Annotated in this window: 87 protein-coding genes, 9 tRNA genes, 10 rRNA genes, 1 other RNA gene, 1 pseudogene and 1 other annotated feature (2 of these 109 only partly in view); of the genes and pseudogenes, 6 read left to right on the top strand and 102 right to left on the bottom strand. The window is 40.6% G+C overall.

From position 1 onward, the window contains the following. The 4 genes from rpoB to rplJ form a co-directional block, all read right to left on the bottom strand. Positions 1-1,837, bottom strand: partial view of a DNA-directed RNA polymerase subunit beta gene (gene rpoB / locus C7J88_RS08210; RefSeq protein WP_095115229.1) — the 5' portion only. It extends 1,718 nt beyond the left edge of the window; the window shows 1,837 of its 3,555 coding nt (coding positions 1-1,837); the start codon lies at positions 1,835-1,837; the stop codon falls past the left edge of the window. Between the two features lie 210 nt (positions 1,838-2,047). Further along, complete coding sequence (locus C7J88_RS08205) at positions 2,048-2,656, bottom strand: class I SAM-dependent methyltransferase (RefSeq protein ID WP_095115227.1); 609 nt, start codon at positions 2,654-2,656, stop codon at positions 2,048-2,050. Between the two features lie 100 nt (positions 2,657-2,756). Continuing rightward, a complete protein-coding gene (rplL, locus tag C7J88_RS08200) occupies positions 2,757-3,122 on the bottom strand; it encodes a 50S ribosomal protein L7/L12 (protein WP_095115225.1) in 366 nt (121 codons plus the stop codon). A 44-nt stretch (positions 3,123-3,166) separates the two neighbouring features. Then, positions 3,167-3,667 carry a 50S ribosomal protein L10 gene (gene rplJ / locus C7J88_RS08195; protein ID WP_095115223.1) on the bottom strand — a complete coding sequence of 167 codons (501 nt, stop codon included), beginning with the start codon at positions 3,665-3,667 and terminating at the stop codon, positions 3,167-3,169. A gap of 49 nt (positions 3,668-3,716) precedes the next feature. Further along, positions 3,717-3,855: a sequence feature (ribosomal protein L10 leader region), on the bottom strand. 217 nt (positions 3,856-4,072) lie between these two features. Between rplJ and C7J88_RS08190 the strand changes: the two genes are divergently transcribed. Continuing rightward, positions 4,073-5,383, top strand: coding sequence for an ISL3 family transposase (locus C7J88_RS08190; RefSeq protein WP_059108181.1), 1,311 nt, complete (start codon positions 4,073-4,075; stop codon positions 5,381-5,383). A 355-nt stretch (positions 5,384-5,738) separates the two neighbouring features. Here the strand turns inward: C7J88_RS08190 and rplA are convergent, their stop codons facing one another. The 19 genes from rplA to C7J88_RS08095 form a co-directional block, all read right to left on the bottom strand. Continuing rightward, positions 5,739-6,434, bottom strand: a complete 696-nt coding sequence (gene rplA / locus C7J88_RS08185) for a 50S ribosomal protein L1 (RefSeq protein ID WP_095115221.1) — start codon at positions 6,432-6,434, stop codon at positions 5,739-5,741. Positions 6,435-6,626: 192 nt separating this feature from the next. Further along, entirely contained in the window at positions 6,627-7,049 is a 423-nt protein-coding gene (rplK, locus tag C7J88_RS08180; RefSeq protein ID WP_044359250.1) for a 50S ribosomal protein L11, read from the bottom strand. Positions 7,050-7,214: 165 nt separating this feature from the next. Continuing rightward, entirely contained in the window at positions 7,215-7,763 is a 549-nt protein-coding gene (gene nusG, locus C7J88_RS08175) for a transcription termination/antitermination protein NusG (RefSeq protein WP_095115219.1), read from the bottom strand. Positions 7,764-7,782: 19 nt separating this feature from the next. Further along, complete coding sequence (secE, locus tag C7J88_RS08170) at positions 7,783-7,962, bottom strand: preprotein translocase subunit SecE (RefSeq protein WP_095115217.1); 180 nt, start codon at positions 7,960-7,962, stop codon at positions 7,783-7,785. An 18-nt stretch (positions 7,963-7,980) separates the two neighbouring features. Next, positions 7,981-8,124: a 50S ribosomal protein L33 gene (gene rpmG, locus C7J88_RS08165; protein ID WP_095115215.1), complete on the bottom strand. Its 144-nt coding sequence runs from the start codon at positions 8,122-8,124 to the stop codon at positions 7,981-7,983. A 58-nt stretch (positions 8,125-8,182) separates the two neighbouring features. After that, on the bottom strand, positions 8,183-8,764 hold the full coding sequence (locus tag C7J88_RS08160; protein WP_095115213.1) for an RNA polymerase sigma factor: 582 nt from the start codon (positions 8,762-8,764) through the stop codon (positions 8,183-8,185). Between the two features lie 77 nt (positions 8,765-8,841). Continuing rightward, on the bottom strand, positions 8,842-9,363 hold the full coding sequence (locus C7J88_RS08155; RefSeq protein ID WP_095115211.1) for an NYN domain-containing protein: 522 nt from the start codon (positions 9,361-9,363) through the stop codon (positions 8,842-8,844). A 3-nt stretch (positions 9,364-9,366) separates the two neighbouring features. After that, the gene (gene rlmB / locus C7J88_RS08150) at positions 9,367-10,116 is read right to left on the bottom strand and encodes a 23S rRNA (guanosine(2251)-2'-O)-methyltransferase RlmB (protein ID WP_095115209.1); all 750 of its coding nucleotides are present in this window, start codon (positions 10,114-10,116) and stop codon (positions 9,367-9,369) included. Between the two features lie 3 nt (positions 10,117-10,119). Then, entirely contained in the window at positions 10,120-10,470 is a 351-nt protein-coding gene (locus C7J88_RS08145) for a Mini-ribonuclease 3 (protein ID WP_095118097.1), read from the bottom strand. 43 nt (positions 10,471-10,513) lie between these two features. Then, positions 10,514-11,914: a cysteine--tRNA ligase gene (gene cysS, locus C7J88_RS08140; RefSeq protein WP_095115207.1), complete on the bottom strand. Its 1,401-nt coding sequence runs from the start codon at positions 11,912-11,914 to the stop codon at positions 10,514-10,516. Then, on the bottom strand, positions 11,898-12,539 hold the full coding sequence (cysE, locus tag C7J88_RS08135) for a serine O-acetyltransferase (RefSeq protein ID WP_095115205.1): 642 nt from the start codon (positions 12,537-12,539) through the stop codon (positions 11,898-11,900). The genes cysS and cysE overlap by 17 nt, the downstream gene beginning before the upstream one ends. Positions 12,540-12,837: 298 nt before the next feature. After that, positions 12,838-14,292, bottom strand: coding sequence for a glutamate--tRNA ligase (gene gltX, locus C7J88_RS08130; RefSeq protein WP_095115203.1), 1,455 nt, complete (start codon positions 14,290-14,292; stop codon positions 12,838-12,840). Positions 14,293-14,539: 247 nt separating this feature from the next. Next, complete coding sequence (ispF, locus tag C7J88_RS08125) at positions 14,540-15,022, bottom strand: 2-C-methyl-D-erythritol 2,4-cyclodiphosphate synthase (protein WP_095115200.1); 483 nt, start codon at positions 15,020-15,022, stop codon at positions 14,540-14,542. Next, entirely contained in the window at positions 15,015-15,713 is a 699-nt protein-coding gene (ispD, locus tag C7J88_RS08120; protein WP_095115198.1) for a 2-C-methyl-D-erythritol 4-phosphate cytidylyltransferase, read from the bottom strand. The genes ispF and ispD overlap by 8 nt, the downstream gene beginning before the upstream one ends. 51 nt (positions 15,714-15,764) lie before the next feature. Then, on the bottom strand, positions 15,765-17,129 hold the full coding sequence (gene radA, locus C7J88_RS08115; protein WP_095115196.1) for a DNA repair protein RadA: 1,365 nt from the start codon (positions 17,127-17,129) through the stop codon (positions 15,765-15,767). A 153-nt stretch (positions 17,130-17,282) separates the two neighbouring features. Then, the gene (locus tag C7J88_RS08110) at positions 17,283-19,730 is read right to left on the bottom strand and encodes an ATP-dependent Clp protease ATP-binding subunit (protein WP_095115194.1); all 2,448 of its coding nucleotides are present in this window, start codon (positions 19,728-19,730) and stop codon (positions 17,283-17,285) included. 15 nt (positions 19,731-19,745) lie between these two features. After that, positions 19,746-20,750 carry a protein arginine kinase gene (locus tag C7J88_RS08105; RefSeq protein ID WP_095115192.1) on the bottom strand — a complete coding sequence of 335 codons (1,005 nt, stop codon included), beginning with the start codon at positions 20,748-20,750 and terminating at the stop codon, positions 19,746-19,748. After that, positions 20,740-21,276, bottom strand: coding sequence for a UvrB/UvrC motif-containing protein (locus C7J88_RS08100; RefSeq protein WP_095115190.1), 537 nt, complete (start codon positions 21,274-21,276; stop codon positions 20,740-20,742). Before C7J88_RS08100 ends, C7J88_RS08105 begins: the two co-directional genes overlap by 11 nt. A gap of 20 nt (positions 21,277-21,296) precedes the next feature. Continuing rightward, complete coding sequence (locus C7J88_RS08095) at positions 21,297-21,758, bottom strand: CtsR family transcriptional regulator (RefSeq protein WP_095115188.1); 462 nt, start codon at positions 21,756-21,758, stop codon at positions 21,297-21,299. Between the two features lie 165 nt (positions 21,759-21,923). Between C7J88_RS08095 and C7J88_RS08090 the strand changes: the two genes are divergently transcribed. Then, on the top strand, positions 21,924-23,129 hold the full coding sequence (locus tag C7J88_RS08090) for a NupC/NupG family nucleoside CNT transporter (RefSeq protein WP_095115186.1): 1,206 nt from the start codon (positions 21,924-21,926) through the stop codon (positions 23,127-23,129). 115 nt (positions 23,130-23,244) lie between these two features. On the opposite strand, the gene pdxT is transcribed toward C7J88_RS08090, so the two are convergent. After that, positions 23,245-23,802 (bottom strand): pyridoxal 5'-phosphate synthase glutaminase subunit PdxT, encoded by a 558-nt coding sequence (pdxT, locus tag C7J88_RS08085; protein WP_095115184.1) that lies wholly within the window; start codon positions 23,800-23,802, stop codon positions 23,245-23,247. A gap of 1 nt (position 23,803) precedes the next feature. After that, complete coding sequence (gene pdxS / locus C7J88_RS08080) at positions 23,804-24,691, bottom strand: pyridoxal 5'-phosphate synthase lyase subunit PdxS (protein ID WP_095115182.1); 888 nt, start codon at positions 24,689-24,691, stop codon at positions 23,804-23,806. A 108-nt stretch (positions 24,692-24,799) separates the two neighbouring features. Between pdxS and pdxR the strand changes: the two genes are divergently transcribed. Beyond that, positions 24,800-26,194: a MocR-like pyridoxine biosynthesis transcription factor PdxR gene (gene pdxR, locus C7J88_RS08075; protein WP_095115180.1), complete on the top strand. Its 1,395-nt coding sequence runs from the start codon at positions 24,800-24,802 to the stop codon at positions 26,192-26,194. Between the two features lie 49 nt (positions 26,195-26,243). On the opposite strand, the gene C7J88_RS08070 is transcribed toward pdxR, so the two are convergent. From C7J88_RS08070 to C7J88_RS07800, 55 genes are all read right to left on the bottom strand, one after another. Then, the gene (locus C7J88_RS08070; RefSeq protein ID WP_095115178.1) at positions 26,244-28,172 is read right to left on the bottom strand and encodes an FUSC family protein; all 1,929 of its coding nucleotides are present in this window, start codon (positions 28,170-28,172) and stop codon (positions 26,244-26,246) included. A gap of 62 nt (positions 28,173-28,234) precedes the next feature. Next, positions 28,235-28,349: ribosomal RNA gene (gene rrf / locus C7J88_RS08065) — 5S ribosomal RNA — on the bottom strand. A 74-nt stretch (positions 28,350-28,423) separates the two neighbouring features. After that, positions 28,424-31,348 (bottom strand): 23S ribosomal RNA (locus tag C7J88_RS08060). Positions 31,349-31,548: 200 nt separating this feature from the next. After that, positions 31,549-31,625: transfer RNA gene (locus C7J88_RS08055), tRNA-Ile, on the bottom strand. 105 nt (positions 31,626-31,730) lie between these two features. Beyond that, positions 31,731-33,281, bottom strand: a 16S ribosomal RNA gene (locus tag C7J88_RS08050). Between the two features lie 235 nt (positions 33,282-33,516). Then, positions 33,517-33,631, bottom strand: a 5S ribosomal RNA gene (gene rrf / locus C7J88_RS08045). A 74-nt stretch (positions 33,632-33,705) separates the two neighbouring features. After that, a 23S ribosomal RNA gene (locus C7J88_RS08040) occupies positions 33,706-36,630 on the bottom strand. 486 nt (positions 36,631-37,116) lie between these two features. Then, positions 37,117-38,667: ribosomal RNA gene (locus C7J88_RS08035) — 16S ribosomal RNA — on the bottom strand. A 135-nt stretch (positions 38,668-38,802) separates the two neighbouring features. Continuing rightward, positions 38,803-38,878 (bottom strand) — tRNA-Ala (locus tag C7J88_RS08030). Positions 38,879-38,897: 19 nt separating this feature from the next. After that, positions 38,898-38,971, bottom strand: a tRNA-Pro gene (locus tag C7J88_RS08025). A gap of 9 nt (positions 38,972-38,980) precedes the next feature. Continuing rightward, a tRNA-Arg gene (locus tag C7J88_RS08020) sits at positions 38,981-39,057 on the bottom strand. A 16-nt stretch (positions 39,058-39,073) separates the two neighbouring features. Continuing rightward, a tRNA-Leu gene (locus C7J88_RS08015) sits at positions 39,074-39,162 on the bottom strand. Positions 39,163-39,169: 7 nt separating this feature from the next. Beyond that, positions 39,170-39,244: transfer RNA gene (locus tag C7J88_RS08010), tRNA-Gly, on the bottom strand. 18 nt (positions 39,245-39,262) lie between these two features. Then, positions 39,263-39,335, bottom strand: a tRNA-Lys gene (locus tag C7J88_RS08005). Between the two features lie 6 nt (positions 39,336-39,341). Beyond that, positions 39,342-39,417, bottom strand: a tRNA-Thr gene (locus C7J88_RS08000). A 5-nt stretch (positions 39,418-39,422) separates the two neighbouring features. Continuing rightward, positions 39,423-39,498: transfer RNA gene (locus C7J88_RS07995), tRNA-Val, on the bottom strand. 11 nt (positions 39,499-39,509) lie between these two features. Beyond that, positions 39,510-39,624, bottom strand: a 5S ribosomal RNA gene (gene rrf / locus C7J88_RS07990). Together the 16S, 23S and 5S rRNA genes with 9 tRNA genes alongside form the textbook arrangement of a ribosomal RNA operon. A 314-nt stretch (positions 39,625-39,938) precedes the next feature. Continuing rightward, entirely contained in the window at positions 39,939-41,426 is a 1,488-nt protein-coding gene (gene lysS, locus C7J88_RS07985) for a lysine--tRNA ligase (RefSeq protein WP_095115176.1), read from the bottom strand. A gap of 20 nt (positions 41,427-41,446) precedes the next feature. Next, entirely contained in the window at positions 41,447-42,439 is a 993-nt protein-coding gene (gene dusB, locus C7J88_RS07980; protein WP_095115174.1) for a tRNA dihydrouridine synthase DusB, read from the bottom strand. Positions 42,440-42,486: 47 nt separating this feature from the next. Continuing rightward, entirely contained in the window at positions 42,487-42,966 is a 480-nt protein-coding gene (gene folK, locus C7J88_RS07975; protein WP_095115172.1) for a 2-amino-4-hydroxy-6-hydroxymethyldihydropteridine diphosphokinase, read from the bottom strand. After that, positions 42,967-43,329: a dihydroneopterin aldolase gene (folB, locus tag C7J88_RS07970; protein WP_095115170.1), complete on the bottom strand. Its 363-nt coding sequence runs from the start codon at positions 43,327-43,329 to the stop codon at positions 42,967-42,969. It abuts the gene before it with no gap. Beyond that, positions 43,319-44,110, bottom strand: coding sequence for a dihydropteroate synthase (folP, locus tag C7J88_RS07965; RefSeq protein WP_095115168.1), 792 nt, complete (start codon positions 44,108-44,110; stop codon positions 43,319-43,321). Before folP ends, folB begins: the two co-directional genes overlap by 11 nt. Positions 44,111-44,283: 173 nt before the next feature. Next, on the bottom strand, positions 44,284-45,213 hold the full coding sequence (cysK, locus tag C7J88_RS07960) for a cysteine synthase A (RefSeq protein ID WP_095115166.1): 930 nt from the start codon (positions 45,211-45,213) through the stop codon (positions 44,284-44,286). A 127-nt stretch (positions 45,214-45,340) separates the two neighbouring features. Then, positions 45,341-46,222: an Hsp33 family molecular chaperone HslO gene (hslO, locus tag C7J88_RS07955; protein WP_095115164.1), complete on the bottom strand. Its 882-nt coding sequence runs from the start codon at positions 46,220-46,222 to the stop codon at positions 45,341-45,343. Between the two features lie 272 nt (positions 46,223-46,494). After that, a complete protein-coding gene (gene ftsH, locus C7J88_RS07950) occupies positions 46,495-48,576 on the bottom strand; it encodes an ATP-dependent zinc metalloprotease FtsH (RefSeq protein ID WP_095115162.1) in 2,082 nt (693 codons plus the stop codon). 173 nt (positions 48,577-48,749) lie between these two features. Continuing rightward, positions 48,750-49,292 (bottom strand): hypoxanthine phosphoribosyltransferase, encoded by a 543-nt coding sequence (gene hpt, locus C7J88_RS07945; protein ID WP_095115160.1) that lies wholly within the window; start codon positions 49,290-49,292, stop codon positions 48,750-48,752. Continuing rightward, positions 49,282-50,571, bottom strand: coding sequence for a tRNA lysidine(34) synthetase TilS (gene tilS, locus C7J88_RS07940; RefSeq protein ID WP_095115158.1), 1,290 nt, complete (start codon positions 50,569-50,571; stop codon positions 49,282-49,284). The genes hpt and tilS overlap by 11 nt, the downstream gene beginning before the upstream one ends. A 111-nt stretch (positions 50,572-50,682) precedes the next feature. Next, the gene (locus tag C7J88_RS07935) at positions 50,683-51,060 is read right to left on the bottom strand and encodes a S1 domain-containing RNA-binding protein (RefSeq protein ID WP_095115156.1); all 378 of its coding nucleotides are present in this window, start codon (positions 51,058-51,060) and stop codon (positions 50,683-50,685) included. 435 nt (positions 51,061-51,495) lie between these two features. Beyond that, positions 51,496-51,876 (bottom strand): FtsB family cell division protein, encoded by a 381-nt coding sequence (locus C7J88_RS07930; RefSeq protein WP_095115154.1) that lies wholly within the window; start codon positions 51,874-51,876, stop codon positions 51,496-51,498. Positions 51,877-51,901: 25 nt separating this feature from the next. Then, on the bottom strand, positions 51,902-52,159 hold the full coding sequence (locus C7J88_RS07925; RefSeq protein ID WP_095115152.1) for an RNA-binding S4 domain-containing protein: 258 nt from the start codon (positions 52,157-52,159) through the stop codon (positions 51,902-51,904). Further along, positions 52,149-53,333 carry a MazG nucleotide pyrophosphohydrolase domain-containing protein gene (locus tag C7J88_RS07920; RefSeq protein WP_095115150.1) on the bottom strand — a complete coding sequence of 395 codons (1,185 nt, stop codon included), beginning with the start codon at positions 53,331-53,333 and terminating at the stop codon, positions 52,149-52,151. The genes C7J88_RS07925 and C7J88_RS07920 overlap by 11 nt, the downstream gene beginning before the upstream one ends. Further along, the gene (locus tag C7J88_RS07915; protein ID WP_095115148.1) at positions 53,330-54,865 is read right to left on the bottom strand and encodes a polysaccharide biosynthesis protein; all 1,536 of its coding nucleotides are present in this window, start codon (positions 54,863-54,865) and stop codon (positions 53,330-53,332) included. The genes C7J88_RS07920 and C7J88_RS07915 overlap by 4 nt, the downstream gene beginning before the upstream one ends. Further along, positions 54,843-58,367 (bottom strand): transcription-repair coupling factor, encoded by a 3,525-nt coding sequence (gene mfd, locus C7J88_RS07910; protein ID WP_095115146.1) that lies wholly within the window; start codon positions 58,365-58,367, stop codon positions 54,843-54,845. Before mfd ends, C7J88_RS07915 begins: the two co-directional genes overlap by 23 nt. Next, entirely contained in the window at positions 58,364-58,936 is a 573-nt protein-coding gene (gene pth / locus C7J88_RS07905; RefSeq protein ID WP_095115144.1) for an aminoacyl-tRNA hydrolase, read from the bottom strand. The genes mfd and pth overlap by 4 nt, the downstream gene beginning before the upstream one ends. Positions 58,937-59,221: 285 nt before the next feature. Next, positions 59,222-59,869 (bottom strand): 50S ribosomal protein L25/general stress protein Ctc, encoded by a 648-nt coding sequence (locus C7J88_RS07900; protein ID WP_095115142.1) that lies wholly within the window; start codon positions 59,867-59,869, stop codon positions 59,222-59,224. A 140-nt stretch (positions 59,870-60,009) separates the two neighbouring features. Beyond that, on the bottom strand, positions 60,010-60,975 hold the full coding sequence (locus C7J88_RS07895; RefSeq protein WP_095115140.1) for a ribose-phosphate diphosphokinase: 966 nt from the start codon (positions 60,973-60,975) through the stop codon (positions 60,010-60,012). A gap of 66 nt (positions 60,976-61,041) precedes the next feature. Then, positions 61,042-62,412 (bottom strand): bifunctional UDP-N-acetylglucosamine diphosphorylase/glucosamine-1-phosphate N-acetyltransferase GlmU, encoded by a 1,371-nt coding sequence (gene glmU, locus C7J88_RS07890; protein WP_095115138.1) that lies wholly within the window; start codon positions 62,410-62,412, stop codon positions 61,042-61,044. A gap of 212 nt (positions 62,413-62,624) precedes the next feature. Then, complete coding sequence (spoVG, locus tag C7J88_RS07885) at positions 62,625-62,915, bottom strand: septation regulator SpoVG (protein WP_095115136.1); 291 nt, start codon at positions 62,913-62,915, stop codon at positions 62,625-62,627. 61 nt (positions 62,916-62,976) lie between these two features. Continuing rightward, on the bottom strand, positions 62,977-63,354 hold the full coding sequence (locus C7J88_RS07880; protein ID WP_095115134.1) for a RidA family protein: 378 nt from the start codon (positions 63,352-63,354) through the stop codon (positions 62,977-62,979). Positions 63,355-63,372: 18 nt separating this feature from the next. Next, the gene (gene purR, locus C7J88_RS07875; protein WP_095115132.1) at positions 63,373-64,194 is read right to left on the bottom strand and encodes a pur operon repressor; all 822 of its coding nucleotides are present in this window, start codon (positions 64,192-64,194) and stop codon (positions 63,373-63,375) included. 27 nt (positions 64,195-64,221) lie between these two features. Continuing rightward, entirely contained in the window at positions 64,222-65,070 is an 849-nt protein-coding gene (gene ispE, locus C7J88_RS07870) for a 4-(cytidine 5'-diphospho)-2-C-methyl-D-erythritol kinase (protein ID WP_095115130.1), read from the bottom strand. Between the two features lie 401 nt (positions 65,071-65,471). After that, the gene (locus C7J88_RS07865) at positions 65,472-65,720 is read right to left on the bottom strand and encodes a Veg family protein (RefSeq protein WP_095115128.1); all 249 of its coding nucleotides are present in this window, start codon (positions 65,718-65,720) and stop codon (positions 65,472-65,474) included. A 100-nt stretch (positions 65,721-65,820) separates the two neighbouring features. Beyond that, on the bottom strand, positions 65,821-66,711 hold the full coding sequence (gene rsmA / locus C7J88_RS07860; protein WP_095115126.1) for a 16S rRNA (adenine(1518)-N(6)/adenine(1519)-N(6))-dimethyltransferase RsmA: 891 nt from the start codon (positions 66,709-66,711) through the stop codon (positions 65,821-65,823). Positions 66,712-66,717: 6 nt separating this feature from the next. Beyond that, positions 66,718-67,257, bottom strand: a complete 540-nt coding sequence (gene rnmV, locus C7J88_RS07855) for a ribonuclease M5 (protein ID WP_095115124.1) — start codon at positions 67,255-67,257, stop codon at positions 66,718-66,720. A gap of 35 nt (positions 67,258-67,292) precedes the next feature. Continuing rightward, positions 67,293-68,060: a TatD family hydrolase gene (locus C7J88_RS07850; RefSeq protein ID WP_095115122.1), complete on the bottom strand. Its 768-nt coding sequence runs from the start codon at positions 68,058-68,060 to the stop codon at positions 67,293-67,295. A gap of 76 nt (positions 68,061-68,136) precedes the next feature. Then, positions 68,137-70,104 carry a methionine--tRNA ligase gene (gene metG, locus C7J88_RS07845; RefSeq protein WP_095115120.1) on the bottom strand — a complete coding sequence of 656 codons (1,968 nt, stop codon included), beginning with the start codon at positions 70,102-70,104 and terminating at the stop codon, positions 68,137-68,139. Between the two features lie 66 nt (positions 70,105-70,170). After that, positions 70,171-71,013, bottom strand: coding sequence for a 16S rRNA (cytidine(1402)-2'-O)-methyltransferase (gene rsmI / locus C7J88_RS07840; RefSeq protein ID WP_095115118.1), 843 nt, complete (start codon positions 71,011-71,013; stop codon positions 70,171-70,173). Position 71,014: 1 nt separating this feature from the next. After that, positions 71,015-71,263, bottom strand: coding sequence for a GIY-YIG nuclease family protein (locus C7J88_RS07835; RefSeq protein ID WP_095115116.1), 249 nt, complete (start codon positions 71,261-71,263; stop codon positions 71,015-71,017). Next, the gene (locus C7J88_RS07830; protein ID WP_095115115.1) at positions 71,256-71,981 is read right to left on the bottom strand and encodes a tRNA1(Val) (adenine(37)-N6)-methyltransferase; all 726 of its coding nucleotides are present in this window, start codon (positions 71,979-71,981) and stop codon (positions 71,256-71,258) included. The genes C7J88_RS07835 and C7J88_RS07830 overlap by 8 nt, the downstream gene beginning before the upstream one ends. Positions 71,982-71,994: 13 nt before the next feature. Then, a complete protein-coding gene (gene yabA, locus C7J88_RS07825; RefSeq protein ID WP_095115114.1) occupies positions 71,995-72,357 on the bottom strand; it encodes a DNA replication initiation control protein YabA in 363 nt (120 codons plus the stop codon). Between the two features lie 12 nt (positions 72,358-72,369). After that, the gene (locus tag C7J88_RS07820) at positions 72,370-73,173 is read right to left on the bottom strand and encodes a PSP1 domain-containing protein (RefSeq protein ID WP_095118096.1); all 804 of its coding nucleotides are present in this window, start codon (positions 73,171-73,173) and stop codon (positions 72,370-72,372) included. Positions 73,174-73,178: 5 nt separating this feature from the next. Continuing rightward, the gene (locus C7J88_RS07815; RefSeq protein WP_095115112.1) at positions 73,179-74,108 is read right to left on the bottom strand and encodes a DNA polymerase III subunit delta'; all 930 of its coding nucleotides are present in this window, start codon (positions 74,106-74,108) and stop codon (positions 73,179-73,181) included. Positions 74,109-74,229: 121 nt separating this feature from the next. Beyond that, on the bottom strand, positions 74,230-74,559 hold the full coding sequence (locus C7J88_RS07810; protein ID WP_095115110.1) for a cyclic di-AMP receptor DarA: 330 nt from the start codon (positions 74,557-74,559) through the stop codon (positions 74,230-74,232). Between the two features lie 64 nt (positions 74,560-74,623). Continuing rightward, the gene (gene tmk / locus C7J88_RS07805) at positions 74,624-75,253 is read right to left on the bottom strand and encodes a dTMP kinase (RefSeq protein WP_095115108.1); all 630 of its coding nucleotides are present in this window, start codon (positions 75,251-75,253) and stop codon (positions 74,624-74,626) included. A 1-nt stretch (position 75,254) separates the two neighbouring features. Further along, the gene (locus C7J88_RS07800; RefSeq protein WP_095115106.1) at positions 75,255-76,595 is read right to left on the bottom strand and encodes an aminotransferase class V-fold PLP-dependent enzyme; all 1,341 of its coding nucleotides are present in this window, start codon (positions 76,593-76,595) and stop codon (positions 75,255-75,257) included. 301 nt (positions 76,596-76,896) lie between these two features. Between C7J88_RS07800 and abc-f the strand changes: the two genes are divergently transcribed. Beyond that, the gene (abc-f, locus tag C7J88_RS07795; protein WP_095115104.1) at positions 76,897-78,519 is read left to right on the top strand and encodes a ribosomal protection-like ABC-F family protein; all 1,623 of its coding nucleotides are present in this window, start codon (positions 76,897-76,899) and stop codon (positions 78,517-78,519) included. A 391-nt stretch (positions 78,520-78,910) separates the two neighbouring features. On the opposite strand, the gene rrf (C7J88_RS07790) is transcribed toward abc-f, so the two are convergent. The 12 genes from rrf (C7J88_RS07790) to C7J88_RS07735 form a co-directional block, all read right to left on the bottom strand. Further along, a 5S ribosomal RNA gene (gene rrf, locus C7J88_RS07790) occupies positions 78,911-79,025 on the bottom strand. Between the two features lie 74 nt (positions 79,026-79,099). Next, positions 79,100-82,024: ribosomal RNA gene (locus C7J88_RS07785) — 23S ribosomal RNA — on the bottom strand. Between the two features lie 329 nt (positions 82,025-82,353). After that, positions 82,354-83,904: ribosomal RNA gene (locus C7J88_RS07780) — 16S ribosomal RNA — on the bottom strand. A 445-nt stretch (positions 83,905-84,349) separates the two neighbouring features. Next, on the bottom strand, positions 84,350-84,946 hold the full coding sequence (gene recR / locus C7J88_RS07775; protein WP_095115102.1) for a recombination mediator RecR: 597 nt from the start codon (positions 84,944-84,946) through the stop codon (positions 84,350-84,352). Between the two features lies 1 nt (position 84,947). Then, the gene (locus tag C7J88_RS07770; protein ID WP_095115100.1) at positions 84,948-85,268 is read right to left on the bottom strand and encodes a YbaB/EbfC family nucleoid-associated protein; all 321 of its coding nucleotides are present in this window, start codon (positions 85,266-85,268) and stop codon (positions 84,948-84,950) included. A gap of 97 nt (positions 85,269-85,365) precedes the next feature. After that, entirely contained in the window at positions 85,366-87,057 is a 1,692-nt protein-coding gene (dnaX, locus tag C7J88_RS07765; protein WP_095115098.1) for a DNA polymerase III subunit gamma/tau, read from the bottom strand. Positions 87,058-87,217: 160 nt separating this feature from the next. Beyond that, positions 87,218-87,754: a GNAT family N-acetyltransferase gene (locus C7J88_RS07760; protein ID WP_095115096.1), complete on the bottom strand. Its 537-nt coding sequence runs from the start codon at positions 87,752-87,754 to the stop codon at positions 87,218-87,220. Between the two features lie 205 nt (positions 87,755-87,959). Further along, positions 87,960-88,229: signal recognition particle sRNA large type (ffs, locus tag C7J88_RS07755), an RNA gene on the bottom strand. A gap of 60 nt (positions 88,230-88,289) precedes the next feature. Continuing rightward, positions 88,290-89,015, bottom strand: coding sequence for a trehalose operon repressor (gene treR / locus C7J88_RS07750; protein ID WP_095115094.1), 726 nt, complete (start codon positions 89,013-89,015; stop codon positions 88,290-88,292). A 16-nt stretch (positions 89,016-89,031) separates the two neighbouring features. Next, positions 89,032-90,675 (bottom strand): alpha,alpha-phosphotrehalase, encoded by a 1,644-nt coding sequence (gene treC, locus C7J88_RS07745; RefSeq protein ID WP_229709387.1) that lies wholly within the window; start codon positions 90,673-90,675, stop codon positions 89,032-89,034. Between the two features lie 103 nt (positions 90,676-90,778). Beyond that, on the bottom strand, positions 90,779-92,221 hold the full coding sequence (treP, locus tag C7J88_RS07740; RefSeq protein ID WP_095115090.1) for a PTS system trehalose-specific EIIBC component: 1,443 nt from the start codon (positions 92,219-92,221) through the stop codon (positions 90,779-90,781). A gap of 176 nt (positions 92,222-92,397) precedes the next feature. After that, positions 92,398-94,002, bottom strand: coding sequence for an L-lactate permease (locus C7J88_RS07735; protein ID WP_095115088.1), 1,605 nt, complete (start codon positions 94,000-94,002; stop codon positions 92,398-92,400). A gap of 523 nt (positions 94,003-94,525) precedes the next feature. Between C7J88_RS07735 and lqo the strand changes: the two genes are divergently transcribed. Beyond that, complete coding sequence (lqo, locus tag C7J88_RS07730; protein ID WP_095115086.1) at positions 94,526-96,016, top strand: L-lactate dehydrogenase (quinone); 1,491 nt, start codon at positions 94,526-94,528, stop codon at positions 96,014-96,016. Between the two features lie 17 nt (positions 96,017-96,033). Further along, positions 96,034-96,135 (top strand): SE2200 family small protein, encoded by a 102-nt coding sequence (locus C7J88_RS07725; protein WP_095115084.1) that lies wholly within the window; start codon positions 96,034-96,036, stop codon positions 96,133-96,135. 115 nt (positions 96,136-96,250) lie between these two features. Here C7J88_RS07725 and C7J88_RS10795 read toward each other — a convergent pair. The 10 genes and pseudogenes from C7J88_RS10795 to secY2 form a co-directional block, all read right to left on the bottom strand. Then, positions 96,251-104,242, bottom strand: a pseudogene (locus C7J88_RS10795) (GA-like domain-containing protein). A gap of 430 nt (positions 104,243-104,672) precedes the next feature. Continuing rightward, positions 104,673-104,840 carry a VraH family peptide resistance protein gene (locus C7J88_RS10470; RefSeq protein WP_142380987.1) on the bottom strand — a complete coding sequence of 56 codons (168 nt, stop codon included), beginning with the start codon at positions 104,838-104,840 and terminating at the stop codon, positions 104,673-104,675. A gap of 13 nt (positions 104,841-104,853) precedes the next feature. Continuing rightward, positions 104,854-105,579: a DUF3169 family protein gene (locus C7J88_RS07710; RefSeq protein ID WP_095115076.1), complete on the bottom strand. Its 726-nt coding sequence runs from the start codon at positions 105,577-105,579 to the stop codon at positions 104,854-104,856. Positions 105,580-105,720: 141 nt separating this feature from the next. Beyond that, on the bottom strand, positions 105,721-107,064 hold the full coding sequence (gene gtfB / locus C7J88_RS07705) for an accessory Sec system glycosylation chaperone GtfB (RefSeq protein ID WP_095115074.1): 1,344 nt from the start codon (positions 107,062-107,064) through the stop codon (positions 105,721-105,723). Continuing rightward, a complete protein-coding gene (gtfA, locus tag C7J88_RS07700; protein ID WP_095115072.1) occupies positions 107,057-108,565 on the bottom strand; it encodes an accessory Sec system glycosyltransferase GtfA in 1,509 nt (502 codons plus the stop codon). The genes gtfB and gtfA overlap by 8 nt, the downstream gene beginning before the upstream one ends. A gap of 15 nt (positions 108,566-108,580) precedes the next feature. Continuing rightward, positions 108,581-110,971 carry an accessory Sec system translocase SecA2 gene (secA2, locus tag C7J88_RS07695; protein WP_095115070.1) on the bottom strand — a complete coding sequence of 797 codons (2,391 nt, stop codon included), beginning with the start codon at positions 110,969-110,971 and terminating at the stop codon, positions 108,581-108,583. After that, positions 110,952-111,851 (bottom strand): accessory Sec system protein Asp3, encoded by a 900-nt coding sequence (asp3, locus tag C7J88_RS07690; protein ID WP_095115069.1) that lies wholly within the window; start codon positions 111,849-111,851, stop codon positions 110,952-110,954. The genes secA2 and asp3 overlap by 20 nt, the downstream gene beginning before the upstream one ends. Continuing rightward, positions 111,841-113,379, bottom strand: coding sequence for an accessory Sec system protein Asp2 (gene asp2, locus C7J88_RS07685; RefSeq protein ID WP_095115067.1), 1,539 nt, complete (start codon positions 113,377-113,379; stop codon positions 111,841-111,843). The genes asp3 and asp2 overlap by 11 nt, the downstream gene beginning before the upstream one ends. Then, positions 113,363-114,922 (bottom strand): accessory Sec system protein Asp1, encoded by a 1,560-nt coding sequence (gene asp1, locus C7J88_RS07680; RefSeq protein WP_095115065.1) that lies wholly within the window; start codon positions 114,920-114,922, stop codon positions 113,363-113,365. The genes asp2 and asp1 overlap by 17 nt, the downstream gene beginning before the upstream one ends. Positions 114,923-114,932: 10 nt before the next feature. Further along, positions 114,933-115,343: the 3' end of an accessory Sec system protein translocase subunit SecY2 gene (secY2, locus tag C7J88_RS07675; protein WP_095118095.1), read on the bottom strand. Its footprint extends 834 nt past the window's final position; the window shows 411 of its 1,245 coding nt (coding positions 835-1,245); the start codon falls outside the window, past its right edge; its stop codon occupies positions 114,933-114,935.

Raw genomic sequence — 115,343 nt, 5'->3', positions numbered from 1 at the left:
ATACGTCCATGTAGTCCATTTTCTCTTTTGCCATTGTTGTGTTGTTACCACGGAAACGACATACAATCTCATCATCAATAAAGCGACCATTTTCATCTAAACGTGAGTTCGCTTGTGCAACCACATAACTATCTTCTTCATCAGCAGTTAAATAGTCGATTTGATCAGTGATTGTGTTCGTCTCGATATCAACTTTACGATATGGTGTTTCAATGAAACCAAATTCATTAACACGTGCATAACTAGATAGTGAGTTGATCAAACCAATGTTCAGTCCCTCTGGTGTCTCAATCGGACACATACGACCATAGTGAGAGTAGTGAACGTCACGCACTTCCATTTGTGCACGTTCACGTGTCAAACCACCAGGCCCTAATGCTGAAAGACGACGCTTATGCGTTAACTCAGCAAGTGGGTTCGCTTGGTCCATGAATTGTGATAATTGAGAACTACCGAAGAATTCTTTGATTGATGCAATCACTGGACGGATATTAATCAATTGTTGCGGCGTGATTGATTCAGTGTCTTGAATTGACATTCTCTCACGTACAACACGTTCCATACGAGATAAACCGATACGGAATTGGTTCTGTAACAATTCACCAACAGAACGTAAACGGCGGTTACCGAGATGATCGATATCATCTGTATAGCCAATACCATGTAATAAGTTGAAGAAGTATGACATTGACGCAACGATATCAGCTGGTGTAATACATTTCACTTCAGAATCAGGGAATGCATTACCGATTACTGTTGTCGTACGGCCTTCTTCATCATTTGGTACATATACTTTGATTGATTGAATTTCAACTGGTTCGTCTACGATGCTATCCGGCAATTCGTACACTTGTGCGTTCGCATTTGATTCAAGCACATCCATAATCTCGTCTAACTTACGACGATCAAGTACTGTGCCTTCTTCAGCGACGATTTCACCCGTTTCAGTATTCACGATTGGTTCCGCTAATTTTTGATTGAATAAGCGGTGTTTTAAATGCAATTTTTTGTTTGCTTTGTAACGACCCACACTTGCTAAGTCATAGCGTTTTGGATCGAAGAAACGTGAATATAATAAGCTCTTCGCATTTTCAAGTGTTGGTGGTTCACCTGGACGTAGACGCTCATAAATTTCTAATAAAGCTTGATCTGTATTTTCAGTGCTGTCTTTTTCTAACGTGTTACGTAAGTATTCATTGTCACCAATCAAGTCAATAATCTCTTGGTCTGTTGAATAACCTAAAGCACGTAGTAATACTGTTAATGGGAGTTTTCTCGTTCTATCGATACGCACATAAACAATATCTTTAGCGTCTGTTTCATACTCCAACCATGCACCACGGTTTGGAATTACTGTCGCATCATAGTTCACACGACCATTTTTATCTAACTTTTCATTGAAGTATACTGATGGTGAACGCACTAATTGTGAAACGATAACACGTTCTGCACCATTGATCACGAAAGTACCTGTTTCAGTCATTAATGGGAAGTCACCCATAAATACTTCTTGATCTTTTACTTCGCCTGTTTCCTTAATGATTAAACGAACTTTCACACGTAATGGTGCTGCATACGTCGCATCACGGTTTTTAGACTCTTCTAAATCATACTTAGGTTCGCCTAGTCTGTAATCAACGAACTCTAAAGATAAATTACCTGTAAAGTCCTCGATTGGTGAGATATCTCTGAACATCTCTAAAAGGCCCTCTTCCAAGAACCAGTCATATGATTTTGTTTGAATCTCAATTAAGTTTGGTAACTCTAATACTTCTGAGATTCTTGCGTAGTTTCTACGTTTACGATGTCTTCCATATTGGACAAATTGACCTGCCAAACAGATTCACCCCTCAAATATTGTGTCGTACTTTACAGCTGTATTACATATCAAGACAAAAAGAAAACGGTAGCACATAACTGATGACACCATTTTCTGTTCTAAATCCCGCTATTCTTCAATGTTACAATGAAACTTTACCCGTAAAAGTACACACTTGTTGAACATAAATTTTTCATCTTATTACTTTACCATACATATATTTCAAAATCAAGATTTAACGCTTTTTAATATATGATAGCCTTTACTATTTTTAATTGATTCTGCATTCCCAAAAACGGACATCATCTTTTTCTTAGCTGAAGGCATCCCTTGCTTCTTTTGAATGACAACATACAATGCACCATCATCTTTCAACTTGTCATGTGCATCTTCTAAAATTTGATGTACCACTTGCTTCCCTGCTCGAATCGGTGGATTAGTTAAAATGTAATGCTGTGAATTATCTGCAACTTCGGCTAATCCATTACTCTCTTGAATTGACACATTATCAATCTGATTGCGCTTCGCATTTTTACGCGCTAACTCTAACGCTCTATGATTAACATCAAGCATTGTCAGTTGATCGTGCGGTGCTACTTTGGCTAACAACAATCCAATCGGTCCATACCCGCAGCCTACATCAGCAATCAACTTCGCTTGACCTGGAGGATGCTCACTTAAAAATGTTTGAATGAGCAAATCCGAACCATAATCGACTTGATCACGCGAAAAGACCCCTGCATCTGTTGTTAAAATTAAACGTTGCTTATAGCATTCATAAACAATATCTCTTTCGTCAGATTGTGCGTCAGGATGTGCGTCATAATAATGACTCATAGACATTCACACCTTATCTTTGTATAAAATAAATTATGTTATTTACATATTCAAAAACCCGCTATTTTCATGAAATAGCGGGTTTTCACTTATCAATGAATTATTTTAATTCTACTGAAGCGCCAACTTCTTCTAATTGTTCTTTAAGTTTTTCAGCTTCTTCTTTAGGCATAGCTTCTTTGATGATGCTTGGTGCACCGTCAACTAATTCTTTAGCGTCTTTTAAGCCTAAACCAGTTGCTTCTTTAACTGCTTTAACAACTTTGATTTTTGATGATCCAGCTGAAGTTAATTCAACATCAAATTCAGTTTTTTCAGCTGCTGCGTCTCCGCCTGCTGCGCCTGCTGCTGCAACTGGTGCTGCTGCAGTTACACCAAATTCTTCTTCGATTGCTTTAACTAAGTCATTTAATTCTAAAACTGACATTTCTTTAATTGCTTCAATGATTTGCTCTTGATTAGCCATGTTAATATTCCTCCATTTTTTAAAAAATTAGTTTAATGTATTGATTACTCTGCGTTTTCTTCTTTGTTTTCACCAACAGCTTTAACTGCATAAGCGAAGTTGCGGATTGGCGCTTGTAATACAGAAAGAAGCATTGATACAAGACCGTCGTGTGATGGTAAAGAACCAACTGTCTTAACTTCTTCAGCAGTGATTACGCTACCTTCCATAACACCTGTCTTAATTTCTAAAGCTTCGTGTTCTTTAGCGAATCCAGCGATAACTTTTGCCGGTGCAACGACATCTTCAGTTGTGAAAGCAACTGCAGTTGGTCCAGTGAAATGTTCATCTAAACCTTCGATACCAGCTTGTTCAGCTGCACGACGTAACAATGTGTTTTTGTAAACTTTGTATTGTACGCCAGCTTCACGTAATTGTTTACGTAATTCTGTCACTTCAGCTACTGTTAAACCACGGTAGTCAACAACTACTGTAGAAACAGAAGATTTAAGTTGCTCTGCGATGATGTCAACTTGTTGTTTTTTCGCTTCAATGATTCCAGACATTTAGACACCTCCATAGATAATTTTTATGCTTTTAAATATCCAAGATGTCTCTCGAATAAAAAAAGCACTTTTTACCCTGGGCAAAAAGTGCTTGAAAGTTTTCACGTTCAAGTCAATTTAGCCTCGGTAGGATGAAGTATTAAGCATATCTATGCTCCTACTGTCTTAGGTAAAATATTCAACAAAGTTAAATATAACTGTTTTCCATTCAATAGTCAACACTTATTTCTAACTTTATTTAAAACAAAGCGTAAAATAATGGGTCTTAATCTTTTGTGGTGGGATGGCATGAAATGCTATCCCGCCTTTTTTATGTTTTAAATCATTTGGATACAAAAAAAGCGCTCACGCCTCTATAATTTTAAGTGACTAAACAAAAAAATAAAGAGGAGACATGATGCGCCTATGTGTAATGATATATTAAAACTACTAAAAATAAAAGATGAAAATATTCAAGTTCTTAAGGTGGAAGAAGATGTAGAAGTGCGTGGTCGGCTTTCTACGGTTGTTTATGGAACACTTTCTTATACACCCAAAGCTTGTATGAAGTGTGGTTGTGTCAATGATGGGCAAATCCATAAGCATGGTAAACGCGTTTCGCGTTTAACACTATTAAAATCTCAAGAATCCAATGTTTATCTTAATTTAGCGAAAGAACGCTTTAAGTGTCTACATTGTTTAAAGACTTTTACGGCTCAAACAAACATTGTTGATAGTAACTGCTTTATTACCAACCGTGTGAAATTAGCGATTCAGGATAAACTCACACGTGTACAGTGTGAGATAGATATCGCTCATGATTGTAGTGTTTCACCGAGTACAGTTAAAAGATGTATTCATCAACTCTCACAATCATTAATAGTCAAACCTTCATCTGGATTGCCAAAACATATCTCCATAGATGAGTTTAAAAGCGTTAAGAACGTGACAACAGCGATGAGTTTTTTGTTTATAGATAATGAAACGAATCAGATTATTGATATCTTAGAAGATAGACGTATTCATAAACTCAAAGAGTACTTCTATCGCTTTGATCGACGTGAACGATTAGCTGTTAAAACTGTAACTGCTGATATGTATGAACCATACATCAACTTCATTCATGAAGTATTTCCAAATGCGATTTTGATCTTTGATCGCTTTCACATTGTTCAGCACCTTAATCGTGAATTAAATAAGCAACGTATTTCTGTAATGAATGCTTATCGCTATCGATCATCAACAGATTACACGAAAATGAAAAAGCACTGGAAACTCTTTCTTTCTGACAGGCAGGATATTAATAGTTATGAATACTTTTGGTCGAAGTCTTTCAAAACGTACACAACATCAAGAGATGTTTTAACATATCTACTAAGTCTTGATCAGCAGCTCTATGACACTTATATGTTAGTTCATCAACTTCGTGAAGCATTGAAACAATGTGACTGGTTACGTTTCAAAGAAACTTTAATGGGTGTCGAAAAGAAGCATGTATCACGTGGTGTTTGGCGTATCATTCGATTCTATAAGAAATACGAGTATGTCCTTTACTCAACAATCAAGTACCCGAAGTTTAACAATGGAGCGATTGAAGGTATCAATAATAAAATTAAGCTTATTAAACGTGTATCATATGGCTATCGCAACTTTAATAACTTTAAAGCGAGAATACTCATCATTTTTAAGCTGTATCAACGTTCTAAAAAGCAAGAGCTATTAAGCTGTGTTGCATAAAGATTACCTCGTAACTTAACATGTCACAAACGCTCATATAACTGTATGGTGTAAAATCATTTCTAATACGAGACGCCTAAGGCAACAAGCCGAACTGAAAATCCATTTTGGCTTCACTTATTCAATAAAGCCAAAATTAGTTGAAGTGAGGCGCCTTGGCAAGTGAGTATTAAAGAAATGATAGTACTCAAAAAGCGTACAATTAATGAATAACTGTACGCTTAAATGAATGTAGTGATTACTACGTGTTATGATTAAGTTAAATATAAAATTAGTTACTTTTAATTATCTGCCCACCACAAAAGATGGACATCCAAAATAATCGATTGATCATTTTACGCTTATGTCAATAAACTTATAGTTTGAAAGTTGCAGTATCCACTTTGACACCAGGGCCCATAGTAGTTGTAACTGAAACTGATTTGAAGTAAGTACCTTTAGCTGATGCTGGTTTTGCTTTTGTTAAAACATCTAATAATGTTTTGAAGTTATCTACAAGTTTGTCAGTATCGAATGATACTTTACCGATAGATGCATGTACGATACCTGCTTTTTCAGCACGGTATTCCACTTTACCAGCTTTGATTTCTTCAACAGCTTTTGTAACATCCATTGTTACTGTACCAGTTTTAGGGTTTGGCATTAAACCTTTAGGTCCTAATACACGACCTAATTTACCAACTTCACCCATCATGTCAGGTGTTGCAACAACTACGTCAAAATCAAACCAACCTTGTTGGATTTTGTTTACATATTCAGCGTCGCCAACGTAGTCAGCGCCTGCTGCTTCTGCTTCTGCAATTTTGTCGCCTTTAGCGAATACTAATACACGTTGTGATTTACCAGTACCGTGTGGTAATACTACCGCGCCACGGATTTGTTGGTCGTTTTTACGCGTATCAATTCCTAAACGGAATGCTACTTCAACTGAAGCATCGAAGTTAGCAACAGATGTTTCTTGAGCTAATTTAATCGCTTCTTCAATAGCGTAGTATGCTTGGCGATCAATTTTGCTAACTGCTTCTTGATACTTTTTACCTTTTTTAGCCATTATTATTGTCCTCCTTTAGTGGTGTTATCGGAATGTCCTCCCACGTTTACTTGCCGTAATAGCAAGTTGAGCGCAGATAACCCGAGCGTCGTTACGCTTTAGCAATGTCATCTGTATAACAAGGGGGTCTATCTGCGTTCACTACAAAATTTATCATTTGTTCGTTTAAATTACGTGTTGACGTTAATGCAATTACTCAACAACAATACCCATACTACGTGCAGTACCTTCAACGATACGCATAGCCGCTTCTTCGTCAGCAGCGTTTAAGTCTGGCATTTTTGTGTTAGCAATTTCACGTACTTGGTCTTTTGTTACAGTAGCAACTTTTGTTTTGTTAGGCTCACCAGAACCTTTTTCAACGCCTGCTGCTTTTTTAAGTAAAACTGCTGCAGGTGGTGTTTTAGTAATGAATGTAAATGAACGGTCTTCATATACATAAATTTCTACTGGAATGATTAAACCTACTTGTTCTTGCGTACGTGCGTTAAATTCCTTTGTGAAAGCCATAATGTTCACACCGGCTTGACCTAATGCAGGACCAACTGGTGGTGCTGGGTTTGCTTTACCTGCTGGAATTTGTAACTTAACTACTTTTTCAACTTTTTTAGCCACGATGTGCACCTCCTTGATATCGTGATGTGGTCACAGGGCTCATTTTTGCCCTCCCACTCTTAACATTTCGTGACGAAATGTAGCGCTATAAATGCGCGACTTCGTCATTATATCACTTAGATGTTTAGATTACAACACAAAACTTTATGATCTTCTTACACTGCATTAAAGTTTTTCAATTTGATCAAATTCAACTTCAACAGGTGTTTCACGACCAAACATGTCTACTAACACTGTCAATTTGAATTTGTCTGCTTCGATACTTTCAACTTCGCCCACTTGGTTAGCAAATGGCCCAGAAGTGACACGTACTTGTTCGCCCAATTCAACTTCAACGTCGATTGTTTTTTCTTTCATGCCCATTTGTTTTAAGATGAAGCGTGCTTCTTCAGGTAGCAATGGATTTGGTTTGGATCCTGCACCTGCTGAACCAACGAATCCTGTAACACCAGGTGTATTACGTACAACATACCAAGACTCATCTGTCATAATCAGTTCAACTAAGACATATCCCGGGAATGTTTTCTTCATTGATTTCTTCGCTTTACCATCTTTCACTTGTGTTTCCTCTTCTTCAGGAATCACAACGCGGAAAATTTGTTCAGTCATATTCATAGACTCAACACGTTTTTCCAAATTCTGTTTTACTTTATTCTCATATCCTGAATAGGTATGAACTGCATACCAATGTTTCGCACCGAAATCTTCAGACATGCTGACATCTCCTCACTCACTATTTTATCATTTCAATAACTTGACCAATTCCAATATCTAAACCGTAGAAAAATAGCAAGAAGAACACTACTGTACATACTACGATTGTCGTATATTTCACAAGTTCAGGACCCGTTGGCCAACTTGTCTTTTCCATTTCTGACTTAACACCTTGGAAGAAGCTCTCTTTTTTAGCCATAATCGTCTTTACCTCCAATTATTTGGATTCTTTATGAAGTGTATGTGTTTGACACGCCGCACAAAATTTCTTCAATTCCAATCGATCGGTTTGATTCGTCGACTTTGGAAGATGATAGTTACGACTGCCACATTTTTCACAATTCAGTGGTACTTTTTTCACTTTAACTCACCTTAATCCTATAATACTCATTAACTATACATAAGGTCATGTTCAATTGTCAATCTACATTCATATGCAATGCTGCTTTCAACTTTTTGCGCACACGGTAGATTGTATTATAGACCTTCTTCGGGGGTATATCCATTGTTTTTGCGATTTCTGCGGGTTTCCATTCTTGATATAAATACTGACAGACACGGTATTCAATCGGTGTTAATGTTGCTAATGCTTCTTTAAATACTGCGAACAGCATTTCATTACGAATGACAATATCTAATGGATCTTCTTGTTTATAATCATCATAAGTCGTCTCATATTTAACAGATTGTGCATACTTATCAAATATGCGTTGTCGATTCATCTTTTTCCGTCGATAGTCCAACTTACGCCGACGAATCGTTCGATTGATATAATGTTCAAACGGCGTAGCGTGTGGCTCTTCAGCGGCTCGCATTTTTTGATATAAACGAATTACAGTCTCTTGGATCAAGTCATCACGATCATACTCATGAATACTATAATCAGCAAAAGACTGCATCGCACGTTGTTTGATATCGTTCAATTGGGCTTCCATAAGGAGCACTTCATTTGTTGAGAAGGTTTGATTTTCAAGGTCGTTTCGTTGTTCAATTCGCTGCATTGAATCGCCTCGCTTTATTCTGGGGTACTCAATAGCGTATGAATTCCCTTCTCAAAAATCAAATCGAGACTTGCCAATTATTGCTGCTTACCACGTCTAATTTTTTCAAATTCTGTCAAAACTTCTTCTGATAAATGCATTCTTGTACGTGGTTTTCGTGCTTCAAATGACGATATCGTCTTGGAAACAGCTGTCTTGTTTTCTTTCAAATGACGCCACATTTCTCTAGATGAGATGCGATAGGCTCCCGTTCCAAAAATAGCATGCTGTTCACTCATATCACTCGTCACAACTGTGATATGTGTTAAGTGTTTATGATAGATATTATAAACATAGCGTTCAATAAAGCTATCTGCTGTTTCTCCTTCTTTGGTGAAAATAACTCTCACACCATGATAGACCGTTTCTGATTGCGGAGAACCTTGTTCATATGCATCAAACACACAGATGATATGTCCCTTCACAAGTGCATTGTAGTTTGCAATCTCAATCAGTAGTTGCTCACGTGCTTCTTCAAGGTTTTCTTTCGCAAGGTGCATGAGCTCAGGCGATTGTCCAATCATATTATATCCATCAATAATCACATAATAATCTTTCATGGATTACTTGTCACCGCCAATAGGTTGACGCTTTCTCAACACCTCGTACATCATCAAACTTGCAGCAACCGATGCATTCAAACTGTTGACATGACCAACCATAGGGATTTTAATATAAAAATCACATTTTTCTTTCACACGTCGACTCATGCCTTGCCCTTCACTACCAATCACAATCGCAAGTGGCATATCTGCCTGCATTTGACGATAATCTGTCGCATGATTTGCTTCTGTGCCAGCTACCCAATACCCTTGATCTTTCAATACATCAATCGTTTGAGATAAGTTCGTAACACGCATGACAGGGACATGTTGAATGGCACCTGTGGAAGCTTTTGCCACTGTCTGCGTAAGTGCAACAGAGCGACGTTTTGGGATGATGATGCCGTCTACACCTGTCGCATCCGCTGTTCTTAGAATAGAACCTAAGTTATGCGGATCTTCTAATCCATCGAGTATGAGCACTGTTGATAAGCCATCCTTCTGCTTCTGCTGTTCTAAAAAATGTTCTAAAGTCTCATATTCGTATGGCGCAATATATGCTGCAACACCTTGATGAGGTGCTGTTGAGATTTGATCTAATTTTGATTTTGGAACGGTTTGAACGACTAATTTTAAATCTTTCGCTTGTTTTAAAATATCATCAATTTGTTGCTTCTTCATACCTTCTTGAATTAATACTTTATTCACCACATGTCCACTCGTAATCGCTTCACGAACCGCATGGCGTCCAACTATTACTTCTGAATCCATTATCTAACACCTCTTTTCTACTTGTCTTACAATCTCATTCAATAACGAGATGATACGTGCTTCTTGTTGTGTTAAATGCAAATAACCAATCACTGCTTCCAGACCTGAACTTTTACGATACGTTTGGATATCTGTATTTTTAGCTTTCGTGTGACTTTTAGCGTTGCGACCTCGCTTCACGATAGCCAATTCTTCCTCCGTAAACCAATTGTCTGCTAACAACGCTTCTAAAGTTTGCGCTTGGCTCTTAGCAGAAACGAACCGTTTGGCTTCTTGATGCAAACGGTTCGGTTTACTTTGATACTTTAAAATAATGTGCCCACGAACAAACTGATCCAAAACGGCATCTCCCATATACGCAAGTGTGAGTGGGCTTAATTGTTTAAAATCAATCGTGTTATACACGTTTAAATCTCACACCTTGTGGCGTATCTTCCAACAAGATATTCTGTGCTTTGAGCTGGTCGCGAATCTCATCTGCACGAGCGAAGTCTTTATTTTTACGTGCTTCATTTCTTTCTTCAATCAATGCTTCCACTTCTGCATCAAGTAGCTCTTCAGATTGTGCTGCTTGAAGTGGCACACCTAATACATCACTAAAGATTTGGAATACTTCTTTAAAGCGTGTAATTACTACTGTTGCTGTATTGTCTTCAAGCAAATATTTATTCGCTAGTTTGGCTAAATCATACCAAGCTGTAATCGCATTGGCTGTATTAAAGTCATCATCCATCACTTTTTCAAACTGCGCTAAAATCGCTTCAATTTGATCGATATATTCTTGTGCGACTACTAAATCCGTAGCAACTGCTTCACGTGCGAGCAATGCTTCATAGCTGTTGCGTATACGTGTTAAGCCACTTTTAGCCGCTTCAACTAATTCCAAATTATAGTTGATTGGGCTGCGATAATGAACACTAATCATGAAGAAACGCAGCACATCTGGATCCACTTCTTTGATAATGTCATGAACTAAAATAAAGTTTCCAAGTGACTTACTCATTTTTTCATTATCAATATTGATGAACCCATTATGCATCCAATAGTTCGCAAATGGCGCATGGTTATGACATTCAGATTGTGCGATTTCATTTTCATGGTGTGGGAATTGTAAATCACTGCCACCTGCATGAATATCAATTGTCGGTCCAAGCTTCTCAAATGCCATTACAGAGCATTCAATATGCCACCCCGGACGCCCTTCACCAAATGGACTCTCCCAGCTAATCTCACCGGGTTTTGCACTTTTCCACAATGTGAAGTCTAACGCATCTTCTTTGTTCTCGCCTTGTTCAATACGTGCACCAACTTTTAAGTCATCCAATGATTGATGACTCAACTTACCGTACTCATCAAACTTACGTGTTCGGAAGTAAACATCACCACCACTTTCATATGCATAACCTTCATCGACAAGTTTTTTAATAAACGCAATAATCTCATCCATATGATCCATAACACGTGGATTGGCAGTTGCTGGTTTGACATTCAAAGCACCTGTATCTTCATGGAATGCTTTAATATAACGTTCAGCAATTTCTGGCACTGTTTCATTTAACTCTTGTGCACGCTTGATTAATTTATCATCAACATCCGTAAAATTCGATACATAGTTCACTTCAAAACCTTTGTATTCCAAATAACGTCTGACAACATCGTAATTGATCGCTGGGCGTGCATTACCGATATGGATATAGTTGTAAACAGTCGGTCCACATACATACATCTTCACTTTGCCAGGTTCAATGGGTTTAAACGGCTCTTTTTGGCGCGTTAATGTATTATATAATGTAATCATCTTTAATCTCCCCGTTTTTCGTTTGTTCCAGTTGTTTTTCAAGTTGCTTAATTTGTTCATAGATTGGGTCTGGTAAGTTCAAGTGGTCAAAGTTTTTACCGATACGCTTACCATCTTGCTTCACAATACGGCCTGGAATACCAACAACTGTTGTATAGCTTGGCACATCTCTTAACACAACAGAATTCGCTCCGATGTTCACGTTCGAATGCACTTTGATGTTACCCAATACTTTAGAACCCGCTGCGATCAGTACGTTGTCACCGATGTCTGGGTGACGTTTCCCTTTTTCTTTACCTGTCCCACCTAAAGTAACTCCTTGATAAATGGTCACGTTATCTCCAATGGTACAAGTTTCTCCAATAACCACTCCCATACCATGGTCGATAAATAAACGGCGTCCAATTTTGGCTCCAGGGTGTATTTCAATACCTGTAAAAAATCGTGAAACTTGTGAAATCACACGTGCTAATATGTAGCGCTTTTTTTGATAAAGTTTGTGTGCAACTAAATGACTCCATACTGCGTGCAAACCAGCATATGTGGTAATGACTTCAAACGATGAACGTGCAGCCGGGTCTTGTTCAAATACCATCTTCACGTCATCCATCATACGTCTTAACATATCTTTCCCTCTCTTCTCACGGTTTTTATATTTCTCCGTAAAAATAGCACCTCTAACATCAAACTGTCAGAGGTGCTATCGCACGGTTCCACTCTCATTAACGTACACCCGCAATATTTGCTTCATACGTTCACTCATTGGCTATATAAAACTGTTATCCTAAAGGTGCATTCGACTATACATGTGATGTACTCGCAGCAACCGTACACTCTCTGAAACACTTGTTATAGCTTACTAATCCTTTATTCCAAATTCACCTTAATAGTAGTCGATTTAACTGTCGATATCAAGTTAAACACTATATTAATTTTTGAATACGTGTCAATACTTTGTCTTTACCTAATACTTCGATCGTATTCGGTAACTCTGGTCCATGCATTTGACCTGTCACAGCAACTCTAATTGGCATGAAGAGATTTTTTCCTTTAATACCTGTTTCTTTTTGTACTGCTTTAATTTCTTTCTTGACGTTTTCAGCTGTAAATGATTCAAGTGCTTCTAACTTCGCACTCAATACACGCATCAATTCAGGAACCTGTTCACCATTCAACACTTCTTGTGCGGCTTCATCAAGCTCTTTTTCATCACGGAAGAACAATTCAGAGAGCGGTACGATTTCACCTGCGTAGCTCATTTGTTCTTGATATAAAGCAACCAACTTGCGACCCCAGTCAAGGTCCGCTTCAGATGGAGACTCTGGTAACAGACCCGCCTTAATCATATGTGGCAATGTCATTCCAAAGACCGTCTCTGCATCTTTTTCTTTCATGTACTGGTTGTTAATCCATTCAAGCTTTTGTTTATCAAAAAATGCAGGTGATTTTGAAAGGCGTTTTTCAGTAAAGATATCGATAAATTCTTGTTTAGAGAAGATTTCTTCTTCGCCTTCTGGAGACCAACCTAACAATGCGATAAAGTTAAAAATCGCTTCAGGAAGGTAACCTAAATCACGATATTGCTCGATAAATTGTAAAATTTGACCGTCACGTTTACTCAACTTTTTACGTTGTTCATTCACAATCAATGTCATATGACCGAAACGTGGTGGTTCCCAACCGAATGTTTCATAAATCATTAATTGTTTTGGTGTATTTGAAATATGGTCATCGCCACGAATCACATCTGTAATTTCCATGTAGTGGTCATCCACTGCTACGGCAAAGTTATATGTTGGTACACCATCTTTTTTCACGATAACCCAGTCACCGAAGTTATCTGATTCAAAAGATACTTCGCCTTTAACCATATCATCAAACTTGTACGTACGATCTTGTGGTACACGGAAACGGATAGATGGCTTGCGTCCTTCCGCTTCAAATTGTGCACGCTCTTCTTCTGTTAAGTGTGCATGTTTACCACCGTATCTTGGCATTTCACCACGTTCGATTTGCTCTTGGCGTTCTGCTTCTAATTCTTCCTCAGTCATGTAGCATTTGTATGCTTTATCTTCAGCTAATAACTGGTCGATTAACGGTTGATAAATATGTCCACGCTCTGATTGGCGGTAAGGTCCATAGCCTTTGTCTTTATCCACCGACTCGTCCCAATCAAGGCCTAGCCATTGTAAGTTGTTAAATTGTGATGATTCACCATCTTCTAAGTTACGCTTTGAATCCGTATCTTCAATACGAATGACAAAATCACCACCGTGATGTTTAGCGAATAAATAGTTAAATAATGCTGTACGTGCGTTCCCAATATGCAAATACCCTGTTGGACTTGGTGCATATCTTACTCTTACTCGTTCACTCATTGTATTCACTCCTGTTTTAATCTTCAATTTTTATATTATAACATGGGGACACTACATAAATCTCATGTTTTAATAAAGATTTCGTTGTAGTGCCCAAGAGAGGTTGTGAGAGAAGCGTTTTGAGTTTGAGTAGTACCCACGCAATTCTCAAAATAGCTTTTTATTTTGTTGAATTGCGACGTTCTACTGAGAATTCTGCTTCTCGAACACTGACATCATTTGATTTTGAGTCAACTACTAACGTCTTTTACCCCTGTTTTTGTACAACTGAAACAATGGCTTGTGCTGCAATACCTTCTTGGCGTCCTGTAAAACCGAGCTTTTCACTCGTTGTTGCTTTGACATTAACCCATTCAATCCCAATCTCAAATAAGTCTGCAATCACTTGACGCATCGTATCGATATGCGGTCGGAATTTTGGACGTTCCGCAATAATCGTCGCATCAACATTATTGATAACATATCCTAATGCCTTCACTTCTTTATATGCTTCTTTTAACAATACCTTTGAATCTGCATCTTTAAATGCCATATCTGTATCTGGAAATAACTTACCAATATCACCTAGTGCACATGCACCTAACATCGCATCTGTAATCGCATGTAATAATACATCTGCGTCACTATGTCCTTTTAATCCATGTGTATGTGGGACCTCTATACCTCCGATGATTAACGGACGTTCCGCATCAAAGGCATGGACATCATAACCTAAACCGACTCTAAACATGATTTGTTTCGCTCCTTTTTGCAATAATTGCTTCTGCATTCGTTAAGTCTTCTTCCGTCGTTACTTTAATATTATCGTAGTTACCTTCTACCATAAACACTGAACGACCTGCATACTCAAGCAATGACGCATCATCTGTACCAACAATATGATTCGCTAACGCCTGATCATAAGCATCTTTGAGTACACGATATGTTGCGCCTTGTGGTGTTTGCACTTGCCACAAATATTGACGATCTAGTGTTTCAGTTACAAAGTGATCATGGACAACTTTAATCGTATCTTTCGCTTTGACACCAATGACTGCTGCACCGTGCACATCAATTGCATCTGCTAAGTCATGAATGGCCGACTGTGTAATAAATGGCCGTGCACCATCATGAACTAAAACGACATCATTATCTGGTATATTCAATTGTGCAAGAACTTTATAAATGCTTTCTTGACGTTCTCGACCACCTTCAATCAGCTGTTTCACTTTATCGAAACGTACAAGAAGAGACGCCAATTTCTCACAATCATCCGGATGAATTGCCAAATAAATGCCTTGGCAAGCTGGATCTTGTTGAAAGACATCAATAGTATGTTCAATAATTGTTTGCTGAGAAAGTTCAATTAATAATTTATTATACGTACGTCCCATGCGCGTCCCTTTTCCAGCAGCTGGGATAATCACGTGATAACCTGTCATTCACTTAGCCACCTTTTCTTCACATTTCAATCAAACTATGAGATCTTATATCTATGATTTTAGCGCATATTTCAATGCTTCATGCACTGATGTCACACCAATAACTTCTATACCTTCTGGGAATGTCCATCCTCCGATATTTGTCTGTGGAATAATGACACGCTTAAAACCTAACTTTGCAGCTTCTTGCACACGCTGCTCAATACGTGACACACGTCGCACTTCCCCTGTAAGGCCCACTTCACCTACAAAACAATCCAAGCCATCGACCGCACGATCTTTAAAACTTGTTGCTGTGGCGATAATAATCCCTAAGTCGACGGCAGGCTCTGTCAACTTCACACCGCCAGCAACTTTAATATACGCATCTTGTTGTTGCAACAAGTATCCTTCTTTCTTCTCGAGTACCGCCATTAGCAAACTTAAACGATTGTGATCAATACCTGTCGCCATCCGACGTGGGTTATTAAAAGTCGTCGGTGTCACAAGCGCTTGTACTTCGATAAGCAATGGACGTGTCCCTTCCATCGTAGCAACAATTGTCGAACCTGGAACGTTGGACGAGCGCTCTTCTAAAAACATCTCTGATGGATTGACGACACTGTGTAATCCAGACTGCTTCATTTCAAAAATGCCCATTTCATTCGTAGAGCCGAAACGGTTTTTCACCGCACGTAAAATACGATACGCATGATGCTCATCTCCTTCAAAATAAAGAACTGTATCTACCATATGCTCTAATAAACGTGGACCTGCAATCTGACCTTCTTTCGTCACATGCCCAACAATAAACGTCGCAATATTCATCTGTTTCGCAATATGCATCAAACTTTGCGTACTTTCTCGCACTTGCGACACAGATCCTGGTGCCGACGTAATGTCAGGATGGAAAATTGTCTGAATCGAGTCAACGACAATCAACTCTGGTTCTATCTTTTTCACTGCTTCATGAATGATTTCCAAATTCGTCTCTGCAAAGACGTTCAAAGCACTTGCATCTTCTTCTAGACGATCGGCACGCAGCTTCGTTTGATTCAAAGATTCTTCCCCTGTAATATACAAAATCTTACGTTCTTTAGATAACTCTGCACACATTTGCAGTAATAACGTGGACTTCCCAATACCCGGATCTCCACCAATCAATACGAGTGAACCTTGTACAATACCGCCACCTAACACACGATTCAGTTCCCGACTTTTCGTCAAAATACGTGGCGCTTGCTCTTGTTTGACATCATTCAGTTTTTGCACTTTGGCTGTCGATTCTGAGCGCACACCATGTTTCGCACTCGTTGGCTTCTGCTCAATCGTCTCTTCCATACTGTTCCATGCACCGCAGTTAGGACATTTCCCCATCCATTTCGGCGTTTGATAGCCACACGCCGTGCACTCAAAAGTCACTTTCTTTTTTGCCATGTCGTTAACACCTCCATCTCATGTATCTTCTCATCTATTTTATACTGGTGACTGTCACTTGACAACGACGATAAAGTCATTCGTCTAACAAAAAAAGATTGAGCACGGAACCTTTAAAACTAAAGATCCCGTCATCCCAATCTTTACAAATTATTATGCAGTTGGTTCAGTAGAAGGACGTTCTGTCACATCATATTGGAATGTCTTCCCATCATAGTCAACTGTGACTAATTTACCATTTAATTCTTTACCTTCAAGAATCAACTCACTTAAATTGTCTTCTACTGTTTTTTGAATTGCACGAACGAGTGGACGTGCACCATATTCAGGGTCGTAACCTTCTGACGCGATTTTCTCTTTCGCTGCTTCTGTTACGCTCACGTGAATATTTTGTTCAGATAATCGTTTTGTTAATTGATTCACCATTTTTGTAACAATTTCTTTCAATTCGTCTTTATCTAATTTGTGGAAGACGATGATATCATCAACACGGTTTAAAAATTCTGGGCGGAAAGCATTTTTAAGACTCTTCATCATCGTGTTACGAATTGTTTCATAATCACTGCCTTCTGATTTGCCACCAAAACCAGCAAAACGTTGATCTTGTAATTCTTGTGCACCAACGTTAGAAGTCATAATGATCACTGTATTTCTAAAGTCAACACGACGGCCTTTTGTATCTGTTAAATGACCATCATCTAGCACTTGTAATAATACGTTGAAAATATCTGGATGCGCTTTTTCAATTTCATCGAATAAAATAACTGAGTAAGGTTTACGACGTACTTTTTCTGTCAATTGACCACCGTCGTCATGACCCACATATCCCGGAGGCGCTCCGACCAAACGGCTCACTGCATGTTTCTCCATGTATTCACTCATGTCAACACGGATCATCGCATCTTCTTCTCCAAACATCGATTCTGCAAGTGCTCGTGCAAGTTCTGTTTTACCAACACCTGTTGGTCCTAAGAAGATAAAACTACCGATTGGACGTTTTGGATCTTTAAGACCCGCTCGTGCACGACGAACAGCTTTAGAAATTGATGTCACTGCATCTTTTTGTCCGATAACACGTTCATGTAATGTTTCTTCAAGGTTCAACAAACGATCAGATTCCGTTTCGTTCAATCTTGTCAACGGAATACCTGTCCAGCCCGCAATCACTTCAGAGATGTCATCTGCTGTTAATTTCGTATGTTGATCGTCTTGATTATTTTTCCATTCATTTTTTGCTGCTTCATATTGTGATTCTAACTTTGTTTGTTTATCACGTAAATTGGCTGCATTTTCAAATTCTTGCGCATGAACTGCCGCATCTTTTTCATTTTTCACTTGTTCAATTTGTTGTTCAAGTTCTTTCAAATTCGTTGGTGTCGTGTGATGTCTCAAGCGTACTTTTGAACTTGCTTCATCAATTAAGTCAATCGCTTTGTCAGGCAAGAAGCGATCTTGAACGTAACGGTCACTTAACTTCGCTGCAGCTTCAACCGCTTCGTCAGAAATATTAATGCGGTGGTGTGCTTCATAACGATCTCTTAATCCTTTCAAGATTGAAATGGTATCTTCCACACTTGGTTCATCCACTTGGACTGGTTGGAAGCGACGTTCAAGCGCTGCATCTTTTTCAATATGTTTACGGTACTCATCTAGCGTTGTTGCACCGATACATTGAATCTCACCACGTGCCAATGCTGGTTTTAAAATGTTTGATGCATCGATTGCACCTTCTGCACCACCGGCACCGATTAATGTGTGCAACTCATCGATAAAGAGAATAACATTACCCGCTTGATGAATTTCTTCCATCACTTTTTTCAAGCGCTCTTCAAATTCACCACGATATTTTGTACCTGCAACAACTGTTCCCATATCTAATGACATTACACGTTTGTTTTTCAATGTTTCCGGCACTTCGTTCTTCACAATTGCTTGTGCTAAACCTTCTGCAATCGCTGTTTTACCAACACCCGGTTCACCGATAAGCACTGGGTTATTCTTCGTACGACGGCTTAACACTTCAATGACACGTGTAATCTCTTTACTGCGACCAATAACTGGATCAAGCGTGCCATCTTTTGCGATAACCGTTAAGTCACGTGCTAAGCTATCTAATGTTGGTGTATTGTCTGATTTTGAAACTTGTCCATTATTTGATGCCATTTCTGGACTACCAAGTGCTTTGACAACTTGTGCACGTGCTTTCGTAATGTTTAAGTCTAAGTTCGCAAAGACACGTGCTGCAACACCTTCATTTTCACGAATTAAACCTAATAAAATATGTTCTGTTCCAACAAAGTTATGTTGCAATTTACGTGCTTCATCCATTGATAATTCAATGACCTTTTTCGCACGTGGTGTATAGTGCAATGTACCGATATGCTCTTGTCCGTGTCCAATCAATTTTTCAACTTCATTAACAACCTTTTCTTCGGTAATATCAAAGCTTTCTAATACCTTTGCAGCAATACCTTCTGGTTCTTTCATCAAACCTAGTAATAAGTGCTCTGTTCCAATATTTGAATGGTTGAAACGAATTGCTTCTTCTTGTGCATGTGCTAATACACGTTGTGCACGTTCTGTTAATCTACCAAATAACATAAATGACCCTCCAATTTATAAATACTGTCTTAATATATATGCACGTTTTGCTTCAATGGATTGTGTTGTTTCTTCATCTATTAAAAATGGTGATTGTATCGCGATCATCATGGCGTTAAAATCAAACGCTGGCATGTCGAGCACACCTAAGTCAATACCGAGCTTAATATCACTTAATCGATAGGAAGCTTCGTCTACTGAGATGCGACGGCTATATTTTAAAATACCAAGCGATCGATAGATACGATCTAACGTCTCATTCTCTTTATGTGACAATAAACGTTGACGCACCTCTAACTCTTCATGAATAATCTGTGTCACAAGCTCAGTTAATGCTTCGATAATCTCGTGTTCCGACTTGCCAAGCGTCAGCTGATTCGACACTTGGTACACATGACCGTACACTTGTGATCCTTCACCGTATATACCACGAATCGTAAATCCAAATCGGTTGATCGATTGTGCAATACGGTTCATGCGCTTCATAATCGACAACCCAGGCAGATGCAACATTACACTTGCCCGCATCCCCGTTCCGATATTCGTCGGACACGTCGTCAAATAACCGAGTGTCTCATCGTAACTAATATCAACTTCGGCATCCAGTTGATCATCAATTTCCGAAGCACGTTGATACAAGGCATCCAGAGACAAGTCTTGTCCCATTACCTGAATGCGCACGTGATCTTCTTCGTTGACCATCACACTGACCGTCTCATCATCGTTTAGCAACACTGCAGCAGCAGGTTGCTTCGTCAGATCTGGACTGATCAAATGCTTCGCTACAAGCTTGTATGCACTTTGTTGGTCCATATCCGACAATCGCTGTACCTTCAAATCCGTCAGCGCGTCTTGAACTTCGTTAACAACACGATGTCCTTCATCTTCGTTTGGAAACATCAATGGATGCACATAATTTTCAAGGTTGCGTGCCAAACGAATGCGTGAAGACATCACAACAGGTTGTGTCGCCGCTTGTTGTTGACCATTCGTCAACGGCGCATCATGTTCATTCGTCATTGCGTCTCGACACCTCGCTTTGTTGCGTCTCTTCTAACGCTTGAATTTCATCTCGAACAACTGCTGCTTCTTCAAACGCTTGTTGTGCAACGAGTGTTTCTAAGTAAGCACGTTTTTCTTCGATTTGGCGTTTCAAAGCACGCTTCGTATGTGAAGACTTCGGATACTTGCCAGAATGCTCCAAATGACCACCTTGCACACGACGTACAATGTCAGCTACGTCATCACGAAACGTATCATAACAATCGTGACAGCCAAACTTACCAACATGTGCAATGTCTTTTAACGTCATCTCGCAAGTCGGACAGCGTTTCTCTTCACGAAACATCATTTGATCGACATTGATGCCGTGTTTCGCTGCGAGATGTTGTAGAATCTGTTGAATGACGAACGTGCCTTCAACATCATCACCTTCGTGCCATTGTGCATCTGAATGTCCTTGTGAATATTCATGAGACAGATGGATGCCTGTTTGTTTATCTACGTTCAATTTTTTCAGTTGTTGCTCTTCTTCATGACGGTACATGACGCATCACCTTCTCACCTTTAATAATAATTAATCACTGGTAACAACCGTTTCATGATATTGGCACGAATAATATCTCTAGCCGCCACATCTAACTTCAATGTTTCACGATCAATAACTGCCGCAATCATTTTTGCTTCTCGTTCCGTAATCAAATCATTCTCGAGCAGACCATCAATAATATAATACGCTTGCTGTTGCGATAAGGATGTACCAATCAACGACAACAAGTGTTTAATGTAATTCGCATGATCTTTCGTTTCTATCTTGGTGATTCGGATATAACCACCACCACCACGCTTACTCTCTATTTCATACCCATGTTCATTCGTAAATCTTGTCTTTATCACATAGTTGAGCTGAGATGGTACGCAATCGAAACGTTCAGCAATATTCGCACGCTGTATCTCTACAACGTCGGCTTGCGCTTCTTCAAACAACTGCTTAATATATTGCTCTATGATATCTGACATATTGTGCATCATATCACCCCTTTTGACCATCTTTGACTATATTATATGACCCTCTTTGACCTTTTTCAACCAATATGTTTTCCAATTTATCAATTTGTTATGTTATTGCTTTCATTTATGTTGTATTATAGAGTTAGTGAAAATATTAATAAATTTGAATAAGAGGTGTCATGCATGCATATTATTATTGGGATTGTCGGCATCGTTGTCTTCTTAGCGCTCGCGCTTCTTGCAAGCTCAGACAGAAAAAATGTGCGCTGGCAATACATAGGTCTTATGCTTGCCATCCAAGTCGTTTTAGCCTTTTTCTTACTTAAAACGAGCATCGGGATTAAAATTGTTGGTGGCGTAGCATCAGGGTTTGGATATTTGCTTCAACAAGCATCTGAAGGGATTAACTTTGTATTCGGCGGCTTAATGAACGAAGGGGAATCTACTTTCTTCATTAACGTATTATTACCGATCGTGTTTATTTCAGCATTAATCGGGATTTTACAATATTTAAAGATTTTACCAGTTATCATTAACGTACTTGGTTTCTTGATTTCAAAAGTTAACGGTATGGGACGTTTAGAATCATATAATGCTGTTGCTTCAGCAATCTTAGGTCAGTCTGAAGTATTCATTTCATTGAAAAAACAATTACCGTTCATTCCAAAACACCGTTTATACACATTGACAGCATCTGCCATGTCAACAGTTTCTGCGTCAATCGTTGGGGCATACTTCACAATGATCAAACCAGAATTCGTTGTAACAGCTGTTGTCTTAAACTTATTCGGTGGTTTCATCATCGCATCAATCATCAATCCATACAAAGTGGATGAAGAAAATGATAAGTTACTTATCGATACAGACGAGAAAAAACAATCATTCTTTGAAATGTTAGGGGAATACATTTTAGATGGTTTCAAAGTTGCTGTTATCGTAGGTGCCATGTTAATTGGTTATATCGCATTGATTTCATTATTAAACGGAATTGTTGGCGGTATTATCGCAATGGTTTCAGGCGGTTCGTTAGACTGGAACTTCCAAACATTAATCGGCTTTATCTTCGCACCACTTGCGTTCTTAACAGGGATTCCTTGGAGCGATGCTGTTGACGCTGGTTCAATCATGGCAACAAAATTATTATCAAACGAATTCGTCGCAATGACAGAACTTGGCAAAGTAGAAGGCTTATCAGACCGTGCAGTTGGTGTCGTATCTGTCTTCTTAGTATCATTTGCCAACTTCAGCTCAATCGGTATCATCTCAGGTGCCATCAAATCATTAAACGATGAAAAAGGTGACGTTGTTGCCCGCTTCGGATTAAAACTATTATTCGGTGCAACACTTGTATCATTCATCTCTGCAACAATCGCAGGATTCTTTATTTAATATGACAAAAGCCATTCAAGTTCGACAATGAACTTGAATGGCTTTTTCTTATGGAAAGATACAATTGCTCAAACAAAATTTATCCATAATTGATAACGCCCTACTTTTAATTTCTCTATAAAGAAACCACTTTTTCAATAAAGTAACGCATCATTGATGTATCTTCCGTTAATTCTGGATGGAATGATACACCTAAGTAACGTCCTTGTTGTACCGCAATGATTTTGTCATCAATGGTACCAAGTACAGAAACACCTTCACGTACGGATTGGATATGTGGCGCACGGATAAAGACACCTTCTACTGGCTGCTCAATCCCTTCAATATCTAACATCGATTCAAAACTATCTACTTGGCGACCAAATGAATTACGTTCAACCGTAATATTCAACTTTTTCAAGTACCCTTCTTCGCCTTCAATATCATCTGCAAGCACGATGAGTCCTGCACAAGTACCATACATCGGTAGTGAAGATTCACACAATGCCTCTCTGAAGCCATATAACGTCATCAAACGACGTAACGTTGTAGACTCACCACCTGGTATCACCAAACCATCTAACGTCTCTAACTGTGCGACAGTCTTCACAGCGACCGCCTCATGATCACACGCTTCAATCTGTCGCATATGCTCACGAACAGCCCCTTGTAATGCTAATACACCAATTCTCATCTTACCAACCACGCTCTTGCATGCGTTCTTCTAATGAAAGTTGATTGATATCCAATCCTTTCATTGCCGCACCTAAATCTTTCGCAAGACGACCGATTAATTCATAATCTTGATAATGTGTTGTTGCTTGTACAATCGCTTTAGCAAATGTTTCTGGATCCTCTGATTTGAAAATACCTGAGCCAACAAAGACACCATCTGCACCAAGTTCCATCATCAATGCCGCATCTTGTGGCGTTGCAACGCCACCCGCCGCAAAGTTAACAACTGGTAAACGACCATGCTTTTTAATGTCTTGCAAGATATGGTATGGCGCACCTATGTTTTTCGCTTCCGTCATCAACTCATCGTCACTCATTACCGTAATGCGTGCTACTTCTTGGTTCACTTGACGCATATGACGTACCGCTTCAACGATGTTCCCTGTTCCCGGCTCACCCTTCGTACGTAACATCGCTGCACCTTCACCGATACGACGTGCTGCTTCACCTAAGTTACGACAGCCACATACGAATGGAACAGTGTAATCACTTTTCTTCAAATGAAACACTTCATCCGCTGGTGTTAATACTTCTGATTCATCTATGTAATCGACACTCATCGCTTCTAATACACGTGCTTCTGTAATATGACCAATACGGCATTTCGCCATCACTGGAATTGATACAGCATTCATCACTTCTTCTACGATTTTCGGGTTACATGCACGTGCCACGCCTCCTGCTGCACGGATATCCGATGGTACACGTTCCAACGCCATGACTGCTACTGCACCTGCAGCCTCTGCAATTTTTGCTTGCTCAGCATTTACAACGTCCATGATGACGCCACCCTTTTGCATTTCTGCCATCCCACGTTTTACACGTTCTGATCCAACTTGTTTCGTCATAATTTATTTCCCCCTTTATAGTTGTTTAGATGTAGCTTATACTAATAATTGAACTGGTTAAAGTATCAAATTAACAAAAAATAAAAGGGTCAGATTGGAGAACAACAAATGGAAATGCTTATGTTTCATATCGATAAGTCACAAAAACAACCGATTTACATGCAATTATATGAAAATATTCGCAACAGTATTATTAACGGACAACTACAAGAAGGTGAAAAATTACCGTCAAAACGTTTATTAGGAGACTATCTATCCATTAGTCAAACAACCATTGAAAATGCTTATGCACAATTACTGGATGAGGGATATATTTATAGCAAACAACGTTCAGGATATTTCGTGAGTGATATTGATACATTACCGCTCATTACACCACAAAGACACGCTGTTACAAAGCCAAAAACAGATCATTTGTATCGTTATAACTTCCAACTAGGGGCGATTGATAAAGCATATTTTCCATTCGAACAATTTCGTAAGTTTTCCAAAGAAGCATTCGATAAGTCACAAGACAACTTGATTGAATCTGGAGACCCACAAGGTGACTTCACTTTACGTCAACAAATCAGTCACTATCTTTTTCACAGTCGTGGTGTCCAATCAACACCTGAACAAGTTATCATTGCTTCATCGACTGAACAACTATTATCTATCATTACAGATTTATTACCTAAACAACACGCATTTATGCTGGAAGACCCAATCTATCCACAAGTGCCACAGCTACTAACTCGAAAACACATTCCGTATCAATTTATTCCCGTACAAGCAAATGGTATTCATATAGATCATATTGAACAATGTCAAAATAACATTGTATACATCACACCCAGTCACCAGTTCCCGACAGGTGTAACCATGAGCCTACAAAACAGAATAAAATTACTCAAATGGGCAAGTCAACATTCTGAGCGCTATATTATTGAAGACGATTATGATTCTGAATTTCGATATGAAGGAAAGCCAATTCCTGCACTTCAAAGTTTAGACAAAGCAGAGCGCGTCATTTACGTCAGTACTTTCTCAAAGTCAATCGCCCCGAGTATTCGTATCGCTTATGCCGTTCTTCCCGTTCATCTCACTGAACAGTATCAACGGACCGCCAATATTGAAGGCGGTACGGTCCCACGTCATACGCAATATATCGTCAGCCAGTTTATGGAAAGTAACCAGTTTGAACGTCATCTCAATCGCATGAGAAAAATCTATCGTCAAAAACGTGATGTACTCATAAACTATCTATCACAATACCCATCTGTATGCAAAATCGATGGCGCACAAACAGGCATGCATTTCGTCATTACCATTACAAATGGATTAAGTGAACAAGCGTGTTTAAAACGTTTCAAAGCATACGATATCAACTTACAAACATTGTCACATTACCGCTTTCAACAGCTTGATACTCCCCCAAGTTTCGTCATTGGATTTGGTGGTATTGATGATAGCGCCCTCCAACATCATGCCGAACAACTCATTCGAGCATTACAAACCTCATAAAAAACAAACCTCCTTACCAAGCCGAAGAAAACTTGAAAGGAGGTTTCATTCAATATTCTAATAAATGTGGGTTACGTTGATCACCCTTGTCGTACAATGCAATCTCTTGTAACTGCATCAACGCTCGTCGTATTTGTGCATAATTGTTCAACACTGGCAATGTCATCATTTCATCTTGTGCAATACCTTGCTCGAAATGTTTGGCAATATTTTCAAACACAAGCAAATACTTACCCATTGTATCTGTGTTCAACAAATCTTTTGGTGGGAATTGAAAACATTGAAGTAGCTTAAAATGAATCTGTTGTAACAAAAACATAGCCGGATAATAATATTGTGTTCGCTTCCGGTTAGAAGACCATTCCCCATACGCATGGCGATATAGTGTCTCCATATTATCCAACATCAACTTTAACCTTAAAATATCCCGTCGTGCCGTTGTCTCAATAGGATAACCATTGTTTGAAAATAAATAATGAAACATTTGACTCTCAATACGTGTCACATGACCCATCATTTCAGGCAGACGCTTACTTGCTAAACGTCGTCCTATTAACAGCACACCAAGAACCGCAATAAGAATACCTACTGTCGTATCAAGAAAACGAGGTAACGCAATCATCATCGTTAAATGACCTTGTGCCAAACCACCAAGCAAAATAACCTGCACCGTAATCACACTCATCGCCAAAGCATAGTTTGCCGCAATAAACATCTCAGTCAATGCGCTACAAATACACATGACAAAGACAACCACTATGAGACTCGGTTCAAACCATAAAAGCGCAATAGCCATTACGATACCAATCAGTGTCCCAATCCAACGACCACCTGCTCTCTCAATACTCGCAATTGTCGTACCCCCGATCAATACCGTGTGAGCACTTAACGGAATCCAATAAGCCCGTTCAAAGTCAAAAGCCAAAGCAACCACAATCGCACAGCCTACAATCACTGTGTACTTCATTGTCGCAATAAAATTCATTGATTCTGGTGTTAAATTATATCTCAATCGTGCCAAATACTGAGGAGATGTAACGTGCGTTTGACGTTTCACCTGATGATCCGGCATATGTAATACCTCATCCACTTTGTAAATCAGCTGAACTAAACCATCGTATTCATTTGATATATCAATACGTTTACGCCACGGCGTTTTCGGTGCAACCCCTTCAACAACACTCGACGTAATATAATCCATCATTTCGATTACAATTGATGGCAATGGGCGATGACCTTTCGCATTCAACTCCAGCAATTCTGAATAAATTCCTTCAGCCACACGATGCAACAGAATGAGTCTTTGATATGCAGGTGACTTTCGTTGTAAAGCCGAGCGCGTCGTACTTAGAATATCCGATGACATCATCAATGTATTTACTGCTGATTTTGTTAAATCATTAAATGTCACTTGATCATTAAAATGATACACTAATTGTCGAACATGTATAAAATCTTGTTGAACTGCCGCTTGTTCTGGTTGTTCTCCTTTTAACTTACTTTCCACATAAACAAGAATCATCCCTAACAAGCCACCACATCCAACTAAAGCACCTCGATACAAAAAGGCATGAGGATCTTCAGGCATTACACTCGATAAACTATAAGCAATAATAAAGAATGTTGAAGAAGGCCCCGGAATATGGAGTGTGGTAAAAACATAATATGGAATGACAGCTACTAAGAGAAGTCCAATACCAAATAAAATCGGATAACTCACAGTGAATGTCCCCATCATCATCGCAGCAACCAAACCACACGTCGCAAAAGTCACTGCACGCATACGCGATGTGAAAGTTCCTTTGAAAACATAAATATGTGCAAATGTACCAATTGAAATGAGCAACGCTAACGCCATCTGACTTGTATAAACACCATATAAGAAGGGAATTAGCATCAACAAACCTTGACGAATACCTCTATTTACATCAATCTTGTCAATCGCAACAAAAGTGACATTTTTCAAATACCCTTTCATCCTAATGCTCCTTTCTTAAACGCAAAAAAAGAGAAGTCATCGAGACCTCTCTTAGAAGAATTACCTGGCACCGTCCTACTCTAGCGGAACGTCAGTTCAACTACCATCGGCGCTAAAGAGCTTAACTTCTGTGTTCGACATGGGAACAGGTGTGACCTCTTTGCCATTGGCACCAGATAAATTTGAATGTTATACATTCAAAACTAGATAGTAAGTATATCAGTTACACAAACAAAACCTTGTGAAAAAATTTGATTAAGTCTTCGATCGATTAGTATTCGTCAGCTCCACGTATCACTACGCTTCCACCTCGAACCTATTAACCTCATCATCTTTGAGGGATCTTATAACCGAAGTTGGGAAATCTCATCTCGAGGGGGGCTTCATGCTTAGATGCTTTCAGCACTTATCCCGTCCATACATAGCTACCCAGCTATGCCGCTGGCGCGACAACTGGTACACCAGAGGTATGTCCATCCCGGTCCTCTCGTACTAAGGACAGCGCCTCTCAAATTTCCTACGCCCACGACGGATAGGGACCGAACTGTCTCACGACGTTCTGAACCCAGCTCGCGTACCGCTTTAATGGGCGAACAGCCCAACCCTTGGGACCGACTACAGCCCCAGGATGCGATGAGCCGACATCGAGGTGCCAAACCTCCCCGTCGATGTGAACTCTTGGGGGAGATAAGCCTGTTATCCCCGGGGTAGCTTTTATCCGTTGAGCGATGGCCCTTCCATGCGGAACCACCGGATCACTAAGTCCGTCTTTCGACCCTGCTCGACTTGTAGGTCTCGCAGTCAAGCTCCCTTATGCCTTTACACTCTTTGAATGATTTCCAACCATTCTGAGGGAACCTTTGAGCGCCTCCGTTACTCTTTAGGAGGCGACCGCCCCAGTCAAACTGCCCGCCTGACACTGTCTCCCAGCACGCTAAGTGCTGCGGGTTAGAAATCCAATACAATTAGGGTAGTATCCCACCAATGCCTCCACGTAAGCTAGCGCTCACGCTTCTATGGCTCCTACCTATCCTGTACAAACTGTACCGAATTTCAATATCAGGCTACAGTAAAGCTCCACGGGGTCTTTCCGTCCTGTCGCGGGTAACCGGCATCTTCACCGGTACTATGATTTCACCGAGTCTCTCGTTGAGACAGTGCCCAAATCGTTACGCCTTTCGTGCGGGTCGGAACTTACCCGACAAGGAATTTCGCTACCTTAGGACCGTTATAGTTACGGCCGCCGTTTACTGGGGCTTCGATTCGTAGCTTCGCAGAAGCTAACCACTCCTCTTAACCTTCCAGCACCGGGCAGGCGTCAGCCCCTATACGTCACCTTACGGTTTAGCAGAGACCTGTGTTTTTGATAAACAGTCGCTTGGGCCTATTCACTGCGGCTCTTCAGAGCGTGAACCCTAAAGAGCACCCCTTCTCCCGAAGTTACGGGGTCATTTTGCCGAGTTCCTTAACGAGAGTTCGCTCGCTCACCTTAGAATTCTCATCTTGACTACCTGTGTCGGTTTGCGGTACGGGCACCTATTTTCTAGCTAGAGGCTTTTCTCGGCAGTGTGAAATCAACGACTCGAAGAAACTTGTTTCTTCTCCCCATCACAGCTCAATCTTTACGAGTGCCGGATTTGCCTAACACTCAATCTCACTGCTTAGACGTGCACTCCAACAGCACGCTTCGCCTATCCTACTGCGTCCCCCCATCGCTTAAAACGAATTTAGGTGGTACAGGAATATCAACCTGTTATCCATCGCCTACGCCTTTCGGCCTCAGCTTAGGACCCGACTAACCCAGAGCGGACGAGCCTTCCTCTGGAAACCTTAGTCAATCGGTGGACGGGATTCTCACCCGTCTTTCGCTACTCACACCGGCATTCTCACTTCTAAGCGCTCCACATGTCCTTGCGATCATGCTTCAACGCCCTTAGAACGCTCTCCTACCATTGTCCTACGGACAATCCACAGCTTCGGTAATATGTTTAGCCCCGGTACATTTTCGGCGCAGTGTCACTCGACTAGTGAGCTATTACGCACTCTTTAAATGATGGCTGCTTCTAAGCCAACATCCTAGTTGTCTGGGCAACGCCACATCCTTTTCCACTTAACATATATTTTGGGACCTTAGCTGGTGGTCTGGGCTGTTTCCCTTTCGAATATGGACCTTATCACCCACATTCTGACTCCCAAGTTAAATTATTTGGCATTCGGAGTTTGTCTGAATTCGGTAACCCGAGAGGGGCCCCTCGTCCAAACAGTGCTCTACCTCCAATAATCATCACTTGAGGCTAGCCCTAAAGCTATTTCGGAGAGAACCAGCTATCTCCAAGTTCGATTGGAATTTCTCCGCTACCCTCAGTTCATCCGCTCACTTTTCAACGTAAGTCGGTTCGGTCCTCCATTCAGTGTTACCTGAACTTCAACCTGACCAAGGGTAGATCACCTGGTTTCGGGTCTACGACCAAATACTCATTCGCCCTATTCAGACTCGCTTTCGCTACGGCTCCACATTTTCTGCTTAACCTTGCATCAGATCGTAACTCGCCGGTTCATTCTACAAAAGGCACGCCATCACCCATTAACGGGCTCTGACTACTTGTAAGCACACGGTTTCAAGTTCTCTTTCACTCCCCTTCCGGGGTACTTTTCACCTTTCCCTCACGGTACTGGTTCACTATCGGTCACTAGAGAGTATTTAGCCTTAGGAGATGGTCCTCCCAGATTCCGACGGAATTTCACGTGCTCCGCCGTACTCAGGATCCACTCAAGAGAGGTCACGTTTTCGACTACAGGATTATTACCTTCTATGATTAACCTTTCCAGGTTATTCGTCTAACATGTCCTTTTGTAACTCCGTATAGAGTGTCCTACAACCCCAACAAGCAAGCTTGTTGGTTTGGGCTCTTCCCGTTTCGCTCGCCGCTACTCAGGGAATCGATTTTTCTTTCTCTTCCTCCGGGTACTAAGATGTTTCAGTTCTCCGGGTCTGCCTTCTTACATGCTATGTATTCACATGTAGATAACACGACATAACTCGTGCTGGGTTTCCCCATTCGGAAATCTCTGGATCACAGCTTACTTACAGCTCCCCAAAGCATATCGTCGTTAGTAACGTCCTTCTTCGGCTTCTAGTGCCAAGGTATTCACCGTGCGCCCTTAATAACTTAATCTTTGTGATGTTTTGGCAATCGTTAATCACGATTCCAACATCCACCAGTTATTAATTATGTGAGTCGTCATTTGACGACTAGCGATAATTTTTTTAGTTTCAAGCTTTCGCTATTCACTCGGTTTTTGCTTGGTAAAATCATTTATACTTACTTATCTAGTTTTCAATGTACAATTTTCATCATTTAAGTTTTAAATTAAATGGTGGGCCTAAGTGGACTCGAACCACCGACCTCACGCTTATCAGGCGTGCGCTCTAACCAGCTGAGCTATAGGCCCATTTGAAATATTGAATTCTCAAATAATGAGCATTCAAAACTGAATACAATATGTCACGTTAATCCGCTTATCACCTAAAGGTGATATTCCGTATATTATCCTTAGAAAGGAGGTGATCCAGCCGCACCTTCCGATACGGCTACCTTGTTACGACTTCACCCCAATCATTTGTCCCACCTTCGACGGCTAGCTCCAAATGGTTACTCCACCGGCTTCGGGTGTTACAAACTCTCGTGGTGTGACGGGCGGTGTGTACAAGACCCGGGAACGTATTCACCGTAGCATGCTGATCTACGATTACTAGCGATTCCAGCTTCATGTAGTCGAGTTGCAGACTACAATCCGAACTGAGAACATCTTTATGGGATTTGCTTGACCTCGCGGTTTCGCTGCCCTTTGTAATGTCCATTGTAGCACGTGTGTAGCCCAAATCATAAGGGGCATGATGATTTGACGTCATCCCCACCTTCCTCCGGTTTGTCACCGGCAGTCAACTTAGAGTGCCCAACTTAATGATGGCAACTAAGCTCAAGGGTTGCGCTCGTTGCGGGACTTAACCCAACATCTCACGACACGAGCTGACGACAACCATGCACCACCTGTCACTTTGTCCTCCGAAGAGGAAAACACTATCTCTAGTGCGGTCAAAGGATGTCAAGATTTGGTAAGGTTCTTCGCGTTGCTTCGAATTAAACCACATGCTCCACCGCTTGTGCGGGTCCCCGTCAATTCCTTTGAGTTTCAGTCTTGCGACCGTACTCCCCAGGCGGAGTGCTTAATGCGTTAGCTGCAGCACTAAGGGGCGGAAACCCCCTAACACTTAGCACTCATCGTTTACGGCGTGGACTACCAGGGTATCTAATCCTGTTTGATCCCCACGCTTTCGCACATCAGCGTCAGTTGCAGACCAGAAAGCCGCCTTCGCCACTGGTGTTCCTCCATATCTCTGCGCATTTCACCGCTACACATGGAATTCCACTTTCCTCTTCTGCACTCAAGTTTTCCAGTTTCCAATGACCCTCCACGGTTGAGCCGTGGGCTTTCACATCAGACTTAAAAAACCGCCTACGCGCGCTTTACGCCCAATAATTCCGGATAACGCTTGCCACCTACGTATTACCGCGGCTGCTGGCACGTAGTTAGCCGTGGCTTTCTGATTAGGTACCGTCAAGACGTGCACAGTTACTTACACGTTTGTTCTTCCCTAATAACAGAGCTTTACGATCCGAAGACCTTCATCACTCACGCGGCGTTGCTCCGTCAGGCTTTCGCCCATTGCGGAAGATTCCCTACTGCTGCCTCCCGTAGGAGTCTGGACCGTGTCTCAGTTCCAGTGTGGCCGATCACCCTCTCAGGTCGGCTACGTATCGTCGCCTTGGTAAGCCGTTACCTTACCAACTAGCTAATACGGCGCGGGTCCATCTATAAGTGACAGCAAAACCGTCTTTCACTATTGAACCATGCGGTTCAATATATTATCCGGCATTAGCTCCGGTTTCCCGAAGTTATTCCAGTCTTATAGGTAGGTTACCCACGTGTTACTCACCCGTCCGCCGCTAACGTCAGAGGTGCAAGCACCTCGTCTGTTCGCTCGACTTGCATGTATTAGGCACGCCGCCAGCGTTCATCCTGAGCCAGGATCAAACTCTCCATAAAAGAAGTAAGCCTGATATAGCTCGTTTGATTGTTTAAGTCAATCACTCTTGAAAGTACTACTCAGAGTACTCAAATTATCGGAATTAACGTTGACATATTGTCATTCAGTTTTCAATGTTCATATCTATCTTTTGACTCGACAAGAAATAATTATAAATACTTCTTGTTCAAAAGTCAACTCTTTTATTAGATTTTTTCAAAAGAAAAATGACCGGATGGCCATAATAAAAGAATTACCTGGCACCGTCCTACTCTAGCGGAACGTCAGTTCAACTACCATCGGCGCTAAAGAGCTTAACTTCTGTGTTCGGCATGGGAACAGGTGTGACCTCTTTGCCATTGGCACCAGATAAATTTGAATGTTATACATTCAAAACTAGATAGTAAGTATATCAGTTACACAAACAAAACCTTGTGAAAAAATTTGATTAAGTCTTCGATCGATTAGTATTCGTCAGCTCCACGTATCACTACGCTTCCACCTCGAACCTATTAACCTCATCATCTTTGAGGGATCTTATAACCGAAGTTGGGAAATCTCATCTCGAGGGGGGCTTCATGCTTAGATGCTTTCAGCACTTATCCCGTCCATACATAGCTACCCAGCTATGCCGCTGGCGCGACAACTGGTACACCAGAGGTATGTCCATCCCGGTCCTCTCGTACTAAGGACAGCGCCTCTCAAATTTCCTACGCCCACGACGGATAGGGACCGAACTGTCTCACGACGTTCTGAACCCAGCTCGCGTACCGCTTTAATGGGCGAACAGCCCAACCCTTGGGACCGACTACAGCCCCAGGATGCGATGAGCCGACATCGAGGTGCCAAACCTCCCCGTCGATGTGAACTCTTGGGGGAGATAAGCCTGTTATCCCCGGGGTAGCTTTTATCCGTTGAGCGATGGCCCTTCCATGCGGAACCACCGGATCACTAAGTCCGTCTTTCGACCCTGCTCGACTTGTAGGTCTCGCAGTCAAGCTCCCTTATGCCTTTACACTCTTTGAATGATTTCCAACCATTCTGAGGGAACCTTTGAGCGCCTCCGTTACTCTTTAGGAGGCGACCGCCCCAGTCAAACTGCCCGCCTGACACTGTCTCCCAGCACGCTAAGTGCTGCGGGTTAGAAATCCAATACAATTAGGGTAGTATCCCACCAATGCCTCCACGTAAGCTAGCGCTCACGCTTCTATGGCTCCTACCTATCCTGTACAAACTGTACCGAATTTCAATATCAGGCTACAGTAAAGCTCCACGGGGTCTTTCCGTCCTGTCGCGGGTAACCGGCATCTTCACCGGTACTATGATTTCACCGAGTCTCTCGTTGAGACAGTGCCCAAATCGTTACGCCTTTCGTGCGGGTCGGAACTTACCCGACAAGGAATTTCGCTACCTTAGGACCGTTATAGTTACGGCCGCCGTTTACTGGGGCTTCGATTCGTAGCTTCGCAGAAGCTAACCACTCCTCTTAACCTTCCAGCACCGGGCAGGCGTCAGCCCCTATACGTCACCTTACGGTTTAGCAGAGACCTGTGTTTTTGATAAACAGTCGCTTGGGCCTATTCACTGCGGCTCTTCAGAGCGTGAACCCTAAAGAGCACCCCTTCTCCCGAAGTTACGGGGTCATTTTGCCGAGTTCCTTAACGAGAGTTCGCTCGCTCACCTTAGAATTCTCATCTTGACTACCTGTGTCGGTTTGCGGTACGGGCACCTATTTTCTAGCTAGAGGCTTTTCTCGGCAGTGTGAAATCAACGACTCGAAGAAACTTGTTTCTTCTCCCCATCACAGCTCAATCTTTACGAGTGCCGGATTTGCCTAACACTCAATCTCACTGCTTAGACGTGCACTCCAACAGCACGCTTCGCCTATCCTACTGCGTCCCCCCATCGCTTAAAACGAATTTAGGTGGTACAGGAATATCAACCTGTTATCCATCGCCTACGCCTTTCGGCCTCAGCTTAGGACCCGACTAACCCAGAGCGGACGAGCCTTCCTCTGGAAACCTTAGTCAATCGGTGGACGGGATTCTCACCCGTCTTTCGCTACTCACACCGGCATTCTCACTTCTAAGCGCTCCACATGTCCTTGCGATCATGCTTCAACGCCCTTAGAACGCTCTCCTACCATTGTCCTACGGACAATCCACAGCTTCGGTAATATGTTTAGCCCCGGTACATTTTCGGCGCAGTGTCACTCGACTAGTGAGCTATTACGCACTCTTTAAATGATGGCTGCTTCTAAGCCAACATCCTAGTTGTCTGGGCAACGCCACATCCTTTTCCACTTAACATATATTTTGGGACCTTAGCTGGTGGTCTGGGCTGTTTCCCTTTCGAATATGGACCTTATCACCCACATTCTGACTCCCAAGTTAAATTATTTGGCATTCGGAGTTTGTCTGAATTCGGTAACCCGAGAGGGGCCCCTCGTCCAAACAGTGCTCTACCTCCAATAATCATCACTTGAGGCTAGCCCTAAAGCTATTTCGGAGAGAACCAGCTATCTCCAAGTTCGATTGGAATTTCTCCGCTACCCTCAGTTCATCCGCTCACTTTTCAACGTAAGTCGGTTCGGTCCTCCATTCAGTGTTACCTGAACTTCAACCTGACCAAGGGTAGATCACCTGGTTTCGGGTCTACGACCAAATACTCATTCGCCCTATTCAGACTCGCTTTCGCTACGGCTCCACATTTTCTGCTTAACCTTGCATCAGATCGTAACTCGCCGGTTCATTCTACAAAAGGCACGCCATCACCCATTAACGGGCTCTGACTACTTGTAAGCACACGGTTTCAAGTTCTCTTTCACTCCCCTTCCGGGGTACTTTTCACCTTTCCCTCACGGTACTGGTTCACTATCGGTCACTAGAGAGTATTTAGCCTTAGGAGATGGTCCTCCCAGATTCCGACGGAATTTCACGTGCTCCGCCGTACTCAGGATCCACTCAAGAGAGGTCACGTTTTCGACTACAGGATTATTACCTTCTATGATTAACCTTTCCAGGTTATTCGTCTAACATGTCCTTTTGTAACTCCGTATAGAGTGTCCTACAACCCCAACAAGCAAGCTTGTTGGTTTGGGCTCTTCCCGTTTCGCTCGCCGCTACTCAGGGAATCGATTTTTCTTTCTCTTCCTCCGGGTACTAAGATGTTTCAGTTCTCCGGGTCTGCCTTCTTACATGCTATGTATTCACATGTAGATAACACGACATAACTCGTGCTGGGTTTCCCCATTCGGAAATCTCTGGATCACAGCTTACTTACAGCTCCCCAAAGCATATCGTCGTTAGTAACGTCCTTCTTCGGCTTCTAGTGCCAAGGTATTCACCGTGCGCCCTTAATAACTTAATCTACTTTTGATTGACAATCGCTCGCATTCTGCTTCATCATTTCACAATCGCTCGATTACTTACACATAGTAAGCGCACTCGCTCTTGTTCATGATTTATAGACTGACAAGCGTTTTCAATTCAAAACTGTGTTATTAATTATGTGAGTCGTCATTTGACGACTAGCGATAATTTTTTTAGTTTCAAGCTTTCGCTATTCACTCGGTTTTTGCTTGGTAAAATCATTTATACTTACTTATCTAGTTTTCAATGTACAAACAATTTGTTTGCCAAACGTTCGCATTCGTCTTCATCATTTCATAATCACTCGATTACTTACACAAAGTAAGCTCACTCGTTCTTATTCATGATTCATAGACTGACAAACGTTTTCAATACAAATTTAATTATAGGTTGAATCCTCAAATATGAGCATTCAAAACTGAATACAATATGTCACGTTAATCCGCTTATCACCTAAAGGTGATATTCCGTATATTATCCTTAGAAAGGAGGTGATCCAGCCGCACCTTCCGATACGGCTACCTTGTTACGACTTCACCCCAATCATTTGTCCCACCTTCGACGGCTAGCTCCAAATGGTTACTCCACCGGCTTCGGGTGTTACAAACTCTCGTGGTGTGACGGGCGGTGTGTACAAGACCCGGGAACGTATTCACCGTAGCATGCTGATCTACGATTACTAGCGATTCCAGCTTCATGTAGTCGAGTTGCAGACTACAATCCGAACTGAGAACATCTTTATGGGATTTGCTTGACCTCGCGGTTTCGCTGCCCTTTGTAATGTCCATTGTAGCACGTGTGTAGCCCAAATCATAAGGGGCATGATGATTTGACGTCATCCCCACCTTCCTCCGGTTTGTCACCGGCAGTCAACTTAGAGTGCCCAACTTAATGATGGCAACTAAGCTCAAGGGTTGCGCTCGTTGCGGGACTTAACCCAACATCTCACGACACGAGCTGACGACAACCATGCACCACCTGTCACTTTGTCCTCCGAAGAGGAAAACACTATCTCTAGTGCGGTCAAAGGATGTCAAGATTTGGTAAGGTTCTTCGCGTTGCTTCGAATTAAACCACATGCTCCACCGCTTGTGCGGGTCCCCGTCAATTCCTTTGAGTTTCAGTCTTGCGACCGTACTCCCCAGGCGGAGTGCTTAATGCGTTAGCTGCAGCACTAAGGGGCGGAAACCCCCTAACACTTAGCACTCATCGTTTACGGCGTGGACTACCAGGGTATCTAATCCTGTTTGATCCCCACGCTTTCGCACATCAGCGTCAGTTGCAGACCAGAAAGCCGCCTTCGCCACTGGTGTTCCTCCATATCTCTGCGCATTTCACCGCTACACATGGAATTCCACTTTCCTCTTCTGCACTCAAGTTTTCCAGTTTCCAATGACCCTCCACGGTTGAGCCGTGGGCTTTCACATCAGACTTAAAAAACCGCCTACGCGCGCTTTACGCCCAATAATTCCGGATAACGCTTGCCACCTACGTATTACCGCGGCTGCTGGCACGTAGTTAGCCGTGGCTTTCTGATTAGGTACCGTCAAGACGTGCACAGTTACTTACACGTTTGTTCTTCCCTAATAACAGAGCTTTACGATCCGAAGACCTTCATCACTCACGCGGCGTTGCTCCGTCAGGCTTTCGCCCATTGCGGAAGATTCCCTACTGCTGCCTCCCGTAGGAGTCTGGACCGTGTCTCAGTTCCAGTGTGGCCGATCACCCTCTCAGGTCGGCTACGTATCGTCGCCTTGGTAAGCCGTTACCTTACCAACTAGCTAATACGGCGCGGGTCCATCTATAAGTGACAGCAAAACCGTCTTTCACTATTGAACCATGCGGTTCAATATATTATCCGGCATTAGCTCCGGTTTCCCGAAGTTATTCCAGTCTTATAGGTAGGTTACCCACGTGTTACTCACCCGTCCGCCGCTAACGTCAGAGGTGCAAGCACCTCGTCTGTTCGCTCGACTTGCATGTATTAGGCACGCCGCCAGCGTTCATCCTGAGCCAGGATCAAACTCTCCATAAAAGAAGTAAGCTTGATATAGCTCGTTTGATTGTTTAAGTCAATCACTCTTGAAAGTACTACTCTGAGTACTCAAATTATCGGAATTAACGTTGACATATTGTCATTCAGTTTTCAATGTTCATGTTTAAAAAATAATGGTGGAGACTAGCGGGATCGAACCGCTGACCTCCTGCGTGCAAAGCAGGCGCTCTCCCAGCTGAGCTAAGCCCCCATAAATTTATTTTAGTAAGTCGGGAAGACAGGATTTGAACCTGCGACCCCTTGGTCCCAAACCAAGTGCTCTACCAAGCTGAGCTACTTCCCGTTATTAAAATGGCGCGCCCGATAGGAGTCGAACCCATAACCTCTTGATCCGTAGTCAAACGCTCTATCCAATTGAGCTACGGGCGCTTATAAAATATTAAGATGGTGCCGAGGACCGGAATCGAACCGGTACGGTAATCACTTACCGCAGGATTTTAAGTCCTGTGCGTCTGCCAGTTCCGCCACCCCGGCAAAATAATGGAGCAGAAGACGGGATTCGAACCCGCGACCCCAACCTTGGCAAGGTTGTATTCTACCGCTGAACTACTTCTGCTTTGTAAAATTGATATGATGAGCCATAGAGGATTCGAACCTCTGACCCTCTGATTAAAAGTCAGATGCTCTACCAACTGAGCTAATGGCTCAAAGAATGGTGCCGGCCAGAGGACTTGAACCCCCAACCTACTGATTACAAGTCAGTTGCTCTACCAATTGAGCTAGGCCGGCATAAATGGTGGAGAATGACGGGTTCGAACCGCCGACCCTCTGCTTGTAAGGCAGATGCTCTCCCAGCTGAGCTAATTCTCCATTATGTAATAGACTGGCAATGTCCTACTCTAGCGGAACGTCAGTTCAACTACCATCGGCGCTAAAGAGCTTAACTTCTGTGTTCGACATGGGAACAGGTGTGACCTCTTTGCCATTATCACCAGACAATTTTAATTGCGTAGCGCTTGATGACTACTTTATTAATAATACTAGGTTTGCAATAACTTTTCAACAGTTAATTTTACACTTTATTGACGTTTTTCGCAAACGTTTTGTTTCTTTTGCCATCTGATTTCAGCGACTTTTATATAATAAACAATCCAATAATAAAAGTCAACACTTTATATAATCTTTTTATTAATTTCTTTATTCAACAATGATATTCTTTTTCATATGATCTTGCCTCATATATTTCCTTACAAGAAAAAACAGCAAACACAGGCATTCACGCTGCGTCTGCTGTCCAATTCTATTCATTATTATTTTTGACGCATGTAAGGGAAAAGTAATACGTCACGGATAGATGGTGCATCTGTTAAGAGCATAACTAGACGATCGATACCAATACCGAGTCCACCTGTTGGCGGCATACCGTATTCTAAAGCCTCGATAAAATCATCATCCATTTCGTGTGCTTCATCGTTACCTTGTTCTTTTTCTACAAGTTGCGCTTCAAAGCGTTCACGTTGATCGATTGGATCATTAAGCTCTGTAAATGCATTCGCATGTTCACGTCCTACAATAAATAACTCGAATCGGTCTGTGAAACGTGGATCTTCTGGATTCTTTTTCGCTAATGGCGAGATTTCGATTGGATGACCATAAATAAATGTTGGTTGAATAAGCGTTTCTTCTACTTTTTGTTCAAAGAATTCATTTAAGATATGGCCATACTTCATGTGCTTATCCACTTCGATGCCATGTTCTTTCGCTACTTGGTGTGCTTCTTCATCTGATGTAATATCAAAGAAGTTGACACCTGTTGCTTCTTTAACTGCATCTACCATGTGCAGACGGCGCCATTTTGGTTCTAAATCGATTGTTTCTCCAGCGTATTGGATTGAAGTTGTTCCTAACACTTGGCGCGCAATATGTGCAACCATTTCTTCCGTAAGTGACATGATGTCTTTATAATCTGCATATGCTTCATATAATTCGATCATTGTGAATTCTGGGTTATGACGTGTAGAAACACCTTCATTACGGAATACACGACCGATTTCATACACTTTTTCAAGTCCACCAACAATTAAGCGTTTCAAATGCAACTCAATTGCAATACGCATGTAAAGTGTTGCATCTAACGCATTATGGTGTGTTACGAATGGGCGTGCAGCTGCACCACCAGCGATTTGGTGCATCATTGGTGTTTCAACTTCTAAGAATCCTTTACTGTTTAAGTAGTTACGCATTTCTTGAACAATGCGACTGCGGTTGATAAACGTTTGTGTTGATTCTTCATTCGTAATCAAGTCTAAATAACGTTGGCGGTAACGCTGCTCAATGTCTTGAAGACCATGATGTTTGTCTGGTAATGGACGTAATGCTTTAGACAAAAGTTTGAATGATTTCGCCTTAACTGACAATTCGCCTGTATTTGTTTTAAACATGACACCTTCAATACCTACGATGTCACCTAAGTCTGCTGATTTCCAGATATCGAATGCTTCGTCACCAACTTGGTCTTTTCTTACATAGATTTGTAATTGCCCTGTTAAGTCTTTGATATGCGCAAAACCAGCTTTACCTTTACCACGTTTTGTCATAATACGACCCGCAATAACTGTACGGCTTTCATCTTCTTTGTCTGCAAGTTCTTCTTTAGAATATTGATCCCAGTCTGCTTTCAAACTTTCTGCTGAACCTGTTCGTTCAAACTTTTCGCCAAATGGGTCGATCCCTAAGTCACGCAATTCTTGTAATTTTTGACGACGCACCTGCATCTGGTCATTCATTTCTTCTGTCATTCTTACCTCTCCTTTTCGTCTTACACTTCTACTTTTTGTTGTGCGTTCATTTCATCCCGGAAATTCGTAAGTATCTCAATCATTTCCGCTTCCGTCTCGGCTTGGTTCAAGGCTTTACGTGCTTTTCCGTTACCACGCACTCCTTTGAGGTACCATGATGCATGTTTACGCATTTCCATGACACCTACTTTCTCACCTTTTAATTCTACTAGACGGCGCAAATGTAATAAAGCAATATCAACTTTTTCTTCAATTTTCGGTTCTTCTATGAGTTCACCTGTTTCAAGGTAATGCACTGTTCGGTAAATCATCCAAGGGTTACCGAGCGCTTCACGACCGATCATCACAGCATCTACACCTGTTTCATCAAGCATTTTTTTCGCAAGTTCTGGACTTGTGACATCACCGTTACCGATGACTGGAATTGATACGGCTTCTTTCACTTGACGAATGATATCCCAGTCCGCTTCGCCTTCGTACATTTGTACACGTGTACGACCATGAATAGAAATAGCCGCAGCACCTGCACGCTCTGCTGCTTTTGCATTTTCTACGGCAAAGATATGATCTTCATCCCAACCGATGCGCATCTTACATGTCACCGGCTTACTAACACGTTCTGTTACAGCTGAAACCATTTCATATATTTTGTTCGGGTCTAACAACCAACGTGCCCCCGCCTCGCATTTAATGATTTTAGACACAGGACATCCCATGTTGATATCAATAATGTCGGCAGTTGTATGTTTATCTACATATTCTGCTGCTTCAACTAGCGTCTCTTTTTCACCACCAAAGATTTGAAGTGAAAGTGGGCGTTCATTTTCATCTATATATAACATTTTCATCGTCTTTGGGTTATTAAATAAAATGGCTTTGTCACTCACCATCTCTGCACATACAAGCCCTGCACCGAATTCCTTCACTGTAAGACGAAAGGCCGCATTACACACGCCTGCCATCGGGGCAAGAACGACTCTGTTCTCTATTTCAACATCTCCAATTTTCCACATAAATATGGATTCCTCCATTCTTTCCATTCTATCTATTTAACGTGCGCCTATTTGCCATAGCGGATAACTGTTTCGTCAGGCTTCACAAGTGTATGAATTGCCTTCCCAGATCTCGGCTCAATTACATCTGGTGCAATATCATTGAGCGGAATCATCACAAAAGCACGTTCTGTCATTCTTGGGTGCGGGACTGTAACACGTTCTGTTTCAATCACATCTTGTCCATATAAAAGAACGTCAATATCGATTGTACGTGGACCCCAGCGCACATCACGCACACGATGAAGTGCCGCTTCAACTTCAAGTCCTATATCTAGCAATTCTGTCGCTGATAATGTCGTTTGCACGTGCACACACACATTGAGAAAATCTGGCTGTTCCACATAACCGACTGGCTTTGTTTCATACATCGGTGATACAGCAACAACATCAATTTGCGCATGTTGATCCAATTGGGCAATCGCTTCGTTTATCTGCATTTCACGATTCCCGATATTCCCGCCTAGTCCTAGATATGCGTCTACCATTTATTTCACCCTTACTATCTCGATCCCAACACCTTGATAATATCCTGGTATGGGTGGATTTTTCTTAGTAATCCTTACTTTCGTTTCCATTACACGATTATAGTGTGAATTTATACGCTTTGCAATACGTTCCGCAAGATGTTCTAACAAATTAACAGGATCACTTTCCATGATTGCTTTCACGTCTTCATAAACTTCACCGTAATGCACGGTATCTTCTACACGGTCTGAATGCCCTGCCGCTTCAAGGTCGACTTTCATTTCAATATCGACTGTAAAGATTTGGCCGATATCATTTTCAGCGGGTAATGCCCCATGATAGGCATAAAATTCTAATCCTTGTAAAAATATTTTATCGTTCATTCTCATAACCTCTCAAATTATCCATCGCTGTTGCTAACCTTGCATTCATCAATACGTTATGAACACGTACACCATGTACACCTTTCATAATGCCATAGGCTGTCGTTGCAGCTGTGCCTTCATCACGTGCATCGACCTGGCTATCGCCACCGAGAATCTCGTTGATAAACCTTTTACGGCTTGTTGCTAATAATACTTTAAACCCTGTCGCAACAAGTGCATCGAGTTGTACCATTACTGTACGCTCTTCTTCACGTGTTTTGGCAAAACCAATGCCCGGATCTAGCCAAATGTGCTCTTTCGGGATTCCTGCCAAAACGGCTTTATTCGCTTGCTTCAATAATGTCACGAGCATTTCGTCCATGACAGGTTCATCGCGTTGTCCATCACCGTTATGCATCAAAATAATCTCAGCATCATGTGCAGCAACCACTTTGAAAATATCTGGGTCATAAAGTCCTGCCCATTGATCATTAATCATTGTTGCCCCCGCTTGAAGTGCTGCTTCTGCCACTTCGCTCCGATATGTGTCCACCGACAATGTTGCTGGTATATCTTTCAACGCTTCAACAACAGGAACGACACGTTTTTGTTCTTCTTCAACCGAGATCTCTTCAAAACCAGGGCGTGTTGAAATTCCTCCAACATCAATAATATGCGCACCGTCATGAATCATTTGTTCAGCATGTGCAACTGCTTTATTAACATCGTTATATTGACCACCATCAGAAAATGAATCTGGAGTGACGTTTAAAATACCCATAATCTGTGTTTCACGCATTAGAAAACTTCCTTTCATCGTTATCACGACAATGTCATTTAATTGAATGGCTCTATTATAACAAAATTTGATAGATACAACTGATAGCAAGCTTAACAAAAATACGATATGTTAATAAAACTCAAAAATCCCGTTAATGACGTATCATCGCATTAACGGGATAAAAATATTTATTAGTCAAAGTTGTACAGTGGTGTAGAAAGGTAACGCTCACCGTTACTTGGCAATACAGTTACAACTGTTTTACCTTTACCAAGTTCTTTCGCTTTTTGAATTGCAGCATGAATTGCCGCACCTGAAGAAATACCACCTAAGATACCTTCTTCTTTTGCAACACGACGTGATGTTTCCATCGCTACTTCGTTACCTACTTTGATCACTTCTTCATAAATTTCAGTGTTCAATGTACCCGGTACAAAGCCAGCACCTAAACCTTGTAGTTTGTGTGGTCCTGGTTCTCCTCCGCTCAATACGGGTGAGTCTTCTGGTTCAATCGCAACGATTTGAATATCTGGATATTTCTCTTTCAAGACTTTGCCCACACCAGATAATGTACCACCTGTACCAACACCTGCTAAAAAGGCGTCGATTGTTTTACCTTCAAATTGTTCAACAAGTTCTGGACCTGTTGTTAACTCATGTACACGTGGATTTGCAAGGTTTTCAAATTGTTGTGGCTCGAAATAACCGTGTTCTTCTTTTAATTCTTTTGCCTTCTTGATTGCGCCTTTCATCGCTTCTGATCCGGGCGTTAAAACAAGTTCTGCACCATAAGCTTTTAATAAGTTGCGACGCTCTTGGCTCATTGTTTCAGGCATTGTGAAAACTGCTTTGTAACCTTTTGCAGCACATACGAACGCAAGACCGATACCAGTGTTACCGCTTGTTGGTTCAACAATCGTATCACCTGGTTTAATTTTGCCTTCTTTTTCTGCTTGTTCAATCATCGCCAGTGCGATACGGTCTTTTACCGAACCACCTGGGTTTTGGTATTCCAACTTCACATAAATATCTGCTGCATCTTCACCTGCTTGATGACGTAACTTCACAACAGGTGTTTGACCAATAATTTGCGTAATGTTTTCTACGGGTTTTCTTACCATAATCGACAACCTCACTTTTAATATATAATTTGCTAGAATGCTTAGTTAATATATCGGATATAAATAGTGTATCATTGTTCAGACAATTTCAAAAGTAAAATCGTACATCTCACACAAAAATTTCACATTATTTCATTGATACAAGCAATTCTTCTAAGTCAGCTTCAGAATAATGGTATTTCGTACGGCAGAAGTGGCATTCTGCTTCTGCACCATGATCTTCACGAATCATGCTTTCAATTTCCGCTTCTCCCAATCCTTTAATCGCTGTTAAAAATTTATCGTGGCCACAGTTACACTCAAAATCAACTGGTAATGTTTCTAAAAATTCAACGTGATCAGCACCCAAAATTTCTTGTAACATACTTTCTGGCGTATGACCTTGATCGATTAGTTTAGAAACAGGTGTCATATTGTTAATCGCTTCTTCTAGTTTAGCAATTGTTTCTTCTTTTGCACCCGGCATCACTTGGATAATAAAGCCACCAGCCGCCTTAATTGTATTATCTGGATTTACAAGCACACCGACACCCACTGATGATGGTACTTGCTCACTGTTGGCAAAGTAATAAGTGAAGTCTTCACCGAGTTCTCCAGAAATGATTGGGCTATTACCTGTATAGTAATCACGTAAGCCGACATCTTTTACAACATTGATATAGCCCTCTGTACCCACTGCGCGTCGCACATCTAACTTCCCTTGATCGTTCAATGCAAAGTGTGTCTGTGGGTTCGTCACATAACCACGAACTTTTCCTTGCGCATTCGCATCTGCAACAATTTTACCGATCGGACCATCACCATTGACTGTCACTGTTAATTTTTGTTCACCTTTTAGCATCGCACCCATCATCACTGTCGCTGTCATCGTACGACCTAGCGCTGCTGATGCTGTTGGCCATGTATAATGATGTGTTTGTGCTTCTTGAATCGCATCGGTTGTTTTCGCACTGTATGCACGAACTTCTCCACCATATGCGAGTGCTTTTACAATATAATCTTGCGTCATGTTCTATTGTCTCCTTTTTTATATGATAAATATACGATACGCATGTCAACGCACTTCTTTATTTCACGTAAATATCATCGCTGCAAAAAGACGTAGACTTCGTTCAAATATGATCATCACATTTTCTCTATGTTGCATTATCATACTCGCGTCATCACATAAGTACAACTGATATGACTTACACGATTATTCCAAGATATTCTCTCATAAAAAAGACTTCCCCAATAGCTGGAATCACTCCATCTATGAGAAAGTCTTATACGTCAAATCATTTATTGACGTGGTGGTGTTTGATCATCACCCGGTTTATCTATTTCTGGTGCTTGATCATAAGCTGTTGTATCTTCATCATCTTTATCTTCTGATGATGCTTCATCACGATCTGACGTACTTGTATGCGCACGGTTCGTCATTTCTTCTTGTTCACGACGAATCTCTTCGTACGACTTACCATACTTTCCTTCATTGAATTCGTCATCTTCAGAACGATCAACAACTTTTGCATCATCATAGTTCACTTCAGGCAGATGCCCTTCATGGAATAATGATTGGATTTGTTCTGCAACTAATGTCTCTTCTGTTAATAACGTCTCAGCGATTAAACGCAATTGTGATTCGTGTTCTAATAAAATTTGTTTACTACGCTCATACTGTTCTTTGATGATACGTTGCACTTCTTTGTCAATCTCATACGCAATTTGTCCTGAATACTCAGGTTCACCTGACATATCTTTTCCTAAGAAGACCTGACCGCCACCATGCGAGAACTGTAATGGTCCAAGCTTTTTACTCATACCATATTGCGTCACCATTTCACGTGCAATTTGTGTTGCACGCTCAAAGTCATTCGAAGCACCCGTAGATACTTCATTGAAAATAATATCTTCTGCGACACGTCCACCTAACAGACCACTAATTTTGTCTAGTAACTCTGGCTCTGTCATTAAGAAACGATCTTGTTTTGGTAACATCATCGCATAACCACCTGCTTGACCACGTGGCACGATTGTTACTTTGTGTACGACTTCTGCTTCATCAAGCACCATACCGATTACAGTATGACCCGCTTCGTGGTGTGCCACAATGTTGCGCTCTTTCTCAGAAATAACACGTGATTTCTTCGCTGGACCTGCGATAACACGGTCTGTTGCTTCTTCGATGTCTCTCATATCAATTTTCTTCTTACCACTACGTGCCGCAATTAACGATGCTTCGTTCAACAAGTTCTCTAAGTCTGCACCTGAAAAACCTGGTGTACGTTGAGCAATCGCTTTTAAATCAACCGTCTCATCTAAAGGTTTATTCTTCGCATGTACATGTAGTACCGCCTCACGACCTTTAACATCTGGACGACCGACTTGGATTTGACGGTCAAAACGCCCTGGACGTAAAAGTGCTGGATCTAGAATATCAGGACGGTTCGTTGCAGCGATCATGATAATATTTTCATTCTCACCGAAACCATCCATCTCTACTAACAATTGGTTCAATGTTTGCTCACGTTCGTCATGTCCGCCGCCAACACCTGCGCCACGTTGACGACCCACAGCATCGATCTCATCGATAAAGATAATGCATGGTGCATTCTTCTTGGCATTTTCAAACAAGTCACGCACACGACTCGCACCGACACCAACGAACATCTCAACGAAGTCTGAACCACTGATTGAGAAGAATGGCACACCTGCTTCACCCGCAACAGCACGTGCAAGCAATGTTTTACCTGTACCCGGTGGCCCGACTAGAAGTACACCTTTCGGGATACGTGAGCCCATTTCCTTAAATCGCTTGTTGTCTTTTAAGAAGTCAACAATTTCTACTAATTCTTGTTTCTCTTCATCCGCACCTGCTACGTCTGAGAAACGTACGCGACCTTTTTGACTATCGTACATTTTCGCTTTGGACTTACCAAAGTTCATCATACGACCGCCACCACCGCCGCCTCCTTGTACTTGACTCATAAAGAACAGGAAGAGTAGTGCGATTACTAAGACAGGGATTAAGGTTGAGATGATACTCACAAAAACACTCTGTCCTTCTTCTTCTTTAACTGTGAATTCCAATCCTTTTTGGTTTTGAGCCGTATCAGTGATTTTATCTAGCTCTTTATCATTATTAAATAATACCGTTGACGCAAAGTCATCGTTATTTTTCAACTTACCGCTCACTTTATACACATTATTCTCTGGTTGAATCTCTAATGACTTAAGGTCACCCTTCTCCAACTTTTGCATAAATTGATTATAAGTAAGTTCTTTTGGAATGTTCCCATTGCCATTCACCCATGAGAATAAACCAAAGATGACGACGCCTATCAGTGCTATAAAAAGCACATTACGAAAAGCTTTCTGCATGCGACGTTTCCTCCTACTCCAAATATAAAGCTAACAAAAATTTTACCATAATCTAAAGACTTGTTGCTAGTAATTGCGCTTGCTATCAATGGGATACAACAAAAGACAGATTTCCACGGTTTTCCATATCATTTTCGGAGTTCCATACAAGCTATCTGTCTTTTGTCATACGACTATCCTTGTGTGTAAATTTCAGGTTTCAACGTACCGATGTAAGGTAAGTTACGATATTCTTCTTTGTAGTCCAAACCATAGCCGACAACAAACTCATCCGGAATAACTTTCCCAACATATTTCGCTTGAATATCTGCTTTACGACGATTTGGCTTGTCTAACAATGTCACAATTTCCAATGAGTTGACACGACGTGATTGCAACAACTCTGTAATTGATTTTAAAGTTGTACCCGTTTCAAGAATGTCTTCAATAATTAATACATCTTTATTTTCAATCGATGATCCTAAGTCTTTCAAAATTTGCACTTCGCCTGTTGATTCCATACCACCGTGATAACTCGACACATCCATGAAATCAATAGCAAGTGGTGTATCAATACGCTTGATTAAGTCTGTCATGAACAGAATAGACCCTTTTAAAATACCAATACAGAATAAGTTTTTACCTTTGTAATCTTCTGTTAGCACACGTCCAAGTTTCTCACAAATTTCTTGAATTTCCTCTTCTGTTAACAAAATTTCTTTTAAATCATTTCTCATTTATGTCATCTCCCAAATATTGAATGTGAATGTATTGTTCGTATGTCATGTGATGATAACACGTCCCAACTGCTAAGATGTCACCATTAGCCGTACTGATTATCGGCATGTGTAGGCGCTCTCCTTGTGGGACTTTATGGTCAATCATCAAACGAGTTACTTTTTTATGTTGACCATTCGCAAGCATGATGCGATCACCTGTCTGTCGCGTTCGAATATGTAGCATTTCATGTGAGCGAAAGACGTGCTCTGCAATTTCGATACGGTACGCTCCAAATCGATAGATACCTGCCATCGTAACAACTTGTTGTGTCGGTATCGTTTCCTTCATTGCAGGCGCTATGACTAATTTATCATACACGATATCGACATGCCATTTGTTTGTATGCATGAGCGTACTTTGCGCCACGTCACTACAAATTTTGACAAACCAATCTTGATATGTACGCTCACTTACTGTCACAACTGACTCAAAATGTGCCAACATAATGTCCAAGACTTTCATTTTAACATGTGGCGACAGTTGATTGAATGGTTTTCTTGGTATGTACCATTGATTCCCATGTTTTTGGCGTACTTCTTGCTCAATGAATTGCTGTGCGCGTTGCTTAAAAAGCGTCAACGCTTCCGCATGAACATCCATCAACTTAAGTAATTGTTGTCCTTGCAACTGCGGATTTTGTTCAATATCAGGCAGCAGACGATTGCGAATATCATTGCGTACATACGCATTGCTTGTGTTGCTTTCGTCTTCAAAATAAGGCACTGTATGCTGTTGCTGATAAGTGCGGATTTGTTCTTTGGTCGTTGTCAGCAGTGGGCGAATGAGACGATAAAGACCACGTGATTCACATGTCTGAATGCCTAACGGCCCACGGTCAACACGTCCAGTAAAGATGCGATAAAAGATTGTCTCTAATTGATCGCCTTGATGATGCGCAGTCAGTAAACAGTCTGCTTGGAGATTGTACATCATTTTGTCAAACCAAGTATAGCGCAAACGCCGGGCTTCGTTTTGGATACTTCGCCCTGCTTCAGCAATGCTTGTAAGATCTAAATGGTGAATATGTAATGGGATATTTCGTTCCTGACAGTATGTTTGCAAAAATTGTGCTTCATTGTCAGATGCTTCACGCAAGCCGTGATGCACATGCAAACAAGTGAGTTGATCATATGTATCAGCATATTGCGTCAATAATTGATGTAACAACACCATACTATCTATTCCGGTCGACACTGCTATCACGATATGATCAGTTGTTCGCCAACAGGGTTTCATCACATAGACACTCCTTCGTATTCTTCGTTTCTTCTACACTGTATTTTAACAGTGAAAAAGAGGTTGAGATTCAAAGTTCCCTTCGTTTCTCAACCCCTAGATTGTGATGACTTATCGACGTGAACCTCGGCCACCACGTCTTGACTCTGCTTGACGTTTTACAGAATTAAGTTTATCTTCACTATCTTTTAAGAAGTTTGATAGTTTTTTCTCAAAGTCTTCCGGTTTTTGTGCTGGTTTTTGTCGACGTGGACGTTCTTTTGCTTTTTTGATAGATAAGCTAATCTTACCATCATCTGCAATAGAAAGTACTTTCACTTCAACTTCATCACCTAATGACAGATGATCTTCCACGTTCTCAACGTAATTATCAGCCACTTCACTGATATGCACAAGCCCGCTCTTTCCTTCTGGCAACTCCACAAATGCACCAAATTTTTTGATACCAGTGACTTTACCTTTGACTTTACTTCCTACTTCGATTGCCATTGTTATAATGAATCCTCCCGAGTTCGATATTTAACTCTATTATACGGTTGTTTGACTATTTACACAACGACAAAAACCGATTTAATCCTTTTCTTTAATATTTTTATCACGAGGTTGTGAAAGGAGCGCTTTGGGTTTGAGCAGAATCCAAGCAATGAGGTGAAATCGCTTTTTGATTTCATTGAATTGCGATATTCTGCCGAAAACCCTGCTCCTTGAACACTGACATCACGAGGTTGTGAGAGAAGCGTTTAGAATTCGAGTAGAACTAGAACAGCGATCAAAATTGATTTCCAAATTTTGTAGAGCTGTGAAGTTCTACCGAGAATTCTGCTTCTCGAACACTGACATCACGAGGTTGTGAAAGGAGCAGAATTCAAAAAAGGCGACATGCTGACTTTCTTAACACTGTCAACATACGCCTTTCGTTCTATACTATTCTTGTTTTTTGTTCTTCTGATCTTCAGGGAGTTTAAAGATGACTTCACCATCATTGCTCAAGTAATACTCATCTCGAGCAATTTTTTCAATATATTCTTCATCGTTTAGATTGTTCAATCGTTCTTTTAACTCTATCTCTTCATCTTGTATTTTCTGGTATTCTTCTTCCTTCGCTTGTCGCTCTTGAGAGGCTTGTTGATTGTTGTGCATTTGCACCCCCACCATGATTAACAAGACGAGAATAATTGCAAAAAGTCCACCGCCAAATACGAGCATTCGCTTCTTAACGACTTTTTTTAATCGTGCATGACGCTGACGTTTCGCATTTTCTTCGGATGTGTATTGGTTGCCAATTCCTTGCACTTTCTTACTCATGTGGCCTCACCTCTCTCAACGTCCATTACTGTAACCGTTCTTCTTTAACAAGCTCGTACATTCCTTTAGCATTTTCTTTCGTTGCATGTTCATTCAACGCAGTTACTTTAATCGTTACCACTTTTTGCCCAAATCGAATGACAAGTTCATCGTCCACTTTTACAGTCGTGCCTGCCTTTGCTGTTTGACCGTTTACTGCAACACGTCCTTGATCACTTAATTCTTTCGCAAGCGTACGACGTTTGATGAGTCGCGATACTTTCAAATATTTATCAAGTCTCATGGCTACCTCCTTGTGCCAAATATTGGTCTAATGTTTCTTCTGTAAAGTCCTTATTTTTGACTTCATCATACAGTTTTAAGAAATGACGTGCAAATACTTTCTCAAACTTCACACGTGTTTTTTTACCTTCTGCTGCCTTTTCTGATTGCCAGATTGACATCACATCTTCTACATCATCTGCTTGTGCACCCTTAAACACATGTGGATGACGACGAATCATCTTATCTGACAAACTTGTGACAACTTCGCGGATATCCATATAACCCGACTTCTGACCGATGTGCGCATGAAGTAATACTTGAAGTAGAATGTCTCCAAGCTCTTCAATCATATGCCAATCATCTTCATTATCAATTGCTTCAAACAATTCAAATGCCTCTTCCAATAAATAACGTTTCAAAGTGTCATGTGTCTGCACTTTATCCCATGGACAGCCGGTTTCATCATCAACGAGTTGGGCAATGACTTGGTTAGCAAAGTCGAAATCTCCATACAGTGCCGTATCATCTGTTACAGCTGGTATAAAGACACTCGTCAAGTTCGTGAAAGCCGCTTGGTGATCTAGTTCATATAGCGGCACTTGCGTCACTGTCGCGCCCGATTGATTCGCACCATCAACAATAAATACTTCAAAGTCGTCTGGATAGCGTTCCATCAAACTGAGCTTCAACTCGCCCGCCACCATATCACTATACACTTGCGTCATGATCGTTGCAGTTCTTGGATTCAACGCAGTGATGTCCAATGCCGTTGCATCAAGCATTGTAAAGCCATCATTCGGATCTATATTAACTGCTGCAAAAATATCATCAATGAAACTTCGTCCACCTTTCAATACAACACGAACGTTATAGTTAGCTGCACGTGTCAATAGTAGCTGTGTCGTCGTTTCTGCAACACGTGGATGTCCTGGTACCGCATAAACAATATCTTCATGTTGGGCACGCTCTAACAACCGCATCGTAATAGATTCATACACAGGTTCAAATGTATCATATTGCTCATAGACTTCATCAAATGAGTGAATGTCTATTTCTGATAGTTCTTGAATGACTGGGTGATCTGTCGTTCTCACATACAACTTCTTCTGTTGTGAGATCAAACGATAAATCCCCAAAGGTAATTCATCTAATCCATAGTTACCAAGACCTATAATTGTTAATTGATGTGTCATCTTTTTCTTCCCTTCTTCCAATGATACATTTTATCTCCAAATGGTAAATGCGACCATTCTTCTTCGTCTAAAATATTCAGGCGCACAAGCATCCAACCAATCGTTAAGACACCCACGAGCGTAGCGATAAGTAATTCTAATAAACTGCCAAATCTTGATGTAACAGGTATCAGCCATTGACAAAGTTGCACGCTCATCGTCATCACAAGTAATGCAAGCGCTAACTTACTATAAAACCTTCTCAATCTCTTAAGTCGATAACACTGTACGACGCCGTAATGCAATATGATCACCGCAATGACAAGTGATAATACCGTCGCAAGACTCGCACCTAACATTTCGAAATGTGCGATAAGTAAAATGTTGAAACACCCTTTACTGACTAGTCCCGTAACGACTGCTCCAATAATCAAACGATAATAAGCATAAATTTCCAACAATGCCATATACATCATCATCATTGAAACACAGATAACCGTCAACATGTATACAGTTAATGTCATCGTCAAAGCATTGCTTTCGAAAAAGACACGATTCAAGTTTGGCAATAGGTTCATCAATCCGATACCACTCGCACTACTCATCACAATGGTAATCTTCAATGAAGCATTTGCATAACTGTTCATCTCATCAATCGCACCACGTCGTTTCGTATCCGTCAACAATGGTATGAGTACAAAACAAAAAGTCGTCGTAACAATGAGTCCCATTTGGATGAAAGACGCTCCTCGATCGTAAATACCTTTTTGTACGATTGCATCTTGGAACGCAAAACCTGCTCCTGAACGCAACATATTCACAATCGTAAAGCTATCCACCACTTGCCATAAAATAACGATTAAGTGACTGACCGCAAAAATGATAATAGCAATAAAAAATTGTCGTAATGGAATACTGTTGATTCGTTCGTGTTCAACCGACTTCATATCACTGCGACACCACAAGTACAGCGTAGACATAACGAAACCTGCCGTCGATGCATAAATCGCCCAAGTCCCTGCTGTATAAATAGAGCATTCTTGGTGAACGAAATAAACAATAACAATACCGATGATACTCACACGTATTAACTGTTCAATGACTTGGGAGTATGCGGGATAGACCATTTGATGTTGTGATTGAAAATGTCCACGCAATAGCCCTAAAAAACCAACGACTAAAAAACTAATACTTGCCGCCTGCAACATCGGTGTTAATTGTGAATCTCCCATCCATTGCGCAACTTGTCTCGCCCCGACATATAGCACGGCCCAACAAAGGATACCTATCATTTCAATTGTAACGACTAAGCGACGAAACGTAGGTCGACTCGGTTGCCGACCGTCTAACACTTGTGTGAAGGCACTTGGTATCGCATTGCTCGATAACACAACTCCTAATGCAACGATTGGATATATTTGTTGGTACGCATATAACCCTTCATCACCTAACACATTCTGATATGGTACACGATATAGGGCGCTGAGTACTTTCACTGCAATCAGTGCAGCAGTTAAAACAACGACACCATTAAATGCCGCTTTCGATTTCATCTTCTAACCTCAAACTTTCTGCTAGAATTTTCGCTAAAAACTTCAGGGATTCCAACCATTGATTGCCTTTTTTCAATGTTACTTTCATACAACCATCTTTTACACCAAGTGTCATACTGCGTCCAAGTGGTTCAGATTGTCGGAATAATTCTTCGCCATTGATTCGATTCGTACCAGCTTGTGTCAGCAACACTTCCACCACTTTACCTGTATCCTTTACATGTTGCACACCGACTTGTAATAAATACGTTTTAATTTCCACAGAATCTAACAAATGCGCGACTTCTTGTGGATATTCATTAAAGCGATCTAGCAATTCATCTTTAATATCCATTAATTGTGCATGCGTCTCAGTCGCACGTAGTTTTTTATAAATTTCAATTTTAGCTTGTTCATTTTGAATATATGATGCAGGTAAGTAAGCATCTAATCGTAAATCCATTTCAAGTTCTGGAGCTTGCGTTTCGACTTTGACACCACGTTTTTCATTAACCGCTTCTTCTAGCATTTGCGCATAGAGATCATAACCGACAGAATCGATAAAGCCGTGTTGTTGCTTGCCTAGTAAGTTTCCTGCACCACGAATATTTAAGTCACGCATTGCAATTTTAAAGCCACTACCGAGCTCTGTAAATTCTTTAATCGCTTGTAGACGATCTTCCGCTGTTTCCGTTAATACTTTATTTTGAGGATGTAAGAAATAGGCATATCCAATACGACTTGAACGCCCTACACGTCCACGTAATTGATACAACTGACTCAAACCAAAACGATCCGCTTCTTCAATAATCAATGTGTTTGCATTTGGCACATCCACACCCGTTTCAATAATCGTCGTTGTGAGAAGAATGTCGTATTCACCATTGATAAAGTTGAGCATCGTTTCTTCAAGATCTCGTTCCGTTAACTGTCCATGCGCTACACCAATCTCGGCTTCCGGCATTAACATGCGTAACTGTTCACGCTTCTCATAGATGGATTGGACTTTGTTGTACAAGTAGAACGCTTGCCCTTCTCGAGATAATTCACGTTCCAATGCTTCTTTTATAAAGTTCGCATTTTGCTCCAAGACATATGTCTGAACAGGGAAGCGATTTTCAGGTGGTGTTTCAATCACTGATAAGTCACGCACACCTAGCATACTCATATGCAATGTTCTCGGTATCGGCGTTGCTGTCAGCGTTAGGACATCAACATTTGCTTTGAGCGCCTTAATTTTCTCTTTGTGGCGCACACCGAAACGCTGTTCCTCATCAACAATTAACAAGCCCAAGTCTTTGTATTCGATTGTCTTTCCTAACAACTTGTGCGTTCCGACAACAATATCAACGAAACCAGATTTTAAACCTTCCTTCGTTGCTTTGATTTCTTTCGCCGTACGAAAACGGCTCATCAACTGAATCTCAACTGGGAAATCACGCATACGTTCAATCAGTGTTTCGTAGTGTTGTTGTGCCAGTATCGTTGTTGGTACGAGAAACGCAACTTGTTTACCTGACATGACTGCTTTAAATGCGGCACGGACGGCGACTTCTGTCTTACCGTAACCAACATCACCGCAGAGTAGACGATCCATTGGGCGTGCACTTTCCATATCGGCCTTAATCTCACGAATTGACTTATCTTGATCTTCCGTTAATTCGTATGGGAAGTCCATTTCAAAAACATGTTGCTCTTCAGTATCAGGTGCAAACTGAAAACCGACAGATTGCTCACGCTCTTTGTATAATGCAATCAACTCATCTGCAATATCTTCAACGTTACTTTGTACTTTTGCTTTTGTTTTCTTCCATTCACTACCGCCTAACTTATAAAGCTTCGGCGTTTTATCTTCTGACCCAACATATTTTTGTACTTGGTCCATCTGATCGACAGGGACAAATAACTGATCCGTCCCTTTGTATTGAATCTTCATGTAATCACGATGTACGTCACCCACTTCAAGTGTCTCTACACCAAGATAACGTCCGACACCATGATGTACATGAACGACATAGTCACCTACATTCAATTCTTGGTATGATTTGATTTTCTCAGCATTTGTCAATGTTTTACGACGTTTTTTAGACGTTTTCTTCTGTCTTGACTTGAACAATTCTCGCTCCGTGATAACGACGAGAGACATGTATGGTAATTCGAAGCCTTCCGACAAACTACCTTCTACAATTGCTGCATGACCTGGCAACATCGCTTCAATATCTGGATCTAGCAATGTAGGAACATGCATTTCACTTAACATCGCTTGAATGCGTTCTTTTTTCGTCTCTGTCTCCGCAACAATCACAATGCGATAATCTTGACGCATAAATCGTTGAAGTTCCGACGTCATAATATCGTACTGACCATAATATTGTTGAACCGGCTTACATGAAAACTTGAAAATCTCATCTAACTTCACAGGCATCGATGACGTAAACAATGTAAAATACATAATTTGACGCTGACGAATAAGTGTTTCAAAAGCATCTTCATCCATGAAGCGCTGCCCGAGAAAACCTTTCCCACTTTCTACTAAGTTCTGTAAAAAATCTGTCGTTTCGGCAGTCAATGTATCTTCAGTTTCTTTTACCCGTTGGTATTCATCAACTAACACAACCGCATTGTCTTTAAAATAATCCATCAATGTTTCAGACTTATCATACATAAATGCAATCAATCGTCTTAAAACTTGTGGATCAAAGCGTTCTTCATCCGTAATATGAAAGGCATCATACGTATCTTTCAAATCTTGACGGAATGATTTTTCAATTTTTGGTCGTGTTTGTTCATACGCAGCCGTCAACTGATGTACCGTATGTTCTCTCACTTCTTCCGTCATAATAAAGTCATGAGCCGTCGTAATTTCAATTGAGTCGATATTTTCAAGTGAGCGTTGCGTCTCAACATCAAATAAGCGCATAGAGTCCACTTCTGTATCAAACAATTCAATACGCACGGGCTCTCCAAGCAATGGATAAATGTCGATAATACCACCACGTACGGAAAAATCACCAATGTTCGTTACAACAGATTCTCGACGATACCCCATACTGACAAGCTTTGTTAAAAAGGTGTCGAGATCTAAATCATCACCAATATTCAAAACCATCTGATGAGATTGCCATAACGCTTTCGGTGTAAGAAGCTTTTTCAATCCATTCAACGGGATGACAAATAACCCACGACGTTCATGTGCAAGTGCCGTCAAAGTACGAACACGCTCACTCATAAACTCTGGGCTTTGTGTTGAAAATTCTTCTGTCATCATGTCTTGTACTGGATACTTGTATAACTCATCATCTGGTACAAATTGTAATAAGTCTGCTTCTAACTTGTCCGCTTGATATAAGTTGTTTGTCACTAATAAAACTTGTTCGTGACCCGATTGATAGACTTCCGCAATCATCGCTGCTTTAGCTGAAGCCGTTAAGCCTGTGACTAACACATTACGATTGCCAACATATTCCTTTAAATTTTGAAACTGTGTATCTCTATGAATAATCTCGTTGATGATTGGTTTCACTGAACTTCACCATTATATTGTGTCATGACGTTTTCAAACGTTTCACCGTCAATAAATGCTTCAACTGCTCTTGCAACATGCTCAATGACGGGTTGCATCGTTTTCATTTCAACATCTGAAAACTTTTGCAAGACATAATCCGGAACAGACATGCCATTCGTTGGGCGGTCAATACCGATACGAATACGTTTGAAATCACTCGTGCCTATATGCGCAATAATGGACTTCATCCCATTGTGTCCACCTGCACTCCCTTTTTGTCTCAAACGTACTTGGCCTTGTGCCAAATCAAGATCATCATATAGCACTAATAAGTCTTCTATTTCAATATTATAATAATCCATTAATGGGCCGACCGCTTCACCAGAAAGATTCATCAAAGTTAAGGGCTCGATTAGCATTACTTTCTCGCCATTCATACGGGCGATTGTATATGCACCACGAAACTTTTGTTTATCCAATGTTGTTTGATGCTGATCCAACAAATAGTCAATGACTTCAAAGCCAATATTGTGTCTTGTGCGCTCATAGCGTTTGCCAATATTTCCTAAACCCACAATACATTTCATCACATGTTCCTCCGTTACTTTTATTACACGTACATTTGTGTTATTCGTCTATCGTTATTTTATAAGAAATGACGAGAAAGGGACAGAAAGCTTAGCATTTACAAAAACTTTCGTTATCCACACTCACTATCATTATAAATATTTCTATTTCAATTTAAGATTAATACATATCATGTCTCAGATTATATCGTAACACAAAATCGCCATTTCTCGCTCTCTAAAACACCGTTATATACGACAAAAGAGCATTATCCATCGAGATGGATAATGCTCTTAGAAGATCTCTTATTCTTCTTCAGATTCTTCTTTTTCTTCGCCTACAACTTCAGGCTCTTCAGTAGTTGCTTCGCCTTCCATTGCTTCGATTTCTTCTTCAGTTGGTTCTTCTGTTGGTGCAACAACAGATACAACTGCTTCTTCAGCATCGTTTTCGATAGTGAAGTCGCCTGATACTTTAATGTCTTGTACGCTTAAAGTATCGCCAATGTTTAATTCGCTGATATCAACTTCGATGCTTTCAGGAATGCTATCAGGTGTAGCAGTAATGTTTAAGTCGAATAACGGTTGTTCAACTACGCCGCCTTCTTTTGCACCAGGTGCTTCACCAATTAAGTGAACTGGTACTTCAACAGTACGCTCTTCGCTCATGTTGATTGCTAAGAAGTCGATGTGTGTAATTTGGTTTTTAAGAGGATCAAATTGGTAATCAGATACCATTACTTTGATTTCTTTTGAACCTACACCTAAAACGATAACACCGTTACGTCCTACTTCACGGATTACTTTGATGAATTCTACTTCATCAACTTTTACTGATACGTTTTTAGTGCCGTAACCGTATACTACTGCTGGTACTTTACCTGATTCACGGATTTTACGTAAATCTCCGCGTGTTTGTTTACCTTGACGAATAATAGACTTTAATGAAGCCATATTCATTTTCCACCTTTCCGTTGCACGTCTCTCGTGCAGCATTTGCCCATCAGCTATTTTGCTGCTTGCAAATGTGTATTTGTCCGTCATGACACGAACAGAGTTATTCTACACACATTTGATCAAGAAGTCAACCTATCTTAAACAAATAGTACACTTACTGATTCGCGCTCATACACACGAATAATTGCTTGTGCTAATAATTCAGCGACAGAAAGTTCTTTAATATTCTTTGGTTTTTGCTCATCTTTTAATAAAATTGAGTTCGTGACAATCAATTCTTTAATTGCTGAGTTTTCGATACGTTCTTTCGCAGGACCTGATAATACAGGGTGTGTACAACAAGCATATACTTCTGTTGCCCCTTTGTCTTTCAACGCCTGCGCAGCCAATGTAATCGTACCAGCTGTATCAATAATGTCATCGATAATAATCGCTGTACGTCCTTCAATCTCACCGACAATGTTCATCACTTCTGCAACATTTGGCTTTGGACGACGTTTATCGATAATTGCGATTGGTGTTTTCAAAATATCTGCAAGTTTACGCGCACGCGTTACGCCACCGTGGTCTGGAGATACAACGACACATTTCTCTGGGTCAATTTCTTTATTGTTTAAGAAATAATCTGCTAAAATCGGCACACCCATTAAATGATCGATTGGAATGTCAAAGAATCCTTGAATTTGTGGTGCATGTAAGTCTAAAGCGATCATGCGATCTGCACCTGCTGTTTCAAATAAGTCCGCAACAAGTTTTGCAGTGATTGGTTCACGACTACGTGCTTTACGGTCTTGACGTGCGTAACCGTAGTAAGGTACAACAATTGAAATTGTTGCTGCAGAAGCACGTTTACATGCATCGATCATAATTAATAATTCCATCAAGTGAACATTCACTGGATTTGAAGTTGGTTGAATAATAAAAACGTCACAACCACGAATACTTTCTTCAATATTGATTTGAATCTCACCATCGCTAAAACGCTTAACTGTACATTTTCCAAGTTCTACGCCCACATGGTCTGCAACTTCTTTTGCGAGTGGTTCATTACCTTTCAACGAGAAAATCTTCAGAGACGAATTTTTATATTCGGTGTTTAACATGATAAATCCTCCATTAATTGTTTTGATCACTAATTTATTTAAATTTTAATTCCACTTATTTCACACTTATGATTCTTTTGATTCCTTGTTTAAGTACCCTTCTTTTGTCACTTGTCTTGCACGTCCTAACGCCAAACTATAATCTGGCACATTGTCAGTAATCGTTGATCCAGCTGCTACAAGTGTCCCATCTCCAATGGTAACCGGCGCAACCAAGTTTGCATTGCAACCGACAAAGACATCTTTACCAATCGTTGTTTTAAACTTATTCACACCATCGTAATTCACCGTGATCGCACCACAGCCAATATTTGTGCGTGCACCCACTTCTGCATCACCGATATAACTCAAGTGTGATACTTTCGCACCATCATCGATACGTGCCTTTTTAACTTCGACAAAATTACCAATCTTCGTATCTTGTCCAAGATCCGCACCCGGTCGTAATTGTGCAAACGGTCCAACCGTTGACTGAGCACCGACAACCGCTTCGGTAATGACAGATTGTTTAATGACTGCGCCATCATCAATCTGGCTATCACGTATTTCAGAATATTGGCCGATACGCACGTCGCTACCAATCGTCGTTCTACCCGTAATTCTAACGCCCGGTTCAATCACTGTGTCTTCACCAATTGTCACATCAGGACCGATATACGTTGTGTTAGGGTCAATGATTGTAACACCTTCACGCATGTGATATTCGTTCATACGTACGCGATACGCTTGTTCCGCGCGACTTAATGCGACACGATCGTTAACACCCATAATCTCATCAAAATTATCAGTATGATACACGCCAATATGACCTTGTTGTTGCAAGATGAGTGTCAACACTTGTGGCAAGTAGTACTCACCTTGTGCATTGTCGTTATCCACTTGATCTAACAATGCAAATAACGTTGCATTATCAAATGCAAAAATGCCTGAACTAATCTCTTGAATGATCTTTTGTGCTTCGGTTGCGTCTTTCTCTTCAACAATCTCTACTAAGCCACCCTGTTCATTTCGAACGATACGTCCATATCCATATGGTTGTGACGTTGTCGCTGAGAGAACTGTTGCTTGCGCTTGTGAAGTCTCATGATGTGCCATCAGCTTTGATAACGTATCAGAGGTGATAAGTGGCGTGTCACCACATACAACTAATGTTGTTCCTTGTTGTGCTGCCAAATGCTCAGCTGCTTGCTTAACTGCGTGTGCAGTGCCTAATTGCGCTTCTTGAAAACTATATTGTGATGTTGTACCAAGTGTTGCTTTCACTTGTTCAGCGCCGTGACCCACAATCGTAACAATGTCTGTGATACCAGATTGTTGCACCTGATCAATCACATGTACAATCATTGATTTTCCAGCGACTTCATGAAGCACCTTGTATTGCTTTGATTTCATCCGCGTGCCTTTGCCAGCTGCTAAAACAATCGCATGTCTCTGCATGGTAATGAACCTCCAGTATTTTTGCACTTCTCTATAATTATAATTTAAGGAGTCATACACTTTCAAGAAGTAAAAGCAGATTCCTACTTTTACTTCATCTTCTCCAAACAAAAAAGGCTAAGATAGGACTTTGCTTAAAAGTCTGCGTCTTAGCCTCTTTTGTAGAAAACGATACATAAATAATTGCATCGATTGTCTACATTTCAGTGTTATTATTCTTCTGTTTCTTCTTGCTGCACTGGAAGTACTTCGTCTGTCTCTTCATATACTTTCATTACCGCATCTTGAATCTCTTGTCTCATGTCTGAGTTGATTGGATGTGCAATGTCACGGAACTCGCCATCTGCTGTACGCTTGCTTGGCATTGCGACAAAAAGGCCTGAATTCCCTTCGATGACGCGTAGATCATGAATAACGAAAGCATCTTCAAGTGTGATGGATACTAACGCTTTCATTCTTCCTTCCGTTTGTATTTTTCTAAGTCTAACATCTGTCACTTTCATAAGTGCGCCCCCCATAGTTTTGTATATAATTTTTTAGAAGTTCATCTTGAGTTAAAGATGATTATTCTTTAATCTCAGCAATCACTTCGATTTCAATCTTTACATCTTTCGGTAAACGTGCAACTTCTACCGCGCTTCTTGCAGGTTTATGTGCATCGAAGTACGAACCATACACTTCATTTACCTTTTGGAAATTTTCCATATCAGATAAAAAGATTAAAGCTTTGACAACGTGATCTAAGTCAGATCCAGCTTCTTCAAGTACAACTTTCAAGTTTTCAATCACTTGTTTCGTTTGCTCTTGAATACAATCGCTGACAATTTCACCCTCTTGATTGAGTGGGATTTGACCTGACGTAAACACCATACCGTTTACGATTGCTGCATGTGAATAAGGACCAACTGCTGCTGGTGCTTTTTGTGTGTTAATTAATTTCATGTTGTTTCCTACTCCTTTTTAAAATTTAGATAAGCTATTCCCCGGCTCTACCTTAAAATCTTGATTGTATTCATCAACATCAGATAGGCGGACAAGAGAAGTATAATCTTCAATCAATCGCTGCTTTACTTCTTTAGACTCCACAAGTACAGATACCCCTTTTACTTGTGCTTTAAACTCTGACATCAAATTCATCACGCCGTTAATCGAACCACCAGCGCGCATAAAATCATCTACTACGAGTACATTTGAGTGTTCTTTCAACGTTCGTTTCGATAATACCATCGTCTCTATCTTTCTAGAGGAACCTGATACATAGTTAATCGACACGGTAGACCCTTCAGTCACCTTATTGTCTTTTCGTATCACAACTACTGGCAGATTGAGCACACTTGCAACGGCATTCGCAAGAGAAATACCTTTCGTTGCAATCGTCACAATCGCGTCCAGTTCTTCATCCATATAGATGGTTGCAATGAGCTTTCCTACCTTCTTCAACAGTGTAGGATTCCCCATCAAATCAGATAGAAAGAGATATCCACCAGGTAGCAGTCTATCCTTCTCTTGTAATAGCATCGTGACCTCTTGCACGACCGCTTCAGCCTCTTCACGCTGCATTTGCGGTCGATACCTAACGCCACCACTCGCGCCCGCAACCGTTTCAATCGAGCCGAGCCCTTCTTTAACAACCGTGTCTTTAATAATTTGGACATCTTCGCTAATCGATGACTTTGCTTGCTTGAACTTCTCTACAAAGTATGTCAGCGGTACGAGTTTATTTGGATTGCTGATTAGATATTGAGTCATGTAAACAATTCGTTCACTTCTTTTATATCGCACCTTTATTATTCATCCTTTCTCTTTATGTCAACCAAGCGTTCTCACAAGGTAAACATCATTGCAACAACCACTTACAGCATTGTAAATATGACGTGCTTGACGCTCTCGTTGCGCAAACCCGTAAACAGTCGGGCCACTGCCGCTCATCAATGCACCATCGGCACCACTGTTCAACATCGTTCTTTTGATTTTACCAATCTCTGGCTGTAAGCGCATCGAGACTGGTTCAAGTCGGTTGGAGAGACTTTGGCACATCTGTGCATAATCGTCATTCTCAATCGCGATCAAACAGGCTTGTGTGTGAACTTCAAACGGCTGTGTCAAATCAAGCCCACCATATATATCTGGTGTAGATAATCCTGCTTGTGGTTTCGCAATAACCACCCAAGCAGATGGTGGTCGTTTCAAGAGTTCAATCTGTTCTCCACGCCCTTTACACAAGGCTGTCGTACCGTAAACACAGAACGGAATATCTGAACCGATTTCTGCAGATAGCGTGCTGAGTTCTTCCAACGATAGACCTAACTCAAATAAACGATTCAGTCCACGCATAGTTGCAGCAGCGTCACTAGATCCACCTGCTAAACCAGCCGCTACCGGAATATTTTTATCTAAAGTAATCGTTACACCTTGTTGAATATTATATGTCTCTTTCATCAACTGTGCTGCACGATAGGCCAAGTTACGCTCATCTGACGGGATGAAGCTCTCATCCACCTTCAAAACAATTTTGTTATCACGACGCTTCTGAAACGACAATCGATCATTCAAATCAATCGTCGTCATGATCATCTCAACTTCATGATAACCATCATCTCTCTTGAACAATGTGTCTAATGTCAAGTTAATCTTCGCTGGCGCTGTTTCATAAATCATCACAATTTCCTCTCTCAAGTTGGTATTAAAGTGATTTTACCATAATTAGCCACATAACTCGAAAGTAAATTTCAGGATGACGAAAAGTACATACAAAGTTTTATAAAATATTACATGAATCTCATATTCGTATGATAACCCCATTCAACAACGAAAACAACCGCCATTGTAAAAGTTCTTTTAATATTATGAAAAAGTTTAATCATAGTCAATTAATGTAGGAAACAACCAAAAATTTTACATTTTTAATCAATTAGCTGAAACAATTAAAATAGACTTCTATTCATCTCAAAAAAAGATGCCATTAAAACGACTAAAAACCACCCAACCTTATGATTGAATGGCTTTCATGTACAATATGAATGCTGTTATGCACAGTTTATTTATCTCGTGCTGATTTCTTAGATTGCATCTTCATCAACAAATGAGACGTGTACATTTTGTGTTAGCACGTCAGCATATGTATAAGACACACGCTCGAAGTTGTGTTTATCCGGATCAAGCTCAACAACGAACACTGATGGATAGGTTTCTGTTAAAACGCCACAACGTTCAATTGTTTTCTTTCGTCCCCCGTTAGCTTTAAGTACAATACGATTCCCTAACTGACAATCAAGTCGATTTTTGATGTCCACAATAGATTTTGGCATATCGCTCCACCTCGCTATGAGTGTATTATAACACAAAATGCGATTAGAAGTCAATAGAAATCTTTTATTTTAACAAGGTGATTTTGCAATGTCAATTATTTTAAAACTTTAAATGCGATAAATTTTTCAACTCGTCATACAATCGTGCATATTCTTGTATTGACAGCGCTTCCCCACGTCTTTTAGGATCAATCCCCGCTTGTTCCAGCCATACATGAATTTCTTGTTTATGTACTTTGCCATCTACAAACAAGTTTTGATAATTATTCAAAATGGTTTTACGTCTTTGTGCAAATGCACCTTTCGTCATTTTGAAGAAACTAGCCGTATCATCAACTTCAACGAGCGGGTGTGGGCGTTTCATCAATTTAACGACAATAGAGTCTACATTAGGGGGTGGCATAAAGACTGTCTTCGGCACTGTCATCACCGTTGATGTCTCTGTATAATACTGTGTCACGATGGATAGGGAGCCATATGCTTTTGTCCCGACTTGCGCATTCAAGCGTTCTCCGACTTCTTTTTGCATCATCACAACATATCCATCAATTGGTAAGTTTTGCTCCAATAATGTCAATAAAATGGGGGTTGTGATGTAGTATGGCAAGTTAGCCACAACCATAATTTTGTCACAGCCTTGTAAATGTGTTTCAATCTCATTGGCAACATCTGCTTTTAAAATATCTTGATTGATCACTGTGACATTATCATAAGGCGATAGTGTCTCATCAAGTACTGGAATCAATCGCTGATCAATCTCAAAAGCAAGCACACGTTTGGCATGCTTCGCCAATTGTTGCGTTAAAGACCCCATACCTGGTCCGACTTCGATGACACCTGTATTCTCATCAATACCAGATGCATCAATAATTTTGTGTATAATATTGACATCTATAAGAAAGTTTTGTCCTAAACTTTTCTTAAAACTAAATCCATACTGATTCAACAACGCTTTCGTTCTCGATGGCGTCGCAATATCTTTTTCGAACATATCTGTTTACTCCTCTATTTCCAATGCGCGTCGCACATCTTCTTCTGTATAACCAAACGCATTCAACTTCTTCAACAATTGTTTGCCATTTGAATGGCCAATATGAAGCTTTCTACCTAATATGTCTCGTCGGCGTCTTGCATCAGGTCCGATAATCAAACCTAAATCAATCAAGACAGCTTTGTCGATTGTTTCTTCACCTTCAGATAACGGCGTTGCAACATGCATTAACGCATCTCGAATATCTTCCAGAGAGGCATGCTCTACACCAATTTTACCACGCTTACTTTTAGCATCTTCACGATCAATAAACGCATGTTTCACACCGGGGACTGCATTGCGAATCGTTGTGCGTATTTTATCACCCGGGAAATCAGGATCTGTTAACACAATAACACCCTTCGTCTCGTGCGCTTGTCGGATAACATCTAGCACGTGTTCATCAATTGCACTTCCGTTCGTCTCAATTGTCTCACAAGTAACAGCACTTTTAACACGTGCCGTGTCATCCCGCCCTTCCACAACGATGAATTCATTAATTTTCATGGTGATACCTTCTTTTTATCATTTTTTATTGCGTATCATAAGTTGAAAAGACGTTCAGCATTTTCAGTCGTTTGTTTTGCAACTTCTTCATATGTGATACCACGTAATTCTGCAATTTGTTCTGCCACAAGTGTGACACGTGCAGGTTCGTTACGCTTTCCGCGATATGGATGTGGTGTTAAATAAGGCGCATCTGTTTCCACTAATAAACGATCCAACGGTACATGTTTCGCCACTTCTTTTGGTTGTTTGGCATTTTTAAATGTAACAGGGCCACCTAATGAAATATGGAAGTTGAGTTGATTAATCACAACATCTGCAATTTCTGGCGAACCACTAAAGCTATGCATAATACCGCCCACTTCTTCTGCATGCTCTTCAATTAAAATATCAATGCAATCTTGTGTTGCTTCACGATTATGAATCACAATTGGGAGTTTTACACGTTTTGCCAATGCAATCTGTTTACGAAAAACTTCTTTTTGTACATCTTTTGGTGATTTATCCCAATGATAGTCTAATCCCATTTCACCGATACCAATTACTTTTGGATGTTCTGAAAGCTTTTCAATCCAAGATAAGCGTTCCTCAGTAAAATCAATGGCATCAACTGGGTGCCAACCGATAATGGCATATATAAAATCATAGTTTTCAATCAATTGCATCGCACGCTCAATCGTTTTCGTATCAAATCCTACAACAAACATGCGATCAACACCCGCTTCTAATGCACGATTGATTACTTCCTGTAAATCTTCATCATATTGATCTGCATTTAAATGGACATGTGTATCAATTAACATTTGTCTTCCTCCTTCATAACATCCTTATAGAAAAGAGGTGAGTCTCCAATACATGACCTCACCTCTTCATACATCATTATTTAATCACGGCACCATTTGGTACAGCATTCGGTAAGCTGATTAAAGTCAGCACACCATCTTTTTCAGCTGATAAAATCATACCTTCAGATTTTTGGCCCATTAATTTCGCAGGTTTTAAGTTTGTAACAACTGCTACTTTTTTACCAATGATATCTTCTGGTTGATAAAATTTCGCAATACCAGAAACAATTTGGCGTTTTTCATGACCTAAATCAACTTGGATTTTTAAAAGTTTATCAGATTTTTTAACATTTTCCGCATCAATAATTGTCGCAGCTTTCATCTCTACTTTGTCGAATGACTTGATGTCGATTTGTTCTTTACTTGGTACAACATCCGCTTCTGACTTTTTAGGCTGCATAGATGTTTTAATATGGTCTACTTCAGCATCCACGTCTAAACGAGGGAAGATGGGTGTTGGTTTGTCAGTCACTGCGATTGGTGCTGTCAAATGACCATATGATGTTAAACTATCTAATTCGAATAATGACGCATCATCAATGTTCAGTTGTTCAAAAATTTGCTTTGGTGCATTAGTTAAGAACGGACGTAACAATACGGCAGCAAAGCGAATATTTTCAACCAAATGCGCCATTACATTACCAAGCATATCTTGTCGTTCAGGATCTTTCGCCAAAATCCATGGTGTCGTTTCATCGATATACTTGTTCGTACGACTGATGAACTTCCATACTGTTGATAAAGCAACAGAGAACTGTAAGTTTTCCATATTTTCGTGATATGTTTTGACAGTGTCGACTGCCATCTGTTCCATCTCAACATCTAGCTCATGTTTAGGACCCGCATATGCTGGTAGCGTACCATCAAAATATTTATTAATCATCGAAATAGTACGATTGACTAAGTTACCTAAGTCATTTGCCAAGTCAAAGTTCGTACGATCTACAAACGCTTCGGGTGTAAACACACCATCAGAACCGAATGGAAGTTCACGCATTAAGTAGTAGCGTGTTGCATCTAAACCGTAACGGTCGATGAGAACGTTTGGATCTACAACATTCCCTTTCGATTTACTCATTTTACCGTCTTTCATTAGAATCCATCCGTGTGCGAAGACTTTCTTCGGTAACGGTAAGTCAAGCGCCATTAAGATGATTGGCCAAATAATAGAGTGGAAACGTACGATTTCTTTTGCCATTAAATGAATATCTGCTGGCCAGTATTTGCGGAATAATGTGTCATCATCTGTTAAATAACCGAGTGCAGAAATATAGTTCACCAATGCATCTAACCATACATATACAACATGTTTAGGATCTGACGGGACCTTTACACCCCAGTCAAATGATGTACGTGACACAGCTAAGTCAGCTAATCCGGGCTTGATGAAATTGTTAATCATCTCATTTTTACGAGATGGTGGTTGGATAAACTCTGGATGTTCATCATAAAATGCGAGTAGACGATCTGTATAATTCGACAATTTAAAGAAGTAACTTTCTTCTTTAACAAGTTCCACTTCATGTCCTGAATCGGGACTTTTACCACCGACGATTTTACCATTTTCATACACAGGTTCAACGAGTTGTGTTTCTGTATAGTATGTCTCATCTGGTACAGAATACCAACCTTCGTATTCTCCAAGATAGATATCACCTTGTGCTAATAGCTTTTCAAAAATCTTTTCTACAACTACCTTATGGCGTTGTTCTGTCGTACGAATAAAGTCATCATTGGAAATATCTAACTTTTTCCAAAGTGCTTTAATGTCCTTGATCATACCGTCTAAATAGTCAATTTCAGATTGACCTGCTTTTTGAGCTTTTTCTTGAATTTTTTGACCGTGCTCATCCGTTCCTGTCAAATAACGTACATCATATCCTTGCATTCTTTTATAGCGTGCAATCACGTCTCCGGCAACTGTTGAATACGCATGCCCAATATGCAAGTTACCACTTGGATAATAGATAGGTGTCGTAATATAAAATGTCTCTTTCACCATCAGCGCTCCTCCTCATTTCTTATCTTATCTAATATATCTAAATTCCCTTGTATTTTCAATATATGCCTACGATTGTCCTTCTACACCGTGATAGATGTTGTAGACCGTTTTAGATGGCATTTCTCGTTCTTGTGCCACTTGCTTAATAGCCTGTTTGGGCTTCATTTGTTGTGCAATATAATGATCGACATGTTCTGTGATAGAAAGTGACTCATACCACGCATCTGTTTCTTGCGCTCCCTTACCTTCTATCAAGACGACAAACTCGCCTTTTAATGGAATAGAGGTTTCCAACTGTGTAATCAATTCTGTCACAGAGTTTGTTTCAATCTGTTCAAATTTCTTCGTTAACTCTCGACCTAGTGTTACATTTCTCTCAGAATCTACCTCCGCAATCGCTTGTAATGTATCTTTTATACGAAAGGGTGATTCATATAAGATAAGCGTGCTTTCTTGAAACATTCTCACCTGCAATACTTCAAGTTTTTCACGTGTTTTACGTGGTAAAAATCCTAGAAATGTATACGTAAACGACGGAAGACCACTCGCCATAAGTGCTGTAAGGCCTGCATTGGCACCTGGAATCGGAACGACATCAATTCCCACCTCTCTCGCACGTACAACTAGCTCATAACCCGGATCTGATATTAGTGGCAACCCTGCATCTGAAACAAGTGCGATATCTTGCCCTTCTTGCAATAACGCAATCAACGCCTCTGTCATCTGTCCTTTATTATGCTCATGGTATGATTTCAAGGGTGTCTCAATATCAAAATGATGACACAACTTCCGTGTAACACGTGTGTCTTCGCATGCAATCGTAGACACTTCTTTTAGCGTACGAATCGCACGAAACGTAATGTCTTCCAAGTTACCAATTGGCGTCCCTACTAAATATAACTGTGCCATGCTATCGCTCCTCAATTAGCGCTATTTTTTGTTGACGTGTCAGCTGTTTAATCGCATATTCACGCTTTAGCGCCTCTGACTTCGTCTCGTAAATTTCATAATATTTAAGACGTACCGGACGTCTTGTTTTTGTATATTTGGCACCTTTGCCCTCGTTGTGTTTGTGTATGCGTGCCGCCAAATCTGTCGTATACCCTGTATAAAGTGACCGATCGGCACATTCAACCATATACGTATAATGTTTAGCCATAATACACACGTCTCATCTCTAGTGTATATTCATTATTGTCATCATACATATAAAAAGGCGGTGCAATATGTAGGCCTTGGTTGCCACCTTTGCGCGCTTCAACCACAATCGTTTGCGCGTCTTTCCCCGGCTTACTATAAATCATATGTAGTTGCTTCGGTTCAAGCTGGTAACGTCGCATAGAAGTAAACACATCCAATAGCCTTTCAGCTCGATGCACCATTACCATTCGGCCACCTTGCTTCAACGCATGATTTGCAACACGTAAACAATCATCTAACGTACAGTAAATCTCATGACGTGCAATTTTATGCGCTTCTAATTGATGTTGATGCACTTGATTTTTCTTGAAATAAGGCGGGTTACATGTGATCAAATCAAATTGTGCTGGTTTAAAATACTTCGGGATTGCATTAATATCCATTTCTTGAATCATAATGCGATGTGATAAATTGTTTGCTGCGACGCTTCTTTGCGCCATGCTGACAAGTTGCGGCTGTATCTCTATCCCTGTAATCTCATTCTGCCCTTTATCTGACAAGAGCAACGGAATCACACCATTTCCGGTACACATATCTAGGATACGATCTCGCTTACGAACGTTTGTGAAGTGTCCAAGTAACAGTGCATCCGTTGAAAAAGAAAAGACCGCATCATTTTGAATAATGCGCAAATCTTCTTTCAATAAATAATCGAACCTTTCATCACTTTGTAGCATAACACCCCACCTATCACAGCTTATCATTAAGAATATTCATACAAAAAATACAATCCTGACCGTTGCGGTGCTTTCCAAAGACATCGTGACAAATATGGAATCCTTCGTGATACAATGTCGCAAAATATTCTCTACTTTGCAGTTGTTTCTTTTGCGGTGTTTTTTCTTCTTCTTGTTCGTTCGACACACGTTCAACCGGTGTTGCATCCGGTTCTTGATTCATCAACGTCTTCAAATTATCGTTCTCTATTTGCAACGCTACATTCTCTTCCACGAGTGCAACAGTCAAAGATTTGAGCGCCTGCATATCTTCTTGGATACGATTCACATTGTTCTCAAGTTGTGTCAAATGGTTGAATAGTTCATTTCGATCCAATAAGCTGCCTCCTTACTTTAATAACTCTAATTCTTCAATGTGATATTCCATCAATTGATTATCACACTCTAAACGAACTTGCATCGTTACATCTATAATATTGAGTCCTACAACTTCTCCCGTACCTTCTGGTGTCTCAACAGACGCACCGATATCTGGTAAGCTTGCACGTGCCGACTCATAAAAATCATTTTCATATTTCAAACAACACATCAAACGTCCACATGCACCTGAAATTTTCGTTGGATTTAATGACAAATTTTGATCTTTTGCCATTTTAATCGAAACCGGCTCAAAGTCACCTAAAAATGTTGCACAGCAAAGCGAACGACCACACGGTCCGATACCACCGAGCAACTTCGCTTCATCACGCACACCAATTTGACGCAGTTCGATACGTGTTTTAAGTTTTTGTGCTAACATACGCACGAGTTTACGGAAATCGATACGTTCATCCGCTGTGAAATTAAAAATAACTTTAGCGCGATCAAGCGTATATTCGCAATTGACTAGTCTCATATCCAAATCAAGTGTTTGAACATACTCTCTGCATAATTCAAACGCCTGTGCTGCCTTTTCTTCATTGTAACGGTACGCTTCCATATCTTTCTCTGTTGCTACACGAAGAATTTCTTTTAGTGGTAAGACAACGTCCGCTTCATCGACCCATTTCGGCGCATATTTAATCACACCCATCTCAATACCACGATGAGATTCAACTACCACGTACGTCCCTTCAGTCATCGCTTCGTCGACTGGTGCATAATATTCCAATGTATTTGTCTTTTCAAAGTATATTCCAACAACAAGGTACACTTGCGTCACCCTTTCATCTTAATAACAATTTGCTCAAAAACGAGCGTTGGATTAACATTCTGCATTAACTTTTTGTGCGCTTCAGTTATGACCTCAACGACATGCGTGAGTTGACGATAATTTAATTGATGCACCATCTCTTGATAACTTTCTTCTAATTCTGTGAAGATTATCTTTTCCGGCATACCGACTTTGGTATACAGAATATCTTGAAAATAAGCATTTATAGCAGACAAGACAAGTTGTTGCAACTGTCTATTTTTAGCATGTTTCAATAAGTCAATCACGCCGATCAATGCCATATCTGGTTGTCTAACAAGCTTGTCACACCATTGTATTGTCACTTGTCTGAGCGGTGTAAGTTCATAATTTTCCGCCAGTTGACGTGCCACATCAACCTGGGTCGTATACGTACTCATCAACGCTGCTATCGGTCTTGAAAAATCTTCATGCATCTCTAAATATGATACAAAATCCGCACGTGACATCGGTTTAAAATAAACATGTTGACAACGTGAATGGATCGTATCCAATATTTGTTCTGGCTTTGTTGATAACAGAATAGCCACTGTCTTTTCAGGTGGTTCTTCTAAAAATTTTAATATACTGTTTTCGCCTTGTACTGTTAACTTTTCAAAATCTTGAATCACATAGACTTTATAGTCACTTTCTATTGGCAAGCGATTCATATGATGAACCAGCGCTTCAATCTGATCCTTCTTGATATTCACTTCATCTGTTTGCACATAGTGAAAATCCGGATGATTGTGCATCTGTACCTTCGTACGACACACTTCATGATTTTGACACAAAATGAGTTGTGCAAACGCTAAAGCTGTGGCTGACATCGCTTCTGCATCATTGCCTTCAAACAAATATGCATGCGACAATTTTCCATTGCGATGTGCTGCCGTCAAACGTTCTATTTCTGCCATTGTGCACAACCCTCCTTATTGCCAAATGGGTGCACGTACTATTATTTATTAAATTGAAAAAGGTTGAGGCAGGCTGCTATCCTAAGACGTGCATACACTGCCACAACCTTTGCGATCGTTTTTAAAATTGATGAAAGGCATCTACCGGCATCACAAAAACTGTGGCCCCGCCCACTTCCACTTCAACAGGATATGGAATGTAGGAATCTGCACTTCCGCCCATCGGTGTAATTGGAGAAACAAGTTGTTCTCTGTTACCACACGTCGCATTAATCAAATCCAAAATTTCATTGACGCGTGCGTCATCTACACCACATAAAAACGTTGTATTTCCTGCACGTAAAAAGCCACCTGTCGTCGCTAATTTTGTTGCACGAAAATTATGTTTTACTAATTGATCCGAAAGTTCTTGGCTATCTTGGTCTTGAACAATCGCTATAATCATTTTCATTTTTTGTCACACCTCTTATACAGTATTATAACATATCTTAGTATGTGGCTATATGAACATCCACCTAATTTTCTATCGATTTTTTCTCAATTTGTTGTCGAACAACTGACACTACATCTGCCACAACTTCATCTACTGAACAGCTTGCATCAATGACCGCAAAACGTCCTGGATTTTGCGCAATTAACTCCTTATAACCTGCAATAACTGCATCATGAAATACAATATCTTCCTTGTCCAAACGATTCTGTTCACGCTGGTTGATTGCAATGCGTTCGCGTCCCAATTCAGCTGGAATATCTAAATAAATCGTCATATCTGGATGATGATCTTCTACTGCAAAATCATTGATGCGTTGTACACCTTCAACACCAATTTGACGCGCATATCCTTGATACGCGAGAGAACTATCGACAAAACGATCACATAACACAATACAGTTCGCTTCAAGCGCGGGAAGAACCTTTTGAACAAGGTGCTCACGTCTCGCTGCCGCAAATAACAGCGCTTCTGTTCGCCCATCCATTCCTTCTCCATCTAACAAAATATTGCGGATCGCTTCCGCTGTTTCAACGCCACCTGGTTCTCGTGTCGTCACAACATCATGTACTTTTTCAAGTTCTGCTGCAACTGCACGTAACACTGTTGTTTTCCCTGATCCTTCTGGTCCTTCGAACGTTATAAATAATCCCATGTTAGTCATCCTTCACTTTTATTTTACCGTCTTGTAATCCTTCAACTCTTACGTTAGAATCACACCATTTTGACATTAATTCTATCATAGGTTCTGTTACTTTTTCGCCCTTGAGCATGCTCGGAATGCCTGGTGGATACAACACTAAATGTTGCGCTAACACTTTTCCTTCAGTCTCTTCAAAAGGAACCCAATGGCTGTGTGCAATATGCTGTGGTTCATAGCGTCCAGAACCTGTATAGAGTGGTTGTTGCGTTGACTCGGTATCAGTCATACTTTCTACAAATACCATATTATGAATACGTGTAATCAAGTCGTCAAACGGATAGCTATCCCCTGTATGCCATAACGGTAACACCCATAAAACATGATGTGAATCCGACAATTCTACATAAATGTCAACTGACTCCATCACTTGCTGTAAAGTATCTCCTGACATACCCGGACGATAAATCAATAATTTCAATGGGTCATTCATTTCTTTAAACGATAACCCACATGCACTTAAAGCACCTAATAATTGCTGACGACGTTCAAAAAACAACTGACTATCATATCCTTCATAAAAGTCATTTGCTACCTCTAGACTTGCCATTAATAAATAAGACGGACTCGATGATTGGAATGTTTGTAATAAACGAATGACATCTTCACGTTGTGGTGCATTTTTATGTATAAATAGAATAGAACTCATCGTTAAACTTGGCAATGTCTTATGAAATGACTGCACGACAAAATCAGCCCCATAATTCATCGCCGATACCGGAAATCCGTCCAAATCAAAATGTGCACCATGTGCCTCATCTACTAAAACAGGGCAATTATTTGCATGAAACCGTTGAATTGTTTCTGAAACATCAAATGTTTGGCCATAATAGTTGGGATATGTTACCACACTTAACTTTGCAGACGATAGCCATCCTTTAGTCATATCTGGCTGTACATATTGAGATGACTGCTCATCTACTATGGTTGGCAATATAGTAGCTTGTTGTCCGCCTAGATCTAATGCATTAAAAACCGATTTATGCACATTGCGTGCTAATAAGACACGACCTTCTAACGATTGAAACGCATGAATGACAGACAAAATGCCACTCGTCGTCCCATTCACAAGGTAAAATGCATCATAATCTGGATGACGTGTCACAGATGACATACTCTCTTTGAGCACTGTTTCAGGCTGATGTAAATCATCAAAGCCTGTAATTTCAGTCACATCATACTTCGCTTGTAAAAAAGACATGCTACCAATCGTTCCATTTTTATGGCCTGGTACATGCATTGATATCGGTTCTTTTTTAGCCCATTCATTCATTTGATGCCATAATGCACGCTTCATATGCGACGCCTCCATTTCTTACTCTTTAATATGATAGCACAGATAAAAGAAAATCATTGTCATGAAATTATCACCGATTTTAAAACTATCACACTTTTTGATACAATGAAGTTAACTGAAATTTAAGGAGGTGTCCATATGTTTCTTATAGCGTTTTGTTGCAGATTTTTACAAATCATTCGCAACAAATTTGCGACTGTTTTTTCAAAATTGGTGGAGTCTGTCTTTTTTGAAAAAATAATCATGCTATAAGGAACCGACACCTTTTGCGCTTCCTTATAGTAAATACGGAGGAAGCAAAATGAATATATTAAATACATCTTCTATTACAAAGCGTTATTTAGATAACGTCCTATTTGATCAAGTGAAGCTCACACTTAATGCTGGAGACATCATCGGTTTAGTCGGCAGAAATGGCGAGGGAAAAACCACCTTACTCAAATTGCTTGCTGGTATTGAATCCCCCTCTTCAGGCACAATCAGTTGGCAGAAAGATATCGAGATTGGCTATTTAGATCAATTACCCAATAATGATGAGCAGACACTTGTCTACACATACCTCGAATCAGCTTTTGAAAAATTACACCATATCGCACAACAACTTGAATATTTTACACAACAGATGGCAAATGATAAAGCACACTTAGATACCTACATGGAACAATATGGCACATTACAGTCTTATTATGAAACACATGGTGGTTATGAAATAGATACAAAAATACGCCGTGTTGCACATGGATTAAATATTACACATCTACTTGATACAACGTGGGGCACACTCTCTGGTGGCGAACGTACAAAGGTCTGCCTTGCACAAATATTGCTACAACCTACTGAACTTTTATTATTAGATGAACCAACCAATCATCTTGATATTAAATCGATTGAGTGGCTTACACAATACATTAAACAATATACAGGTGTCGTCGTTATCATTTCACATGATCGATACTTTTTAGATGACATCACAACTCAAATTATTGAAATTGATCAGCAACAGCTTCATACGTATCATGGCAATTATTCCTATTTTGTTAATGAGCGAGAAAAGCGTATACTTGCTGAATTCGAAGCATATAAAACACAACAAAAGAAAATCAAACAAATGCAAAAAGCGATTAAACAATTACGCATGTGGGCAAGCCAAGCAAAACCACCCAACGCTTCCATGTTCCGACGCGCAAAAAGTATGGAAAAAGCATTGAATCGCATCAAAACATTAGAAAAGCCAACATTGAAACACAAACAAATGCACCTTGATTTAAAAGAAAATACTTTAGGTGCAGATAAAGTCATTAAAATGCAAGATGTTTCCAAAACATATGACACCACATTGATTAAAAATGCTTGTATGTTAGTCAGAAAAAATGAACATGTCGCCATCGTAGGCAATAATGGTACAGGTAAATCTACGCTGCTCAAAATGATATTAGGCAATGTAGCACCAGACAAAGGTACGATTAAAACGGCAGATCATCTGAAAATCGGCTATCTATCTCAACATATATTTAATGACAACACAGATGACACACTACTTGAAACATTTCGTAAAGAAGTCTCTGTAACAGAAGGGCAAGCACGCCATATCCTTGCACAATTCATGTTTTACGGAGAAGATGTTTTTAAAAGGATAAAAGATTTGAGTGGTGGTGAAAAAGTCCGTCTACGTTGGGCCCAAATAGTTAACAATGACTATCATATGCTGATATTAGATGAACCGACCAACCATTTGGATATTGAAGCGAAAGAAGTGATTGAAGATGCATTAGCAGATTATAATGGCACTGTCATTGCTGTCTCACACGATAGATATTTCTTAAACAAACTGTTCCATACAACCTACTTATTAGAAAACCAAAGATTAACAAAATTCTACGGCAACTATGATGATATGAAAAATAGCATTGATAAAAAAGAATAATCCTAAGACAACATTTAAGCGTACAATCATGATAGGTTGTGCGCTTTTTAATACCTATATTTCTTGATTGCTTAAGTTCATACAAACCCACAAGCAAGTTCACTATTTCTGATGTATTTCTTATAAAATCAGATAAAACCACTCGATCCCCTTGCTTTTGTGTACAATCAAAAAAGGGGGAAACATAATAAATTTGCGCAATGGGTAACCGATTGTTAGTATTTGAAAAGTAAAATTCTCAACAGAACTTCTCAGCGCTACAAAATTTGAAAAGTAATTTTGTGCATCATTCGATTCTGCTCAAATCCTAAACGCTTTTCTCCCAATCTTCCTAAAATTTTTAGGATAAAACAAAAAAAGAGAAGTCATTAAGACCTCTCTTAGAAGAATTACCTGGCACCGTCCTACTCTAGCGGAACGTCAGTTCAACTACCATCGGCGCTAAAGAGCTTAACTTCTGTGTTCGACATGGGAACAGGTGTGACCTCTTTGCCATTGGCACCAGATAAATTTGAATGTTATACATTCAAAACTAGATAGTAAGTATATCAGTTACACAAACAAAACCTTGTGAAAAAATTTGATTAAGTCTTCGATCGATTAGTATTCGTCAGCTCCACGTATCACTACGCTTCCACCTCGAACCTATTAACCTCATCATCTTTGAGGGATCTTATAACCGAAGTTGGGAAATCTCATCTCGAGGGGGGCTTCATGCTTAGATGCTTTCAGCACTTATCCCGTCCATACATAGCTACCCAGCTATGCCGCTGGCGCGACAACTGGTACACCAGAGGTATGTCCATCCCGGTCCTCTCGTACTAAGGACAGCGCCTCTCAAATTTCCTACGCCCACGACGGATAGGGACCGAACTGTCTCACGACGTTCTGAACCCAGCTCGCGTACCGCTTTAATGGGCGAACAGCCCAACCCTTGGGACCGACTACAGCCCCAGGATGCGATGAGCCGACATCGAGGTGCCAAACCTCCCCGTCGATGTGAACTCTTGGGGGAGATAAGCCTGTTATCCCCGGGGTAGCTTTTATCCGTTGAGCGATGGCCCTTCCATGCGGAACCACCGGATCACTAAGTCCGTCTTTCGACCCTGCTCGACTTGTAGGTCTCGCAGTCAAGCTCCCTTATGCCTTTACACTCTTTGAATGATTTCCAACCATTCTGAGGGAACCTTTGAGCGCCTCCGTTACTCTTTAGGAGGCGACCGCCCCAGTCAAACTGCCCGCCTGACACTGTCTCCCAGCACGCTAAGTGCTGCGGGTTAGAAATCCAATACAATTAGGGTAGTATCCCACCAATGCCTCCACGTAAGCTAGCGCTCACGCTTCTATGGCTCCTACCTATCCTGTACAAACTGTACCGAATTTCAATATCAGGCTACAGTAAAGCTCCACGGGGTCTTTCCGTCCTGTCGCGGGTAACCGGCATCTTCACCGGTACTATGATTTCACCGAGTCTCTCGTTGAGACAGTGCCCAAATCGTTACGCCTTTCGTGCGGGTCGGAACTTACCCGACAAGGAATTTCGCTACCTTAGGACCGTTATAGTTACGGCCGCCGTTTACTGGGGCTTCGATTCGTAGCTTCGCAGAAGCTAACCACTCCTCTTAACCTTCCAGCACCGGGCAGGCGTCAGCCCCTATACGTCACCTTACGGTTTAGCAGAGACCTGTGTTTTTGATAAACAGTCGCTTGGGCCTATTCACTGCGGCTCTTCAGAGCGTGAACCCTAAAGAGCACCCCTTCTCCCGAAGTTACGGGGTCATTTTGCCGAGTTCCTTAACGAGAGTTCGCTCGCTCACCTTAGAATTCTCATCTTGACTACCTGTGTCGGTTTGCGGTACGGGCACCTATTTTCTAGCTAGAGGCTTTTCTCGGCAGTGTGAAATCAACGACTCGAAGAAACTTGTTTCTTCTCCCCATCACAGCTCAATCTTTACGAGTGCCGGATTTGCCTAACACTCAATCTCACTGCTTAGACGTGCACTCCAACAGCACGCTTCGCCTATCCTACTGCGTCCCCCCATCGCTTAAAACGAATTTAGGTGGTACAGGAATATCAACCTGTTATCCATCGCCTACGCCTTTCGGCCTCAGCTTAGGACCCGACTAACCCAGAGCGGACGAGCCTTCCTCTGGAAACCTTAGTCAATCGGTGGACGGGATTCTCACCCGTCTTTCGCTACTCACACCGGCATTCTCACTTCTAAGCGCTCCACATGTCCTTGCGATCATGCTTCAACGCCCTTAGAACGCTCTCCTACCATTGTCCTACGGACAATCCACAGCTTCGGTAATATGTTTAGCCCCGGTACATTTTCGGCGCAGTGTCACTCGACTAGTGAGCTATTACGCACTCTTTAAATGATGGCTGCTTCTAAGCCAACATCCTAGTTGTCTGGGCAACGCCACATCCTTTTCCACTTAACATATATTTTGGGACCTTAGCTGGTGGTCTGGGCTGTTTCCCTTTCGAATATGGACCTTATCACCCACATTCTGACTCCCAAGTTAAATTATTTGGCATTCGGAGTTTGTCTGAATTCGGTAACCCGAGAGGGGCCCCTCGTCCAAACAGTGCTCTACCTCCAATAATCATCACTTGAGGCTAGCCCTAAAGCTATTTCGGAGAGAACCAGCTATCTCCAAGTTCGATTGGAATTTCTCCGCTACCCTCAGTTCATCCGCTCACTTTTCAACGTAAGTCGGTTCGGTCCTCCATTCAGTGTTACCTGAACTTCAACCTGACCAAGGGTAGATCACCTGGTTTCGGGTCTACGACCAAATACTCATTCGCCCTATTCAGACTCGCTTTCGCTACGGCTCCACATTTTCTGCTTAACCTTGCATCAGATCGTAACTCGCCGGTTCATTCTACAAAAGGCACGCCATCACCCATTAACGGGCTCTGACTACTTGTAAGCACACGGTTTCAAGTTCTCTTTCACTCCCCTTCCGGGGTACTTTTCACCTTTCCCTCACGGTACTGGTTCACTATCGGTCACTAGAGAGTATTTAGCCTTAGGAGATGGTCCTCCCAGATTCCGACGGAATTTCACGTGCTCCGCCGTACTCAGGATCCACTCAAGAGAGGTCACGTTTTCGACTACAGGATTATTACCTTCTATGATTAACCTTTCCAGGTTATTCGTCTAACATGTCCTTTTGTAACTCCGTATAGAGTGTCCTACAACCCCAACAAGCAAGCTTGTTGGTTTGGGCTCTTCCCGTTTCGCTCGCCGCTACTCAGGGAATCGATTTTTCTTTCTCTTCCTCCGGGTACTAAGATGTTTCAGTTCTCCGGGTCTGCCTTCTTACATGCTATGTATTCACATGTAGATAACACGACATAACTCGTGCTGGGTTTCCCCATTCGGAAATCTCTGGATCACAGCTTACTTACAGCTCCCCAAAGCATATCGTCGTTAGTAACGTCCTTCTTCGGCTTCTAGTGCCAAGGTATTCACCGTGCGCCCTTAATAACTTAATCTTTGTGATGTTTTGGCAATCGTTAATCACGATTCCAACATCCACCAGTTATTAATTATGTGAGTCGTCATTTGACGACTAGCGATAATTTTTTTAGTTTCAAGCTTTCGCTATTCACTCGGTTTTTGCTTGGTAAAATCATTTATACTTACTTATCTAGTTTTCAATGTACAACGAAATTGTTTTAAACTTATTTGCGTTAACAAATACTTTCAATACAAATTCTATTATTTTAGTTGAATCCTCAAATATGAGCATTCAAAACTGAATACAATATGTCACGTTAATCCGCTTATCACCTAAAGGTGATATTCCGTATATTATCCTTAGAAAGGAGGTGATCCAGCCGCACCTTCCGATACGGCTACCTTGTTACGACTTCACCCCAATCATTTGTCCCACCTTCGACGGCTAGCTCCAAATGGTTACTCCACCGGCTTCGGGTGTTACAAACTCTCGTGGTGTGACGGGCGGTGTGTACAAGACCCGGGAACGTATTCACCGTAGCATGCTGATCTACGATTACTAGCGATTCCAGCTTCATGTAGTCGAGTTGCAGACTACAATCCGAACTGAGAACATCTTTATGGGATTTGCTTGACCTCGCGGTTTCGCTGCCCTTTGTAATGTCCATTGTAGCACGTGTGTAGCCCAAATCATAAGGGGCATGATGATTTGACGTCATCCCCACCTTCCTCCGGTTTGTCACCGGCAGTCAACTTAGAGTGCCCAACTTAATGATGGCAACTAAGCTCAAGGGTTGCGCTCGTTGCGGGACTTAACCCAACATCTCACGACACGAGCTGACGACAACCATGCACCACCTGTCACTTTGTCCTCCGAAGAGGAAAACACTATCTCTAGTGCGGTCAAAGGATGTCAAGATTTGGTAAGGTTCTTCGCGTTGCTTCGAATTAAACCACATGCTCCACCGCTTGTGCGGGTCCCCGTCAATTCCTTTGAGTTTCAGTCTTGCGACCGTACTCCCCAGGCGGAGTGCTTAATGCGTTAGCTGCAGCACTAAGGGGCGGAAACCCCCTAACACTTAGCACTCATCGTTTACGGCGTGGACTACCAGGGTATCTAATCCTGTTTGATCCCCACGCTTTCGCACATCAGCGTCAGTTGCAGACCAGAAAGCCGCCTTCGCCACTGGTGTTCCTCCATATCTCTGCGCATTTCACCGCTACACATGGAATTCCACTTTCCTCTTCTGCACTCAAGTTTTCCAGTTTCCAATGACCCTCCACGGTTGAGCCGTGGGCTTTCACATCAGACTTAAAAAACCGCCTACGCGCGCTTTACGCCCAATAATTCCGGATAACGCTTGCCACCTACGTATTACCGCGGCTGCTGGCACGTAGTTAGCCGTGGCTTTCTGATTAGGTACCGTCAAGACGTGCACAGTTACTTACACGTTTGTTCTTCCCTAATAACAGAGCTTTACGATCCGAAGACCTTCATCACTCACGCGGCGTTGCTCCGTCAGGCTTTCGCCCATTGCGGAAGATTCCCTACTGCTGCCTCCCGTAGGAGTCTGGACCGTGTCTCAGTTCCAGTGTGGCCGATCACCCTCTCAGGTCGGCTACGTATCGTCGCCTTGGTAAGCCGTTACCTTACCAACTAGCTAATACGGCGCGGGTCCATCTATAAGTGACAGCAAAACCGTCTTTCACTATTGAACCATGCGGTTCAATATATTATCCGGCATTAGCTCCGGTTTCCCGAAGTTATTCCAGTTTTATAGGTAGGTTACCCACGTGTTACTCACCCGTCCGCCGCTAACGTCAGAGGTGCAAGCACCTCGTCTGTTCGCTCGACTTGCATGTATTAGGCACGCCGCCAGCGTTCATCCTGAGCCAGGATCAAACTCTCCATAAAAGAAGTAAGCTTGATATAGCTCGTTTGATTGTTTAAGTCAATCACTCTTGAAAGTACTACTCTGAGTACTCAAATTATCGGAATTAACGTTGACATATTGTCATTCAGTTTTCAATGTTCATGTACTTTGTCTTTCGACTCGACAAGAATTAATTATACACAAGTCATCAATCAAAGTCAACAACTTTTTGAAATTCTTTTTCGTCATTTTGTTGAGTGATTTGTTTGCCGCTCAACAAGATATAACTATACAGCCTTTTAAACACCTCTACAATACTAAAAATTACACTCTTTAAAGCCTTTTATCTTTTTCAATATTTATTACCAATTTTAATTGTAATTATTTAAAAACAGCTGAGACAGATATACATCTGCGGCTCAGCTGCGCAACGTTTCAGGTATCTAATTCCAACTTCATCTCGAAATATCTCTATCTTTAATCATGTTACATTTCTGTTCGTCCTGAAATAGCTTTTGACAAAGTCACCTCATCCGCATATTCTAAGTCGCCACCCACAGATAACCCTTGTGCAAGTCGTGTGACACGAATACCGAGAGGTTTCACAAGTCTTGAAAGGTACATCGCTGTCGATTCACCTTCTAAGTTTGGATTCATTGCGAGTATCAATTCTTGAACACTTTCGTCTTTTAAACGCTCTACAAGTGCTGGAATATTGATATCTTCCGGGCCAATACCATCCATTGGAGATATCGTACCATGCAAGACATGATACAACCCTTTATATTCTTTCATTTTTTCCATCGCAATCACATCTTTATCATCTTCAACAACACAAATAATTGAACGATCTCGTTGCTTATCTTCACAAATATAGCATGGATCTTGTTCTGTTATATGACCGCATGTACTACAATAGGTAAGTTCTCGCTTTACATCTACGAGTGCTTTGGCAAACTGTACAACATCGTCTTCTTTCATCTCTAGTACATGAAAAGCCAGACGTTGAGCCGTCTTGGGACCAATGCCTGGCAGTTTCATGAAGCTGTCAATCAGCTTCGATATCGGTTGTGGATAATGCATCTTACATCAATCCTGGAATGTTAAGACCTTTAGTATGTTTGCCAAGACGATCTGCTGTCAGTTCATCCGCTTTGTTCATTGCTTCATTTGTTGCAGCAAGTACTAAGTCTTGTAACATTTCAACATCTTCTGGATCTACTACTTCTTCATTGATGATGACATCTACTACTTCTTTATGACCTGTTACAACAACTTTGACCATGCCACCGCCAGCTGACCCTTCAATTTTTTCTTCTTTTAATTTATCTTGTTCTTCTGCCATTTTCTTTTGCATTTTTTGCATTTGCTTCATCATTTGTTGCATATTTCCGCCACCGCGCATAATCTAGTTCCTCCTTTATTATCTACCGAGCTAGGACATTCTGTCTCAACCGCTCTTCAACATTTGTTTCCAATTATACATGCCTTTTTTTCAGTTGTCATGTCTCGCTATCCACTTCATGCACAATGTCCGCACCAAAAATATCTCTTGCTGCTTGAACGGCACTCGGCTGTTCTTGTGATGGCTGAGATTGCGGAGGGCGTTCATTACCATTGCGCTTCAAACCTTCTATATAATCGCTGCGCACTTGCATCCATTTATCTGCAGGGACGCCGACAACTTCGACAGACTTATTAATAATATCTTTTACGACCTTTTCAACGCTTTGTCGTTTTTCTTCATCTTTCTGCAAAATTTCACAGTGAATTTCTTCTTCAAACTTAATCAATACTTTATCTTCGCTCGCCGCAACAGGTTCAGAGTTTTGTAGTAAACTAACCAATGCCTTCTGCTCACGATTTTTGGCGTACTGAATCACATCGAGCCAACGTGCTTTAATGCTCGCAATATCTTCTTTATTTGCATTGTCTAAAACCTTCGCAATACGTTCCACAGAGTACGTCATTGCGCTACCACGACGTTTCATCGGTTGCGCTTTTGGAGGTGTTAGGCGACTCGTTCCTTGCGACTTGAGTGTCTTAAGTTCTGATTCCAACTGATCTAAACGTGCAACAAGTGCTGTATCTACCTGTGCAGGTGCTTGCGTTGGTATCGTATCCGTAGACATATTCGTTACTTTAATCATTTCAGATAACTTCACGAGTAATACTTCAAAATGTACGTTTTGATTCACGCTAAATCGTATCGATACAAGTGTGTCGTTAATGACATCTATCATTTGATACAAAACGCTAAGTTCCAAACGACTCAAGGCATCATATTCCATCTCTGTATTCGTCGTCTTAGCCATAATGGTATCTCGAACGAAGTAAATCATATCGTTAATCAAACGATTGACTTCCTTCCCCTGACTCACGAATGTATGATAGCGTTCAAAAGCAGCATGAACATTACCTAAAACAACATCTGCCATTAGTTCGTTCAAATCTGCATCAGCAAGGCTTCCTGTTACATCTAAAGCATCTTGCAATGTTAAATGATCGTCTCCAAAGGCAATCGCTTGGTCCATGATACTGAGCGCATCACGCATCCCACCTTCTGATACTTTGGCGATAAAGTCTAATGCCGCTTCATCAAAATCAATCCCTTGTGTTTCTGCAACATACTTAAGTCTTGATACAATTTGTGACTGATTAATTGCTTTAAAGTCAAAGCGCTGTGCACGTGAGATGATCGTTGGAGGGATTTTGTGTGGTTCTGTCGTTGCTAAAATAAAAATGGCATGCGCAGGCGGCTCTTCAAGTGTTTTTAATAGTGCATTAAAGGCACCTGTCGTCAACATATGCACTTCATCGATGATATACACCTTATAACGCGATTCACTCGGTGCATATTTGACCTTATCTCGGATATTTCGTATCTCATCGACACCGTTATTACTCGCAGCATCTATCTCGATGACATCCGAATTTGTTCCTAGCGTAATCCCTTTACAAATTGCACATGCGTTACATGGTTCACCGTCATGATTCGTTTCACAGTTAATCGCTTTCGCAAATATCTTAGCAATACTCGTTTTACCTGTTCCTCGAGGTCCGCTGAAAATATATGCGTGTGATTGTTTCCCTTTTGCAATAGCATTTTTTAATGTTTTCGTCACATGCTCTTGACCCACAACATCCTCAAAGCTCTGTGGGCGAAACATGCGATATAGCGCTTGATAGTCCACTGTTGCACCTCCGAATATACAATGCTCTTATTATATCATGTTCCCTTCATTTTGTATGTGACGATCGGTCATCATACAAAAAGTTTGAACCGCCCTAACAATAGACCGACATAATTACCATGTCATATTGTCAAATCAGTTCAAACCTCGCTCCTACTATCTATATTGTAAAAAAGTGTTCCGGATAATGTACTTCTCCGTGTGGTGGATCTTCTAATGAATCCCATAAAAACTTCACACGCACCGCTTCGTTCGGCACATCAAATGGCACAGTAATACCATGGTCCGCCGCCACTTCATAATCCATCTGTTCATAAAAATCAGGATATCCAGTTACAACAATCGTCGTGTATTCTTGCGCATAGGCACGCTCTTCTAAAGCTTGTACTAGTGCCGTCCCAATCCCTTTATGTTGGTACGCCTGTGTCACAGATAGCGGTGCGAGTGCAAGTGCAACATATGCATGTTCACCACTTTTTATCATTACTTCACTGCACATCGCATGTCCGATAATCTCATCATCTGCAGTTTTCGCAATCACTTCCAGCTCATAACGATAATCCGGTGCCATACGTAACCCTTTCACAAGTTGTGCTTCGTTTTGGTCAGACTCCGGTGCATCTTTAAAAGCATCTCCAATCATTTGTAAAGATGGCTCATAATCCATCTCTGTCAATGTACTAATAAAAATCGACATCTTAGCGCCCCCTTATTCGTTTCAGTTATATATGACTTAGTCCCATCATTGAAAGCAAGTTTCTTCCAATATATCATTTCTATTATAACATTTATTCTACATACGATGACGTATACAACCTAAAAAGAGAGTTGAAACAATCGCTTAATGCGTATCATCTCAACTCTTTCTATATCAATCATTCTATATTTAATCATTAAAAAAACCGTGCACCTTTGTGTTGAATGTGCATCACAAGCGTTACCAAAGTCGATAGCTAAACCTCGGCTACCCTACGGCACATATGAGAATCCACTTAATGCTGCTTCCGTCAGGACCTGACATGGTTCATGGGTTCATATTGCATAGGACCGAAGTCTTCAAACACCTCGTGCTTTGGGCAGACCTCACAAATACACACCCGTGACAAAGGAATTCAGCCTCGCATAAAGCGGATTTCGAGTCTAGGGAACCGCTACCTCCCCGCTTAGCACGGTACGATTAATATTACTATACATCCTTATCATTTTGCAAGCGTAATCCTATATAGACGATATTATTTTTGTCGACGTGAAAAATCTACAAAACAAAACTCCGTAGCTAAGTGCTTCGAGATGTTGTATTGGAACTTCGTCGTATCTTTTAAATGTACAATCCCTCTCACTGTCGCTGTATAATTCGGCGTTACATCACCAAATGTCTCATATTCTTGTGTACCAAACGCTTCAAAAGTAATCGACTTACTTGAAAAGCTAATATCGTATCCTTTTACCTGTTCGACATATGCATATAAAGAGTCTAACAGATGACTTTCCGACAAGTCAGGAAATAGGTCATATAACAAATAGTCTTCATCAATAATTTTAGTATGACCGTCCATTTTTCGATGACGAACGATGTGCCATAAAGGTGTATTCAATGAAACATTTAACGCCTGTTGGATAGTGGGAACATCTCCTGCAACTACCTTTTCAAAGACATGCAATTCTGTATGATGTGCCTTCCCTTGCCTTCGTTGTACTTCTTTATAACTCACTAAATCTGCGAAAGGAAATTCCGTAATCCCTTGAAAAATCACAACAGATCCTTTCCCACGTATTTTTTGAATCATACCGTCAGCCACCAACATGTTTAAACTTTTCCGGACTGTTTCACGTGACACATCGTATTGTTCCACAAGTTGATTTTCTGATGGGAGTTGTGTTCCATATGCATATATACCTTCAATAATATCTCTTCGCACTTCTTCATATATTTGCTTAAACTTATTTTGTTTAATCATGACATATTTTCGCCTCTTACTTTGATTCTATGGACAGAACGTACGCCCCATATGGCTCAAGATAACCGCCTGTCACTGTGCCATTCTCTATAATAATGTCACCTTCTCGCTCAATATCTTCTGGCAACTTAGCAGGTTCGTTTGTCATATTCGCTACTACTAACCAAGTCTGTCCTTCGTAGTTTCGCTCGTACACAAATAATTGTTCATGTCCCATATAACGTGGCACGATATTCCCATACGTCACAATATCATGTGTATGACGTAACGCGATTAATTGTTTATACATATAAAAAATGGAATTCTGGTCTTCCAATGCCGCTTCAACATTAATGGTTTCATAGTTTGGTGACACGTCAATCCATGGCGTTCCTGTCGTAAAGCCAGCATGTGTATCCGCAGACCATTGCATTGGTGTACGAGAGTTATCACGAGATTTTTGTCCAAGAATTGTCAGGATTTCTTGTTCATCATATCCTTGGCTCTTCAATGAATGATAAGCGTTCAAAGATTCAACATCTCGATATTGTGCAATCGATGTGAAGTGTGGGTCTGTCATCCCAATTTCTTCACCTTGATAAATATACGGCGTCCCTTGTAATAAATGTAGCACAATCGCAAGTGTTTTAGCACTCTGTTTTCGCATCGCTTCATCTAAATCTGTCCCAAAGCGAGATACGACACGTGGCTGATCATGATTACACCAAAATATCGCATTCCAACCGCCACCTTCATAAATACCTGTTTGCCAATCCATCAAAATAGTTTTCAACTGCTGCAAATCAAACTTTTGATTCGTCCACTTTTCCCCATCCTTATAATCCACTTTAAGATGATGGAAGTTGAAAACACTATGTAGCTCTTGTCTCTCTGGTTGCGTGTATTGAATACAATGATCAATTGTTGTAGACGACATTTCCCCTACTGTCATAAAGTCCTTATCGCCAAACGTTTTGCGGTTCATTTCGTGAATATATTCATGGACACGTGGCCCATCGGTATAAAATTCTTTACCAATTGCCTCTGAATCTTCAAATGCACCTTTAGAAATTAAATTAATCACATCAAAGCGGAATCCATCCACACCAAAATCAATCCAATAGTTTAAGATTTTATACAATGCTTTACGTACATTTTCATTATTCCAGTTCAAATCTGCTTGTGTGACATCGAATAAGTGTAAGTAGTATTCTTCCGTTTGATCATCAAATTGCCAAGCATTTCCACCAAACTTAGACATCCAATTAGTCGGAGGGCCATCTTGAGAATTTTTAAAAAAGTAATAATCACGGTATGGACTCTCTTTAGACTGACGAGCCGCTTTGAACCACTCGTGTTCTGTCGATGTATGGTTAATGACAATATCTAAGATTACTTTGAGACCACGTGTGTGCGCTGCATCAAGAAGTTCACGTAAATCCGCCTTCGTACCAAATTGCTCGTTGATTTCATAATAATTACTGATATCATAGCCATTGTCATTCATTGGCGAATCATAAATAGGTGTTAGCCATAAATAATCGACACCTAAAAACTGTAAATAATCCAACTTGTCGATAATGCCACGTAAATCTCCTTCACCATTCCCTGTTGTATCATTGAATGACTTGGGATAAATCTGATAAACAACGGACTTTTTCCAATCTTGTTCTTTCATTATTTATTTTTCCACCTTCCAAACACTGTATATTTACACTGTAAAAACAATAGGAAGTAGAAAAGTGTTCACCCTCTTCTACTCCCCCTTTATCATATTCATTCACTTACATTTCTTCAGGCTTGTCGACCATCTTTTTCGTCTTCTCTCGACTAAACTTTGAAAAGATGATTGTTAAAATAGCTGGCACAATCATCGAAATAACGGTTGCAATTGCAAAGATACCCCAGAATTCACGATTGATTGAAATAATCGCTGGTACCCCACCGACACCGACTTTACCAAGTACGCCAGCACCGCCAATCAATGCCCCTGTCATCATTGTTGTAATGATACCTGCAAAGAATGGATATTTCAATGGCAGATTAACACCAAACATCGCCGGTTCTGTCACACCTAAGAAACCCGATAAACTCGAAGTCGCTGCCAAACCTTGCTCTTTTACCATTTTACGCTTTTTGAAAATATACCAAGCACCTAATGCCGCAGAACCTTGTGCAATATTAGATTGTGCAAGTATTGGCCATAAATAAGTTCCTTGTAGTTCACTGCCTATTAATTGGAAGTCCACTGCTAAAAACATATGATGCAATCCTGTAATCACTAATGGCGCATAGAAAAGACCATAAATAGCACCACCAATCCAACCTGCACTTTCGAATAATGTTGTAATGGCAACGGTGATGCCTGTACCAATCCATAAAGCAGCTGGCCCAATGACTAAGAATGCCAAGAATCCAGTCACTAAAAGTGCAACCGGGGCTACGACCAGTAATTTGATTGAATCAGGTGTAATCTTATTCATACCTTTTTCAATTTTAGCAAGCACATAAGCAGCAATTAATACCGGCAATACTTGACCTTGATAATTCAACTGTTCAATCGCAAGACCTAAAATATGCCACTTTGGAATTTCATCTGCTGTTCCGATCTCATATTGCGATAAAAGTTGTGGATGCATTAAGACAAGACCTAATACAATCCCCAACACTGGACTACCACCAAATACACGCATCGCACTCCAACCCACTAAAGCTGGTAGGAAGATAAATGCTGTCGTTGCAATCACATTAATGATATTCGCAACATCTGCAATCTCTGGAAAACGTTCAACAATCGATGGTGCACCTTTTGTCCAATTCATTGTTAAGACGTTATTAATACCCAATAACAGACCCGCTGTAACAATCGCTGGCAGAATAGGAATGAAGACATCGCCTAACAGCTTAATTAAGCGTTGTAACGGATTACCTTTCTTTGCAGCTTGTGCTTTTGCTTCATCTTTAGACACCGCTTCAGCACCTGTTTCGCTGACAAAGACTTTATATACTTCATCCACTGTACCTGGACCAATGACAATTTGATACTGATTATCCGCCTTGAACTGTCCTTTGACCAATGAATTATCACTCAATCTCTCTTTGTCCACTTGACCATCATCATGTAAGACCAATCTGAGACGCGTCACACAATGTGTCGCAGATTGTACATTTTCTGCACCACCAACAGCTTCGATAATATCCTGTACATCCGTTCGCTTAACTGCCATGTCATACACTCCTTCTCTCTTTAACTTGTATAGACAAATTATAACTTGTATGTACAAGTTATGCAAAGGCTTTCATAAATTATTTACTTTTTATTTTTTAGAAGTAACAAAAAAGCAGAGCGAAAATCTCTTCCCTAAAGATTTTTACTCTGCTTATATTTCATCATTTCACAATGCTAGAAGAAGAATGTTGCCATAATCAATGTACTAATACCTACTAATATACAATACAACATCGCTGGCCCGAGTGTTTTACTAATAACACTACCTTCTTTACCCGGCATGTTTACAACGGCACATACCGCTACAACGTTATGTACACAAATCATATTCCCTGCTGCTGCACCAATCACTTGTGCACCCAGCACTGTGTATACATCCGCGCCAATTGCTTGAGCAATATTTGCTTGAATTGGTGAAAACGTTAAGGTAGATACTGTCGCACTACCTGTAATGAAAGAACCGAGTGCACCTAAAAACGGTGCGATTACAAGCCACACATCGCCAAATGCATGGGCCATACCGTTAGCGATAAATTCTGGCATACTCAACAATTCATGTCCGTTTAAGCCTGAGTTGCTGAATACGTGTACCATTGCCAATGTTGCAATCAACGTAATGGTCGTGATACGAATTGTTCTGATAGAATCACGACAAGCTTTTGTAAAGTTACGCATTGATTTGCCCTGAATAAGTACCGCTAAAAATGCAGATAACAATAAAATCGTACCCGGTGAATAAAGCAATTCCCAACTAGAAGAGATACGCTCATATCCTAAAATTTCATTCCATGACAAGTTTAATACAGATGTCGTGAAATGTTTAACTGGTGCGACCACACGTGTTAATAATAAGAGCGCTACAACAATTAGATAGGGTGACCATGCGGATAATAGACTCATCTCATGTTTCCCTGATACAGCTGTTGTATCATAACCATCTTCAAGCGCATCTTGCCAAATTGTTTTCGGCATCAAAATACCTTTTCTCGCTGTCAAAACAGCCACAACAAGTACTGTAAGTGGTGTTAAGATTGAAACAAACTCTGGTCCTGTCAACATCGCATAAATCCATGCAGTGACTACGTAAACAACACCTATTAACATGATCCATGGTATGATTTCTAACACTGACTTGAATCGATTGTCTTTCCCGAAGAAAATCACCATTGTTGCTACAATAATGAGTGGAATAAACACACCGCTCAGCAAGTCGATTGCTGTGACGCGTAATGTTGTCATACTGAATAGTGTTTCATTCGCATCTTTTAACGTACTAAGTCCTACTATGATTGGTGTCCCTACCGCCCCGAATGATACAGAAACGCTATCTGCAATTAAGGCTGTTACAACACTAGTCAATGGTTTGAACCCGAGTGCAACCATTAACGGTGCCGTTACCATTGCAGGTGTGCCGAACCCTGACGCACCTTCAATCAATGAACCGAATAGAAATGCTACGATAATCACTTGTACACGCATATCGTGCGATACGTTTTGAAACCCCGCATTAATACGCGCAACTGCATTCGTTTCACGCAACGTATTAAGTAACGCTAAAGCACCGAATAAAATCAAAATAATTGTCAGCGTTTTATGTACGCCTTGTAGAAATGAGGCAGCAATTACTCCACCTTCAATTCCCCAGACAAAGTAACCTAATATTGTGACAACGATCGCGCTAATCGTCATCCCAACGAGTGCAGACATACGTAAAACAACCAAACAAACGAATGGTACGATTACTGCACTTAACGCTACAAGCATTAATAAGGCATTCATCTAAATCCCCCCAATAACTTAATGAATTTGTCATAGTCATCAGATGACCTTATGACTTATTTAATCAAATTGTAAGTGCTACGATATATTAATTCAATATTTATCTTTACAACTTTGTATTCATTTTAAGGTCGAATTTAGCAATCTTTTATTTTATATAAATCGATACGTCTCAAACCCTTGCTATGACTATTCTCAAAAAGTTTTCATCTCACCAATCACCTTCATATTTTTGTCATTTTTTGTACGCATTTTATTGGGTGCTTTTTTAATAGACGCTATTATCTTCAAAAACCATCACAACACCAAAAGTACCCATATACCATAATTATCCTTATACACTCTTTTGATGATTTAATACTCTTTGTAAAAACGGCAACATCCGATTAATTATGACAGTTATATGATATTTTTTAATATCATTAAGCATATAGCATTTAAAATGGAAAAAGTCTATTATATAATAGAGCATAACAAGGTAAACCCATGCCTTGCTCTTAAGCCAAACAGAAAGGTGATCGTTATGACAAGCAAACACAGCAAAGATATTATTATTATTGGAGCAGGTGTACTCAGCACAACGTTCGGTTCATTGATCAAAGACCTTGAACCCGACTGGAATATTAAGCTTTACGAGCGTTTAGATCAGCCAGGTGAAGAAAGTTCAAATGAGAACCATAACGCAGGTACTGGACATGCCGCGCTATGTGAGCTTAACTACACAGTACAACAACCTGATGGCTCTATTGATATCGAAAAAGCGAAAAGTATCAATGAAGAATTTGAGATTTCAAAACAATTCTGGAGCTATCTTGTAAAAAGCAAAAACATCGACACACCAAGAGACTTCATCAATCCACTTCCACACATTTCATTCGTACGTGGCGTAAACAACGTGAATTTCTTGAAAAAACGTTACGAAGCGATGAAGCAATTCCCTATGTTCGATAACATCGAATATACAGAAGATATCGAAGTAATGAGAAAATGGATGCCATTAATGATGAAAGGTCGCAGTGCGAGCGATATCATGGCAGCAAGTAAAATTGATGAAGGTACAGACGTAAACTTCGGTGAGTTAACACGTAAAATGGCACGCAGCATTGAAAAACATCCAAATGCAGCAGTTCATTATAACCACGAAGTAACTAACTTCCACCGCCGTGAAGATGGCAAATGGGAAGTAAAAGTACGCAACCGTAAAACAGGTAACGTTCAAACTGAAATTGCGGATGTTATCTTTATCGGTGCTGGTGGCGGAGCGATTCCGTTATTACAAAAAACAGGTATCCCTGAAAGTAAAAACTTGGGTGGATTCCCAATCACAGGTCAATTCTTGGCATGTACAAACCCATCTGTTATTGAAGAACACGGTGTGAAAGTTTACGGTAAAGAACCACCTGGCACACCTCCAATGACAGTTCCTCACTTGGATACACGTTACATCGATGGTAAGAAAACAATCTTATTCGGACCATTCGCAAGCGTTGGACCTAAGTTCTTGAAGAACGGTTCAAACTTAGACTTATTCAAGTCAGTGAAACCATACAACATCACAACGTTATTGGCATCAGCTGCGAAAAACTTACCATTAATCAAATACTCTTTTGATCAAATTTTAATGACAAAAGAAGGTTGTATGAATCACTTACGTACATTTGTACCTGAAGCACGTGACGAAGATTGGGAGTTATACACTGCTGGTAAACGTGTTCAAGTTATCAAAGATACTGAAGAATACGGCAAAGGATTTATCCAATTCGGTACAGAGGTTGTGAACTCTGAAGATCATACTGTTATTGCATTACTTGGCGAATCACCAGGAGCATCAACTTCAGTATCAGTTGCATTAGAAGTAATTGAACGCAACTTCCCTGAAGAATTATCAGCTTGGAAAGCTAAAATCCAAAAAATGATTCCTTCATATGGCAAATCATTAATCGATGATGAAGCATTAATGCGCAAAACACGTGAACAAACTTCTAAAGACTTAGAATTGAACTATTACGAATAAAAGGAGTGCACACCGATATGAAAAAATTAATTGTTATTTCAATTATTCTTGGTGGAGCAGTAGCTGCGTTAAAACGTTATCAACAACACGTTAACAAAATGCCAAATATCGAATATTAATCTTTAAAAGATTGAACCCCCGCTTTGGGCAATATTGCCTAAAGTGGGGGTTTTTGTTTAATAAACCTAAAGAAAAAGCAGCGTTTAAATACTGCTTCTTCTTTTCATATCCATATTATTTTGTTTCTTCGTCATTCTTACGTTTTCTGAAGAATAATAGTCCCGCTAAGGCTGCAATCAAACCACCAAATAATGTAACTGGTTGTTGTGAATCTTGTCCTGTTTCTGGTAATTCATGAAGTGTTTGTTTTTTACCTTCTGAACCTTTGTGAGACGGTACTTCTTTCTCAATTGTCTCTCCATTTATAGCAATGGTATCATTGCCTTTTTCTGTCGGTTTCGTTGGTGTTACACCATGTTTTTCTTGTTTATCATCTGTATTCATGTCTTCATCAGATTGATCAACATCATTCATGTCAGTTACTTCTGGGACTTGGATACCTGTCAATTTATCAAGTTCTTCTAGTAAATCAACTTTTTGATTCTCTGGTAACGCATCGACTTTTGCTGTTGCTTCGGCTTTCTTCACTTTTGCTTCTTCTTGTAGTCGTTCTAGTTCTGCCTTTTCATCAGGTGTGATGATGCCATCTGCTTGAGCTTTAGTTAATGCATCTTTTGCCGCTTGATCTGCTTTCTTCGCTGCTTCTACTGCTTTTTCTGCATCTACTCGTTGCGCATCTGTATCATCTGCAATACCATTTTCATCAGCGTCAGTTACTTCTGGAATTTCAATTCCGTCTAACTTACCTAACTCTGCCGGTAACTCACCTTTTTGATCGTCCGGCAATGCTTCTACTTTTGTTGTCGCTTCGGCTTTCTTATCTTCTGCGGCTTGTTGTAGTTTCTCAAGCTCTGCTTTTTCTGTTGGCGTAATAAGTCCATCTTTGATTGCCTCTGCCAACGCTGTTTTCGCATTTTCATCTGCTTTCTTCGCCGCTTCTACTGCTTTTTCTGCATCTGCTCGTTGCGCATCTGTATCATCTGCAATACCATTTTCATCAGCGTCAGTTACTTCTGGAATTTCAATTCCGTCTAATTTACCTAACTCTGCCGGTAACTCACCTTTTTGATCGTCCGGCAATGCTTCTACTTTTGTTGTCGCTTCGGCTTTCTTATCTTCTGCGGCTTGTTGTAGTTTTTCGAGATCCGCTTTTTCTGTTGGTGCGATTAATCCATCTTTGTTCGCTTCTGCCAACGCCGCTTTCGCATCTTCATCTGCTTTCTTCGCTGCTTCCACTGCTGCTGTTGCTTCATCACGTTGTTTATCTACTTCATCAGCTACGCCGTTGGCGTCATTGTCATTCACTTCTGGAATTTCTATGCCGTCTAACTTAGACAACTCTGTTGGTAATTCACCTTTTTGATCGTCCGGCAATGCTTCTACTTTTGTTGTCGCTTCGGCTTTCTTATCTTCTGCGGCTTGTTGTAGTTTCTCAAGATCTGCTTTTTCTGTTGGTGTGATTAAACCATCTTTGTTCGCTTCTGCCAACGCTGTTTTCGCATCTTCATCTGCTTTCTTCGCTGCTTCCACTGCTGCTGTTGCTTCATCACGTTGTTTATCTACTTCATCAGCTACGCCGTTGGCGTCATTGTCATTCACTTCTGGAATTTCTATGCCGTCTAACTTAGACAACTCTGTTGGTAATTCACCTTTTTGATCGTCCGGCAATGCTTCTACTTTTGTTGTTGCTTCTGCTTTCTTATCAGCAGCATCTTGTTGAAGCTTCTCAAGTTCTTTCTTCTCTTCTGGCGTAATTAGGCCATCTTTGTTTGCTTCCGCTAACGCTGTTTTCGCATCTTCATCTGCTTTCTTCGCTGCTTCTACTGCCGCTGTGGCTTCATCACGTTGCTCATCTACTTCGTCAGCTACGCCGTTGGCGTCATTGTCATTCACTTCTGGAACTTTGATTCCATCCAACTTAGACAACTCTGTCGGTAACTCACCTTTTTGATCGGCTGGCAATGCTTCTACTTTTGTTGTTGCTTCTGCTTTTTTGTCTACTGCAGCTTGTTGAAGTTTCTCAAGCTCTGCTTTTTCCGTTGGTGTAATTAAACCATCTTTGTTCGCTTCCGCTAACGCTGTTTTCGCATCTTTATCTGCTTTTTTCGCTGCTTCTACTGCTGCTTCAGCTTTGTCACGTTGTACATCTACTTCGTCAGCTACACCATTCGCATCATTGTCATTCACTTCTGGAATTTCTATGCCGTCTAGCTTACCTAACTCTGCTGGCAGCTCACCTTTTTGATCTTCCGGCAATGCTTCTACTTTTGTTGTCGCTTCGGCTTTCTTATCTTCTGCAGCTTGTTGTAGTTTCTCAAGTTCTTTCTTCTCTTCTGGCGTAATTAAGCCATCTTTATTCGCTTCCGCTAACGCTGCTTTCGCATCTTCATCTGCTTTCTTCGCTGCTTCTACTGCCGCTGTGGCTTCATCACGTTGTTCATCTATTTCATCTGCTACGCCGTTGGCGTCATTGTCATTGATGTCTGGAATTTCTATACCATCTAGCTTACCTAACTCTGTTGGTAACTCGCCTTTTTGATCTTCCGGCAATGCTTCTACTTTTGTTGTCGCTTCGGCTTTCTTATCTTCTGCAGCTTGTTGTAGTTTTTCAAGTTCTTTCTTCTCTTCTGGCGTAATTAAGCCATCTTTATTCGCTTCCGCTAACGCTGTTTTCGCATCTTCATCTGCTTTCTTCGCTGCTTCTACTGCCACTGTTGCTTCATCACGTTGTTTATCTACTTCATCAGCTACGCCGTTGGCGTCATTGTCATTGATGTCTGGAATTTTGATTCCATCCAACTTAGACAACTCTGCTGGCAACTCACCTTTTTGATCTTCCGGCAATGCTTCTACCTTTGTTGTCGCTGTCGCTTTTTTATCAGCAGCAGCTTGTTGTAGTTTCTCAAGCTCTGCTTTTTCTGTTGGCGTAATAAGTCCATCTTTGTTCGCTTCCGCTAACGCTGTTTTCGCATCTTCATCTGCTTCCTTCGCCGCTTCTACTGCTGCTTCAGCTTCGTCACGTTGCTCATCTATTTCATCAGCTACGCCGTTGGCGTCATTGTCATTGGTGTCCGGAATTTCTATGCCATCTAACTTACCTAACTCTGTCGGTAATTCGCCTTTTTGATCTTCCGGCAATGCTTCTACTTTTGTTGTCGCTTCAGCTTTCTTATCTTCTGCAGCTTGTTGTAGTTTTTCGAGATCCGCTTTTTCTGTTGGTGTGATTAAGCCATCTTTGTTTGCTTCCGCTAACGCTGTTTTCGCATCTTCATCTGCTTTCTTCGCTGCTTCCACTGCTGCTGTTGCTTCGTCACGTTGCTCATCTACTTCATCAGCCACGCCGTTGGCATCATTATCATTGATGTCTGGAATTTCTATGCCATCTAATTTAGACAACTCTGTCGGTAATTCGCCTTTTTGATCGGCTGGTAATTCATCCACCTTTGTTGTCGCTTCGGCTTTCTTATCTTCTGCAGCTTATTGAAGCTTCTCAAGTTCTTTCTTCTCTTCTGGCGTAATTAAGCCATCTTTGTTTGCTTCCGCTAACGCTGTTTTCGCATCTTCATCTGCTTTTTTCGCCGCTTCTACTGCTGATGTTGCTTCATCACGTTGTTTATCTACTTCATCTGCTACGCCGTTGGCGTCATTATCATTGATATCTGGAATTTCTATGCCATCTAACTTAGACAACTCTGTTGGTAATTCGCCTTTTTGATCTTCCGGCAATGCTTCTACTTTTGTTGTCGCTTCGGCTTTCTTATCTTCTGCAGCTTGTTGTAGTTTTTCAAGATCTGCTTTTTCAGTTGGTGTGATTAAACCATCTTTGTTTGCTTCTGCTAACGCTGCTTTCGCATCTTCATCTGCTTTTTTCGCCGCTTCTACTGCTGATGTTGCTTCATCACGTTGTTTATCTACTTCATCTGCTACGCCGTTGGCGTCATTGTCATTCACTTCTGGAATTTCTATGCCGTCTAGCTTACCTAACTCTGCTGGCAACTCACCTTTTTGATCTTCCGGCAATGCTTCTACTTTTGTTGTCGCTTCAGCTTTCTTGTCAGAAGCATCTTGTTGAAGCTTCTCAAGTTCTTTCTTCTCTTCTGGCGTAATTAAGCCATCTTTGTTTGCTTCCGCTAACGCTGCTTTCGCATCTTCATCTGCTTTCTTCGCTGCTTCCACTGCTGCTGTTGCTTCGTCACGTTGCTCATCTACTTCATCAGCCACGCCGTTGGCATCATTATCATTGATGTCTGGAATTTCTATGCCATCTAGCTTACCTAACTCTGTTGGCAACTCGCCTTTTTGATCGGCTGGTAATTCATCCACCTTTGTTGTCGCTGTCGCTTTTTTATCAGCTGCGGCTTGTTGTAGTTTCTCAAGCTCTGCTTTCTCCGTTGGTGTAATTAAGCCATCTTTGTTTGCTTCCGCTAACGCTGTTTTCGCATCTTCATCTGCTTTTTTCGCCGCTTCTACTGCTGATGTTGCTTCATCACGTTGTTTATCTACTTCATCTGCTACGCCGTTGGCGTCATTGTCATTGATGTCTGGAATTTTGATTCCATCCAACTTAGACAACTCTGCTGGCAACTCACCTTTTTGATCGTCCGGCAATGCTTCTACTTTTGTTGTCGCTTCGGCTTTCTTATCTTCTGCGGCTTGTTGTAGTTTTTCGAGATCCGCTTTTTCTGTTGGTGTGATTAAACCATCTTTGTTTGCTTCTGCTAACGCTGCTTTCGCATCTTCATCTGCTTTCTTCGCTGCTTCCACTGCTGCTGTTGCTTCGTCACGTTGTGCATCTACTTCATCTGCTACGCCGTTGGCGTCATTGTCATTCACTTCTGGAATTTCTATGCCATCTAACTTAGACAACTCTGTTGGTAATTCGCCTTTTTGATCTTCCGGCAATGCTTCTACTTTTGTTGTCGCTTCGGCTTTTTTATCAGCAGCATCTTGTTGTAGTTTCTCAAGCTCTGCTTTTTCTGTTGGTGTGATTAAGCCATCTTTGTTCGCTTCCGCTAACGCTGTTTTCGCATCTTCATCTGCTTTCTTCGCTGCTTCTACTGCCGCTGTGGCTTCATCACGTTGTTTATCTACTTCATCAGCTACGCCGTTGGCGTCATTGTCATTCACTTCTGGAATTTCTATGCCGTCTAGCTTACCTAACTCTGCTGGCAACTCACCTTTTTGATCTTCCGGTAATGCTTCTACTTTTGTTGTCGCTTCGGCTTTCTTGTCTGCTGCGGCTTGTTGTAGTTTCTCAAGCTCTGCTTTCTCCATTGGTGTAATTAAGCCATCTTTGTTTGCTTCTGCTAACGCTGCTTTCGCATCTTCATCTGCTTTCTTCGCTGCTTCCACTGCTGCTGTTGCTTCATCACGTTGTTTATCTACTTCATCTGCTACGCCGTTGGCGTCATTGTCATTCACTTCTGGAACTGTAATACCATTTAAACGTGACAATTCATCAGTCAACGTCCCTTTTTGATCTTTTACTGATTGTGGTGTCTCTGACAATTTTGCGACAGCTGTTTCTGCAGCAGACTTTGCACCTGCAGCTTTTCGTGCTAATTCTGTTAATTGCGCTGATTCTTCGGGTGTTATTAGACCATTTTCATTCGCTTTTACTAATGCTGCTTTTGCCGCTTGATCTGCCTGCTTTGCAGCTTCTACGGCTTTTTTCGCTTCATCAACTTGAGCATCAACACTATCATGAATGCCATTTTCATTTTGATCGGTTACAGATGGTACTTGAATACCTGTTAAACCTGCCAATGTTGCTGGCATATCACCTTGATACGCAGCTGGTAATTGGTTCACAATATTTGTAGCGGCTGTTTTCTTGGCTATCGCGTTTTGTTGCGCTGCATTTAACGCTGCTTCTTCTGTTGGCGTGATTAAATCATTTTCGTTCGCCTTCGCTAATTCAGCTTTTGCAGCTTCATCAGCTGCCTTAGCTGCCTCTACTGCTGCTACTGCTTCATCAATTCTACGTAATGCGTTTTTAATATCATCTGAAACATTCATTACCGCAAAGGGCTTATCTGTTGTGAGATTGTCCCAACGTTCTGCACTGTTATCAAATGTATAGTTAATTGGCACTTTCAATACTTCTTCATCTTTATCATAGTACTGTTGAAGTGTTTGCCATTTTGTTGTGTTATTTTCAACGTCTGCTAAAGTTAAGTCGTGGCTTGCTGTGATAGGTAAATCATAAATTTTGTTATAGTACGTTGCATTTTTCAATAAATTTAAATCTTTACTGCCGTTTTTACCAGGAACAATCGTTAAGTTATTGTCCGTACTTGCATTCTTATCCGCTGTGAACAATGACGTTGTATTTTCTTTCAACGTCAGCTTAACGCCTTCTGGTACCTGAACACCTAACGTAATATTCGTTGGTAATGTATTTGTTTTTCTTACATCACGTGAAGGAACTGTTTGGTGTATCACAAATTGATCATCTTGCCCCGTTGTTGTCGATACATCTTCCACGTGATATGGTGGTACTTGTAATAATAAAAGGCCATCTGGATGGAATGCAGGACCATTAGACCCCGAACCTGTGATTGTATAGTTAAGTTGACTTTGATTTTCAAACGTAACCGTAACCCTTTTATGATTTAAAGTTGCAGCACCACCACTACCTGGTCCAGACGTCAGAGTTACTTGTTCTCCTGTTAACTCCATAAGTGATGTCGCTTGTTGTCTCGATTCATTACTCACATAAAGTTTATTCACTTGATCGCGTTCGAATGTAATCGATTTTCTTGAATCTTTACTTTTAGTTGCACTGTAATCATCTAAGTCATAAACGTTTAATAAACCACTAACTGATGTTTCTGCACCTTTAATGTTATTAAGCTGTTGAAGCAGTGCATCTTTAGTCGTTTGTGATGGTTGAACTGTATCATATAAGTTATCAAATTCGCTTTGGTCTTTATGTTCTACAAATGTTAAGTCTACTTTTGCGCCTCCACCATTTTTTGAAGCAAGAGAAAGATAGTCCCTACCTGACATAAAGAAATATCGTGTATTTGCCGGATCTCCGTCTTTTGATGGGATGACAGATACTTTCGCAATAGCATCTACAATATGACCGTCCGCAATTCCGACATTACTCAAATACACATAAGCTTCTGGTGTATTGTTGTTTAACTCAACGAAATTTCCACTATATGCAACGACACCACTTGCACTATTTGTTGCAAGTTGTTTCTTCGTAATCGTGCCATCAGGATTTACTAAAAAGGCGTACGATTTACTTTTCCCATCTACAAATCTTGGAGAAAAGTTAATATTACCTGGCGCAAGTGCTGTGGAAGGATCATCTATTTTTTGAACTAAGTCACCTGGATAATCAATCATCTTCCCTGTATAAGTATCTGCTGCACGTGTTGTTGGAACGCTACGAAAAGCAGAACGGAATGCTGTTCCACTTGTTGTCGCATATGATTTATTTTTCTCTAATTCCTCAAAAAGTGCCACTGCTGCATCATAACGTGTAGCTGGTACATCTGGTGTTTCTACTGTCTCATTAGACTGAACAGTTTCACCCGCTGTCACAACTTCTTCTGTTGGTACAGCGTTGTTCGTTCCTTGATAATTATGAGATTGTTTTACTTCTGTTACTGTTTCTGATGCTTCTGAGATTTCTTGTTTAATCACTTCTACAGGTGATTTTTCTTCTTGTGTCTCAGATGTTGTTTCTCCCTCTACTTGTTCTTCTATTGTTGTGTCTTTTTCTGTTTCAGTTTGCGCTTCAGTCGCTATTTCTTCTTCCGCTTCTTGCGTAGTTTCTTCCTCTACTACATCTGTTGTTTCTGACTCATCAGTCGCTACTTCTTCTTGTTCTGATACGTCTGTTGCCTCAACTTCTGATGGTTCTGCTTGGACAGTTTCTTCATTAACTGGCGCTTCAGCGACGGCTGGCTCGCCTTCTCCAGTTTGTCCTTCTGAAACAGTGTTATTTTTTGTCTGTTCCGCCGCTTGTACATCGTTGTTCACACCAAATAATAATGTTGCTCCGATGAGTAGTGATGCTGTTCCAAAGTTGACTTTTCTAATCGAATATTTATTGAGACGATTAGATAAAAAATTATTCTTGTTATTCATTAAATAAAACCTCCTAATATAGGTGACCTATGATGACTGTGATGAAATGACGTTTCAATAATTGCATGAGCAAATGTGTTGGATAATGTTAATAAATGGAAATAGTTATTAATAACTTCTAAATTGATATACACAAATGAGAAATGAATCAAAAGTGGTGTCGTGAGTTGATATAAAACTATCGTTCTATCTATAAGTTCTTTTCAATACAATCTACAAAGATACATTTTTAAATTTAGTTATATAATTCAACAATAAAGGTAATTTTATCGACATGCAACTTTTATCTCACATTATATTTTAGACTATTACATAATTTTATAAATTCATTATATAAATTCAAGTCATTTGCACAAAATAAAATAAAAAAAGCAACAACCTTATTTTACTAAGATTATTGCTTTTAAAACTTATTTCATTGTTAATAGGCTTATTCAAATTGATTATCCATATAAAACGACAATAAGATCCCCATCGGAATTGCTAGAAAGGGTGTAAATAAAATGCTTAAAATAACTGAGAAAACGACACTATAAAAAATAACGTTGATATTGATTTCTAATTCAAGAACTTTAGATATGACTTCTTTTAGTTTCATGATTATCCCCGCCCTACTTATAAAATTTACGTACTCTTAAGAGATAGCCAAATACATTGTATGCGAATAAAAGCACTAAAATGATGAGTCCTAAAGATTGATTGACACCTGATTCAATGGAAAAGAAACTCAGTAATAAAATTCCAATCATCAGAAAAGCACTGTTCATTGTATACACTTTATACATAGAGACGAGCGTAATATGTCGCTCTCCTTCATCCATTAATGCTAATACCTTTTCTGTGTACTGTTTCTCGCCTACTTTTGGAAAACGTGCGTCATACTTTCTAACAAAGAGACTATACGGTATGGTACTTAAGCTTGCAATGGCGAAGATGATCATCATTAATACTGATACAATTGAGCTGCTGTTATTCAGTACTGCAAATATCATAAAAATAAAACTCAACAACACGTTGAACTGATTGATGGCTCCAACACGCCAAAATAGCAATGTTAAACGAGACTCCATCTGATCTGTTTCTGTTTGTACATCAGTCATTGTTTGGGCCATTTCTCTCTTCTTTTTTAGAATATGTTTTTGTAACCATAATTGATAGAGAAATAGTCCCGCAATTACGCCTATAACCATATATCCAATGATTGACATCGTATTATCAGATACAAAATGAAACTCTGTCAAAAAACGAAATCCTTTTGTATCAACGAAAAACAAACCAACAAAACCACCAATGAGACCACCGAACAACATGCTTAATATGAAGCGCATCACTTTCATAAAATATCCCCTTTCTTTCTTTTTCGATATTTACCATTTATATAAAGTGTATAATAAACAAGTCAAAAAGACAACTACATTTGTCAAAAAAGACACTTGAAAAAGAGTGACATTTTGAAAACATCACTCTTTTGAATATTATTATTGACGAATCACATGTGTCATCACTTGATTAAATGCTTTGTCAGTGATTTCATGGGCATGCGATTTTTGATAATTGAGTCGTACTTTGAAGTAACGTTTCTTTCTTTGTATATCCTTCAATGCTTCAATCAGATGCGCTGCACGGTTTTCTTTATCAAAAAGATTTTCCGATGCCGTTACACTTATATTATGTGCGTTGTCTCGATAGCCTAATATGAGCATGTCATGATTAAATGCACGCTGTGCGGCGTTGATAATCTCCCCACCTTCATTGATATCTAAATAGATGTCACATTTGTGATATAACTTATCAACCGTATAACGCTCAATCGCTGGATACAGACGTACATTCGGATATTGATCCATCGCCATCAAGACGTCAGACATCTCAGTCACTGCCCCGATGTGGAATGTCGCCTTTGGACATGCTTGCACAATGTCTGCCAAATGATGAATTTGATCCGAGTTCGTCATCGTTAGAACATTGGCTGTATATTGATTCGTTCGTGCATAATCATAAAGATATCCAGATGGTAACAGTCGCTGTTGTGCGTGTATATCTAATTGTTGTGATAATATATCGTATTCTCGTTGATCTGGCACAATGACATGGTAGTCACGTGTGTGCTCACCTTGTAGCATTAATGACATATTACCGGGCACATGGCCGCCACTATTTTCTTGCCAGAACAACAAGTCATGACCTGGTTCATTCAAACGATAAAGGACAGAAAATGGAAGTCCTAGTGAATTGATGACAAATTGATTCATATCGATTCCCGCTTCACGAAGGAAAAAGTGAATGAATGCAACTTTATGATTGAAGTGATGTGAACGTCCTTGCCAGTTTACAATAATAGATTGCGCAATAAAGTTTTCATAAATCACTTCATGACCCTGTTGATCTAGATATTTGCGAAAGATCTTATTTCCTGTTAAATCATAGACTGTTTGTGCGAACCGAACTCCGTGTTGTGTGTAGTGATCGACATATTGTAAACGTCCAGCATCGTCTAACCATTCGACGTGACTCACAATGCGTGGTTTCGAATTGCGGTCATAGCGAATATATGCACGTACCTTGCCCATATCATTCACTGTTGCTTCGGTATTATTGCCGATAATCTCCCAATAACGTGGTACTTGTATCTGATTGAAATAAAGTGGCTTGTGATCATCTTGCACTTGATACTGTGAAAAATAGCGATATGGTGTCAAAATCTGTTCTGGCAAAAAGCCGTCATCTTCTAACACAATCGTTTTATTATGATGTCCAGCAAGTTTGAGCGCGTGATACAATGTGTGCGCTGCTTTATCAAAGTGTTCAAATAAATTAATCATGCAATACCTCCGAAATCAAATCTTGCCATTTTTGTTGAATGTCTGTCGTTAAATAAGGACGTGCCAATCGATAAGATGCACGATGTGGTTGATTGGGGCCACTTTCAAAAAATCGAACAATGTGTGCTGCATACGTTGAGACGATATGTTGTGTGCTGTCTTCTTTCGGGTCGACTGGGATTAAATAACCGTTCTTTTCATGTCGAATGAATGTTGGATTCCCATAGTTTACGTCGAAACCAATCATACCTAATCCTGAACCGACAGCTTCTAACAATGTTAAACCAAACCCTTCACTCGTTGATGCAGAAACGAACAATTTATAGTTGGCATATACTTTTTCAAGGTGTACATGTCCTTTCAAGTGAATATAGTCTTGTGCGTTTTGTTCTTCAATGAGTGACTGTAATGCCTTTCTCTGGCCACCTTCTCCATAAATGTCGAATTGTAAGTCTGGTAGTGATTGCTTGGCGATGACTACTGCACGTATCAGCCAATCGATATGTTTTTCACTCGCCAACCGTGAAGCTGTGATCAATGTATATGGCGCTCTTTTTTTGTCAGGATATCTTAACTCAGGTAGACTTCCAACAGGGATTGTGACGATTTTTGGCTCTGCATTCAAATATTGTTTAAACTGTGCAGTTAATATTTGATTTTGTCGTTCTGTGGCAGTGATATAAAAATCAATTTCTGTATGTTGGGCAAAAGGATATTCATAATAATTATTCCACAATATATGATCATCATCTGTCGCATGCTCACTGAAATGTTCAGCATGTACAACAATACCCACTTTACTATCTCCTTTGTTCTGAAGGATTGCTTGTCCGACATCCGTCGAGCGATCAATGACAATGATGTCTTCTGATGTTAGATTAAGTTGTTGAAAGAAGTAAGACACGAATGCTTCTCGGCTATAAAACTTTTGATCTGGAAAGACATATAAGTTTGTATCACCATCAATATATTCAGTAAATGCAATCGTCCCTGCTTCATGATAAAACTGACGCATATACAGCTTCGCAACATTGTCACTCGGTGCATAGTATTCAGAAAATGTACGTACATAACTATAATAATCTTTGCGTACAAGCATACCGTTAATAACGAATTCTGCTCGATCAACCATCTCTTCGCCTTCTTGTTTCAAGTAACATGTGATGAAGTTTTGATGCCCATCAAAATACAATCGTCTCACTTTGCCCTCTTGCGTTTCACGTACGACTGGTTCTGCTACATTTCTAAGAATGTCTTGTACCGTATACGTTGTCGGTGCGATGCGAATATCTGTGAAATATTGATAAAGCCAGATGACTTCATCGTCTTGAAATCCTATATTTTCCGTCAAGGTTTGAATATTTTCATTGCTGATAAACTCTAAAAATACAAACTTCATCGGTGCACTGATCGCACGCAGTAGCTTAGCTCGATACATTTGTGCATATTCCACACCACTACTCGCCCAACCGATACCAAAGTTAATATTATAAATTGTCACCTTTTGTTTCACCTCTTATTTTGGAAAGTGTACGAAGAGTTTGCCTTTTTTATCAAACGTCGGCACACTTTGACATAAATTGTTTACAATCTGCGCTTTTACAGCGCCACACATCATTTCAAAAGTCGTCATTGCAACTCTATGATATTCAAAGATGGCATTGCGCTGGCCATTCTGTCTGTTGTTAATGTTATTGCGAAGTTGTTGTAAAGCATCTACTTGATCAATCCAGTGACTGTCAATTGCCTTGAGAATGACCTTTTGCATAAAGCGCACGTACATATAGTGATTACCAATGAATCGTTCTTGCTCGGCCAAACGTTCTTCAAACAAGGCGACCAGCATATCTACTACTGTTTGCTTATTATGTAAGTTCATGCCATTCAAGTCACCATCATATTGAAAACTGATATGCTGATAGATATACGTCTGCAATGCCGTATGTGTATGCAATTGATGTCGATGATATGCTTCTTGAAACACATCACGTGCTAGAGCAATCAAGGATTCCTTAGTCCATTCAGACTGTTTCAGTACGCGATTGCGCTCAGCATAGACAATCTCCCTTTGTGCACTAATACTTTTTTCATATTCATTCGCCATCTCTCGAATATGCTCACCTTGTTCCTCCGACACACGTTGTGCACGTGTGACAATCTGCTTCACACGCTGTTGAAACAAACGACTCTCTCGCAACATCTCGTTATCCACTCTGTCTAATTGCCCATCTTCTAACAACTTGTGCTTGCCCCATCGCTCCACGATATAATCTTCTAGTGAAATGTAAAATTGAGACGTTCCTGGATCTCCTTGACGTCCAGCACGTCCACGAAGTTGTCGATCAACACGACTATTCTCCATATGTTCGCTTACTATGACCGCAAGACCGCCGAGTGCCTTCACGCCTTCACCCAGTTTGATATCCGTACCACGCCCTGCCATACTTGTTGCTACTGTCACTGCACCCAATTGTCCCGCTTCAGCAATCATTTGTGCTTCTTTCGCTACATTTTGCGCAATCAACAAGTTATTCGGAATATGCCGTTCAAAAAACTGCATAGAAAAATACTCTGCTGTCTCAGCTGTCCGTGTAATCAACAAAACTGGACGTTGCTGTTGATGAAGTGCACATACACGTTCAACAATGGCATTATTTTTTGATACATTATCCTTGAATACACGATCAGACATATCTATTCTTTCAATCGGCTTATCTGTTGGAATTTGCACGACAATTTTGTGATAAAGATCAAAAAAATCCTTTTCACCGAGCTTACTTGTTGCTGACATCCCAGAAAACACTTCAAACTGTCTGAACAAGTTTTGAAAGGTAATCGTTGCCATAGCACTCATATCCACTGATATGTCGACACCTTCTTTTGCTTCAATCGCTTGATGTAGTCCGGATTGTAACTTCGTTCCCGGCAACATGCGTCCTGTAATACGATCAATCAATACGACTTCACCGTTGAATAGAAAATAATCTAAATTCTCCTCGAAAAGATGACGCCCCCTCAACGCCAAATTGATATTACGTACGAGATCAAACAGTCCATCTTCATAAATATTTTCAACACCGAAATAGTGATTCGCTTCTGTAATCCCTTCTGGCGTCAGCCATACCGTCTGTTCATCTTTCTTAATTTCATAGTGAATATCTTCTTCCAAAGTCTCTACGAATGTCTTTGTAATACCAAAAAGATTAGACTGCAGTCGTGGTGCACCTGATATGACTAACGGTGTTTGTGCTGAGTCTAAAACAATCGAATCGACTTCATCAATAATCCCAAAGTAGAGTGACGGTAAAAACTTGGATTCAAGGCCATCAGCAAGATTATCAATCAAATAATCAAACCCTAAGCGTCCATTTGTTGTATAAATAATGTCATGCGCATATATCGCTGCTTTCTCACCTGGCGCATACTCATAATCAGGTTCATCGACAAAACCGAGCGAAATAGATAACCCAAGCCATTCAAACAATGGCGTCATCTCTTCACAATCACGTCGTGCCAAGTAATCATTCGTCGTGATCAAATACGCTCCCTGACCCGTTAAACCATTCAGATAGAGTGGCATCGTTGCAGTGAGTGTCTTACCTTCCCCCGTCTGCATCTCAGCAATGTGTCCTTCATGCAGCACAATGGCACCTAACACTTGTACATCTTTCGGATACATTCCAAGAACACGCCAACTCGCTTCACGTAACACTGCATACGCTTCTGGCAACAGAGATGTGAGTGTCTCTCCATCCGCAAGTCGTTCACGAAATATTTGCGTCTGGCGTTTTAACGTCTCATCACTCGCTTGTCGAAACGTATCCTGATAAGCATTGATCCGCTTCAATGTCTTCTTTAGTCGGGATAATCGTCGTTTATTGACGATCTTATCCATCTGTCGTCTCATCATACGTCCCCCCGTTCAACTGTTCCATATCCAAATATTGCAGCTGATAACTCGGTTGCAACAAAGGTGTGACAATCGACATTGGAAAGTCAAATACATCTGTTCGTCCATATTGTCTTACATCCACTGTTGTTACCTTTTCTGGCATACTTTCAGTCACCCAAGCCGTCTCTCCCATAGCTGCTGCTAATGTATATGCCATTTGATTCGATTGCCGAGCATAACCAATAAAATTTAGATGATACCCTTGTTGTAATGGACGTAAGCAATGGGCAATCTTATCTTGCGTATCATAGCCCCAATGTTCAATGAGAATCACATTGTCCCATCCTGCAATCACATCTCGTGACAGCCCATCAGATTCCTGAAAAACGACATTCATCACTGTGCTATGCGCACTTTCTTGATATATGGGAGAAATATAAAGTTCTGGTTCATTTCTATGATTTTCATCATACTCACTGATTTCTATCGATCGAAAATGCACCTGAGTCACAGCCGCATTAATCAGTTGTAATTCATATGTAAAAGCTTCTGTTGGGTATGTCACTACAATTTCTTTACTTTTGATGATGAGCGACTCCAATTCTGTCCCGTTTCGTCGTTTGAAGATCATTTTCGCATAAAGATGACCTTCGGGTATTACATCATAATCAAAGCGGAAACGATAAGTTTGACCATGTTTCAAAATCGGCAACTGTGGCACCATTTTCTCCATCGTATAATCAGTAATCATCTTCCAAGCATGCATCACGATTCCCGAAGGCATGCGCGCATTTTCAAACACCGTCTCACCTTCATGAAATATGAGCCGTGTTCCGTACATAAACGTATCGGATGCAACCTCTCTCCATCGAATCACATGACTTTTATGATACATTTTCACGTCTCCTTCCAAACTGTTGCTCCAGAATCATATGAAAGAAATTTACAAACCAACTTGTAATGGTTGATGAATCATCATTATGACGTCCTGGAACGCCACGACTCATCACACGTGCATGCTGTCGGCTTAAAATGGGGAGCATCATATCAAATGCTTGTCGGTCATAATCGTCATGGGCCATGTATGAAATCGCAAATGTCGTCTTCGATAAATCTGTGTGAGTAAACTTATTCCAAAACTTTTGATTCATCATTGTAAGTGATTCATCTGTCAAGTCGCCTGTATTTTTATAGATCACGTCAAGGGCTGTTCCAAAGTCTTCCGGACGTACGAGTGCCATATTTTCTGCAATAGTTCCAAGATTTACTAAAGGCTTCCCAACAACTACTGCGGCAGGTTGCATTTGCGCACCGTAATACAATGCACCAAAAGATCCCATCGATAATCCTGACAAGATGAGGTCCTCTCTTTGAAAACCGAGTTCGTCCAATCGCTTCTGAATAACATCTTTAATCGCCTGTTCGTATGAATCGGAACCGAGATAAAAAGCACCACCTTCTGTACGTGGGTCTCCAATCAGCATGAAGGGAGACTGGAGTTTATTCATCATAAAATAGCCTTCAAATCCTTCCGCAGAGCGATAACCACTAAAATATACATTGAGTGGTGGCTTGCGATCACCCGGGTTAAAGTAGTGAATAAATTCATCTGTGTTCTCATTCACATAGCGTTCACCACCTAAAATAAACTGTCCCATATCAAGTCGAGACCATCGTTTATGAATGGCGCCAACACGGATAACACCTTGTCCTTTTGCACGCATGCTGACAACAATATACGCATCTTCTTCTCTCGGTGAAATCTCCAGTGGTACTTTCAAATCATCCTGTCGACGAACAAACACCGTATCTACTTCATTGTTCGAATTAAATGGCACAAGATGGAAAACATACTCAACTTCGACACCTTCCGATACTGTATACTGAGGCCATATTTGTATGATTTTATGATGGTCATAGATTAGATTTTGTTTCCATGAGAGTAGTGGACGCATCTCTGTACCAAACTCTCCTTGAACGACTAACACATCGTTGCCCTCATAATGACTAGCCCCTTTGAAGTCAGCATTCACCTGACATTGAATGGGCGAAACTTTATCCCCATATTGCCCGGGAAATGCGACAGCCTTCAACTTACGATGTCTATCACTGTCATCTTGATAAACGAATGGACGAATGACTTTTTGCTGAATGAGTGAATGATTTTTGAACTGTTCATTCCAATACATTTGATCAATATACGTTGAATAAGGTTCACTATAACGTTCGAAAACTGTCATTAACATCTCTGAATAGGGCGCTTGAACGTAAATTAGGTCGAATGGCTTCCACTCTGCCAACGCATCGATGTCACTCACCCCTTCTATCGATGGTATAAAATGCCATTCTGTATCCTTTTGTGGTATGAAATACGTCGTCTCATCTATACCACCAATCTGTAACACTTTAAATTGTCGTGCCATCTGTTTCACCTTCTATCAATCCATCTAACTGCGCAATAATCTTATCTGACGTATATTGCTTTGCTAACTTCATCGCATAGGCATAACTTTGATTCCAATTTTTAAGATGTTTTAAATACACATCTAATGCTGCAACAAGCTCTGTCTCATCTGCTACTACACAACCATTCATCCCGTGTGTGACATAATCCGTTGTAATCCTATTAATTTGTGGAAGCCCTGCACTTAAACAGCAGATTTGTAAGTATAGGTCCGGTTCTTGGGACAAATCGACAACAACACGTAATGTTGAAATTGCTTCAATCAAATCAGATTCGAATGGTAAATACTTCATTTTGACATAATCAATCGGTTCTGGTTGTTCCATTAAATCTGCTTCTGTTTCAGAAACCGTATTCTGTGCGTTTAATTGTCTATTCACACGTGCGATTGCTTCATGTATCCATTGTGGATGTGCATGTATTTTCTTTTTCGTTAATAGTGTTAAGCGTAAAGTGTCGTCTTGTTCAAGATAACCCACTAGTTGTGACCACATCTGTTGACACATTGCTTCATCTTCAATATCTAACCATACACCAATATACGTTTCATGTAGTTGACTACTAATGTTCGACATCGTTTGAACATCAAAAGGTGTCACACGCATGATAGGATGTTTCATTTGCACAACTGCTTGATGCGCTGTTAATACTCGCTCATTTTCAAGAGTATCCACTAACCAATAAATGTCAGAAGCAGCATGTGGTAATGTCCGTTCATCTAGATACTCTCGTTGTTGAAATACAGAAAAACAGAGCTTATGCAGTTCGAACAACGATATAATCATCTGTTGATGTCGCTTATCTGCCGCCGCAATAACGACATCATCCGCTTCAAGTACCGTTGTACAATATGACTTCAAATATTCATGAATCACTGATGTCATTGATTGATATTGATTGTGTTTAAAATAATCTTGGTATCGACCGTTCACTATGACACTGCCTGACTTCAAACACTCCTGTAAGATCCAATCACCCTCACCTGTAAGGTAACGTTGTTGCAAATCTTCACCAGACTCATCGAAATAGATGACACTCGATACAAAACCACGGTCATCAATCAAATAACGATATCGTCGGATATTTTGTTGAAACACCTCTATCCAAATCACATAGCCATCTTGGTTGAAGTGAACATTAGCGTACATATTATTCGGCATATAGGCACGTATCATTTGAGAAAGGTGCAAAAACTCCGTCCCTTCTGGCCAATCTAACTCACGATAATCCACCGCACGAGGTGTACGATGAGTAAAACCTTGAATGGCATCAAAGACAGACCAATACGTCACATCATAAAGATCATATCGATGTAGAAATGTGCGTAAATCCGGTGCATAATTGGGTATGATTAATTGAAACGGGCTTTTATTTTTACGATGCATCGACATGAGACTGATCATATCATCGAAGGCAGTCACAGTCCGTCTATGGATGAGTGGCTTTGCATTACTCTGCCACCAACGCTGCGCATCATACCAAGCCGGTATAAAATACTTCATCTTAAGCTCCTTACCAATATTTTGTTAAAAACTGCTGATATTTATCGAAATAGAAATAGGTCCGAATCGTCTCTGCGATATTCATACCGATGTACATCAAAATCATAAATTGAATCGCAAAATAAACTTGTTGTGACAGATGTGGCAACATTAATGATAGGTAGAGTGGTATACCCATAATCAATCCAACAATAAGTGACCCTGTCCAACAGATAATACGTGCCCTTTCATGAAGATACACTTCAGTATCTACACCCGGCGAAATACCTTCAAAATAATGTCCGCCTTTCAGGAACTCCTTTGACTTTTGCTTCGTATTAATGAGCAAACGTGAGAGTCCATACCCCAACAGAATCTGTATCACGATATATAGCGTAACTCCTATCGGATGACTAAGCTGCGTTAGTGATATGTTTTCAAA

The organism is Staphylococcus muscae (assembly GCF_003019275.1).
Lineage (GTDB): Bacteria > Bacillota > Bacilli > Staphylococcales > Staphylococcaceae > Staphylococcus > Staphylococcus muscae.
The sequence above is the reverse complement of the archived record's forward strand: the minus strand, read 5'-3'. Positions and strand labels throughout refer to the sequence as shown.

What these genes read in the sequence shown, in the direction of transcription:
- C7J88_RS07735 (WP_095115088.1), bottom strand. Translation starts at nt 94,002, where the DNA reads ATGAATGCCTTATTAATGCTTGTAGCGTTAAGTGCAGTAATCGTACCA.
- gtfB (WP_095115074.1), bottom strand. Translation starts at nt 107,064, where the DNA reads ATGATTAATTTATTTGAACACTTTGATAAAGCAGCGCACACATTGTAT.
- cysE (WP_095115205.1), bottom strand. Translation starts at nt 12,539, where the DNA reads ATGTTAAGACGTATGATGGATGACGTGAAGATGGTATTTGAACAAGAC.
- folP (WP_095115168.1), bottom strand. Translation starts at nt 44,110, where the DNA reads ATGCGTGAAACACAGATTATGGGTATTTTAAACGTCACTCCAGATTCA.
- C7J88_RS07800 (WP_095115106.1), bottom strand. Translation starts at nt 76,595, where the DNA reads ATGAAGCGTGCATTATGGCATCAAATGAATGAATGGGCTAAAAAAGAA.
- secA2 (WP_095115070.1), bottom strand. Translation starts at nt 110,971, where the DNA reads ATGAGACGACAGATGGATAAGATCGTCAATAAACGACGATTATCCCGA.
- C7J88_RS07865 (WP_095115128.1), bottom strand. Translation starts at nt 65,720, where the DNA reads ATGCCAAAATCTATTGTGGACATCAAAAATCGACTTGATTGTCAGTTA.
- C7J88_RS08155 (WP_095115211.1), bottom strand. Translation starts at nt 9,363, where the DNA reads ATGAAAGATTATTATGTGATTATTGATGGATATAATATGATTGGACAA.
- C7J88_RS08190 (WP_059108181.1), top strand. Translation starts at nt 4,073, where the DNA reads ATGTGTAATGATATATTAAAACTACTAAAAATAAAAGATGAAAATATT.
- C7J88_RS07930 (WP_095115154.1), bottom strand. Translation starts at nt 51,876, where the DNA reads ATGAGTAAGAAAGTGCAAGGAATTGGCAACCAATACACATCCGAAGAA.
- pth (WP_095115144.1), bottom strand. Translation starts at nt 58,936, where the DNA reads ATGAAATGTATTGTGGGTTTAGGAAATATTGGCAAACGCTATGAGCGC.
- C7J88_RS07760 (WP_095115096.1), bottom strand. Translation starts at nt 87,754, where the DNA reads ATGTCGATTTTTATTAGTACATTGACAGAGATGGATTATGAGCCATCT.
- glmU (WP_095115138.1), bottom strand. Translation starts at nt 62,412, where the DNA reads ATGCAGAGACATGCGATTGTTTTAGCAGCTGGCAAAGGCACGCGGATG.
- asp1 (WP_095115065.1), bottom strand. Translation starts at nt 114,922, where the DNA reads ATGAAGTATTTTATACCGGCTTGGTATGATGCGCAGCGTTGGTGGCAG.
- asp3 (WP_095115069.1), bottom strand. Translation starts at nt 111,851, where the DNA reads ATGTATCATAAAAGTCATGTGATTCGATGGAGAGAGGTTGCATCCGAT.
- pdxT (WP_095115184.1), bottom strand. Translation starts at nt 23,802, where the DNA reads ATGAGAATTGGTGTATTAGCATTACAAGGGGCTGTTCGTGAGCATATG.
- treP (WP_095115090.1), bottom strand. Translation starts at nt 92,221, where the DNA reads ATGGCAGTTAAGCGAACGGATGTACAGGATATTATCGAAGCTGTTGGT.
- C7J88_RS08070 (WP_095115178.1), bottom strand. Translation starts at nt 28,172, where the DNA reads ATGAAAGGGTATTTGAAAAATGTCACTTTTGTTGCGATTGACAAGATT.
- C7J88_RS07815 (WP_095115112.1), bottom strand. Translation starts at nt 74,108, where the DNA reads ATGGCAGAAATAGAACGTTTGACGGCAGCACATCGCAATGGAAAATTG.
- metG (WP_095115120.1), bottom strand. Translation starts at nt 70,104, where the DNA reads ATGGTGAAAGAGACATTTTATATTACGACACCTATCTATTATCCAAGT.
- cysK (WP_095115166.1), bottom strand. Translation starts at nt 45,213, where the DNA reads ATGGTAAGAAAACCCGTAGAAAACATTACGCAAATTATTGGTCAAACA.
- radA (WP_095115196.1), bottom strand. Translation starts at nt 17,129, where the DNA reads ATGGCAAAAAAGAAAGTGACTTTTGAGTGCACGGCGTGTGGCTATCAA.
- rplA (WP_095115221.1), bottom strand. Translation starts at nt 6,434, where the DNA reads ATGGCTAAAAAAGGTAAAAAGTATCAAGAAGCAGTTAGCAAAATTGAT.
- C7J88_RS07925 (WP_095115152.1), bottom strand. Translation starts at nt 52,159, where the DNA reads ATGAGACTTGATAAATATTTGAAAGTATCGCGACTCATCAAACGTCGT.
- C7J88_RS10470 (WP_142380987.1), bottom strand. Translation starts at nt 104,840, where the DNA reads ATGAAACTAAAAGAAGTCATATCTAAAGTTCTTGAATTAGAAATCAAT.
- C7J88_RS08100 (WP_095115190.1), bottom strand. Translation starts at nt 21,276, where the DNA reads ATGTACCGTCATGAAGAAGAGCAACAACTGAAAAAATTGAACGTAGAT.
- rnmV (WP_095115124.1), bottom strand. Translation starts at nt 67,257, where the DNA reads ATGAAAATTAATGAATTCATCGTTGTGGAAGGGCGGGATGACACGGCA.
- C7J88_RS07900 (WP_095115142.1), bottom strand. Translation starts at nt 59,869, where the DNA reads ATGGCTTCATTAAAGTCTATTATTCGTCAAGGTAAACAAACACGCGGA.
- ispF (WP_095115200.1), bottom strand. Translation starts at nt 15,022, where the DNA reads ATGTTTAGAGTCGGTTTAGGTTATGATGTCCATGCCTTTGATGCGGAA.
- C7J88_RS08095 (WP_095115188.1), bottom strand. Translation starts at nt 21,758, where the DNA reads ATGCACAATATGTCAGATATCATAGAGCAATATATTAAGCAGTTGTTT.
- C7J88_RS07770 (WP_095115100.1), bottom strand. Translation starts at nt 85,268, where the DNA reads ATGCGCGGTGGCGGAAATATGCAACAAATGATGAAGCAAATGCAAAAA.
- cysS (WP_095115207.1), bottom strand. Translation starts at nt 11,914, where the DNA reads ATGATTACATTATATAATACATTAACGCGCCAAAAAGAGCCGTTTAAA.
- treR (WP_095115094.1), bottom strand. Translation starts at nt 89,015, where the DNA reads ATGATTAAACAAAATAAGTTTAAGCAAATATATGAAGAAGTGCGAAGA.
- spoVG (WP_095115136.1), bottom strand. Translation starts at nt 62,915, where the DNA reads ATGAAAGTGACAGATGTTAGACTTAGAAAAATACAAACGGAAGGAAGA.
- rplJ (WP_095115223.1), bottom strand. Translation starts at nt 3,667, where the DNA reads ATGTCTGGAATCATTGAAGCGAAAAAACAACAAGTTGACATCATCGCA.
- secE (WP_095115217.1), bottom strand. Translation starts at nt 7,962, where the DNA reads ATGGCTAAAAAAGAGAGCTTCTTCCAAGGTGTTAAGTCAGAAATGGAA.
- lqo (WP_095115086.1), top strand. Translation starts at nt 94,526, where the DNA reads ATGACAAGCAAACACAGCAAAGATATTATTATTATTGGAGCAGGTGTA.
- C7J88_RS08090 (WP_095115186.1), top strand. Translation starts at nt 21,924, where the DNA reads ATGCATATTATTATTGGGATTGTCGGCATCGTTGTCTTCTTAGCGCTC.
- C7J88_RS08160 (WP_095115213.1), bottom strand. Translation starts at nt 8,764, where the DNA reads ATGCAGCGAATTGAACAACGAAACGACCTTGAAAATCAAACCTTCTCA.
- rplL (WP_095115225.1), bottom strand. Translation starts at nt 3,122, where the DNA reads ATGGCTAATCAAGAGCAAATCATTGAAGCAATTAAAGAAATGTCAGTT.
- C7J88_RS07895 (WP_095115140.1), bottom strand. Translation starts at nt 60,975, where the DNA reads ATGTTAAACACCGAATATAAAAATTCGTCTCTGAAGATTTTCTCGTTG.
- pdxR (WP_095115180.1), top strand. Translation starts at nt 24,800, where the DNA reads ATGGAAATGCTTATGTTTCATATCGATAAGTCACAAAAACAACCGATT.
- abc-f (WP_095115104.1), top strand. Translation starts at nt 76,897, where the DNA reads ATGAATATATTAAATACATCTTCTATTACAAAGCGTTATTTAGATAAC.
- rsmA (WP_095115126.1), bottom strand. Translation starts at nt 66,711, where the DNA reads ATGTTCGAAAAAGATATTGCGACGCCATCGAGAACGAAAGCGTTGTTG.
- lysS (WP_095115176.1), bottom strand. Translation starts at nt 41,426, where the DNA reads ATGACAGAAGAAATGAATGACCAGATGCAGGTGCGTCGTCAAAAATTA.
- C7J88_RS08145 (WP_095118097.1), bottom strand. Translation starts at nt 10,470, where the DNA reads ATGGGAGATGCCGTTTTGGATCAGTTTGTTCGTGGGCACATTATTTTA.
- ispD (WP_095115198.1), bottom strand. Translation starts at nt 15,713, where the DNA reads ATGACAGGTTATCACGTGATTATCCCAGCTGCTGGAAAAGGGACGCGC.
- pdxS (WP_095115182.1), bottom strand. Translation starts at nt 24,691, where the DNA reads ATGACGAAACAAGTTGGATCAGAACGTGTAAAACGTGGGATGGCAGAA.
- tmk (WP_095115108.1), bottom strand. Translation starts at nt 75,253, where the DNA reads ATGGGATTATTTATAACGTTCGAAGGACCAGAAGGATCAGGGAAAACA.
- C7J88_RS07835 (WP_095115116.1), bottom strand. Translation starts at nt 71,263, where the DNA reads ATGGCTAAACATTATACGTATATGGTTGAATGTGCCGATCGGTCACTT.
- C7J88_RS07935 (WP_095115156.1), bottom strand. Translation starts at nt 51,060, where the DNA reads ATGGCAATCGAAGTAGGAAGTAAAGTCAAAGGTAAAGTCACTGGTATC.
- folK (WP_095115172.1), bottom strand. Translation starts at nt 42,966, where the DNA reads ATGGTAGACGCATATCTAGGACTAGGCGGGAATATCGGGAATCGTGAA.
- C7J88_RS07830 (WP_095115115.1), bottom strand. Translation starts at nt 71,981, where the DNA reads ATGCTACAAAGTGATGAAAGGTTCGATTATTTATTGAAAGAAGATTTG.
- C7J88_RS08205 (WP_095115227.1), bottom strand. Translation starts at nt 2,656, where the DNA reads ATGAGTCATTATTATGACGCACATCCTGACGCACAATCTGACGAAAGA.
- gltX (WP_095115203.1), bottom strand. Translation starts at nt 14,292, where the DNA reads ATGAGTGAACGAGTAAGAGTAAGATATGCACCAAGTCCAACAGGGTAT.
- C7J88_RS07880 (WP_095115134.1), bottom strand. Translation starts at nt 63,354, where the DNA reads ATGAAATTAATTAACACACAAAAAGCACCAGCAGCAGTTGGTCCTTAT.
- dusB (WP_095115174.1), bottom strand. Translation starts at nt 42,439, where the DNA reads ATGTGGAAAATTGGAGATGTTGAAATAGAGAACAGAGTCGTTCTTGCC.
- C7J88_RS08110 (WP_095115194.1), bottom strand. Translation starts at nt 19,730, where the DNA reads ATGTTATTTGGTAGATTAACAGAACGTGCACAACGTGTATTAGCACAT.
- C7J88_RS08105 (WP_095115192.1), bottom strand. Translation starts at nt 20,750, where the DNA reads ATGACGAATGAACATGATGCGCCGTTGACGAATGGTCAACAACAAGCG.
- hpt (WP_095115160.1), bottom strand. Translation starts at nt 49,292, where the DNA reads ATGAGAAATGATTTAAAAGAAATTTTGTTAACAGAAGAGGAAATTCAA.
- C7J88_RS07710 (WP_095115076.1), bottom strand. Translation starts at nt 105,579, where the DNA reads ATGAAAGTGATGCGCTTCATATTAAGCATGTTGTTCGGTGGTCTCATT.
- C7J88_RS07725 (WP_095115084.1), top strand. Translation starts at nt 96,034, where the DNA reads ATGAAAAAATTAATTGTTATTTCAATTATTCTTGGTGGAGCAGTAGCT.
- folB (WP_095115170.1), bottom strand. Translation starts at nt 43,329, where the DNA reads ATGAACGATAAAATATTTTTACAAGGATTAGAATTTTATGCCTATCAT.
- rsmI (WP_095115118.1), bottom strand. Translation starts at nt 71,013, where the DNA reads ATGGCACAGTTATATTTAGTAGGGACGCCAATTGGTAACTTGGAAGAC.
- C7J88_RS07920 (WP_095115150.1), bottom strand. Translation starts at nt 53,333, where the DNA reads ATGACACATCAATTAACAATTATAGGTCTTGGTAACTATGGATTAGAT.
- asp2 (WP_095115067.1), bottom strand. Translation starts at nt 113,379, where the DNA reads ATGGCACGACAATTTAAAGTGTTACAGATTGGTGGTATAGATGAGACG.
- ispE (WP_095115130.1), bottom strand. Translation starts at nt 65,070, where the DNA reads ATGATTTATGAAACAGCGCCAGCGAAGATTAACTTGACATTAGACACA.
- tilS (WP_095115158.1), bottom strand. Translation starts at nt 50,571, where the DNA reads ATGAAACCCTGTTGGCGAACAACTGATCATATCGTGATAGCAGTGTCG.
- recR (WP_095115102.1), bottom strand. Translation starts at nt 84,946, where the DNA reads ATGCATTATCCACAACCGATATCGAAGCTGATTGACAGCTTCATGAAA.
- C7J88_RS07850 (WP_095115122.1), bottom strand. Translation starts at nt 68,060, where the DNA reads ATGTTAATTGATACACATGTCCATTTAAATGCAGATCAATATGATGAA.
- rlmB (WP_095115209.1), bottom strand. Translation starts at nt 10,116, where the DNA reads ATGGATTCAGAAGTAATAGTTGGACGCCATGCGGTTCGTGAAGCGATT.
- hslO (WP_095115164.1), bottom strand. Translation starts at nt 46,222, where the DNA reads ATGACGCAAGATTATATTGTAAAAGCACTCGCATATGGTGGAGAAGTT.
- nusG (WP_095115219.1), bottom strand. Translation starts at nt 7,763, where the DNA reads ATGTCTGAAGATTTCGGTGCGAAACATTGGTATGCAGTTCATACCTAT.
- C7J88_RS07915 (WP_095115148.1), bottom strand. Translation starts at nt 54,865, where the DNA reads ATGAAATCGAAAGCGGCATTTAATGGTGTCGTTGTTTTAACTGCTGCA.
- C7J88_RS07810 (WP_095115110.1), bottom strand. Translation starts at nt 74,559, where the DNA reads ATGAAAATGATTATAGCGATTGTTCAAGACCAAGATAGCCAAGAACTT.
- ftsH (WP_095115162.1), bottom strand. Translation starts at nt 48,576, where the DNA reads ATGCAGAAAGCTTTTCGTAATGTGCTTTTTATAGCACTGATAGGCGTC.